The organism is Pararhizobium sp. DWP1-1-3 (assembly GCF_049896125.1).
In the GTDB taxonomy this organism is placed as follows: domain Bacteria; phylum Pseudomonadota; class Alphaproteobacteria; order Rhizobiales; family Rhizobiaceae; genus Pararhizobium.
In genome coordinates, this window is sequence record NZ_JAFCTR010000005.1 from 57,459 (window position 1) to 171,044 (window position 113,586).

Sequence of the window (113,586 nt, forward strand, 5' to 3'; positions counted from 1 at the left end):
CATCATCTGCCTTATCCTGCAGGTGACCCTGATCGGCTGGATTCCCGCCGCGATCTGGTCGGTCTACGCTCTTAGCCGGTATAAGACCGACGAGAAAATCAGGGATGCGCTGGGCAATCAATACCGGCGTTGAGCCGCAGACCTTAAACGAGCGATAAGCTCGACAGACTCAATCAAAATCGATTGCGTGCAGCATGGTGCCATTGCGCTTGAGCCAGCGCTTGGCATCGTCCATTGCCGGGCAGAGCTCTTCGCACAGGTCCCAGAAATCCGGCCCGTGATTCATCTCGCGCAGATGTGAAACCTCGTGGGCAGCGAGATAGTCGATCACTTTTGGCGGCGCCATGACGATCCGCCAGGAAAAGCTCAAGGCACCATCGGCAGCGCAGGAGCCCCAACGGCTGCGCGTATCCTTGAAACTCAGCGACTTCACCTTGCGGCCGACCATCCGGGCGTAGATGGAAACCAGCTGTTCCAGGTCCTTGCGGGCCTCCTTCTTGAGGAAATCCGCAATCCGCCGGCGCAGATGTTCCTCGGCACCGCTGACAAGCAGCACCGGCTCGTCATCGATGATTACCGCCTCCGTCAGGCCGCGCAGCTTGCCGGTGCGTTCGATCCGGTGCGCCACGCCGCGCAAAAGAATGGTGCCCCCCTCTTCCAGCACGCTTTCGCCGGAAAACCGGGCGAGCTTGGTCATCAGCCATCCCTGATGGCGATCGAGGAAGGCAGTGATCTCGCGCTCGGGCAATCCGGCTGGAATGGTCATCTTCAGCGCGCGGCCGCCCGGTTCGATGCGCAGCGTCATCCGTGTTGCGCGGGCATTCTGGCGAATCGTCAGCGGCATGACCTTGCCGGCAACGTCGATCGTCCGCGTCACCGGTGGTGGCAGAGATTTGGGCTGACGCGTCTTTCGAAGCAGGGAGAACATGAGTGTCTTGATAACCGATTCGTTTGAAGGACGCATGATCCCGAACGCGCGGAACCCTGTTGAAAAGAAAAACCGGCATCTGGTGGGATGCCGGTTTTATCGTTTGGGTGACCTTATCGATCAGCGCTAGATCAGTTGGCCGGAAAGCCCGGGACCGAACCGGCACCACCGGGATTGCGATCGCGCATGAAACGGTCAAAATCTTCCTGGTCCTTGGCGCGACGCAGTTCGCGGGCATAGTCGTCGAACTGTTCGCGCATTTCATCAAGCTTGCGGCGTTCCTCGTCGAGGCGGGACAATTCGGCATCGCGCCAGTCGTCGAACGCAACATTGCCGGTGCCGAAGCTTGGACGGCCATACCGCTGGCTCTTGCGCTTGAACGACGAGCAGAAGCCGTCAACGGTGTTGTTGGCATCCTTCTTGAAGCTTTTCAGCCGTTCGCCGAAAATAATATAGGCAAGCATGGCAAGCCCAAGCGGCCAGAAAATCACGAAACCGAGCACCATCATGGCAATGGTCGCTGGCGTCCAGTCCGGACGGATCAATGCAGATTGGTTCATGTTCAGAAGTCCTCGCTAAAAGTGGGCCTCTCCTTCGGGCCCGCTTATTACGAGATGGGAAGAGGCCTACCGGTCTGCAAGACAATTGTCCGCAAATTCCTGCAAGCCTCTGATATCGATCGATGAAATCGATATGTTTTCGAGATCAGGCGGTCTTGCCGCCTTTGATCACCCGGCGCACCGGCTTGGCGCTGCGGGCATGCTCGCGTTGGAACGCGGCAATGCGCGGAGCGATTTCGCGGCGGAAACGCGAGCCGTTGAAAACACCGTAATGGCCGACATCCGGCTGCATGTAGTGCAGGCGCATGTTGTCGGGGATGTTGGTACAGATCGTTTGGGCCGCCTGTGTCTGGCCAACGCCGGAAATATCGTCGTTTTCACCTTCCACCGTCAAAAGCGCCACCTTGCGGATCGCAGTCGTGTCCACCTTCTGGCCGCGATGCATCATTTCGCCCTTCGGAAGCGCATGCTTCATGAAGACCACATCGACGGTTTGCAGGTAGAATTCCGCCGTCAGATCCATCACCGCCATATATTCATCATAGAAATCGCGGTGCTTTTCGGCCGCATCGCCGTCGTTCTTGACGAGATGCTCGAAAAAATCCTTGGTGGCTGTGACATGGCGGTCGAGATTCATCGACATGAAGCCGGACAGTTGAAGAAAGCCCGGATAGACCGGCCGCAGGAATCCGGACTGCGGAAATGGAACCGGCATGACGACGTTGTCACGGAACCAGCTGAGCGGTTTTTCCTTGGCAAGCTTGTTCACCGCTGTCGGATTAATGCGCGTATCGATCGGTCCACCCATCAGTGTCATCGACGATGGCGACAGCGGATCGTCATTGGCTTCCATGACGGCAACGGCGGCCAGCACAGGCACGGCGGGCTGACAGACGGCGATCACATGCGTGTCGGGGCCAAGGAAATGCAGGATATTGATGATGTAATCGACATAATCCTCGAGGTCGAAGGTACCCTCCGTCAGGGGCACCGTGCGCGCATCGATCCAATCGGTGATGTAGATATCCGACTGCGGCAACAGCGCCTCGACGGTGCCGCGCAACAACGTGGCATAATGGCCGGACATCGGCGCGACGATCAGTACCTTCGGATCGGATGCCCTGCCCTTGGGCAAATCACGCTGGAAATGGATGAGATTGCAGAACGGTTCGCGCCAGACGATACGCTCCCGGACTGCAACCGGAACACCATCGATAACGGTTTCAGGCAGGCCGAACTCCGGCTTGCCGTAACGGCGCGTGGTGCGTTCAAAGACTTCGAGGCCGGCAGCGGCGGCCCTGCCCATATAGGTATGCGCAATCGGATTGAGCGGATTGGCATAGGCGAGCCGCATCGCATCGGCGGCCGCCCGCCAGGGGGCCATCATCGCATGATTGAGCTCGTAAAGCTGGTAGAACATCGGAAGCGTTCTCCTTGTTACCGTAAACGACAACGCCGCTCCCAACCGGACGCAACCTTGCAATTGTTGTTCTTTGCGTCCGCAAGTGAGGCCAACACTAGCACTTTTCTTGTGCGACGCAATAAATATGCCTCAACGCCTCTGTGACAAGACCTTCACAAGCGTGCCACAGAGGGCTTGATAGTAGGTAAAGGCGCTTGCGCGAAGCTGCTTGCGGACAGCGATGCCGGAGACTGCACCGCCGAGCTATCCGGCTACCGGGAGACCTTGACCACGGCCTTGATCAACCCGGTCTTTTCATGCGCCCAGCGTGGCAGATCGACGACGACGGCGTTCAAAGTCGTGCGATGCGTGATCAGCGACGACACCGGGACATGTCCGGCGCGGATCGATGCCGCCACATGCTCGAAATCCTGCCGCGTCGCATTGCGGCTGCCGACCAGCATCATTTCGCGTTTGTGGAATTCAGGATCGGAGAAGCGGATATCGTCCTTCACGACGCTGACGAAGACCAGGCAGCCCCCATGGGCAACAAAGGAAAAGGATTTTTCCATCGAACCACCAAAGCCGGTGGCATCGAAGACCACATCGAAACCATCGCCGCCCGTCGCCGATAAGACGGCCTCCAAGGCGCCGTCCCCGGCCAATATTCCTGCATCAAAACCGAGCCGTTCGGCCGCCATCTGCAGGCGTTCGGCACTTGTATCGAGCAGCGTCACCTCATGGCCGGCGATGCGCGAAAAGAGCGCGGTCCCGAGGCCGATCGGTCCGGCGCCGATGACCAGAGCCCTCGACCCAGCAGGCGCCAGCGAGCGGCGCACCGCATGGGCGCCGATGGCCAGGAATTCGACTGTTGCCGCCGCCTCCAGCGAAAGATCGCCGGCCGGATAAAGATTTTCCTCGGGCACGAGGATTTCCTCGCACAGCGCGCCGTCGGTATGAACTCCCAGAACCTTGATCGCCGTGCAGCAGTTTGGCTTGTCCTTGCGGCACGCGACGCAGATTCCGCAGGACAGATACGGATTGACGATGACCGGCGTGCCCGGAGCCAAGGACACCCCTTCGCCGGGCTCGATTACCGTTGCCGAGATCTCGTGGCCCATGATTCTTGGATATTCGAGATAAGGGTGTTTGCCCTCGAAAATATGATAGTCGGTGCCGCAGATGCCGACATGGCTGACCGCCAACCGCGCCCATCCCTTTGGTGGCGAACCCGGGGCTGGTCTGTCGATGATATCCAGGCGCCCGGGCTCGGAGCAGATGGCCGCTTTCATGGCAGGCGTTCCTTGCAGTCTCAATTCGCAGACGGGTTGATGGCAACGGCATCCGGCCGGCTTAGAACCGGCAGGACACCCGCGATGATCAGCGCGAACCGCGGCGGCGCAGCTGGTCGAAATAGACGATGACGATGATCAGTACGCCGGTGATAATCCGCTGCACGAACGCATTGACGTTGAGCAGATTGGCGCCGTTGTTGATGGTCGCCAGGATGAAGGCGCCGAGCAGCGGCCCATGCACCGACCCGACCGCGCCAAACAGACTGGTGCCGCCGATGACCGAAGAGGCGATCGCTTGCAATTCCCAACTTTCGGCCTGGGTGGCGTTGCCGATGCCGATGCGCGAGGCGAGCAGCAGGCCAACAAAGGCGGCGCAGGTGGAAGACAGGATATAGGCAAGGTAGATCGTCCGGTTAACGTTGACGCCGGAGAGACGTGCGGCTTCGCTGTTGGAACCGACCGCAAAGAGGTAACGGCCCCAACGGCTCAGATGCAGAAAGATATAGGCAGGTATCGCCACGACGATGACCATCCAGAACAGGCTGGGAATACCAAGGAAATCGGCGCGCGAAAAATTGGTGAAGGATTCATCGCTGATCGAGATGGTCGAGCCATTGGTCACCAAGAGGCCGATGCCGCGCAGCGAGGTCAACGTTGCCAGCGTGATGATGAAGGCAGGAAGCCCCATGCGGACGATGCCGAAGGCATGAAAAGCGCCGATCGCCACGCCGACCAATAGGGTGATGCCCATGGCCGGCCAGAGCGGCACGCCATGCTGCAGAAGCCAGGCGACGGTGACGCTGGAGAAACCAACCACGGCACCGACGGATAGATCGATACCGGCAGTGATAATGACGAATGTCTGACCCACGGCAAGGATCGCCGTCATCGACCCCTGGCGCAACAGATTGCTGATGTTGTTGGAGGTCCAGAAACTCGTCGTCGAGATGCCGAGGAGCAGCCAGAGGAACAGCAACAGCCCAAGCAAGGTCAGGCCGAACAGGATGTTCATGCCTTTCTTCGGCACCGGTGCGGTTTCCGTTGTGGTCTCTACGCTCATGATTTTCCTCCGCGCATTTTCTTACTCAGTCTTTTCATGATGCTAGACGCCGATCGCCTGGGTCAGCACTTCTTCATGAGACGCACTACGATAGGTGTGGCTGGCGACAAGTTTTCCCTGCCGGAACACATGCAGCCGGTCCGAAAGCTCGTAGACCTCCGGCAGGTAGGAGGAGATCAGGATAATGCCCGCCCCCTGCTCCAGAAGCCTTGCAAACAGCCGGTAGATTTCCGCCTTGGTACCGACATCGACACCAACGGTCGGCTCGTCGAAAATGAACAGCTTGGCACCGTGGCTCAGCCATTTGCCGATGACGATCTTCTGCTGGTTGCCGCCGGACATGGCCGACGCCAGAACACGCCGCGTCGGCGTCTTGATCTTCAGATCCTTGATCTGCCGGTCGGCATTCTCGATCTCTTTGCCGCGATTGATGGTGAGACCACGCGACAACCGGTCGAAGACAGGCAGGTTGATATTCAGCCCGATCGGCAGGTTGAGGCAGAGCCCCTGGTCGCGGCGGCTTTCGGGCGCAAGCGCAATGCCGAGGTCCATCGCATCGCGCTCATTGCGAATCCTGACCTTGCTTCCCTGCCAAAAAACTTCGCCGGCGCTCAACGGCTGGCGGCCATAAAGCCCGAGCGCGAACTCGCTGCGCCCGGCACCGATCAAGCCGTAGAGCCCGACGATTTCGCCAGCGCGCACCGACAGAGAGACATCCGAGAAGCCCGGTCCGGAGAGGCCGCGCGTCTCGACAATCGTCGCGCCGATCGGCAATGTTTCCTTGTGATAGATCTGCTCGATGGTGCGGTTGATCATCATCGAGATCAGCTCGGCATCATTGGTTTCAGTGATCTTTCGCGTGCCGATATGGGTACCGTCGCGCAGCACCGAAACCCGGTCGGCCAGCTCGAAAACCTCTTCCATGCGATGGCTGATATAAACGATCGTCACGCCTTCGGCCTGTAGCCGGCGAATGAGCCGGAAGAGCTGCGCCGATTCCTGGCGTGTCAGGTACGCGGTCGGCTCATCGAAAATCAGGAACTGGGTGCCGCGCATCGCCGCGCGCGCCGTCGCCACCAGCTGCTGCTGGCCGATCGTCAGGTCGCTGAGAAGGGCCGCCGCGGGCAGGTTGAAGCCGAGATCATTGAGTACGGCCTGGGCGGCATCGGTCATGGCGCGCTTGCGCATTAGGCCGTTCTTGTTGATCTCGTCGCCGAGAAACATATTCGCAGCGACAGATAGGTGGCGGCAGAGCACGACTTCCTGATGCACTGCATTAATACCGCGCGAAATCGCCTCGTTCGGTGTGGCAAGCTGCACCGCATCACCACACCAGAAGACCTCGCCGGATGTCCGGCGGATGACGCCGGTCAAAAGCTTGATCAGCGTCGATTTACCAGCGCCGTTTTCGCCGACGATCGCGTGGACCTCTCCCGACAGAAAGGCGATGTTTGCAGGCTTCAGCGCCTCGACGGCACCGTATTTCTTCTGCAGGCCGCGCAGTTCCAGGATCGGCTCGCCCTTGGGAACAGGGTGCTTGGCAATCGTCGCCGCGCCCTCGTGCCGGTGGCTGACATCGTGAAGTCCGGTCATGGCGGCTTTCCTCCTCACTCCGAAACCTGTGTCAGAACGGCGAGCCTCTCTGACACAAATCTGGATCGCGTTATGCGACAGACGGCAGACCGTTATCGGAACGGCCTGCCGTGTTGTTTCGATCAGTTGACCTTCGGGTTCAGAAGGGCGTCGATCTTCGGATCCGCCATGTTGGCCTTGGTCACCAGATTTGCACCGGTATCGACATTGGCCTCGACCTTCTCCTTTTTCGAAGCAGCCAGTGCCGTTTTGATGCCGTCATAGCCCATGCGATATGGGTCCTGCACCACGAGACCGGCGAGAACGCCTTCCTTGAGGAAGCCGACCGTCTTTTCGTCGCTGTCGAAGCCAATGACCTTGATCTTGTCGCCGAGCTTGTTTTCAGCGATCGCCTGGCCAACGCCCTGCGCCATGATCAGGTTAGACGCGAAGACGCCAACGAGGTTCGGGTTTGCAGTGATCAGGTCGGTCATCATGTTGAGGCCGGTGGTTGCCTGGCCGTCAGCATACTTGTCAGCCACGACCTTCAGGCCCGGATATTTAGCCGTGATCTGCTCGACGAAGCCGTTGTGGCGCTGATCCAGCGAACCGACACCCGGCAGGCTGGTGATGATGGCGATGTCACCCTCTTCCTTGCCGGTTGCTTCCTTGATGGCAGCAGCAAGACCATCAGCAGCGATGCGGCCGCCCTGAGTGTTGTCGGTGGTCAGGAAGGAGGTGAAGGCTTTGGAATCGGCACCTGAGTCGATGCCGATGATCGGCACGGTCTTGGCAGCTTCATCGATCGGCTTGCCGAGCGCCTTGAATTCCGTCGGCGAGATGACGACAGCAACCGGAGCACCGGCAACAGCATTTTCCAGAATGGTGATCTGGCCGTTGATGTCGGATTCCGACTGGGCGCCGAGTTCCGGCACGTTAACGCCGAGATCCTTGCCGGCAGCACGAGCACCAGCCAGAACGATTTGCCAGTAGAACGATGTGGTATCTTTGACGATGATCGGGATTGTGACGTCCTGCGCAAACGACGCCATCGGCATCATCGTTGCGAAAACAGCGGCACCGGCCAGGCTGGTAAAGGCGCGGCGGGACAGGATATTCTTCATAAGGGTCATGGTGTTGTTCTCCTCCAACAACGTCTTGTTCAGTTCTCCTCAGACCGGACTGCAAGACGCAAACAGTTCGATCTTTTATCCATAAAAAACATTTTGCTTTGGCAAGCTATCTCAGCATTTTCGAAATTGCAAGCGTTCGAAATTTCCCTTGAACATTGTCTTCCTCCCAACGCCAAGTCTTTGTTTTTCATCACGAAGATGAACCGGCCCACCTCCATGGGCCGGGTTTCGCTGCCGGTGTCAGACGCGGTAGAGTTCCTGCGGATGCACGACACCCTTTTTCAGGATGATATTTCCGTACAGCCGGAATTCCGTCGTCGCGACGATATAGGCAGCCTTGCGCGAGCGCTCGTAGAAGGCAAAGCGCTCGATCGGCACCACCTTGAAGTCGCCGGCAAGTTTTTTGACCAGGCTCTGGAACTTGACGCAGACATCCGGCACCGCCTGCGGATCGCCGACGACTTCCATGCGCCAGGCGGATTCATCCACGAACGTGTCGAGCGGCATATGGGCGAGGATAGCCTCGAGAATGCTCAGCGCATCGACCCCGTCCGCCCGCACCACCTTCGGCCCCATCGTGCTGGCCGGAAAGTTGGCATCGGCAATCACGATCTCGTCCCCATGCCCCATGGTACGGATCGCATGCAGTAATTCCGGACCGAGCAATGGATGTATTCCCTTCAGCATTCCGTTTTTCCTTTGTCTCTTGGAAGCCGGCTAAACCCGAACAGCGTCTGCGCCGAGTTCCGGGGCTACTAACGTATGCGCTTCGTAAGCCTTGAAATCGTCCGGCTGCAGACGCCGCTCGGTCAATTCCATATTGCGGGTCAGGCTCGACGGTTTGGCTGTTCCGAGAAGAACCGAGGCAACCGCCGGGCTTTGCAACGGAAACTGGATCGCCGGTGCTGCCAGCGGCAGTCCTTGAGATCGCGCAATCGTCTCCATTGCTCTCACCTTGTCGAGAACGTCCGGGGTCGCCGGCATATAGTCGAAATGCGCCCCCTCCACCGGACCGGTGGCCAGAATACCCGAATTGAAAACGCCGCCAACCACCAGCGAGGTTTTCTTTTTCTCGCAGAGCGGCAGCAGTTCGGCGGTAGCGGTGCGGTCAAGAAGCGTATAGCGCCCGGCCAGAAGGATGCAGTCGATATCCGCCTCACCCATCACATCGAGGCAAACCGGCACTTCATTGACGCCCAGGCCGTAAGCCGCGATGGCGCCGCTCGATTTCAGCTGGTCCAACGCCTTCAAACCACCATCCAGCAACTGGCGAAGATAGACAGCATTGCGCTCGGCACCGTGCGTATAGACACCGATATCGTGGACCAAGAGAATATCGATGCGGTTGAGCCCGAGGCGGGCATAGCTGAATTCGACCGAGCGCATGATACCGTCATAGGAATAGTCGTAATCCGTATCGAATGGCAGCGGATCGACGAAACCGTAGCTTGGCACCTCATCGTCGGCGACCGGCCGCTGCAGCCGGCCAACCTTCGTCGACAGAACATAACTGCCCTTGGGCTTGTCACGCAGGAAATCGCCGACGCGACGCTCGGCCAGACCAAACCCGTACCAGGGCGCCGTATCGAAGAACCGCAAGCCGGCAGTCCAGGCCGCTTCCAGCGTTTCCATTGCCGCTTCGCGCGGGCAGGCCCGGTACATGCCGCCGAGCGGCGCCGTGCCAAAGCTATATTCGGTGACGGAAAGGTCCGTCTGGCCGATTTTGCGTGTCTGCATCAATTCTCTCCTCCGCTCCAACGCCCGCCCGTCAGAGTGTCGCGCCCAGGTGCCAGGGCACGAATTCATTGTCGCCGTAACCGAACAGCTCGCTCTTGGTTTTCTTGCCGGACGCCGTATCGATGATCAGATCGAAGATCTCGCGGCCCATGCCGGCTATCGTCGCGTCACCCGTAGCAATGGTGCCGCAATCGATATCCATGTCTTCCTCCATGGCGCGATACAGTGCCGTGTTGCTGGTCAGCTTGATCGACGGACATGGACGCGAGCCGAAACAGCTGCCGCGGCCGGTCGTAAACGTGATGACATTGGCGCCACCCGCCACCTGCCCTGTTGCCGAGACCGGGTCGTAGCCGGGCGTATCCATGAAGACGAGGCCGTGTTCCGTCACCCGCTCGGCATAATGATAGACCGCCGTCAGCGGCGAGCGGCCGCCCTTGGCGACGGCACCGAGCGATTTTTCCAGGATCGTCGTCAGGCCGCCGCGCTTGTTGCCCGGCGAAGGATTGTTGTCGAGCGAAGCGCCATGCATGGCGACATAGTCTTCCCACCAGGAAATCAGTCCGTCGAGTTTTTCCGCGACGCCATCATTGACGGCCCGGCTGCGCAGCAGATGCTCGGCACCGTAGATTTCCGAGGTTTCCGACAGGATGGCCGTACCGCCGGCACCGGCCAGAATATCAACAGCAGCCCCCAAAGCCGGATTGGCCGTAATGCCCGAAAGTCCATCCGAGCCACCGCATTGCAGCCCGACGATGATCTCGCTGACCGGGATCGGAATTCGCTTGGCCGTTCCGATCTCCGCCGCGATCTCCTCAAGCACGCCCAGCGCGCGGGCAACCGCGCGGCGGGAGCCGCCGGCATCCTGAATGTTGAAATGCCGTTTGCCGGCACCAGCGCCTGACTGACCGTAAAGCGTCAGCTGGTTGACCTCGCAGCCAAGCCCGACCATCAGCACGCCGCCGAAATTCACATGGCGCGTATAGCCGGCAAGGGTTCGGTGCAGGTTCTTCATGCCGTCGCCGGTCGAACTCATGCCGCAGCCCTGATCGTGGACGATCGGCACGAAACCGTCGATGCCGTCATAACGCGGCAGAATGACCTTGTTGGCTTCCTCCGCGATGGCACGGCAGACGGTGGTGGAACAGTTGACGCTGGCGATGATGCCGATGAAATTGCGGGTCGCGGCGCGCCCGTCGGCGCGGCGGTAGCCCAGGAAAGTCCGCGCCTTGTCGGCGACACTGGCCGCTTCCGGCGGGACCGGAGCGCCGATCGACAGGCGGTCCTGATCGAAGGCCAGATTGTGCGAATGAACGTGGTCGCCCGCAGCGATCTCGACGGTCGCCCGGCCGATCGCCTGGCCGTATTTCACCACCGGTTCGCCGATATGGACGTTATGGATCGCCACCTTATGGCCGGGATCGATCTTGCCGTTTGCGCGCACGCCGCCCGGCAGTTCACCACCCGCCTCGATGGCCAGCGATGCGACGGCGACATTGTCGTCCGGCGACAAAACGATGAAGGAAGGTGCGGTCACCCTTGGTATCTCCCTGGCAATTCTTATTCGAATGAGCCTCTCATTCGTTTTGTCTTTTATCCACAATAGACAGTTTATCGTCAATGGGTATTATGGGGTGCGGCTGGAGGGCACGACGCAAGCACCGCATCAAAAACAGAATCAGGGACGAAACACGATGAACCCGCAGAGCAAAATCGAAGACAGGATCAAACCGGTCGGATAGAGCACGTTAAAAAAACCCCGCCCACGCTTTGGGCTTACAGAACTCATATCCGGTCGACACAGTCATGGCGAAACAGAATACCGTCTTCAAGGACGCCTTCAACCGTTGCCTCAAGCTCCTGGCGGAAACCTCCAGCCTGCCGTCCGAGCCGGAACTGGGCACGACGCTCGGCGTCAGCCGCACGACCATCCGCGCCATTCTGACGCGTATGGAAGAGCTACAGCTGCTGGCCTGGGACAAGCGGGCAAAGGTTGTCCTGCGCCAGCCGAAGCCGGAGGACTATTACCCCGCAGAAGAAACCGATTCGCTGTCCGACATCATTGAGCGCAGTTTCATGCGCCGGATTCTGGCTGGCGGTGCCGAGCCTGGCATGCAGATCAACGAGCTGGAACTGGCGCGCGATATCGGCACCGGCACCACCAGCGTGCGCGAATTCCTGATTCGCTTCAGCCGCTTCGGCCTGATCGAGAAGCGGCCGAACAGCCACTGGATCCTCAAGGGTTTTACCCGCGAGTTTGCGCTGGAACTGACGGAAGTGCGCGAAATGTTCGAACTGCGTTCTGCTGCAAGCTTCACCGCCCTTGCGCCGGAGCACACGGCCTGGGCCGATCTCGACCGGATCGAGGCCTTACACCGTGAAATTCTCGCCGATATCGACAATCGCTACAAGGAATTCTCCGAACTCGACGAGCGCTTCCATCTCTTGGTACACACGTCATCGAGCAACCGGTTCATCGTCGATTTCTACGACATCATCACCATCGTCTTTCACTACCACTACCAGTGGAACAAGACGAATGCGCGCGAGCGCAACGCTCGGGCCTTGGAAGAACATCTCGACTATATCGCCGCCCTTCGCTCCCGCGACCCAGCACGTGTCGAGGCCGCCTGCCGGCGGCATCTCAAATCGGCGCGCGAAACCCTGCTCCAGTCCATTCAATAGCCGGATTCAAGATATCATGATCACGCCCATCGTTCAGTTTGGAACCAGCCGATTCCTGCAGGCTCATGCCGATCTTTTCGTCAGTGAGGCACTGGAAAGGGGCGAAGCCATCGGCAAGATCACCATCGTGCAGACCACCGGATCAGTGGAGCGTGCCGCACGCTTAACGGCTTTGGCGGCGCCGGACGGTTTTCCAGTCATCATCAGGGGGCTTGTGGATGGCGCCGAAGTCGATCGCACCCAGCAGGTCAAAAGCGTCGCCCGGGCACTGTCCACTTCGGCGGACTGGGACGAGATCAAGCGGATCGTGGCCACGGAAGCCGAAGTGCTGATCTCCAATACCGGCGATACCGGCTATGCGATCGGGCCAGATGATCTTGCGATGGACGTTCCTGCATCGTTTCCCGGCAAACTGCTGATCCTTTTGCACGAGCGCTATCGCGCAGGCGGCAAGGCGCTGACGGTTCTGCCCTGTGAACTCGTCGCCCGCAACGGTGACACGCTGAAAACGGTAATGCTCGATCTTCAATCCGGCCGGATCGCTGATGCGGGTTTCAGGGACTGGCTGGCAAACCAGGTTATCTGGGGCAATACGCTGGTGGACCGGATCGTCTCCGAACCATTGGAGCCTGCCGGAGCGGTGGCAGAGCCCTATGCACTGTGGGCGATAGAGGCGCAGCCCGGGTTAAAACTCCCCTGCAGGCATCCGTCCATTCTGCTGGTCGAAAACCTCTCCCCATACGAGAAGCTGAAGCTGCACATCCTCAACCTCGGCCATACGGTGCTGGCCGATATCTGGCTGAAAACCGGGCGGCCGTCGGATGAGACCGTTAAAGCCATCCTTAAGGACCCAGATATTCTTGCCGCGCTGATGAACATCTACGAAACCGAGGTCATTCCCGGCTTTGCCGCGAAGAACCTCGGCAGCGAGGCCACCAGGTACGTGGCGCAGACGCTCGACCGGTTCCGGAATCCATTCCTGGAACACCGAATCCGCGATATCGCCAACCATCACGCTGAGAAAATCACCCGGCGGATTGCCGATTTCAAGGCCTGGAGCCCGGATGTGGCGATGCCCAGACTGACAGCGATCATCGAAAGCCGCTGATCAGTAGCCGGCAACCGGCTTGGTATCGCCCTTTTCGCCAGACAGGAAGTCGTCCCGCAACTTCGTCGTGGCGCTGACCAGAAGCGTCACATCGGTGCCGATTGCCATGAAGTCTGCGCCCATTGCGCGGTACATATGGGCCTGGTCGAGGCTCAGCGTCATGATGCCTCGTGCCTTGCCCGCCTTGCCGATCCGATCGAATGCGTCCTTGATCGCCGCTGTCACCTGCGGATGCCCGGGCTGGCCGAGATATCCCATGTCTGCGGCGAGGTCGGACGGGCCGATGAACAGGCCGTCAACGCCGTCGAGCGCTGCGATATCGTCCAGCGCCACGAGACCGGCACGGCTTTCGATCTGCACGATCAGGCAAATCTCGTCATTGGCCGTTTCAAGATAATCGCCGATCCGGCTGAACTGCGATGCCCGGCCAAGGGCGGCACCGACGCCGCGTACGCCATGCGGCGGATAGCGCACGGCACGCACCAAAGCCTGAGCCTGTTCGACACTTTCCACCATCGGGATCAGCAATGTCTGAGCGCCGGTGTCGAGGATCTGCTTGATCAGCCAGGTTTCACCGACCGGAAGCCGGACCATCGGATGGCTGCCGGAGCGGGCCACGGCCTGGATTTGCGCCGACAGAAGCGGAATATCGTTCGGCCCATGTTCGCCATCGATCAGCAGCCAGTCATAACCGCTGCCCGAGACGATTTCCGCTGCATAGGGACTGGCCAGCGCTACCCAGAGACCCAGCTGAAAACGATCCTCGCGGAGCGCGGCTTTGAAGGTGTTTTTCGGGGCGGGCATGGCTGTCTCCTGCTGTCTTTATGCTTTCTACCGCCAAACGAAAAAACCGGCCAGAACTATCCAGCCGGTTCTCTTCAAAACCTGATTGGCAGATCAGGAAATGCCGCCGAGGCAGACATATTTGATCTCGGTGAATTCCTCGATGCCGTATTTCGAGCCTTCGCGCCCAAGGCCGGACAGCTTGACGCCGCCAAACGGTGCCTCGGCCGTCGAAATCAGGCCGGTATTGACCCCGACCATGCCGTATTCCAGCGCTTCGGCAACGCGGAAGACGCGTGACAGATCCTTGGCATAGAAATAAGATGCCAAGCCGAATTCGGTGTCGTTTGCCTGCTCGATGACATCCGCCTCAGACTTGAAGCGGAACAGCGGCGCAAGAGGACCGAAGGTTTCTTCGCGGGCAACAGCCATGTCCTTGGTGACATCGGCCAGGATGGTTGCCTCGAAGAACGTGCCGCCGAGCGCATGCGGCTTGCCGCCAGCCAAGATGCGCGCGCCCTTTTTCAAGGCGTCGGCAATGTGCTCCTCAACCTTTTTCAGGGCTGCCTTGTCGATCAGCGGCCCAAGGATCACGCCTTCATCGAAGCCATTGCCGGTCTTCAGCTTGCCGACAGCCGTTGCCAGCTTTTCAGCAAAGGCATCGTAGACGCCGTCCTGAACATAGATACGGTTGGCACAGACGCAGGTCTGGCCGTTGTTGCGATATTTGGCGATCAGCGCACCTTCGACGGCAGCGTCGAGATCGGCATCATCAAAAACGATGAAAGGCGCATTGCCGCCGAGCTCGAGGCCGAGTTTCTTGATGGTCGGCGCGCTCTGCTTGTAGAGTTCGGTGCCGATTTCGGTCGAACCGGTAAAGGTCAGCTTGCGCACCGTCGGATTGGACGTCATTTCGGCGCCGATCGCTGCGGCCGAACCGGTGATGACGCTGAACAGACCCTTCGGCAGGCCGGCGCGTTCGGCCAGAACCGCAATGGCAATCGCCGAAAATGGCGTCTGCGAGGCCGGCTTCAAAACCAGAGCGCAGCCGGCAGCAAAGGCAGGACCAGCCTTGCGGGTGATCATCGCATTCGGGAAGTTCCACGGCGTGATTGCCGCGACGACACCAATCGGCTGCTTCATCACCATGATACGCTTATCCGGCTGATGACCGGGAATCATGTCACCGTAGATGCGGCGGCCTTCTTCGGCAAACCATTCGATGAAGCTGGCGCCGTAGACGATTTCGCCGGTGGCTTCCGCCAGCGGCTTGCCCTGTTCGAGCGTCAGGATGCGGCCGAGATCGTCCTTGTTCTCGATCATAAGGTCGTACCATTTGCGCAGCACGGCGCAGCGCTCCTTGGCTGTTCTTGCGGCCCAGCCCTTCTGCGCAATGCGTGCTACCTCGATGGCTGCCTTGGTTTCAGCTGCGCCGAGCTTCGGAACGCGGCCGATGATCTCGCCGGTGGCCGGATTGTTCACCTCGATGGCATTTGTCGGATCTGCTTCGATCCAGTGTTCGCCGACAAGTGCGGCCTGGCGGAACAGCGAAGGGTCTTTCAAGGTCACGGTCATCGGCGGCAGGTCCTTTGCTTCGAAAAAATCTACAGAACTTATACAACTTTTTTCTGACGTTCGACAATAACCCTGACGAACGTTTCTGCGGTCAATGCCGTCGCGCAACCGGCCGTCACCGGCTCACCTGGCGGTTGTCGTCAAATTGGAAACAGTCCATCTCTAAACCGGAGTCTATTCTCGCCGATACAATCGCCATATGCGGACTGCGTCCGCTGAAAAAAATTCCGACCTCCCAAGACAGGAACAAACCATGACAACCGCCAGCAACTACCGCCAAGCAGATTATCCGATCGAGCCGAGCTTCCTCAACCGTTGGTCGCCGCGCGCCTTTACCGGCGACACCATTTCCGAAACCGAACTGCTGACCATTCTGGAAGCTGGGCGCTGGGCGCCTTCCGCCTATAACTCGCAGCCGTGGCGCTTCGTCTATGCCTTGCGCGGGACCGAACAGTGGGACAAGATCTTCCCGATCCTCAACGAATTCAACCAGGGTTGGGCAAATTCGGCATCGGCACTGGTCATCCTGGTTTCGAAGACCCACTTCGCTGCGCCGGGCGCAACCGAAGAAACGTCATCCTACAGCCATAGCTTCGACACGGGCGCCGCTTGGAGCTCGATCGCCCATCAGGCACAGCTGCTCGGCTTCCAGGCACATGGCATGACCGGCCTGCATTTCGACAAGGCGATTGAAATCCTCGGCATTCCCGAAGGTTACCGCGTCGAAGCCGCCACCGCTATCGGCCGCCTGGGCGACAAGACGCAACTGCCGGAATACCTGCAGGCGCGCGAAACACCGAGCCCACGGCGTCCGCTTTCGGAAGTTGCCTTCAACGGCACTTTCATCGCTGACTAAACCAAAAAGAAAACCACGCCTTCCAGACGGAAGGCGTGGTTTTGATGGATACGAAATGTGCTGACTCTAACGCGGCAGCGGCCGATCAGATGTCGAGATTGGCGACGTTCAGGGCGTTTTCCTGAATGAAATCGCGGCGTGGTTCAACTTCATCGCCCATCAGGCGCGAGAACAGGCCATCGGCATCGGTGGCATCCGGCACGCGGACCTGGAGCAGCGAGCGGACGTTCGGATCGAGCGTCGTTTCCCAAAGCTGCTCGGCATTCATTTCGCCAAGACCCTTGTAGCGCTGCATCGACAGGCCCTTGCGGCCGCTGGCGAAGATCGCGTCGAGAAGCGCGCGCGGCCCGCTGATTTCGATTGCACCGTCCTTGCGCTTCAACAGCGGCGGAACGGCATAGATTTCCTTGAGGCGCGGGGTCATCAGATCGATATGGCGTGCGTCCTGCGAGCCGATCAGCGCCATGTCCAGCGAGGCGACTTCCTTGACGCCGCGCACCATGCGCTCGAACTTCAGGCCGCCATCGCTGGCGACCGCCACGACCCAGCCGCGCTCGGTTTCTTCAGCGATCAGGTCCAGCCGCTTGGCCACTTCGGCAGCGGTCGCTTCCGACTGCGCCTGGTTGTTGTTCAGTTCCGGATTGAGAGCGCCGGCAATCGCCGCCTGCTCGACGACGGAGCGGCTGTAGCGCGAATGCAGGGATTCGACCAATGTCCGCAACCGCAGCGCATCAACGATGACTTCGCGCAAATCCTGCCCGACCCGGACTTCGCCGGAGCCAAGCTCAAGGGCCGCGTCTTCCAGACCCGTGGAGATCAGATATTCCTCCAGCGCCTTTTCATCCTTCAGATACTGCGCCGACTTGCCGCGTGCCACCTTGTAGAGCGGCGGCTGGGCGATATAGAGGTGCCCGCGCTCGATCAGTTCCGGCATCTGCCGGAAGAAGAACGTCAAGAGCAGCGTGCGAATATGGGCGCCGTCGACGTCAGCGTCGGTCATGATGATGATCTTGTGGTAGCGCAGCTTGTCCGGGTTGAACTCGTCCTTGCCGATCGATGTGCCCAGCGCCGTGATCAGCGTACCGATTTCCTGGCTCGACAGCATCTTGTCGAAGCGGGCCCGCTCGACATTGAGGATCTTGCCACGCAGCGGCAGGATCGCCTGGTTTTCACGTGAACGGCCCTGCTTGGCCGAACCGCCGGCGGAATCCCCTTCCACCAGGAAGAGTTCGGACTTGGCCGGATCGCGCTCGGAGCAGTCGGCAAGCTTGCCGGGCAGCGAGGAGATATCCAGTGCACCCTTGCGGCGGGTCAGTTCGCGGGCCTTCTTGGCGGCTTCGCGAGCAGCGGCGGCTTCGATCACCTTGCCGACCAGGATCTTCGCGTCGCCGGGATGCTCTTCAAGCCAAGTGCTGAGCGCTTCGTTGACGAGGCTTTCGACGACCGGGCGAACCTCGGAGGAGACAAGCTTGTCCTTGGTCTGCGAGGAGAATTTCGGATCGGGTACCTTGACGGAGAGAACGGCGGTCAGGCCTTCGCGGCAATCTTCGCCGGTCAGCGTCACCTTTTCCTTCTTCATGATGCCGGAGCTGTCACCATAGGAAATGATCTGGCGCGTCAGGCCGCCACGGAAGCCGGCCATATGCGTACCGCCATCACGCTGCGGTATGTTGTTGGTGAAGCAGAGAACATTCTCGTGATAGCTGTCGTTCCACCACATCGCCACTTCGACGGTGATGCCGTCCTTTTCGCCGCGGATGGCGACTGGCCTGGAGACCAGCGGCTTCTTTGCCCGGTCGAGATAGGCGACGAAGGCCTCGAGACCGCCGTCATACATCATCTCGGTCTCGCGGATATCGGAATGCCGCTTGTCGGTCAGGAGAATGCGAACACCCGAATTCAGGAAGGCGAGCTCGCGCAGGCGGTGCTCCAGCGTTCCGTAATCGAACTCGATCATCGTGAAGGTATCGGTGCTCGGCAGGAAGGTGACTTCCGTGCCGGTCTCGCCATTGCTGTCGCCGATTACCTTCAGGGGTGCGTCGGCAACGCCGTGGGTGAAGTTGATTTCGTGGATCTTGCCCTGGCGCTTGATCTTCAGCTGCAGCTTGACCGAAAGCGCGTTGACGACCGATACGCCGACGCCGTGCAGACCGCCGGAAACCTTGTAGGAATTCTGGTCGAACTTACCGCCGGCATGCAGCTGCGTCATGATCACTTCGGCCGCCGAAATGCCTTCACCCGTGTGGATATCGGTCGGGATGCCACGGCCGTTGTCGGTCACCGTCACCGAGCCGTCCGCATTCAGCGTCACCGTGACGATATCGGCATGACCAGCCAGCGCCTCGTCGATCGCATTGTCCACCACTTCGTAGACCATGTGATGCAAGCCTGAGCCGTCGTCGGTATCGCCGATATACATGCCCGGCCGCTTGCGGACGGCATCGAGACCCTTCAGAACCTTGATGGAATCGGCACCATATTCGGCGCTTGCGCCGGCTTCGGTTTCAGGCAAATCGGTCATTCGGCTATAAGTCTTTCCAGGTTTCGATGCCATGTCTTCGGAGATGAGATTCCGTGCGAATCACCCCTCGATGGCGCTCCCCGAATATAGGGATTTTGTCCATAGTTCCAAATCCCGTGCAGCCTGAAAGCGGCAGAAATCAGGGGATCATCAGAGTTCCTTATCAGGAAAGCGGCCTTTTTCCAAAACATCTTCAAGGATGCGGATGGTTTCGGCGGATAAGCTGCGAATACGGCCTGCAAGCCGGTTGGCAAACGCCGTATGTGCCGCCGGCAGGCCGGATGTATCGAGAACCACTTTCGGGTCGGAGATCGCCGCAATCCCGAACAGTTCGTCGGCATCGTCCCAGATCACATTGAAATAACCAGCGACCCTTTGCAGGAATTCAAAGCTCGGCGCACCGCGCTTGCCATGCTCAAGCGCCGAGAGATAGGCGGGCGACACCCCGATCGCCGCCGCCATCTGCTTTTGCGAGACACCCTTCTGGCGCCGCAGCCGGTGCACCGCTTCCCCGAACGGGGTCATGGGGTACCCCTTGGCCGCGACAGGCGGACATAAAGCGCGCCGTCACCACCATGGTTACGCGCGGCAGGCTCAAAGGACGAGATCAGCATGCGGAATTCCGGCAGCGAAAACCACATCGGCACCGCCCGCTTGAGGGCCCCGTCGCTGCCGAGCGACGTTCCCTTGCCGGTAATGACGAGCACATGCCGCAGGCCACGATCATAGGCCCGCATCAGGAAATGCAGCAGCAGACCATGCGCCTCGCTCTGGATCATTCCATGCAGATCGATCCGCGCTTCGATTGCCAGATGGCCTTTGGCGAGCTTGCGCTTCACCGGTTTTTCAAGCGGATGATGCACACTTGCTATCTTCTTTGGCGCTTCCGGTGCAGCAAAACCAAACGCTTCGGCAAGCGACTTGCCTTCCTTGATCACCGGCATCGGCAGTTTTTCCGGCAAGGGTTCGGGTTTGGGCTCGGGTCTGGGCTCTTCGAACTCCGCAAGCTCATCCATGCGTCCCGGTAATGGGCGGGTGGTGCGGGCGACCTTGCCCCAGAGGATGCGGTCTTCGCTGGTCAGCTTCTTTGTCTTAGCCATGACCGTATCTTGCCGCCGCGGCCTTCGGGATGAAAATGAAGAAATCGGCCTCGTTGCGCACCGCGCCGGCCAGCTGTCCGGCTTCATCACCGGAGCCGGTGAAGATATCGCCGCGCGCGGGACCGACGATGGCCGACCCCGTATCGAGCGCCAGCATCAACCGACGGAAGGGACGGCCACCCTCGATCGACGTCAGGCTGTTACTCGAGATGAAAAAGGGAACGCCGAACGTGTGGATGAGCCGGTCGATGGCCAGCGAGCGGCCGGGCTCCAGCGCCACTTTGGCGGCGGCTACCGGTCCAAGCCCGGTATCATCAACCTCGGCCTCCCGGAAAAAGATGAAGGAGCGATTGTGCCAGAGCACCTCATCCGCTTCGTCCGGATGATCATCAAGCCATTGCTTGATTGTCTGCATCGAGACATCAGCCGCTTCGATCTTGCCGCGTTCGATCAGGAGCTTACCGGTGGCGGAAAAGTAATGGCCGGTCTTGGCCGCATACGTCACCCGCTTCATAGACCCGTCGGGATAGACCAGGCGGGCCGCACCTTGAACATGAGCGAAGAATACATCGGTCTTCGATTTCGCATAGGCGATTTCCAGCCCGCGACCGGCAAGATATCCCTGCTCGATCGCCCTGCGGTCCGGATATTCGGAAATCGTGCCATTCGTCTGCTGCCCAAAGGCAAAATACGGGTTCATGCCGTCAGGACGGTTGTGGTCGCCGATATCAACGAGATCGTCCGGGCGGCGATAGAAGGGGAAGCGAAAGGTCTCGTTCCGTGTCGCACTGACCAAAACTTCGGGCTCGAAGAAAGCCGTCACAAAGCCAGGCTTGCCATCGTGCCGGACGATCTTGAACGGAATGAAATGGTCTTCGAAAAAGACGCGGGCCTCGCCCGCATCCTGCGGCCGGGTGTCTTTCGCCGCTTCATAGGCCGGCATCAGGTCGGCGGTGGAAATGCCCAATGATGCGGTCTTGTGCGGCTTAACCGCAGTGACCTGGCGACGACAGCGCTCAAAGGCTGGCAAAAGCGCGGATGGATCGTCGGTCTGCCAACCGGGAAGGTCGGAAAAATCGACCCGTTGCAAATCGAAATCCATCGCCGCTCGTCCCGTGCCTCATGCCCCGATCAGTTTTCCGACTCCGTCGCGATCAGCTTCCAGTTCGGATCGCGGGAACGGGTATCGCGCGAGAAGGTCCAGAGGTCGTTGACCTCGGAAACTGCTTCGGCATCGCCATCGACGATCGCCCCGGCCTTGTCATAGGTCGCCGAAATCAGCTGGCTGATGATGCGTAGCGTGATGTTGGCTTCGCTGTCCTTGATCTCGGCATGCACCATGTCGGCCTTTTCGATGCCGACGAAGGTGGACTTGACGACTTCGCCCTTGCTTTCGCGTTCGGAAATCGCTGCGTCGAAACCATCATAGACGTCGCGGGACAAAAGGCCTTTGAGCGTCTTGCGGTCACCATCGGCGAAAGCCATCACGATCATCTCATATGCCATCTTGGCGCCATTGACGAATTCCTTCGGATCGAAGGCCGGATCGGCATCGAACATGCGGCGCAGTGCATCGTTCAGCGGTGTACCTGCCTTGGTAAAGGCATCGACCGCCGCATAACGGGAAATCTCTTCGCCCGCACCGTCGCGGCGTGGCAACTGCACCACTTTGCCGGAGGCCTCGGGCCCGTCGGCTGCTTCGCGCGGCGAATAGGGATCGACCGGCGGACGTTCGTTGCCGGTCCGTTTGCCCAGGACGCTGCGCAGTTGAAGGAATATGATCACCGCGGCGACCAAGAAAAACAATGTGATGAAGTCGAAAGAGCCCATTTCCACCCAGAACCGCTGTTAATATGCCGTGCGATCATCCCATATAGTCTGCATGGCACGATCATTCAAATGGCTATATCACTTCTTTGCAATTGCCGGTGCGGTTCGGCTCCATCACTTTCACCTGAGTAGATCATAATGCGCTCCCTGATCATCCCGATCCTTTTTCTGCTGATGCCGATCGCAGAGATCGCGGCCTTCATCGTCGTCGGCCGCGAAGTCGGTGTCGGCATGACACTTCTTCTCGTTGTGGCCAGCGCCGTCGCCGGTGCGGTTTTGTTGCGTGTTCAGGGATTTGGCGTTCTCAGAAAGATTCAGCAGGCTTCGCAAACCGGCACCGATCCGGGCCGGCAACTGGTGCATGGCGTGATGATCGTGATCACCGGCCTCCTGCTGATCATTCCAGGTTTCATCAGCGACATCATCGGGCTGCTACTCTTTATACCGGCTGTCCGGGACCTCGGCTGGTCCTTCGTCAAGAATCGCCTGACGATTGTCACGACCGGCATGGGGGCTGGCGGACGTGGCTTTTCGCGCGGTCAGGAACCGGACCGTGACGCCGGTCGCCGCGCAGACCCCCGCGTGATCGACCTCGACGACGACGAATTTTCGCGCAGCGATGGCCGGGGCCGCACCGACCCGAACGAACGTGATCGCCTCAAGTGAACGGCCGCACCGGGTTGTAAGCCCGGGTACGAAATGCTAGATGCCTCACCGAATTTCATGTCCGAAGGAAATGGCCTTATGACCGATACCGCATCCCCGACAAACGGCGCTACCGAGAGCCCGTCCCTGAACATACTGGCCCAGTACATCAAGGACCTCTCGTTTGAAAACCCGGGCGCTCCACGTTCGCTCCAGGCGCGCGACAAGGCTCCGGCGATCAACATCAATGTCAACGTCAACGCCAATCCTTTGTCGGATGCGGAATTCGACGTCATCCTGACGCTGAATGCAGAAGCCAAGGACGGCGACAAGATGCTGTTCAATGTCGAGCTGTCCTATGGCGGCGTCTTCCGGGTAACCGGTTTCCCGCAGGAACACATGCTGCCGCTGCTCTTCATCGAGTGCCCGCGCCTGCTGTTCCCGTTCGCCCGGCAGATCGTTTCCGACGCGACGCGCAACGGCGGCTTCCCGCCGCTGATGATCGACCCGATTGATTTTGCCCAGATGTTCACCCAGCGCATGGCTGAGGAAAAGGTTCGTTCGCAGGTTTCGACGACCGCGAACTGATCCGGCTTTTCCTGAACGTGAATATTTCAATGCCCGGTTCTCGACCGGGCATTTTTATTTGGCGGCTTCGTATTTGGCCCAGATGGCTTTTGTGCCCATCTGGGCAACAAGCGCTGCATGGGCTTCCGCTTCGCCGCCAGTCAGGCGAGACCCAAGCGGATGCGGCCTTTGGCCGGCGATCACGATGACATCATCCATATCTGACGCCTGGCCGCGATTATCGCTGGAGTGCAGGCCGAACGTCGTCTGCCGGCCGCCGATCAGCTCGATATAGACTTCCGCCAGAAGTTCGGAATCGAGCAGAGCCCCGTGCTTCGTGCGGTGCGAGTTGTCCACCCCATAGCGGCGGCACAGCGCATCGAGCGAGTTCGGCCCCATCGGATGTTTGCGGCGCGCCAGCGCCAACGTGTCGGTGACAACATCATTGGTGATTGCCGGCAAACCGAGCCGGGCAAATTCGGCGTTCATGAAACCCATGTCAAAGGTGGCGTTATGCGCCACCCAGCGCGCGTCGGCGAAAAATTCTAGCAGCTCATCAACGATGCCGGCAAAGTTAGGCTTGTCCTTCAGCGATTCGTCCGAGATTCCATGGATAGCCAGCGCCTCCGGATGCACCTTGCGGTCGCCCGGATTGATATAGACATGGAAGGTGCGGCCGGTAGGGAAATGATTGTCGAGCTCGATGCCGCCGATTTCGATGACCCGGTCGAGTTTGTTGTCGAGGCCTGTCGTTTCCGTATCGAAAATGATTTCGCGCATCATGGCCTCTTCTGGCTTGTCAGCCGCTGGACGATCGCCGCCACCTGGTCGCGGGCCGAATCAAGTCCTTGGCCCGTATCGATGATGTAATCCGCTTTCGCACGTTTTTCCTGGTCGGGGACCTGACGCGACAGGATGAGAGCGAATTTTTCCTCCGTCATCCCCGGTCTTTTCAGCACCCGCTGCCTTTGGATCTCCGGATCGCAGGTAACGACCGCAATCGCATCGACGCGGTTTTCTCCCTTTGTCTCGAACAGAAGCGGGATATCGAGCACGACGAGGGGGGCGCCAGCGGCGCGATGATGATCGAGAAACGTCCGCTCCTTTTCGCGCACCAGCGGATGGACGATCGCTTCCAGCACCTTGAACAGGGACGGATCTTTGGCGAGCTGGCGGGTAAGCTCCGTGCGGTCAACGCTACCCCTCGTCGCCGTTCCGGGAAATGCCGCTTCGATCGGCGCCACGGCTTCGTCCTGATAAAGCGCATGCACAACAGCATCGGCATCGTTTACCGGCACGCCGATATCCGAAAACATCGCTGCCGTGGTCGACTTGCCCATGCCGATCGATCCGGTGAGCCCGAGGATGATCATGCGTGGCTCGCCATGTTGTCGATGATGATCTGTCTTAGCGCTGCATCGACCGTCGGCCGCTTGCCGAACCATTTTTTGAACCCGGGTGCCGCTTGGTGCAACAGCATGCCGAGCCCATCGACCGTGACAAAACCCTGCGCTTCTGCCTGTGCGAGGATCGGCGTTTTCAAGGGAACATAAACAATGTCGGTCACGATGCTTTGCACAGCCATGACGGTGAAGTCGATCTGCGGCACTTCCGCCCCATCCATGCCAAGCGACGTGGTGTTGATGAACAGGCCGGCCCCAGCCATCACCTCGGAGAGTGCCTCCAGCGGCTGTGCATGAACCGCCGGGCCGAACCGGTCGGCCAGTTCTTGCGCGCGTGTGGTCGTGCGGTTAACGACATGGATCGTCTTGACGCCGCGGTCGCGAACGGCCTGGATTACCGCGCGGCTGGCGCCGCCGGCGCCGAGAATGACGGCGGTTCGACAGTCATCCCAGCCCGGTGCGCGTTCATCGAGATTGGCGGTGAAGCCATGACCATCGGTGTTGGTCGCATGGATCAGACCATCCTCGACCCATAACGTGTTGGAAGCGCCAAGCTCGGTGCTTAATTGATCCGGCCGGTCGGAAAGGGCGAAAGCCCACTCTTTGTGAGGAATTGTAACATTCCCACCAACGAAGCCAGATTGGCCCTCCCTCAAGGAGGTCATGAAATCAGGAAACTCTTCCGGCGGCACAGCGTAAGCCATGTAGGTTCCCGGCAATCCAAGCTGTTTCAGCCAATATCCATGGATCAGCGGCGAGCGCGAATGCTTGACCGGATAGCCCGTGACGAAGGCGTGGTTAACAAATGTTTCACGTGAATCACGCATCGATCACCCGTAGATCCCTGAGTTTTGCGAGGAGCGGCAGCATGGGCAGCCCGAGAATGGTGAAATAGTCGCCATCGATTTTATCGAAAAGCTGGATGCCCTCGCCTTCCAACTGATAGGCGCCGACGCTGGACAAAGCCTTCGTTCCGACGCGTGCGAGATGCGCGTCGATAAAGTCGGGACGCAAAACCCGCACCGACATCCGGGCCGAAAACACATGTCTCCAAAGAATGTCATTGCCGCGCGTCAACACGATGCCGCTGTTCAACTGGTGAACCTGACCGGACAGCGACAACAGATGATCCCGCGCCTCGTTCATGTCGCGCGGCTTGTGATAGACCCGCGCACCCAGCGACATCGTCTGGTCCGAGCCGATGATAATGCTGCCGGGGAAAGCCTGCCCGACATTGCGGGCCTTGGCTTCGGCCAGGATCAACGCGACCTCTTCCGGTGACGATCCCTGCCGCTCGACCTCAGCTTCGATCGCCCGCTCGTCAATATCAGCTGCTTTTGCCTGAAAAGCGATACCGGCATTTTCCAGAAGCATGCGCCGGAACGGGCTCGCCGACGCGAGGACCAGTAAACCTGCCATTGTCGTCCATCCTAGTTGGTTGGATTCGCTCTAACGCAGCCGGGGGCGGAGGGCAACGATTGCTGCGGCGGTTTCCTCGATCGAGCGGCGCGTCACGTCGATCATCGGCCAGTTGTTGCGTGCGCAGATCGACCGCGCATATTTCAGCTCTTCGGTAATGGAGGCGCGATCGACATAGTCCTCTGCGTGATAACTATGGGTCGCCGTGCCCAGAATGCGATTCTGGCGAACCTGCGAAATCCGGTCCGCCGTGGCGATCAAACCGACCACCAACGGCTTGGTCGCTTCCATCAACCGGTCCGGCAGGGCGACGCCCGGAACGATCGGGATGTTGGCTGTTTTGATGCCGCGATTGGCAAGATAGATGCTGGTCGGCGTTTTCGATGTACGGCTGATACCGATCAGCACGACATCCGCATCGTTGAAATCCGCCGGCAATTGGCCGTCGTCATGGTCCATCGTAAAATTCAGCGCGTCGATACGGGCGAAATAATCGGCATCCATCACATGTTGCGCGCCCGAGCGCCGCCGCGATGTGGCGCCGAGATAGGACTGGAAGAGATCAATGATCGGCTCCAGCACCGAGACGCAAGGCAGCCCCATTTCCTTGCAGGTTACATTGATGATGTCGGCAAGCTCACGATCAACGATCGTATAGAGAACGATCCCCGGCGCACCATCGACCGCTTCCATCACCTGCATCAGCTGCTTGCGATTGCGGATCAGCGGATAGACGTGCTCGAGCGCATGCGCCGACTGGAATTGCGATGCCGCCGCCCTGCCCGCCGCGATCAGCGTTTCGCCGGTCGAATCGGAGATCAGATGCAGGTGGAAATAGTTTTTCTGGTTCTCCACGCTATTCTCCGAGGGCTGTTGATAAACCGGGACAGCGACAGCTAAGGACCGGCGGGGTTCGAAGGCAAGGGGAAAACCTGCCGGTTATGCACAATCTGGATTCCGGGGAGCGGAATTGCCGGCGCATGTGGAGAAGACTCATCACCCTTGGAAGCCTTGACGTTATCCACAAGCTGTCCACATCCGTCCCAGGACCTTTGATGAAGGACGAAGCTTCTGACTCTTCATGGTTTTTTGAAATCTTCCCCGCTCCTATCTGTCGCATGGCAAAATCGGCCAAGTGATTCTATTGAACGGGCCAGCATGTGGAAAAGAGTCGGATGGCGTTTAATCCTCGATAGTCACAGACTCTAAGAAATAGAATCCTTAGATATAGATATCTTTTATAGTGGGAGAACGTGTCCGGTGACTGCGCAAAGCCGAAAGGTGCTACAGGTGTTGAAGGGTGAAACGCTGTCACCTCCCCCAATCTGGCTGATGCGGCAGGCAGGCCGGTATCTTCCCGAATATAGGCAGACCCGAGCCAAGGCCGGCAGCTTTCTCGATCTCTGTTATTCGCCCGATATGGCTGTGGAAGTGACCCTGCAGCCGATCCGGCGATATGGGTTCGATGCAGCCATCCTGTTTTCCGATATCCTGGTGATTCCCGATGCCCTGAAGCGCAATGTCCGCTTTGAAGAAGGGCGTGGACCAAGGATGGATCCGATCGACGTTTCGGAAATCGACAAGCTCGACGTTCGGCCTGTCTCTGCCCATTTGCAGCCGGTCATGGAAACGGTTCGACGGTTGCGACGGGAACTGCCGGAAGAGACGACACTGCTCGGCTTCTGCGGCGCCCCCTGGACGGTCGCCACCTACATGATTGCCGGGCACGGAACGCCTGACCAAGCCCCGGCGCGGCTTTTCGCCTACCAGCACCCCGAAGCGTTCGATCGGCTGCTGGCGGTGCTTGCTGAGGTCTCTGCAGACTATCTGGTCGAGCAGATCGATGCTGGCGCCGATGCGGTGCAGATCTTCGATTCCTGGGCGGGTGTTTTGGGCGAAGAGGAATTCCGCCGCTACGCCGTCAATCCGGTGCGCCGGATCATCGACAGTGTTCGTGCCCGCCGGCCGGACGCGAAAATCATCGCCTTTGCCAAGGGCGCCGGAATTCTCTTGAAGGATTACCGGCAGGCAACCAGTGCAGATGCGATCGGCCTTGACTGGTCGGTGCCCTTGTCTTTTGCTGCAGATCTCCAGAAGGATGGCCCGGTTCAAGGTAATCTCGATCCGATGCGCGTCGTGGCGGGCGGAAAGTCGCTGGATGATGGCATTGACGCAATCCTGCAGAAGCTCGGAAATGGCCCGCTGATCTTCAATCTGGGTCACGGTATTACGCCACAGGCCAATCCAGACCACGTCACACAACTGGTCGCCCGTGTTCGCGGGACGGGCCAATGAACGAGCGCCAGACGGATATCCGGCCCGGAAAAAAAGCGCGCGCCCGCGCGTTCATCGCGATCGGCCTGTTCGTCGCGCTGCTTGCCGGGCTGTTCGTCTGGCAGCCGGATAATCTCTATCTTTGGATCAAGGCGCTGCACATCATTGCGGTGATGTCCTGGATGGCCGCCCTGCTCTACATGCCGCGATTGTTCATTTACCACACCGATGCAGCGCCGGGTTCCGAACAGTCCGAAACCTTCAAGATGATGGAGCAGCGGCTTTTGAAGGTGATCATGAACCCGGCGATGATGATCACCTGGGTGCTCGGGCTCTATCTCGCCTGGAGCGTTTACGGTTTTCAGGGCGGGTGGCTGCACGCCAAGCTTCTGCTTGTCGTTCTGTTGACCGGCGTCCACATGATGTTCAGCCGTGCGGTCAGAGCTTTTGCGCGGGATGAAAACACCCGTAGCGCCCGGTACTGGCGGCTGATGAACGAAGCTCCGACGCTTTTGATGATCCTCATCGTCATCATGGCGGTAGTGAAACCTTTTTGAGCTTTGAGCGTTGAAGAAGGAAACTTCCGGTAATTTCCGTTGCCCCCTTGCGGCGCAACGAGTGAGTCGCTATTTTCCCGCCATCTCCTCTTTCGTGGCATGTGTAAACGTTACGAGCCTGCCCCTTCCGCTGCAGCTCCCCTTACATCAAGCACGCCGACTTTCCTTTCCGATTTCCAAGTGTGGTCCCCTTCATGGCTGAAATGAAGCTACAAGAACTCAAAAACAAATCCGCTACCGACCTGCTGGCATTTGCCGAATCGGTCGAGGTCGAAAACGCCAGTGTCATGCGCAAGCAGGAACTGATGTTTGCGATCCTGAAAATGCTGGCAAGCCAGGACGTCGAGATCATCGGCGAAGGCGTCGTCGAAGTGCTGCAGGATGGCTTCGGCTTCCTGCGCTCGGCAAATGCCAACTACCTGCCGGGCCCGGACGACATCTATATTTCCCCCTCGCAGATCCGCCGTTTCTCGCTGAAGACCGGCGATACGGTCGAAGGCCCGATCCGTGGTCCGAAGGAAGGCGAACGGTATTTCGCGCTTCTCAAGGTCAACACGATCAATTTCGAAGATCCCGAAAAGATCCGTCACAAGGTCCATTTCGACAATCTGACGCCGCTCTATCCAAACGAGCGCTTCAAGATGGAACTCGAGGTTCCGACCTCCAAGGACCTGTCGGCTCGCGTCATCGACCTTATCGCGCCACTCGGCAAGGGGCAGCGCGGCCTGATCGTTGCCCCGCCGCGTACCGGTAAGACTGTTCTCCTGCAGAACATCGCCCATTCGATTACCGCCAATCATCCGGAATGCTATCTGATCGTGCTGCTGATCGACGAGCGGCCGGAAGAAGTCACCGACATGCAGCGCTCGGTGAAAGGCGAAGTGGTTTCCTCGACCTTCGACGAGCCGGCAACGCGTCACGTTCAGGTCGCCGAAATGGTCATCGAAAAGGCCAAGCGCCTGGTCGAACACGGCCGCGACGTCGTTATCCTGCTCGATTCGATCACTCGCCTTGGCCGCGCCTACAACACCGTTGTTCCGTCATCGGGCAAGGTCTTGACCGGTGGTGTCGATGCCAATGCCCTGCAGCGCCCGAAGCGCTTCTTCGGTGCCGCCCGCAATATCGAAGAGGGCGGTTCGCTGACGATAATCGCGACAGCCCTGATCGATACTGGCAGCCGCATGGACGAAGTCATCTTCGAAGAATTCAAGGGTACCGGTAACTCCGAAATCGTGCTCGACCGCAAGGTCGCCGACAAGCGCATCTTCCCGTCGATGGATATCCTCAAGTCCGGCACCCGTAAGGAAGACCTGTTGGTACCGCGCCAGGATCTGCAGAAAATCTTCGTTCTGCGCCGTATCCTTGCCCCGATGGGAACGACCGATGCGATCGAGTTCCTGATCGACAAGCTGAAGCAGACCAAGACCAATGGCGATTTCTTCGATTCGATGAACACCTGATCGATCGTCACAATGTTGCGCGGAGCCCAGGTCTATCCTGGGCTTTTGCGTTTCTGACGGAAATTATCTAGCCGGATTCCTTCTCCGGATTCTGACTCTATGAATTAAAATAGGCAATCAAGGACTGAACGGTGAACCAACCGCAACAGCCAATGTCCGACACGATCTATGCACTGTCTTCCGGCGCCTTGCCGGCCGGCGTGGCGGTTATTCGCGTCAGCGGGCCTCATACGTCAGAGGTGCTGAGGGAACTATGTGCTTGTGTGCCCTCGCCGCGACAGGCTGTTTTGCGATCGATTCGCAATCGAAACGGTGATGTCTTGGATCAGGGCCTCATTCTCTATTTCAAGGCTCCCGCGTCGTTTACAGGAGAAGACTGCGCCGAACTGCAGGTTCACGGCGGCCGTGCCGTGGTCAACGCCATCCTTGCCGAACTTGGGGACATTCCAGGTTTGAGACATGCCGAAGCCGGCGAGTTTTCAAGGCGTGCCTTTCATAATGGTAAACTGGATCTTGTCGAGATCGAAGGTCTGGCGGATTTGATTTCTGCAGAAACCGAGATGCAGCGGCGGCTGGCGCAGGAACATTCCAGCGGGCATCTATCAAAGATCTACGAAGGATGGGCGCGCCGGCTGACCCACGCACGGGCGATGATCGAGGCGGAACTGGACTTTGCCGACGAAGACGATGTTCCAGGCTCCGTCGCCGAGAAGATCTGGGCGGATATGCGGACGTTGAAGGGCGAAATCTCGGAACATCTTGATGGCGCCGGCATTGCCGAGATCATCCGTGACGGCTTAAAGATCGTCATTGCCGGCGAGCCCAATGCTGGGAAGTCCAGCCTGCTCAACCATCTGGCACGCCGCGATATTGCCATCGTTACCGATATCGCCGGAACGACACGTGACATTCTGTCGGTCGACTTATCCTTAGCCGGATTCCGCGTTCAATTGTTCGATACGGCGGGCTTGCGGGAAACAGATGACAAGGTCGAGCAGGAAGGGATACGCCGCGCCTATCTTACAATCGATCAGGCCGACATCATCCTCTTGCTTTCGGATACGCCGGAAGGTTTCGTTGAACTTGGGACATCCCAGCCGGAAAAGCCGGTTATTCGGGTCGGTACCAAGATTGATCGGTCGCCGCTTTTATGGGATAAGGCCAGCGTTGACGTGTTGGTGTCAACGGAGACCGGCGCTGGTATCGATCGCCTTCTGGACGTGCTCGTGGATCACCTGCCGGATCTGTCCGGTCAAAATGCGTTGTCTCTACCGACACGCAAGCGGCATGTAAGTTGCCTGCAACAAACACGCGCAGCGATCGAGATGAGTTTGGCGCAATCAAATCGTGGACTTGATATTCAGGCCGAATATTTGCGGCAGGCGGGCGATGCCCTTGGACGCATTACCGGCCGGGTTGATGTCGAGGATTTGCTAGGCGTGATCTTTTCGGAATTTTGCATCGGCAAATGAGATGCAAATTCGAATACAACGCTTGCGAGTCCTGCGTCATGTTTCACGTGAAACGATTCGCATCCGTAACACCGTGATGGAGACGGTTTAAAATGTTCGATTACGATGTCATTGTCATTGGCGGTGGCCATGCAGGGTGCGAGGCGGCCAGTGCCTCCGCGCGCATGGGCGCCAAAACGGCCTTGGTAACGCATAAGCGCGATTCAATTGGCGTCATGTCTTGCAATCCAGCCATTGGTGGTTTGGGAAAGGGCCATCTCGTGCGCGAGATCGATGCGATGGATGGCCTGATGGGTCGCGTCGCTGACGCGGCGGGAATTCAGTTTCGCCTATTGAATCGCCGGAAAGGTCCGGCCGTGCGTGGCCCCCGCACCCAGGCAGACCGCAAGCTCTATCGCGCGGCGGTGCAATTGGAAATCCAGGCGATCGACAACCTCGATGTCATTGAGGGGGATGCGTTTGATCTCAAGCTGCAGGGTGGTCGCGTCAGTGGTATCATCCTCGCAGATGGCCGGGCGATCTCCTGCGGCGCTGCGGTGCTGACGACCGGGACCTTTTTGCGCGGGCTTATCCATATCGGTAACCTCAAAATCCCCGCTGGTAGGGTTGGGGAAAATCCGTCGCTCGGATTATCGGGAACGCTCGAACGGTTTGGCTTGTCGCTTGGCAGATTGAAGACCGGTACCCCGGCACGCCTTGATGGCAAGACCATCGATTGGCAATCGGTCGGCCGTCAGGGTGCTGATGAAGACCCGGTTCCCTTCTCTTTCATGACCGACACCATCGCCAATCGGCAGATTGAATGCGGCGTGACGCGCACGACGGAAGCGACGCATAAGATCATCTCCGACAATCTCATGAAATCGGCCATGTATTCCGGGCAGATCGAAGGCGTTGGCCCGCGATACTGCCCTTCGATCGAAGACAAGATTGTCAAGTTCGGCGAACGCGACGGCCATCAGATCTTTCTGGAGCTTGAAGGCTTGGATGACGACACGGTTTATCCCAACGGTATTTCGACCTCGCTGCCGGAGGACGTTCAGCAGGCCTTCATTCAAACAATTCCAGGACTGGAAAACGTCACCATCCTTCAGCCGGGATATGCCATCGAATATGATCATGTCGATCCACGCGAATTGTCCCTGTCCTTGGAAGTCCGCAAGATCCCCGGCCTGTTTCTGGCGGGTCAGATTAATGGCACGACAGGTTATGAGGAAGCCGGCGCGCAGGGGTTGGTGGCCGGCCTGAATGCAGCCCTCCTCTGCGCGGGCAATACACCGCATGTGTTTAGCCGCACCAATTCCTATATCGGGGTGATGATCGATGATCTTACCTCGCGTGGCGTGGCAGAACCCTACAGGATGTTTACATCGCGTGCCGAGTACCGGCTATCACTGCGGGCAGACAATGCCGATGTCCGGTTGACCCCAGAAGCCATGGCACTTGGGTGCGTTTCAGCTGAGAGAACTGCAAAGTTCACCGCATGGGTTGATGATATCGACACTAAGAGGCAACTGTTGAAGGCGCTGACGGTCACGCCGACGGAAGGCCGGAGCCATGGTTTGAAACTGAACCTCGATGGTCAGCGCCGGTCAGCGTTCGAGCTTCTCTCCTATGCCGACCATTCCATACAGTCGCTCAGCCTTGTTTGGCCGGAATTGGAAGGCATTGACAGCAAGCTGGCGGAGGCGCTTGAGATCGATGCCACCTATGCTGTTTATATGGACCGCCAGGCTTCGGACATTGCCAGCGTGCGCAGCGAGGAAAGCAGGGTCATTCCGGAGGATTTCGACTTTCAGGTCTTGTCTGGGCTTTCAAATGAGCTGAAGCATAAACTGCGCGTTGCCAAACCGCGCAATCTGGCGCAAGCCATGAAGGTAGACGGAATCACACCGTCCGCAATATCCCTGATCCTCGCGCATATGCGCAAGGGAAATCACAGCCAGACAGAGCATCTTAAGCAGGCGATTCAATGATTGCGAGTCCTACCCGTGAGCTGAACGGATTGCGTGTTTCACGTGAAACGTCAGAGAGGTTCGAACATTTTGCCGCCCTTTTCCAGAAATGGGCAAAGTCGATCAACCTCGTAGCGCCCTCCACACTCTCGGATTTATGGCAACGCCATATCGCCGACAGTGTTCAAATTTTTCAGCTGTCACCCGGTCCCAAACGATGGGTCGATCTCGGCAGCGGCGGCGGCTTCCCAGGAATCATAACCGCCATCCTTCTAGCGGAACTTGCTGATGGATGGGTACATCTGATCGAAAGCAACAATAAAAAAGCCGCGTTTTTGCGTGTTGCGCTGAGCGAAACCGGCGCGCGTGGCTCCGTCCACCCGATTCGAATCGAGGATGCGGTCAGTGTCATTCCCCAATGTGATGCGATCTCCGCCCGAGCGCTTGCCGATTTGAGCCAACTTCTTGATTATTGTGCGCCTTGGATGACGTCAGGCAACAAAGCACAGGCATTTTTCCATAAAGGCCGGGATTATCAGCAGGAAGTGGACAAAGCCGTTAGTCGGTTTCAGTTTGATCTGTTAAAACATGCAAGCGTCGTTGAGCCGGACTCTGTGGTTCTCGAAATCGCAAATCTTTCGCGGAAAATTCAATAACGGCGGAATGCGGCATGAGAAGCGAAAAGAACAGAATCATCACCATTGCCAATCAAAAGGGCGGCGTCGGAAAAACCACGACGGCTATCAACCTTGCAACCGCTTTGGCTGCCATCGGTGAAAACGTCCTGATCGTCGATCTGGATCCGCAGGGCAATGCGAGCACCGGCCTTGGCATCCAGCGCCGTGATCGCAAACTGTCCTCCTACGAGTTGATGATCGGCTCGCACAATATATCGGAAATCGTCCAGGATACGGTTGTTCCCAATCTCTCCATCATTCCATCGACCATGGATCTGCTCGGCGTCGAGATGGAAATTTCAGCCGCAAGCGACCGGGTATTCCGGCTGCGCAAGGCGTTGGCCTCGCCCGAGGCGCTCGCCTATTCCTACGTGCTTGTCGATTGCCCGCCATCCTTCAATCTCTTGACCATGAACGCAATGGCCGCAGCGCATTCGGTCCTCGTGCCGCTGCAATGCGAGTTCTTTGCCCTGGAAGGGTTGAGCCAGCTGCTGGAGACCGTTGATCAGGTCCGCCGTTCGGTCAATCCGACCTTGGATATTCAGGGCATCGTTCTGACCATGTTCGATTCGCGCAACAATTTGGCGCAACAGGTGGTCAACGACGTACGGACTCATTTGGGTGAGAAGGTCTATCATACCTTGATCCCCCGCAATGTCCGGGTTTCGGAGGCACCTTCCTATGGCAAGCCCGCCATTCTGTATGACCTGAAATGCGCCGGTAGCCAAGCCTACCTTCAGCTGGCATCCGAAGTGATTCAGCGCGAACGGCTGCGGAAGGCGGCCTGAGCGGCAATCGATTCGACATCGTAACGATAACTGTGAGTACCAACGATGAATGACGACAATTCGAGAAGAAGACTGGGACGCGGTTTGGCGGCGTTGATCGGCGAGATGGATCAGCCCCTCCAGGCGAGCAGCCCTGTAGCGCCTGTCAATGCCGACCGGCGCATTCCGATCGAGTTTGTCGCCCGCAACCCGCGCAATCCCCGCCGGACCTTCGACGAAGCCGAATTGCAGGATCTGGCAAGCTCTATCCGCCAGCATGGCATCGTCCAGCCCGTCGTCGTTCGCACGATCGCCGATCAACGCTATGAAATCATCGCCGGCGAGCGCCGCTGGCGTGCCGCCCAGTTGGCGGGCTTTACCGATATCCCCGTCATCGTCCGCGATGTCGACGACCGTACGGCCCTGGAAATCGCGATCGTCGAAAACGTTCAGCGTTCCGACCTCAATCCGCTGGAAGAAGCGCTCGGTTACGATCAGCTGATTGCAGAACACGGCTATACGCAGAACGATCTCGGCGAAATCATCGGCAAGAGCCGCAGCCATGTGGCCAATAGTCTGCGGCTGCTGAAGCTGCCGGAGCCCGTCCGGGACATGCTGTCGTCGGGAACCCTGTCGGCCGGTCATGCACGTGCGTTGATCCCGACCTCAGATCCCGTCACGCTGGCCCGCTCTATTATCGCCAAGGGGCTTTCGGTGCGCGATACCGAGCGGCTGGCCCAGAACGATATTCGCGCCCAGAACGATCCAAACTATGGCAAGCCCTCCCCCAAGGAGGAAAAGGACGCCGATACACTGGCGCTGGAGCGCACCCTCTCCGATAGCCTGGGGCTCGACGTCACCGTCAATCACAAGGCGTCGGGCGGACAGCTGCGGATTTCCTACAAGACGCTCGATCAGCTCGAAGAAATCTGCCGCCTGCTCGAACGGCGCTAATCCGATTCGGATCCGAAACAAATAGAAAAATATAATTATGTCAGATAGATAAATTCTATCTGCGCGCTGATTGCAAGGTAATCGCCAGCAAGGTCTGCATGGCGATGCTGTCTTCAAGGCTCTGCCGCGTGCGGCTTTGCAGAATGGCCGCTTGCAGGCGCCCAAGTTCGCGCCGGATCGCCGTGAGCGTCCATGTCTTCAACGCAGCTTCGATCAAGGGCTTGCGGCGGAAATGCAGATGGCGGCCGAGCGTCGCCACGACCTGGCTGGGTTGCTGCCGTTTCTCGTCCATCTCAGCCCGCATCAGGTCGAGCAGCTGAAACTGCTTCAGGCAGGCCTGAAGCACAAGGAAGATAGCGGTCTTTGACGCGACGATCTTGCGGATGGCGTGCTGAAGACTGTCGGCATCGCCCTTGAGAACAGCATCGATCGCGTCGTCCACCGAAACGGCGCTGGCGTCGCCGACGATTTCCATGACATGCTCTTCTTCGATCGAACTCATACCACGGCAATAGAGCGCCAGTTTGCGGATTTCGTTGCGCGAGGCGATCCGGTCGCCACCAAGCGCTTCATTGAGCCGCTCCCGCGCTGCCGGGGATATACGCAGGCCTTCCAGCCCAAGCTCTTGGTCGATAAGTGCATTCAGCGCCCGGGCGTCGTCGCTGTAGCAGGCAATCGATATCACCGACCGGCTGGTTTCCCCGGTCTTGCGGAGGCCAGTGCCTTTTTTGAGATCCCCTGCCTCGATGATGACATAGCTCGCCTCCGGAGGCTGCTTTGATAGCAGGGTGAGGCTATCGACGAGTGTTTTCTCGGTTCCCGCCGCGCGGATCCAAACCAGTTTTTCGCCGCCGAACAGACCGATCGTATTGACTTCGTCCAGCAGCCGTCCCGGGCTCTGCTGGAGATCCGTGCCATCCAGCCGGATCAACGAAAATGGATCGTCCAGCGCGACGCCGCTTTTGCCGGCGATTTGCGCCGCGCGTTCGGAAACCAGGCCGCGGTCCGGGCCGTAGATCAGATAGATACGATTGTCCCGCAGCGGGCGCTGCAGGAACTGATCGAATTCGTGCGATTTGATCTCGGTCATACCGCCACCTTAAGCCGCTGATCGTTCAGCGGCCGAGCGCCGCTGCAAGATCGGCTCGGATGATCTCGGCAAGTTCCCTGGCAGCCCGTTTTTCGCCATCGCGTCTGGCGCGAACCTTGGAAAACTCCTGGCCGGGAAAATCGACCAGCGAAACAGCACTGCGATTGCCGGAGCGAACGGTTTCACCCGTATCGGCGCGCGTCAAGTTATAGTCGGCCATGACCACAATGCGCGCGGCACTGGCCGTGTCGGTATCGTCGTCAGTGGTATTCTGATCGTACAGAACGCCCTGAATCTCGCTTGTGACGTTCAGAGCCAGCTTGTATTGCGCGTTCTTCGGTTCGCCAGCGCCGCCAGATGTCAAGAAGATCAACGCATTGCGTACTTCCTGCTCGACACGGTCATCAGCCTCGGAAATCTCGATCGAGGCGAGCGCCTTTGCAGGCTTTCCCTGAGGCCCGTCCGAATAAAGTGGCTTGACCTGGCAGCCGGCGAGAACCGCGAGCGTGCCGAAAGCCAGAATCTGCGCGTATCTTTGAGCTTTTTCAGACAACGACATTCACGATCCTCTGCGGCACGACGATGATCTTCTTAGGGCTTTGTCCGTTCAATGCGGTCTTGACGGGCTCAAGCGCCAGAACGGCGCTCTCGATTGCAGTCTGATCCGCATCGCGCGCAATTGTCAAATCAGCGCGCTTCTTGCCGTTGATTTGCACAGGCATTGTCACTTCGTTTTCGGCCACCAGCGCTTCTGAGTAGACTGGCCAAGCGGTCTGAGCGACCAGGCCTGTTCCGCCAATCTCCTGCCAGCACTGCTCGGCCAGATGCGGCATCATCGGGGCAACAAGGCTGATCAGGATCGACACGGCATCCTTGACGGCAGCCGTCGTCGCTTGATCCGCCGTTCCGGCCGCAACCTGCGTCAGAGGATTGGCAAGGGCATTGACGAGCTCATAGAGCCGCGCCACGGCCTTGTTGAAGGCGAGCTTGTCATAATCCGCTTGAACGGCTTTCAGCGTCTTGTGGGCGAGCTGCGAGATCGCCAATGCCGAACCGCTCGGCGCGGGCGTCGCTTCGCTCGCCTTCAGCGCGTCGGACGCTTCGGCGACCAGCCGCCACAGGCGCTGGACGAAACGATGGGCACCTTCGACGCCGGCTTCCGACCAGATCACATCGCGATCGGGCGGCGAGTCCGAAAGAACGAAGAAGCGCGCGGTATCAGCGCCATAGGAGGCGATGATATCGTCGGGGTCGACAACGTTCTTCTTCGACTTCGACATTTTCTCAATCGAGCCGATAGTGATCGGCTCGCCGGTCTCGATCAGGGTCGCCTGCCGTTTGCCGTCGTTCTCGACGATGATGATTTCAGCCGGCGTCACCCATTCGCGCTGAGCACCCTGCCCGCGGCTATAGGTTTCGTGCACGACCATGCCCTGCGTGAACAGGCCCTTGAAGGGCTCGTCGAGGCCGGCATGGCCGGTGGCCTTCATGGCCCGGGTAAAGAAGCGGGAATAGAGCAGATGCAGGATCGCGTGCTCGATGCCGCCAATATACTGATCGACGGGCAGCCAATGATCGACTGCGGCCGGATTGGTCGGCGTCTTCTCCCAGGGTGCGGTGAAACGGGCGAAATACCAGGAGGAATCGACGAACGTATCCATCGTATCGGTTTCGCGGCGCGCGTCTTTGCCGCATTGCGGGCAGGATACGTGACGCCATGTCGGATGCCGGTCGAGCGGATTGCCCGGCTTGTCGAAGGTAACGTCGTCGGGAAGCTTGACCGGCAGGTCGGCTTTTGGCACCGGAATGACGCCGCAATCGTTGCAATGGATGACCGGGATCGGGCAGCCCCAATAGCGCTGGCGGGAAATACCCCAGTCGCGCAGACGGAAATTGACCTTGCGCTCAGCCTGCGGTGCATTGCCGATCGAGGCTTGCTCCAGAGCCGAGGCTACGTTTTCAAAGGCTTCTTCAATTGTCAGGCCGTCGAGATGGCGCGAATTGATCATCACGCCATCGCCGACATAGGCCTCATCGCCAATGGCAAAGCTCGCGGCGTCGCCGTCTTTCGGCATCACCACGGCAACGACCGGCAGGCCGTACTTGCGGGCGAAGTCGAGGTCGCGCTGGTCGCCCGACGGGCAGCCGAAGATCGCGCCGGTGCCATAGTCCATCAGCACGAAATTGGCGACGTAGACGGGAAGTTCCCAGCTTGGATCGAGCGGATGCTTGACGCGAATGCCGGTGTCGATGCCCTTCTTCTCGGCCGTCTCCAGCGCTGCCAACGACGTGCCGGCGCGGCGGGTTTCCTCGCAGAAGGTTTCGATGTCCGGGTTGCCTGCAGCCGCCTGGCGGGCCAGCGGATGATCGGCGGCAATCGCCAGGAACGACGCGCCAAACAGCGTATCCGGGCGCGTCGTGTAGACAGCGACCTCGGCGGCATCAGCCGCACCCGTATCCGGAACGATTTCCCAGCGGATCGTCAGGCCTTCGGAGCGGCCGATCCAGTTTTTCTGCATCAGACGGACCTTTTCCGGCCACTGATCCAGCGTGTCGAGCGAATCGAGCAGGTCCTGGTTGAAATCGGTGATGCGGAAGAACCATTGCGTCAATTCGCGCTGTTCCACCAGGGCACCGGAACGCCAGCCGCGGCCGTCGATCACCTGTTCGTTGGCCAGAACGGTGTTGTCCACCGGGTCCCAGTTGACCTTCGATTGCTTGCGGTAGACCAGGCCCTTCTCCAGGAAATCCAGGAACAGGTGCTGCTGGTGCTGGTAATAGTCGACGTCGCAGGTGGCAAACTCGCGCGACCAGTCGAGCGACAGGCCCATCACCTTCAACTGCGCCTTCATCGAGGCGATATTCTGATAGGTCCAGGCGGCCGGGTGCACGCCGCGCTCCATGGCGGCATTTTCGGCCGGCATGCCGAAAGCGTCCCAACCCATCGGATGCAGGACGTTATAGCCGCGGGCGCGCTTGTAGCGTGCGACGACATCACCCATGGCGTAATTGCGCACATGGCCCATATGGATCCGGCCCGACGGATAGGGAAACATTTCGAGCACGTAATATTTTTCACGCGGGTCGTCATTGTCGGTGGTGAAGACGTTGTTCCGGTCCCATTCCTGTTGCCAGCGGGGTTCAGAATCGCGCGGATTGTAACGTTCGGTAGCCATATGATCGATGTTCCGGAAAATTGGCGAGGGGAAATCAGTCCCCTGGATATTTGGCGTGACCTTCACCATGAAACAAGCGTAGCGTCAAGTTTTGGAAGGCTTTGAGGCAAAACTTTCAGGCGTTTGGCTGGCATCGGGTGATTACCACTTGGCAGTCCCATTCAGTTTGACTATTGCGCCCTTCAGGCCGGAACTTGGAGATGATGGCGATGAGCGTGGAAGAACGGTTGAATGATGTCCTGAGCCGGATTCGCGCTGCGGAGGATGCCGCTGATCGTCCCTCCTGCGCCACAGCGCTTGTTGCGGTCTCCAAAACCTTCGATGCCGCAGCGATCCGTCCAGTGATCGCGACGGGGCAGCGGATTTTCGGCGAAAACCGCGTTCAGGAAGCGCAGGGGAAGTGGCCGGAGCTGAAAGCGGAATCCGCTGATATTGAGCTTCATCTGATTGGCCCGCTGCAGTCCAATAAGGCAGCGGATGCTGTGGCTCTGTTCGATGTTATCGAGACCATTGATCGTGAAAAGATTGCCCGCGCCGTTGCTGCGGAAATCGCCCGGCAGGGCAAGCCCGTTCGCCTCTATGTCCAGGTCAATACCGGGCTTGAGCCGCAAAAGGCAGGGATCGCACCGGATGATACGGTGGCTTTCGTCACATTGTGCCGTGAGACAATCGGCATTCCAGTCGAGGGACTGATGTGCATCCCGCCGGCGGATGAAAATCCCGGTCCGCATTTTGCGCTTCTTGCCAAGCTTGCCGCACGCTGCGGTCTGAAAAAACTCTCCATGGGCATGTCCGGCGATTTCGATATTGCCGTGCAGTTCGGCGCCACCAGCGTTCGCGTCGGCTCGGCGATCTTTGGAACGCGCTGACCTTCCAGCCCTCAAAAGGGTCTAACCCTTTGGTCTGGCTTCTCCGGGCGCCGTCAATCTCCTATGGTCCTTTCCGGAGGCCGGGTTCGCCCGGTATGGAGTGGAGGAGACGGCAATGGCGAGCAGCTATTCCGGCGTTTACGATGCGTGGAAACAGAATCCGGAAGCCTTCTGGGCTGACGCGGCGCGCGAGATCGACTGGTTCCGGCCGTTCGATCAGGTTTTCGATCCCGGCCAGGGCGTTTACGGCCGCTGGTTTCCCGGCGGCCAAACCAATACCTGTTTCAATTGCCTGGATCGCCAGGTTGCGGCGGGGCTCGGCGATCAGAACGCCTTGATTTACGACAGCCCGGTGACCGGCACTATCGAGCATTGGACCTACCGCGCGATGCTGGATGAAGTCGTCGCGCTTGCGTCGGTCTATCGCGATCTGGGCATCGCCAAGGGCGATCGGATCATCATCTATATGCCGATGATTCCGCAGGCTGTGTTCGCCATGCTGGCCGCGGCCCGCATCGGTGCCGTTCACTCCGTCGTCTTCGGTGGTTTCGCGGCGAGCGAACTGGCGACGCGCATCACCGACTGCGAGGCAAAACTGGTCGTCTCGGCCAGTTGCGGCATCGAAGGCGGAAAAACGATCGCTTATAAACCCTTGCTCGACGCGGCCATCGAGATCAGCCCGCATAAGCCGGCTCACTGCCTTGTTTTCCAGCGGGAAGCGCTGACATCCGATCTGCTGGCTGGCCGCGATATCGACTTTGCCGCAGCTATCGCCTCAGCAAAACAGCGGGGCGTTACCATCCCCTGCACCCCGGTTCTGGCAACCGATCCGCTCTATATCCTCTATACGTCGGGAACCACCGGCCAGCCGAAGGGGGTGGTGCGCGACAATGGCGGCCACATGGTCGCGCTCAAATGGTCGATGCAGCATTTCTTCGGCATAAGGCCGGGTGAAGTCTTCTGGGCAGCGTCCGATATAGGCTGGGTAGTTGGTCACTGCTACATCGTCTATGGCCCGCTGCTGAACGGCAGCACCGCAATTCTGTATGAGGGAAAGCCGGTCGGCACGCCCGATGCCGGCGCCTATTGGCGGGTAATAGAACAGCATGGCGTCACCACGCTGTTCACCGCCCCAACCGCCTTTCGTGCCATCCGCAAGGAGGATCCGCAAGGCGATCTCATCCGCCGCCACGACCTGTCGAAATTCAGGGCGCTGTTTCTTGCCGGCGAGCGTGCCGATCCGGACACGGTGGTCTGGGCCGAAGACAAGCTCGGTGTTCCCGTCATCGATAACTGGTGGCAGACGGAAACCGGCTGGCCGGTTGCCGGAAATCCGATCGGACTGGGTCTGCTGCCGGTCAAGTATGGCTCCGCCGCCGTGCCCTTGCCGGGATATGATGTCCAGGTGCTCGATGATGCCGGCCATCCCGTCGATTCCGGAATGCTCGGCAATGTCGTCATCAAGCTGCCGATGCCGCCAGGCTGCCTGCCGACATTCTGGAATGCCGATCAGCGGTTTCGCGACACCTGCCTTGCCGAGTTCCCCGGCTATTATCGCACCGCAGACGCCGGCTATATCGACGAGGACGGCTACATCTTCATCATGTCGCGAACCGACGACATCATCAATGTCGCCGGCCATCGCCTGTCCACCGGAGCGATGGAGGAAATCTGCGCCAGCCATGCCGATGTCGCCGAATGCGCCGTCATCGGCATCGCCGATCCCATCAAGGGCCAGGTGCCCGCCGGCTTTCTGGTGATCAATGCCAATGTTTCCCGTGAAACAGGAGATATCGAGAGGGAGGTTATCGCATTGGTCCGCGACCGCATCGGGCCTGTCGCCGCGTTCAAGACGGCACTCTGCGTCAAGCGCCTGCCCAAGACGCGATCCGGCAAGATTTTGCGCGGCACCATGCAGAAAATCGCTGATCGAGAGGACTGGAAGATGCCGGCAACGATCGACGATCCGGCTGTGCTCGACGAAATCGCGGTGGCTCTGCGGACGCGCGGGATTGGCGTGTAATCTGCCTTGGAAAATCCTTAGCCGGAGTCCTTGCGCAAGCCACATAACAGAAGCTTTTCCGAAGAATTGCTTTGAGGCAAAAAAACCCGGGTCGGCGGAAGCTGATCCGGGTTTTGCCGTGGTAAGCGATAGGCTCCAATCAGAACGTGTCGTCGTCCTCGTCCTTGCGATCGGACTTGAGGGCCTTGAGCTTGGAGAAGACGGCGTCGGCGTCGATTTCCTTCTCTTCCTCGCGCTCGTAGGAAAATGGCAGCTTTTCCGTTTCCTTCGAGGCTTCCAGCGTGGCGCCCAGTTCGGCTGCGGTCGGCAGAGGGCGGCCCTTGGACGCGCGTTCGACTTCAAGGTCGAGATCGATCTGCGTGCAGAGGCCCAGCGTAACCGGGTCCATCGCCGTCAGGTTGGTCGAATTCCAGTGGGTGCGCTCGCGGATCTGCTCGATCGTCGACTTGGTAGTGCCGACGAGACGCGAGATCTGGGCGTCCTTCAGTTCAGGATGGTTGCGAACCAGCCACAGAATGGCGTTCGGGCGATCCTGGCGCTTGGAAACCGGGGTATAGCGCGGGCCCTTGCGCTTGTTGTCGGGAACGCGAACCTTCGGTTCGGAAATCTTCAGCTTGTGGTTCAGATTGCCTTCGGCGCGGGCGATTTCGTCGCGCGACAGCTGACCGGTGGCGATCGGGTCGAGGCCCTTGATGCCCTGCGCGGATTCGCCGTCGGCAATCGCCTTGACTTCCAGCGGATGCAGTTTGCAGAACGTGGCGATCTGTTCGAACGACAGGGCAGTGTTGTCAACCAGCCATACGGCCGTCGCTTTGGGCATAAGCAGTTGTTGAGCCATGGATATAGTCCTTCTGTCCGTCCGCGCCGGTGTCGCGGGCCGTGGGGTGTAACCACTTAATTTCCGGGAAATTAGCGCCTCTATACCCTCGTCCTCTCAGAAATGCAATTCTTCTTGAATAAATGACCTTTTGTCTAATGGACGCCGTGCCTTGACCTGATATGTATGGCGCCCGAAGCGGGTGCGCACGAGGAGATGTGCCGCCTGAAACTGCCTGTGCAGGGAGGAAATCATCATGTCTGCCAAAACCTATCCGATCCTGGAATCCGCCCGGAAACGTGCCCTTATCGACGATGCGACCTATCAGGAATGGTACCAGCAAAGCGTCGCGGATCCTGAAGCATTCTGGGGCGAACATGGCAAGCGCATCGACTGGTTCAAACCCTATACCAAGGTCAAGAACACCTCCTTCGAAGGCGATGTGTCGATCAAGTGGTTCGAGGATGGCGTTACCAACGTCTCCTATAATTGCATCGACCGGCATCTTGAAAAGCGCGGCGACCAGGTGGCGATCATCTGGGAAGGCGACAATCCCTATGACGACAAGAAGATCACCTACCGGGAACTCCATGAGCATGTCTGCCGCCTCGCCAATGTGCTGAAGTCAAACGGCGTCCAAAAGGGCGATCGCGTCACCATCTACATGCCGATGATCCCGGAAGCAGCCTATGCGATGCTCGCCTGTACCCGCATCGGCGCGGTGCACTCGATCGTTTTCGGCGGCTTTTCGCCCGACGCGCTGGCCGGCCGTATCGTTGACTGCGAATCCACCGTTGTCATCACCGCCGATGAAGGCCTGCGCGGCGGCAAGCCGATCCCGCTGAAGGCCAATACCGACCAGGCCATCGAGATCGCCAAGCGTGGCGGCGTCGATGTCAAGTCGGTGATTGTCGTTCGCCGCACGGCCGGCAAGATCGCCTGGTTCTCCGAGCGCGACATCTGGTACCATCAGGCCGTGGCCGCCGTCGAAGCCGATTGTCCGCCGGCGCAGATGAATGCGGAGGCCCCGCTGTTCATCCTCTACACGTCCGGTTCGACCGGCAAGCCGAAGGGCGTGCTGCACACGACGGGCGGCTATCTGGTCTATGCTTCGATGACGCATCAATATGTCTTCGATTATCACGAGGGCGATATCTACTGGTGCACCGCCGATGTCGGCTGGGTCACCGGTCATTCCTACATCGTCTACGGTCCGCTGGCCAATGGTGCGACGACGCTGATGTTCGAAGGCGTGCCGACCTATCCGGATGCCGGCCGCCTCTGGGACGTGGTCGACAAGCACCAGGTCAATATCTTCTACACCGCGCCAACCGCCATCCGGGCGCTGATGGGCCAGGGCGATGCCTTCGTCACCCGCTCGAAGCGCACATCGCTGCGCACGCTCGGTTCCGTCGGCGAGCCGATCAACCCCGAAGCCTGGGAATGGTACTATCACGTCGTTGGCGACGGCCGCTGCCCGGTGGTCGATACCTGGTGGCAGACGGAGACCGGCGGCATCCTGATCACGCCTCTGCCCGGCGGCACGGCGTTGAAGCCAGGCTCGGCCACTCGCCCCTTCTTTGGTGTGCAGCCGCAGCTGGTCGATGGCGAAGGCAAGGTGATCGAGGGTGCTGCCGACGGCAATCTCTGCATCACCGACAGTTGGCCCGGCCAGATGCGCACCGTCTATGGCGATCACGAGCGCTTCATCCAGACCTATTTCGCCACCTACAAGGGCAAATATTTCACCGGCGATGGCTGCCGCCGCGATGATGACGGCTATTACTGGATCACCGGCCGCGTCGATGATGTCCTCAATGTCTCGGGCCATCGCATGGGTACGGCAGAAGTCGAATCGGCGCTGGTCAGCCATGATTCGGTGTCGGAAGCTGCCGTTGTCGGTTATCCCCACGATATCAAGGGACAAGGCATCTATTGCTACGTGACGCTGATGGTCGGCCAGACCGGCTCGGACGATCTGCGCAAGGCCCTGGTGACCCATGTCCGCAAGGAAATCGGCGCGATTGCCTCGCCGGATAAGATTCAGTTCGCTCCCGGCCTGCCAAAAACCCGCTCCGGCAAGATCATGCGCCGCATTCTGCGCAAGATCGCCGAGGACGATTTCGGTTCGCTCGGCGACACCTCGACGCTCGCCGATCCCGCCGTTGTCGACGACCTGATCGCCAACCGGCAGAACAAGAAGTAACAGGTGCCGAGCCATTCGGCGTCCGGATGGCTCGGTCATACCTACCAGGAAGAGCAGGCATTCGACTTGCGTCCGCCGTCATAAGGCGAGACGTAACCCGCCGACAGCATTTCGTGAGCCGGATTCCGCCCATCGGAAAAGCTGATATCGGCCACCACCCTGCCAAAATACTTGTCGCCGGAAATATGCGTTAGCTGGATTTCGCCCTGCTCGCTTGTCAGGCTGGCAAGCGCTGCCCGCGCCTGTTTGCCCGCATCGCGGGTAGACGCGCAGGCCGATTTCAGCTCCGGCGCATCGATGCCACGCAGCCGCACATAGACTTCCATAGTCTGTTGCGGCCAGGGTTTTGCCGCCACCAGGATCGTGTCGCCATCGATGACGCGGATGACCTCTGCCGTCACCGGCCCGGCTATTTCCATTCGCTTGCCGGATTTGGACGAATGCGAAACCGTGGGCGGGGACACGACCGTGAGAGCGGCAACTGCAGGCGTCAGGAAGCGAACCATCATGAATAGGAAAATATACCGTCCAAGACGAAACATCAACAGGAATTATTTCCTTAGAAGTCGATTGCCCGTCCGTTGATCTCCCAGTCGCCGAAACGCGAAGGTTCTGCGCCGCCACGGCCGCCGAGTTCTTCCGGAAGCTCAATGGGCTTCTGCGCCTTGCGGCGTTCATCAGCCTCGGCCAGCGCGCGCTTTGCCGCCGGCGAAAGGGGTTTGCGCGGCTCCAGTGCCGAATTGTCGTTGTCGTTTTCCATGGGAATTTCCGCGAAAAAGTTGAAGAATGCGCCTAATGTCCCCATCATATAGGAAACCTTTGTTCAAGCGAAACCCATGATTCACGTGAAACATCGGCAACTTTGGAGATCTGACGGATGAACCTGATGCGCACCGCGATGCTTTTGGCCTTCATGACCGCATTGTTCATGGCGGTAGGCTTTCTGATCGGCGGCAAGAGCGGCATGATGATCGCCCTCATCGTTGCCGCCGGAATGAACTTCTTTTCCTACTGGAACTCCGACAGGATGGTGCTGCGCTTGTATCGTGCACAGGAGGTGGACGAGCACACGGCGCCCGAATATTACGGTATTGTTCGCGACATGGCTGCCAATGCCGGCTTACCGATGCCAAAGGTTTACGTGATCGATAATCCGCAGCCGAATGCGTTCGCGACGGGCCGTAATCCTGAAAACGCTGCGGTCGCCGCCTCCACAGGTCTGCTCAATGCACTGTCCTATGATGAGGTCGCAGGCGTGATGGCCCATGAACTCGCCCATGTTCAAAACCGCGATACGCTGACGATGACGCTGACCGCAACGCTGGCCGGGGCGATCTCGATGCTTGGCAATTTCGCCTTTTTCTTCGGCGGCAATCGTGAAAACAACAATCCGCTCGGTTTCATCGGCGTGCTGGTGGCGATGATCGTCGCGCCGCTTGCGGCTGCCATCGTGCAAATGGCGATAAGCCGGACGCGCGAATATTCAGCTGACAGGCGCGGTGCGGAAATCTGCGGCAAGCCGCTGGCGCTGGCTTCGGCGCTGGCCAAGATTTCGAATTTCGCGCATCAGGTGCCGAATGCCGAAGCCGAGCGCAATCCGGCCACAGCGCACATGTTCATCATCAATCCGCTGTCTGGCGAGCGGATGGACAACCTGTTCTCCACCCATCCGGCAACGGAAAACCGCATCGCGGCACTGCAACAGATGGCCCAAGAGATGAAGCCGGTCTCGACGCCGCCGGTCAGGGCTGATAATCCCGTGCGCAAATCGCGCTCCGTGCCGCCGACAGGCTGGGGTCGCGGTGGTTCCGAACCACCGAAAAAAGGTCCCTGGTCTTGACGTCTGACGAAAATAAAACCGCTTCGCATCCGAAACGAAACAACCGCCCTGCCCGTTCGCGCGGCCAAGGTGCTGAAAATCCGGCGTTTGAACGCAGTGACAAGCCCGGAATCCGGGCGAGGCAGGCGGCTGCCAAGATGCTCGCGGCTGTCGTTGATCGCAAGACTTCGCTGGACGGTATGCTGGATGCAGGCAATGGCAATCCGGTCTACCGCGAACTGAACGAGGCCGACCGGGCGCTGGTTCGGGCGATCCTGAATTCGGCGCTGCGGCAATTGCCCCGGATCGAGGCGATGATAGGCTCGCTATTGCAGAACCCCTTGCCGGAAGGCGCCCGCGCGCTCGATCATGTTCTGACAGTCGCCGCCGCCCAGATCCTCTATCTCGATATTCCCGATCATTCCGCTGTCGATCTCGCGGTCGAGCAGGCACAGATCGATCCGCGCAACAAGCGCTTTGCCAGCCTCGTCAACGCCGTGCTGCGCCGCATGTCCCGCGAAAAACAGGATCTGCTGGAGAGCGTCGGCGAAAAAGTCCCGGCAATTCCTGTCTGGTTCCACAAAAGGCTGGTCACCTATTACGGTGCCGACGAAGCAGCCCGCATCGCGGCAGCGCTGCTGACCCCGGCCGCTATCGACCTGACGGTGAAATCCGACCCCGAGGGCTGGGCTGAACGGCTGAACGGCCGCCTCCTGCCGACCGGTTCCATCCGTCTTGCCGGGTTTTCCGGCGCCGTGCCATCGCTTGCCGGCTTTGATGATGGCGAATGGTGGGTGCAGGATGCTGCCGCTGCGCTCCCCGCCAAGCTTTTCGGTTCTCTCACTGGCAAACGCGTTATCGATCTTTGCGCCGCACCCGGTGGCAAGACGGCGCAGCTCATTCTTGCAGGTGCTGACGTTACTGCGCTCGATCAATCGGCCAGCCGTCTCAAGCGGCTTCAGGGCAATCTTGCCCGGTTGGAATTGGAAGCGGTGACCCAGGAAATCAACATGGCTGATTTCCGCACCGAAGAGCTGTTCGATGCCGCGCTGCTGGACGCGCCCTGTTCATCGACCGGCACAATCCGCCGCCATCCGGACGTGCTTTGGACCAAGGGGCCGGAAGATATCGAAAAGCTCGCCGTGCTGCAGGAAAAGCTGCTGCGCCACGCATTGACGCTGGTGAAGCCCGGCGGTCTGGTGGTCTTTTCCAACTGCTCGCTCGATATGCGGGAAGGTGAAGCCGTTACGGAACGCGTTTTGGCCGATGGCAATTGCGAACGGGTGGCGATCAAGGCGGCGGACTGGCCCGGTCTGGAAAATGCGGTGACGCCGCATGGCGAGTTTCGCACGACACCGGCGATGATCGATCCGCAGGATGGTTTTGCCGGGGGCCTGGACGGTTTCTATGCCGTCGTCCTGCGTCGCAAGATTTAGCCACATCTCTGTCAACAGGCTCATAGTGAGCGTCAATTGACGCTCCATGCGCGTTTCCCTAAACAATACAGGTACGATCTATAAAAGTTTAACGATTTTTCAGGCACGATCGTGTTCTGATAGTATCCGATACGGACAGCAGTCACTGCGGTTTCAATGCCGCATGCTGCAGTTCGGGAGTAGGGAGACGCGCAGGCGTCGAAAATGCAGATTTCAGACCGGCAAAGGCTTCTCTATCTGTATGCGCGTGAAGGCTGGCGCCGCTTCTCGCGCCGCCTTGCCTTGGGCCGCAACACCGCCTTCCGTTTTACCGGAACGACGCCGGACCGTCTGATCGTGGCGCCGACGGACTTGCGCGCCATCGATCCCTTCGTTGCGCAGGAAATCCTGCAAGGGCGTTTTCCGTTGGCCGGCCGCGTGCTTGAATCGGCGGGCGAATCGCCTTTCGAGATGGATCTGCCTTCACATGAATTCGCCGTAAGGTTGCATTCCTTCGGCTGGGTCCGGCATATGCGCACGGTCAAGGATGATGATGCCTTCGCGCATCTGCGGCATATCGTCAATGATTGGATCGTCACGCATGGGCGTGCTATCGGCGGTATTGCCTGGGAAGCGGATATCATTTCCCAACGCCTGATTGCATGGCTCTCGCATTCGCCGATCATTCTGCGCAATGCCGAGCATCCGTTCTACCGGCGCTTTCTCAAAAGCCTGGCTTTCCAGGTCCGCTATCTGCGCCATATCACCGACACGACCTGTGACGGCGAGGCACGGTTGCGGGCGCGTATCGCGCTTGCCATGGCCTCGGTTGCGATGCCGGCGTCCGAAGCGACGATCCGCAAAGCTGCCCGCAATCTCGATGTGGAGCTCGACCGGCAGATTCTACCCGATGGCGGCCATAGCTCGCGTAACCCGCGCACGGGCCTGGAATTGCTGATCGATCTGCTTCCGCTGCGCCAGACCTATGTCAATCTCGGTCATGAGGTGCCGGCCAAGCTCATCCCGTGCATTGACCGGATGTATCCAGCGCTCCGGTTCTTCCGTCATGAGGGTGGAGAGCTTGCTCTTTTCAACGGCGCCACCTCGACGCTGGCCAATGAGCTGATGGCGGTCCTGCGGTATGATGAGACCGCCGGTGCACCGTTCAAGGCGTTACCGCATCTTCAGTATGAGCGGCTGGCGCACAATAATGTCGTTGTCATCATGGATACCGGCAAGCCCCTGTCGCCGGAATTGTCGCGCACGGCGCATGCCGGTTGCCTGGCGTTCGAAATGTCGTCGGGCCGCCACCGGTTCGTCATCAACTCCGGCTCACCAAAGTTTGCCGGCGAACGGTTCCGCCAGCTGGCGCGTTCGACTGCAGCCCATTCGACCGTGACGATCAACGATCGCTCGTCGTCGCGCCTGTCACAGTCCGGTTTTCTCGGCCCCATCGTCACCGGTGGCGTCTCCAAGGTCACAGTGCGCCGTGAGGAACGTGCCGGTCAGCCGGATGCCGTCATCGCCAGCCATGACGGTTACGCCCAGGCCTTTGGCCTGCTGCACGAGCGCGACGTCAGCATCAACGCTCAGGCCAATGCAGTCCGCGGCCGCGACCGGTTGTTTCAGCCGGACGGTTCGGAACCGGCAGAAACCAATAGCGCCGCCGCCGTTGCGCGGTTTCATATTCACCCATCGATCGGTATCCGGCAGCATAGCGCCCATGAGGTCTATCTCAGCGCTCCAGACGGCGAAGTCTGGCTGTTTACCTGCCGCGATGCCCCAGTGGTGATCGAGGAAGACATTTTCTTTGCCGACCCCTCTGGGGTTCGGAAATCCTCGCAGTTGACAGTCACCTTCACCGTGGGGTCCCAGCCGGAAATCCAATGGATTTTTTCGCGCGAAGCATGACAATCGTACCGTTGGGGGCCTCGCCGCCGTGACTGCGGTTTCTTCGCGTGGAAAGCTGTGATAACGGCAGGCGGACATTTGCCGGAAGTCCCTCCCGATTATCCGGCGCCTACCAAGGAGCTTGATGATGGCTGTCGCCTCCAAGAAGATTCCCGCCCCGGATCAGGTCACTGTCCGCACCGCCCTGCTCTCCGTCTCCGATAAGACCGGTATCGTCGATCTGGCACGCGCCCTGCATGACAAGGGCGTTCACCTGGTCTCGACCGGCGGCACCCACAAGGCGCTTGCCGATGCCGGCCTGCCGGTGACCGACGTCTCCGAACTCACCGGTTTTCCCGAAGTGATGGATGGCCGGGTCAAGACGTTGCATCCCGGCGTGCATGGCGGCCTTCTGGCCATCCGTGACGACGAAGATCATGTCCAGGCGATGGTGACGCACGGCATTACCGGCATCGATCTGGCCGTTATCAATCTCTATCCGTTCGAGGATGTGCGCGCCAAGGGCGGCGATTACCCGACGACGGTGGAGAATATCGATATCGGCGGCCCGGCGATGATCCGCGCTTCGGCCAAGAACCACGCCTATGTCACCGTCATCACCGACGCGACGGACTATTCAGCTCTGCTGAACGAGCTTGGCAGCGGTGCCGCCACATCCTTCGCCTTCCGCCAGAAAATGGCCGCCAAGGCCTATGCCCGCACGGCCGCCTATGACACCGCCATTTCCGGCTGGTTCGCCGAGGTGCTGGATACGCCGATGCCGCTTCACCGCACCATCGGCGGTGTGCTGAAGGAAGAGATGCGTTACGGCGAAAACCCGCATCAGAAAGCCGGATTCTACATCACCGGCGAGAACCGCCCAGGCGTCGCGACTGCGACCCTTTTGCAGGGCAAGCAGCTGTCCTATAACAATATCAACGATACCGACGCCGCCTTCGAGCTGGTCGCCGAGTTCCCGGCTGCTACATCGCCTGCCGTCGCCATTATCAAGCATGCCAATCCCTGCGGCGTGGCCACCGGCGCCACCCTGCTTCAAGCCTATGAGCGTGCGTTGGCCTGCGATTCCACCTCGGCATTCGGCGGCATCATCGCGCTCAATCAGGAGCTTGATGGCGCGACGGCCGAAGAAATCGTCAAGCTCTTCACCGAGGTCATCATCGCTCCGTCGGTCAGCGACATCGCCAAGGTGGTGATCGCCGCCAAGCCCAACCTGCGCCTCTTGATCACCGGCGCCCTGCCCGATCCGCGCATACCTGGCCTGACGGCAAAAACGGTTGCCGGCGGCCTTTTGGTGCAGACGGGTGACAATGGCATGGTCGAGGATCTCGCGTTGAAGGTCGTTACCAAGCGCGCGCCGACGGCGCAGGAGCTGGAAGACATGAAGTTTGCCTTCAAGGTGGCGAAACATGTCAAATCCAACGCCGTCGTCTATGCCAAGGACGGCCAGACCGTCGGCATCGGTGCGGGTCAGATGAGCCGTGTCGATTCGGCCCGCATTGCAGCGCTGAAAGCCGAAGAAGCCGCCAAGGCGCTCGGTCTTGCCGCGCCGCTTACACGCGGTTCGGCTGTGGCATCGGAAGCCTTCCTGCCGTTTGCCGATGGCCTGTTGTCGATGATCGCTGCCGGCGCCACCGCCGTTATCCAGCCGGGCGGCTCGATGCGCGACCCGGAAGTCATCGCCGCCGCCGACGCGGCAGGGGTGGCGATGGTGTTCACCGGCATGCGCCATTTCCGGCATTGAGGCCAACCTTGCCATCAAGCCAGCACCTGCCATCTTGATGGCAGGTGCATTTTGGCCTATATTTTTGGGCAAAGGAGCTTCAATATGGCGGAACCCCAACTCTCTGTGCGCAGCGCAAGAGCACGCGATCTCGCGCACCGGCTTGCGCGGCGCGAGAACCGTTCGATCGCCGAGATTGTTGAGCGGGCGCTGGAATCCTATGAGAGCCGCGAGACGGGCCGTGAGCCTGCTGCTGCCTTTTACGTCCGGCTATCGAAAGATCATGGTACGGATATCGACCTTGACGCAGTGATTAGGGAAAGCCGGACGATCCACGCTGGACCTGCGCTTTGATTTTCCTCGATACGAATGTCGTCTCTGAAACCCTGCGAAAATCGCCGTCAGAAGCCGTGATCGCATGGCTGGTGCGTCATGACGCGGAACTCGCGCTCCCAACTGTGACTATTGCTGAAATTGCCTTTGGCATCCGGAAGATCTCACCTGATCAGCGCGCCGTGTCGCTGGAACAAGGTTTAAGCGACTGGCGGCGGCGTTTTTCAGATCGGATATTCGGTCTAACCGAGGAGGCGGCCATGGCCTATGGCGAGATCATGGGCACTGCATCCCGTCAGGGCCTTGGCATGTCGGCCCCGGATGGGATGATTGCGGCCATCGCCCGCGTCAATGGTGGTCGTTTGGCCACCCGCAATCTTGCCGATTTTCGCACAACTGGGCTGTCACTGATTTCCCCGTGGGATTTCTGACCTTCATCGTCTGTCCCTTGGCTCAGACGGGTTTATTCGCCGGATAAGGCGTGCGGATCAGAATCAGCAAGCCGACGGCCAGGAAGACCACCAGGGCCATCATGCCGATGCGGGCTGAGCCGGTCATCAGGGTAACGGTGGCAACGGCAGCGGGGGCCATGAAGGTCGTGGCGCGCCCGGAGAGGGCATAGATGCCGAAATAGCGGCCCGCCTCTTCGGGGCTGACGCTGCGCGCCATATAGGAGCGGGAGGAGGCCTGGACCGGGCCGAATGCGATCCCGACCAAAAGGCCGAAGACGATATAGGCTTTCTCCGCAGCCGTGCCGAAAAGCCCACCGGCATCGGTGGTCGGCAGCGGCAGCAGGCCGAACAAGGTATAGCCGGGGCCGGTCGAGACGATGCCGAGGGTGGCGATGGTCAGGCAGATCAGGCTGGCGGTTACGATCACCTTTGAGCCGAGTTTTGCATCCAGCCGGCTGGCATAAAGGCATCCGCCGATGGCCACGACATTGAGAATGATGCCGTAGACGCCAAGCTCGACGGTCTGCCAGGCAAACATGCTGGCCGCGAACGTGCCGCCTAGTGCCAGGAGGCCGTTGACCCCATCCTGAAAGATCATCCGGGCGATCAGAAAGCGGAGAATGCCGGAGCGTTGCCGCAGTTCCCCGATCGTGTGGCGCAGCTCGGCAATGCCGCTGCGCACAGCGGCCGCCGCCGGCATCGCTGCCTTGTGGGCATCCGGGGTAAACAGGAACATCGGCAGGATGAAGACCAGATACCAGATGGCCGAGATCGGCCCGGTCACCCGGGCGTCGGCGCCGGTCGCCGGATCAAGTCCGAACAGCGGATCCATTCCCAGAAGTGTTTTGCCATCCGGATTTCCGGCCAGAAGCGTCACGACGGCGATCAGCACGATCATGCCGCCGAGATAGCCGAGCCCCCAGGCCATGTTGGAGATCCGCCCGATCTCCTTTTCGCCGACCAGCCGAGGCATCATCGAATCGTTGAAAACGATCGAGAATTCCGCAGCGATAGACGCCAGGATGATGAAGATGAAGGGATAGATTATCGATGATCCCGGCACGGCAAACCACAGCAGCGCCAGGGAGACGATCTTGATGACGGCGAAGAAGGCGATCCAGGGTTTTCGCGCGCCGGTCTGGTCGGCGATCGAGCCGAGCACCGGCGACAAAATCGCGATGACGATGCCGGAGATGGTCAGGGTATAGCCCCACATGGCCTGACCGTGAGCCGGGTCGTCGGTGAGACGGGATACGAAATAAGGGCCGAAGATGAAGGTGATGATCACCGTGAAGAACGGCTGTGCTGCCCAGTCGAACAGCATCCAGCCGCCGAGGCCGGCGCGCGATACCTTTGGCTCGTCGCCAGCCTCCGCCGAGATGCTGCTCACCTGATTCTCCACCGTCTGTCCGCCCCGTCTGGCGCGGACAGTGTCACCTCATCCTGTTCTGTGCAAGATCGCTCAACAAGCCCGCTGCAACGGTGATCTTGGCAAGCGTCGTCTCGCCCTTCTCCGTCAGCAGGGTTAGTTGGTCGGTGACGCGCGAAATCCGGCTGTGGTCGCTGTCGCGCCAGGCTGCGACCGGATTGCGCTCGTCCTTCTTGTCGGTGAGGGCCGCGATGGTGATGTCCTTGCGCGCGGTCGCGATGTCGTTGATGCTGCGCGAAAGGGCCATCGCCTCGTATTGCTCGGTTGCCGACACACGCTCGGCAGCCGCCAGCAGCCGGGCGATCCGCAGGCTCTGCGTCACGCCGAAATAGCTCTGTGCCGTGCGTGCCAGCGTCACGCCGGTATCGGCGGCGATCTGGATGATTTCCGGCACGAAGGTCAACACGGCAAGCGCGGCGATTTCCTCGGCCAGTGCTGACGGCACGCCACGCTCGATGAAATAATCGGCCCTTTGCCGCACGTCTGCCGTCGCGTCCTCAGGAATCGCGCTTTGCAAAGCGGATTTCAGCTTCCGCAGCGCTTCGCGCAGCTGCTCGATGGCCTCGCCAAGCGGCGCTTGCATCGCCTTGGTCCTGAGTGTCCGTTCGGTGACGATGGCAAAGATGCGCGCCGCCTCCTGGTAGAGGTCGTTCTGCACCGCGCCGCTGATGACATTGTCGAGCGCGTCGATCTCGCCGTAGATGCGGTTCAGGTCGTAGCCGTCGCGTGTCAGTACCGCAGCCTTGACAACGTCAGCCGGCATGAAGCCCGTCTGGTCGATCAATGTGCTGACAAAAGCCGGCCCGCCACGGTTGATGACATCGTTGGCAAGAACCGTCGCAATGATCTCACGGCGCAGCCGGTGTTCGTTGATGTCGCCCGCATGCGCCTTGTGCATCTTGGCCGGGAAGTAATCCCGCAATGTCGTCAGCAGATAGTCGTCATCCGGCAGCTTGCTGGCAACGATCTCGTCGAACAGCACGATCTTGGCATAGGACAGAAGTACCCCGATCTCGGCGCGTGTGAGGGCCTTGCCGCTCTGGTAGCGCTCGCTCAGCGCCAGATCGTTCGGCAGCACCTCTACCTTGCGGTTGAGATGGCCGTCCGCTTCCAGGCGGGTCATGAGCCGGGCAAGCGCCGTCCGGTTGCCGGCACCCAGCATTTCCGTCAATGAGATCGACAGCGACTGTTCGTAGTTGTTGCGCAGCACCAGTTCTGCCACTTCGTCGGTCATCGAGGCCAAAAGCGTGTTGCGCTTGGCGCGCGTCAGCCGCTGGTCGCGCATCGCCGAAGCGAGTGCGATCTTGATGTTGACCTCGAAGTCGGACGAGTTGACGCCAGCCGAGTTGTCGATGGCGTCGGAATTGCAGCGCCCGCCCTTGAGGCCGAAGCCGATGCGGCCGCGCTGGGTAACGCCCAGATTGGCGCCTTCACCGATCACCTTGGCACCGACATCGTCGGCAGTGATGCGGATCGGGTCGTTGGCGCGGTCGCCGACATCAGCGTCGGTTTCGGTCGGGCCGCGCACATAGGTGCCGATACCGCCAAACCAGAGCAGATCGACCGGGCTTTTCAGGATCGCCGTCATGATCTCCGACGGCGTCGCCTGGCTTTTTTCCAAACCGATCGCCGCCATCGCCTGCGGCGTCAGCGTCACCGATTTTTCCGTGCGCGGAATGATCATGGCGCCGGCCGAAAGCGTCGAGCGGTCATAGTCCTGCCAGCTGGAGCGCGGAAGGTTGAACATGCGCTGGCGCTCGGCAAAGGATTTTTCGATATCCGGATCAGGATCGATGATGATGTCGCGATGATCGAAGGCGGCGATCAGCCGGATTTTTTCCGACAGCAGCATGCCGTTGCCAAACACGTCGCCGGACATGTCGCCGACACCGGCGACGCTGAAGGGCGTCGTCTGGATATCGATGTCCATCTCGCGGAAATGCCGCTTGACGGTTTCCCAGGCGCCGCGCGCCGTGATGCCCATCTTCTTGTGGTCGTAGCCAGCCGAACCCCCGGAGGCAAAGGCGTCGTCTAGCCAGAAGCCGGCTTCCTGCGCCAGGCCGTTGGCGGTGTCGGAGAAGGTCGCCGTGCCCTTGTCGGCGGCAACGACGAAATAGGGATCGTCACCATCCAGCCGCAGCGTATCGGCCGGCGGCATGATGTCCTGGCCGACAATGTTGTCGGTGATGGACAGCATGGTGCGGATATAGGTCTTGTAGGCCTCGGTTCCCGCCTTGAAAATGTCGTCGCGGGTGCCGCCGACCGGCAACTGCTTCGGATAGAAGCCGCCCTTGGCCCCAACGGGAACGATGACGGCGTTCTTGACTTGCTGCGCCTTGACCAGGCCGAGCACTTCGGTGCGGTAATCCTGCGACCGGTCCGACCAGCGCAGCCCGCCGCGGGCCACCTTGCCGAAGCGCAGGTGCACGCCTTCGACCTGCGTGCCATAGACGAAGATTTCGCGGAAAGGCCGCGGCTCCGGCAGGCCGTCGAGGATCTTCGGATCGAGCTTGAAAGCCAGCATCACCTTCGGATTGCCATCGGCATCGCGCTGGAAATAGTTGGTGCGCAGCGTCGCCTCGACGGCGTTGACGTAGCGCCGCAGGATTTGGTCCTCGTCAAGGATTGGAACGGCGTCCAGGGCCTGTTCGATCGTCGCTCTCAACGCTGCAGTGCGCTTGGTCTTCGGCTTGTCTTCCAGCACGGGGTCCATACGGGTGACGAAAAGCTTGAAAATATCCGCAGCGATTGCTGGATACTTGTTCAGCGTGTCGGCGAGATAGCCTTGGGAATAGGTGATGCCAGCCTGGCGCAGGTAGCGCGCATAGGCGCGCAGTACCGTCACCTCGCGGGCGCTGAGGCCGGCAAGCAGGATCAGCCTGTTGAAGCTGTCATCCTCGATCACGCCGTTCCAGGCGGAAAGATAGGCTTCCTCCAGCATCGGGCCGGTCTTGTCGAGACTGAGCAGATGTCCGTCGCGATGGATCAGTTCCATATCGTGCAGAACGACGAGCCGATCGCCGCCCTTGGCGCAGGAGACGGTAATATCATGGGTCTGTTCGCTGATAACCCGGAAGCCGAGGTTTTCCAGCAGCGGCACACGGTGCGACAGCGAAACCGGCTCGCCGGCATGGAAAATCTTCAGCTCCAGCGATTCCGGGCCCTTGCCGCGCTTCTGATAGAAAGCGATGCGGATCGGGTCATCAGGCGAGCAGGCCGCGATATCGGCGAGATCGGCATGGGCCTCGGCTGGCGTGAACGCTGCCTGATAGGCTTCATTGACGGAGATCGACACGCCGTCATGGCGCGCCAGCAGGTTGAACCGGTCGATCCAGCGGGTGACGATATCGCGCACCGCGTCTTCCAGCTTGGCTTGCGGCACACGCGGCGTCTTGCCGCCGGAACGGCCGATGATGAAATGCACGCGGGCAAGACCGCCCTCAGGGAAAGCCGGATAATAGGCGGACACGCGGCCGTCATAGACGGTCTTCAGATAAAGCCCGATCTTTTCGCGCACGTCGGAATCATACTGTTCGCGCGGCACATAAACTATAACGGATACGAAACGGTCGAAGTGATCGATGCGCGGCAGAACCCGGATTCGCGGCCGGTCGGCCAGTTCATTGATCTGCTCGCAGAAGCTTGCCAAAAGGCTGACGTCGATCTGGAAAAGGTCGTCTCGCGGATAGGATTCCAGCGTGTTGGTCAGCATCTTGCCCGAATGGCTCTGCGGATCGAAGCCGAAATGATCGACGATCTTCTCGACCTTGAAGCGCAACAGCGGAATGTCCGCTGCCGGCCGTGTATAGGCGCTGGAGGTGAACAGGCCGACGATGCGCAGTTCGCCGGCGACATTGCCGGCCTTGTCGAAGCGCTTGACCCCGATATAATCCATATAGGCGCGGCGGTGCACCACAGATTTGACATTGGCCTTGGTGACGATGAGGAAATCCGGGCCGTTGAGAAAGGCTAGGATTTCCGGCGTCGTCAGCACGGCATCCTTTCCCTGGCGCAGCACGCGCACGTCGGGATTAGAAAGAATACCGAGGCCGCGCCCTTCGCCGCGTTCGACCACGGCATTCTCGCCCTTGCCGGAATAGGTGTATTCGCGCATGCCGAGAAAAGTGAAATTGTTGCCGCGCAGCCAGCGCAGGAAGGCCAGCGCCTCGTCGCGATCGCCCTTCTTGCTGTTGGGGGCGTGGTTTTCCAATTCGTTCATCGCCTGATCGAGCAGGCCCGACATCGAGGTCCAGTCGCCGACTGCCTGATGAACCTGGGAGAGCACGTTGGCAATCCGCTCCTTCAGGTCTTCGGCTTCGGTGTCGGTGACGCGGCTAATATGAATCTGGATATGGCTGATCCGGGTGGCCGGATCGCTCTTTTCTTCCGGGTCGAAGATTTTAGCCGGCTTTCCGGCCTCAAGAACCAGAATGGGATGCACGGCAAGATGAATGTCACGGTGGGTGCTGGTCACCTCGCCCATGATCGAATCGTAGAGGAAGGGCATGTTGCGGTCGGTCACGGACAGGATCGAGACGTCGGTTGCATTCGGCGCAATGCCGTCTACCGATTCGACGGAGATGACCGGACGGTCGCTTTCCTTGCGATTGATGGCGGTCAGCGCATGCGCTGCCGTCAGAGCCAGCATGGTGGGCGTATAGGCGTCGAGATCGTCATGGCTGGCACGGCGAAACAGGATCTCCGGAGCGAGCATTTTCACCCCCAGCAGCTTGCCGGCTTCGCTCACCGCTTCGAAATGACGATCTTTTTTCGGATTGTATTTGGTGCCCATGACGTATCTCCCCGCAATCACCATTTTGGCCGAACCTAACAGAAGAATTGTCCATGGCGATTGTTTTTGTGGCTATTTTTCGGTCAGATTGATCCAATTCGGAATGGTTTTATGAAATTTTCGGGAAGATTTGGCCGATTTTCGAATTCAATCGGTTGTATTTGCATATTTCTTTGTTCTCATGAACGAGCAGGAAATGTGTCCTTTCGATCTTTTGGCAGTCGCAGTTGACAGCGGCATGACTGTCGGGCGATCTGGGCAGCTCGAAACAGCGGAAAATCGCAAAATGTCTGAGCCTGCCCCCGGCGCCGTCATCGTCATTTCCAGCCATGTGATTCGCGGGTCCGTGGGCAATCGCGCTGCCGTCTTTGCACTAGAGACGCTTGGTTATCCGGTCTGGGCCTTGCCGACCGTGATCCTGCCCTGGCATCCCGGCCATGGTCCCTCGACGCGAGTGACGGTCGGCCCTGATGATTTCGACAGGTTGATCGACGATCTGATCCGCGCCCCGTGGACGGGAGAGGTGCGGGCTGTTCTCTCCGGTTATCTCGGTGCCGCCCATCAGGCGGACGGTGTGGCGCGGCTGGTCGAGGCTTTGCGGGCGAAGAATCCGGACCTGTTTTATGCCTGCGACCCGGTAATGGGCGATGTCGGCGGGCTGTACGTGCCGGAGGCCACCGCGATCGCAATGCGCGACCGGTTGCTGCCGCTGGCCTCGCTTGCCACGCCGAACCGGTTCGAGCTGGCCTGGCTGTGCGGCGCAGAGCTTGAGACGAACACCGCCATTCTGGAAGCGGCCCTGTCGCTCGGGCCGTCGCGCATGCTGGTGACATCTGCCATCCCGATGATGAATGGCGGCACCGGTAATCTCTATCTGTCCGGCAATCATGCGCTGCTGGCGGAGCATCGGCTGATCGACAATCCGCCGAACGGCACTGGCGACCTTTTGGCGGCCTTGTTCGTTGCCCGGCTTCTGGAAGGCCTGAACGAGGAGCGCGCCTTGCAACTGGCAACCGCCAGCGTCTTCGAGATCATCGCGCGCACGGGCAAGCGCGGTGCCGATGAGTTGACGCTTGAGCGGGACGCGTCCAGTCTTGCGACGCCGATGGCGATGGTTCAGATGCGCCGGTTGCTGCATCCCGGTCAGAAACGGCGCTCCTGATATCGTTCGGCCGATCTACCCCCTTGCCAGCCCATGCCTTGAGCGAATAAACCGTTTTTCACCCACGCAAACAAAATGGAGAATTTCGGATGTCACCGGCGGCGCGGGCTGCCGTAATTTGCCTGTGTGCGGCGCACAAAGATGGTATGTGCTGCAGAGCCGACATGCGAATGTACATCTCAATTGTCTAAATAATTGGAGTGATCAAGCATCATGCAGCGTTTCCCGGACTATTTGCTAAACGGCTACAACAATTTCATGAGCGGCCGCTTCAGCGAGCAGCAGCAGCGCTACAAGGCCTTGGCCGAAACCGGTCAGCAGCCGAAGACCATGGTCATTGCCTGTTGTGACAGCCGCGCGGCGCCGGAAACCATCTTCGACAGCGGCCCCGGCGAATTGTTTGTGGTGCGCAACGTCGCCAACATGATGCCGCCTTACGAGCCGGACGGCCAGTATCACTCGACATCGGCGGCTCTCGAGTTCGCCGTGCAGGTGTTGAAGGTCAGCGATATCGTCGTCATGGGCCATGGCCGCTGCGGGGGCATCAAGGCAGCACTCGATCTCGATGCCGAACCGCTGTCACCCGGCGATTTCATCGGCCGCTGGATGAACCTCCTGAAGCCCGCTGCCGAGCAGATCCACAACAACGAATTGATGACTGCGGCCGAGCGCCAGCGGGCGCTGGAGCGGGTCTCCATCCGCAACTCGATCGCCAACCTGCGGACCTTCCCGTGCGTCAAAATCCTCGAGCAGCGCGGCAAGCTTCAGCTGCACGGCGCCTGGTTCGATATCTCGACCGGCGAACTGTGGGTCATGGATAGCAAGACCGGTGATTTCGTCCGTCCTGGCATGTGATTTTCTGAAAGCGTGATGTTGTCGGGCACGGCCATCGTCCGCATCTGACGGCAAGGTCAAACCTCACACAAAAAATCCGCAGCCTGGTTTCCCGGGCTGCGGATTTTGTCATTCGAGAAGCTGCGCTGCCGATCAGCCGCCGTCGATTTCGGCGCCGATGATGGCGATTGCCTGCTGGTAGACGCTGGCGGCATTCCAGCCCTGGATCGCGCCGAAATTGGCCTGACCCTGCTGATAGCCGGCGCCGGCGCTCCAGCCATGGCCGCGCAGGAAGTTGGCGGTCGAGGCAAGCGCGTCCGCCTTGGAGCGAACCATGTCGATATGGCCGCTGCCGTCGCCATCGACGCCGAATTTCAGCACATTGGCCGGCAGGAACTGCGTCTGGCCGATTTCGCCATGGGCTGCGCCGCGTGCGTCGGGGCTGAGGTCGCCGCGCTGCACAAGCGTCAGGGCCGCATAGAGCTGGTCGGTGAAAAAGTCGGAACGGCGGCAGTCAAACGACAGTGTCGAGACGGCTGAAAGCGTGTGTTCCTTGCCCATGAAACCGCCGAAGCCGGTTTCCATGCCCCAGATCGCGATGATCGGGCCAGCCGGAACACCGTAGCGCTTTTCGATGGAACTGAAGAGAGCGGCGTTCTGCGCCTTCATCTTCTTGCCGCGCGAAATGATCGTCTGGCCGCCACGCTTCTGCATGAACTGGCTCAGCGACAGCTTGAAACTCTTCTGGCCCCGGTCGGCACGGATCGTTGCCTTGTTGTAGGTGACGTTGGCGAAGGCCTTGTTCAGCACCGCCGGGCTGATGCCGCGGCCTGCGGCTTCGCCTTTGAAGTCCTCGACCCAGGCGTCGAAGCCTGCCGATGTGTTGCTGCATTGTGCAGCCGCTGCCACCGATGGCAGAATTGCTGCCGCAATCATCGCCGTGAAACCTGCCAGTACGCACTTTGCCTTGCGCATGAAATACCCCGTATTGCCCGAATCCAAAATTTATGACCGCAAAATGCCAGTCTTTGCGGTTTCTGTCACGACGTTGCTACAGTATTGAGAGGCCGCGTTTCACGTGAATCCTCCTTTTGACTGTGAAAAAACGTCACAGTTGCCTTTTTACAAAGAAGCCCCGCATCCCGTTAACGGATCATGCGAGGCTTTTCACCCAATCGCGACGATAGAAACCAAAGGCTGGTCGCATCTCGATCGGGTATAATCGGATAAACTTTATATTTTCTGATCAAGCAGCCTGTTTCTTCGCCTTGATCAGGCCGCGATTGACGAGGAGCTCGGCAATCTGGATGGCATTGAGGGCGGCGCCCTTGCGCAGGTTGTCGGAAACCACCCAGATATTCAGGCCGTTCTCGACGGTTGCGTCCTCGCGGATGCGCGAAATATAGGTCGCATCTTCGCCGGCGCTTTCGTAAGGCGTGATGTAGCCGCCGTTTTCATGCTTGTCGATGACGATGCAGCCGGGCGCTTCGCGCAGGATGTCGCGGGCCTGGTCGGCGGTGATCTCGTTTTCGAATTCGATATTGATCGCTTCCGAATGACCGATGAACACCGGAACGCGCACGGCCGTGCAGGTCAGCTTGATCTTCGGATCGAGGATCTTCTTGGTTTCGGCCATCACCTTCCACTCTTCCTTCGTGTAGCCGTCTTCCATGAACACATCGATGTGCGGGATGACGTTGAAGGCGATGCGCTTGGTGAACTTCTTGCTTTCCATCGGATCGGCGACGAAGACGGCGCGGGTCTGGTTGAACAGCTCGTCCATGCCGTCCTTGCCTGCGCCGGAGACCGACTGGTAGGTGGAGACGACGACGCGCTTGATCTTGGCAAAGTCATGCAACGGCTTCAGCGCCACGACGAGCTGGGCAGTCGAGCAATTCGGGTTGGCAATGATGTTGCGCTTGGTGAACTGGGTGATGGCGTCGGGGTTCACTTCCGGAACCACCAGCGGCACGTCCTGGTCGTAGCGCCAGGCCGAGGAGTTGTCGATGACGACGCAGCCCTGCGCGCCGATCTTCGGCGACCACTTCAGCGATACGGCGCCGCCGGCCGACATCAGGCAAATGTCGGTGTCGGAAAAATCGTAATTTTCGAGGTTCTTGACCTTCAGCGTCTTGTCGCCGAAGGACACTTCGGTGCCCTGGCTGCGGGCCGAGGCCAGCGCCACGACTTCATCTGCCGGAAAACCCCGTTCTTCGAGGATGTTCAGCATCTCGCGGCCGACATTTCCGGTCGCGCCGGCAATAGCAATCTTGAAACCCATTGTCTTTGCTCTCTTTCTGTCTCTCCACGGGGCTTTGGGGGAAACCCGCCGGCCAAAGGCGCGGGTTTCAGGTCCCCGGCCGTGCCGGGGAGAGAGCGGTGGCCAGAGACGTCAGACGGTTTTCGTCGTCGTTTTGGCCGTTGTTTTGGAAGATATCGAGAAAGAACGAACCCGCCCGGCAGCAAATGCCGGGGCGATCAGCGCAGCGATGGCGTAACCAAAACGGTGCATGGTGGGTCCTTTTCCGCTGCTGCTCATACGCGGTTTTGGCGCGGAGTCAACAGGCAAGCAAGAAATGAGGGTCGGGAAGGCACGCCGTCAAAACGTTACGGAAGTGTCATGCCGTTGTCATCGCGGGTGCCTATTGCGGGCCGTCAGCTCGAAAGCAAACCAAAAAGGGGTTTTCCATGCGTATGCTTCTGTCGGCGCTTGCCGCCACGACAATCCTCGCTGGTGCCGCACAGGCCACCACCGTTTATCCGCTGGATCGTGCCACGATTCTCGCTGGCTCGCCCTTCGATTTCAAGGTCGAGTTCAAGTCCGCCGTCAAGCCGGAAGACGTCAAGATCACCGTCAATGGCCAGGATTACAAGACGGTTCTGGGCAAGGAAGCCGAATTCGTCGCCGAAGAAAAAGGCAAGGACGACAAGGTCCTCGGCTCCGCCCTGATTGCCCGTGATCTCGTTTTGCCGACCGAAGGCGCCTACACGATCGAAGTGACCGCCGGCTCTGAATCGAAGTCGGTGACCTGGGACGTCTACAATACCGGCGAAACCCAGAAGGCCAAGAACATCATCTTTCTGCTCGGCGACGGCCTGTCCGTGGCCCATCGCACCGGCGCCCGCATCATGTCGAAGGGCATGACCGAAGGTAAGGCCAACGGCCGCCTCAACATGGATGACCTCGACCATATGGCTTTCGTCGGCACGTCATCGACCGAAGCGATCGCCACCGACAGCGCCAACACCATGTCGGCCTACATGACCGGCCATAAGACCGCCGTCAACGCGCTGGGTGTCTATGCCGACCGTACGCCCGACAGCTTCGATGACCCGAAGGTCGAAACCATCGCCGAAGCCATCCGCCGCCAGACGAAGAAGTCGATCGGTATCGTCTCGACTGCGGAAATCGAAGACGCGACGCCGGCTGCCGTCGTCGCCCACACCCGCAAGCGCGGCGACAAGGAGCAGATCGTCGGCATGATGTTCGACGTCAAGCCGGATGTCATCCTCGGCGGTGGTTCGGCCTATTTCCTCGGCAAGGACGTTCCGGGCTCCAAGCGCAAGGACGACAAGGACTATATCAAGCTGTTCCACGACGCCGGCTACACGCTCGCAACCGACAAATCCGAGCTTCAGACCGCAACCGGCACCAACACAGGCAAGATCCTCGGCCTCTTCCACACCGGCAACATGGATACGGCGCTGGACCGTGAGTTCCTGAAAAAAGGCACGGTCGAAAAATTCCCGAACCAGCCCGGCCTGGTCGATATGACCAAGGCGGCGCTCGGGGAATTGTCGAAGAACGAGGAAGGCTTCTTCCTGATGGTCGAAGGCGCCAATATCGACAAGATGTCCCATCCCCTCGACTGGGATCGTGCGCTGGTCGAAACCATCGAATTCGACAAGGCGGTCGGCGTTGCCCGCGAGTTCGCCGCAACCCATCCCGACACGCTGATCGTCGTCACCGGCGACCATGCCCACGGCGTTTCGATCATCGGCACCGTCGATGATGAAAAGCCCGGCACCGAGATGCGCGAAAAGGTCGGCACCTACGCTGAAGCCGGATTCCCGAACTATACCGACGAAAACAAGGACGGCTATCCGGACAAGGTCGATGTCAGCCGCCGCCTGTTCCTCAGCGCCAACAACGGCCCGGATCACTACGAGACCTTCCGTCCGAAGCTCGATGGTCCGTTCGTTCCGGCAATCCAGAACGAGAAGAAGGAATATATCGCCAACGAAGCCTACAAGGATGTTCCCGGTGCCGTCTTCGTGCAGGGTAACATTCCCAAGAGCGGCGACAGCGGCGTGCATTCGGTCGATGATGTCGTCCTGCAGGCAGCCGGTCCGGGTGCCGAGGGCTTCAAGGGGTATATGGAAGAAAGCGACATCTACCGCGTTCTCGCCGATACCCTGGCTCTTGGCGTCAAGCAGACCAACTGATCCATAATCGCGTCCGGCGGGCTGGTGAGACAGCCCGCCGTCAGGTGACTGAGGACCGACTTTGATGCGGTTGTTGGTGGGTGATACTGATACTCAACCGCCGTCATTCCTGTGCTCGTCACAGGAATCCAGTCAGCCCAAGTCTTTGGGCTGAAAGAGTCTTTTGACCCGACAGACGTCGGGTCACTGGATCCCCGCCACAAGGGCGAGGATGACGGGTTTGGAGAGCGCCCAATGCGAAAAATCCCCTGGAGAGGAATTGGGCTCTCATTACGACCGTTACCGAATGATAAGAATGGACTTCGTTAGCCGGGTTTCCGTTTTCCCGGCCTGATATCATAAGTTAAGGTGGACGCCCGATGACCGGTCCCTGTGCAGGAACCACGCGCCGCGATGCGCTACGCCTGTTGGCCAGTCTGCCTTTGCTGGCGGCTGTGCGCCCGGCCGCAGCCGCCGTTCCATCCCTGTCGTTCGATGAGCTCTACAGAAAGTTCGGCGTTCTCGGACTGGAGTTCTCCGAAAAGGTGAAGTCGCTCGCCGGTCAGGAGATAATCATCAAGGGTTTTATGGCACCGCCGCTGAAGGCCGAGGCCGCATTCTTCGTGCTGAGCGAAATTCCCATGTCGCTCTGCCCGTTCTGCTCCTCGGACGCCGACTGGCCGGACAATATCGTCGTCGTCTATCTCGGTGAAAAACAGACATTCGTGCAGCCGTCGCAGACGATCGAGGCGCGCGGGGTGCTCGAATTCGGGTCATGGACCGATCCCGAAACCGGCTTCGTCAGCCTGCTGCGGCTGCGCAATGCCGAATATGCGTCGGTCTAGCGCCATGCTGTCGCTTGATCTCGCCTCTGTTTCGCTTTCCTATAGCGGCCTTCCCACACCGGTTCTCGATATCCCTTCGCTGTCCATCGCCGCAGGCAGCCGTGTCGCGGTCACCGGTGCCTCTGGCTCGGGAAAGAGCACGCTAGTCAATATCCTCACCGGGCTTGAGCGCTGCGCACGCGGCGGCTCTGTCCAATGGGGCGGAACCGATATCGCCCTTATGCCGGAACGCAGCCGCGATCGCTGGCGCGGCGTGCATATCGGCCTCGTCATGCAGGATTTCCATCTGTTCCCGGGTTTGAGCGCGGTCGATAACATCCTTCTGCCCGCCCGCCTGTCGCGCGCGATGAAACCGGGTTATCCGGATCGGGCGCTGATGCTGCTTTATGCCGTCGGTCTCTGCCGCGCCGACCAGAAAGTCGAAACCATGTCGCGCGGCGAAATGCAGCGCGTCGCGATTGCAAGGGCGCTGCTCAGAAAACCGGGCGTGCTGATCGCCGATGAACCGACCGCAAGCCTCGACAGTGACAGCGGCGATGCCGTCGCCCGGCTGCTGATCGACCTGGCGGTCAACAATGAAAGCACGCTGATCGTCGTTTCCCATGATCCACGGCTGACCGGCAGGCTCGATCGCCGTATCACGTTGTCGGCCGGCCGGATTGCGTCGGATCGAGAGCACCGGGAAAAGGCTGCATGACCCGTTTCATCCTTTCTGATCTGCGCCGTCTATGGGCGGGCTCGCTGGTCGTCGTGCTTCTGATCGCCTTTGCCACAGCACTTGGGGTCGCCGTCACCTTGCAGGAAAGAGCGCTCAGACTTGGCAGCGCCCGTGCTGCCGACCATTTCGATCTTGTCGTCGGCGCTCCGGGCAGCGAGACCCAGCTGCTGCTCTCGTCGATCTTCCTGCAGCCTTCTCCCCTGCCCCTGATGCCGGGCGATGTGCTGGGCAAGCTTGCGGCCGATCCGCGTGTGTCCTGGGCGGCCCCCGTCGGTTTCGGCGATTCCTTTTCCGGCTATCCGACCGTCGGCACGTCCACGGCACTTGTCGGCAATTTATCGGCGCTTTCTGAAGGACGCAGCTTTAGCACTGCCGGCGAAGCGGTCATCGGTGCCGCCGTGTCGCTGCCCCTCGGCTATGCGGTAAAACCCATGCACGGCACTGCCGGCGGCGATACGCATACGGAGCTTGCCTATCGCATAACCGGCCGCTTGGCGCCGACGGGCACATCCTGGGATCGGGCCATCCTGGTGCCCATCCAGGCCGTCTGGGGCCTGCATGGAATGGGCGCCCACGATCATGAGGCGGAAGAAGCGCACGCGGACAAACCGGCCGGAGACACGGCACGGGCGCCTGGTACCGAGGCCGCTCATCACGATGACGATCACGGCCATGGCGAACATGATGCCATCGATCCTGATGCGCCGCTTGATGAACATTGGACGGCGGAAACCCCGGGCCTTCCAGCCATCCTCGTCAAGCCGAAGACCATCGCCGACGCCTACAAGCTGCGGCAGGATTATCGCGGCAACGGCACGCTTGCGGTTTTCCCGGGCGAGGTGCTGACCAATCTCTACGCGACGCTTGGCGATGCCAAACGTGTGTTGTCGGCGGTGGCCGTCGGTGCGCAGATCCTGGTGGCTGCTGCCGTCCTCATGGTCACCGTCATGCATATCGGCCAGCGCCGCCGCCAGATCGGCGCGCTGAGAGCCTTTGGCGCGCCGCAATCCGCCGTGCTGGCCATCGTCTGGCTTGAGTTGTTCATCCTCATCGCGCTTGGCATTCTCTCAGGCTTTGCCATCGGCTACGGTGCCGCGCTGCTGCTGTCGGCGATGGTTTCGGGTGAAAGCGGCATCGTCCTGCCGGTCGGTTTCACCCGCGACGATTTGAAGAGCGTAATCGCGATCGTGCTGTTTTCCGCCATCCTTGCGCTTGCTCCGGCGCTTCTCGCCTACCGCCAGTCCCCGGCGGCGGCGCTGAGGGCCTAGAGCTTATTCGACTAAAGTCATAATCCCAAAGCCGCTCTGCCACCCCAGGGGGTTTTCTGCCATTTTGGTCTCATGGCGCATTCCGCTTGCGAATCAGGGAGGATTCGGAGGCAATTGAGGGTGCGCACAAAGCCGTTTTTGAGTGGAGGACAAACGAAATGGCAGATGTCGCAGTAGCGCCCGGTGCAAAGGCTGCACCGATGACGGGCGAGCAGAAGAAGGTGATCTTCGCTTCTTCGCTCGGCACGATCTTCGAGTGGTACGATTTCTATCTCTACGGTTCGCTGGCCGTCTATATCGGCGCAACCTTCTTTTCCCAGTATCCGGAAACCACCCGTAACATCTTCGCCCTGCTTGCCTTTGCGGCAGGCTTTCTCGTGCGTCCGTTCGGCGCGCTGGTGTTTGGCCGTCTCGGGGATCTCGTCGGCCGCAAATATACCTTCCTGGTCACCATCGTCATCATGGGCCTGTCGACGTTCCTCGTCGGCATCCTGCCTGGCGCCGCCTCGATCGGCATCGCCGCTCCGATTCTTCTGATCGTGCTGCGCATGCTGCAGGGCCTGGCGCTCGGCGGCGAATATGGCGGTGCTGCCACCTATGTGGCCGAACACGCGCCACAGGGCCGGCGCGGTTACTTCACCTCCTGGATCCAGACGACGGCGACGCTCGGTCTGTTCCTGTCGCTGGTGGTCATCGTTGCCGTGCAGATGATGCTCGGCAAGGAAGCCTTTGCAGCCTGGGGCTGGCGCGTGCCGTTCCTGCTCTCGTTCATCCTGCTCGGCGTTTCCGTCTGGATCCGTCTGAAGATGAACGAATCGCCCGCCTTCAAGAAGATGAAGGAAGAAGGCAAGGGCTCCAAGGCACCGCTGACGGAAGCGTTCGGCCAGTGGAGAAACGCCAAGATCGCGCTTCTGGCGCTGTTCGGCGCCGTCGTCGGCCAGGCCGTCGTCTGGTATACGGGCCAGTTCTACGCGCTGTTCTTCCTGCAGAACATCCTGAAGGTGGACGGCCAGTCGGCCAACATCATGGTCGCCATCTCGCTGTTGATCGGCACCGGCTTCTTCGTGCTGTTCGGGGCGCTGTCGGACAAGATCGGCCGCAAGCCGATCATCATGGCCGGCCTGGTGCTTGCCATGCTCACCTACTTCCCGCTGTTCAAGGCGTTGACCTGGGCCGGCAATCCGGCGCTCGCCGAAGCGCAGGAAACCATCCGGGCAACCGTTACGGCTGCTCCGGGCGACTGCAAGTTCCAGTTCAACCCGACCGGTACGGCGAAGTTCACGACCTCCTGCGATATCGCAACGTCGTTCCTGACGCGCAACTCTGTTCCCTATGACGTGGTGCCCGGCCCGGCCGGAACGCCGGCAACCGTCAAGATCGGCGAAGCAACGGTCACCGGCTATGACGCGATCGCGGCTGGCGACAAGGCCAAGGCATCGGGTTCGGCCTTCGAAAAGCAGATCAACATCGCCCTTCACGACGCCGGTTATCCGCTCGTTCGTGGTGCGGCAAAGGTTCCGGAAAGCAAGCTTGACGGCTTCGTCGCCGCCAATCCGGAATTGACGCTCGACGCGGCAGCCGTTCGCGCCGGCGACAAGGCAGCCATGACCGGCGAACAGCTGGTTGCGGCCAAGCTGTTGACGGCGGAAGAAGCCACGGGCGTCACCGAGATGCCGGTCTACACCGTCGACAAGGGCGGTTCCTTCACCATGGTCGCCGATCCGGCCCGCGTCAGCTGGCTTGGCGTCATCGCCGTGCTCACCGTGCTCGTCATCTACGTGACGATGGTCTATGGCCCGATTGCAGCGCTTCTGGTCGAGCTCTTCCCGACCCGCATCCGCTACACCGGCATGTCCCTGCCCTACCATATCGGCAACGGCTGGTTCGGTGGTCTGCTTCCGGCAACGGCCTTCGCGATGAGTGCCGCCCAGGGCGATATCTATTACGGCCTCTGGTACCCGATCGTGTTCGCCGGCATCACGCTGGTGATCGGCATGCTGTTCCTGCCCGAAACCAAGGATCGCGATATCCACACCATGGATTGATCCCGGCTGGATATCGATACGGAAAAGCCCGGCGCAGTCCCCTGCGCCGGGCTTTTCATTGCGTCCGGCTCATCCCTTCGAAGGCTGGAAACTGTTTTTCGGCCGTGGCCAGCCCTTCTCGTCCAGCCGGAACAACCAGGTCTGCCGGGCAAAGAAGAAGGCCGTCATCAGCGCCGTCCACAATCCGACGAGCAAACCAGCGGCCACATCGCTCGGATAGTGCGCGCCGACCACGATCCGGCTGATGCCGATGGCCAGGGCTCCCAGCACAAAGACGATGCGCAGCCGTGGCGCTAGCATCGAGAATGCGCCGAAGAACGAGCCGACGGCTGCCGAATGGCCGGAGGGGAAACTCTGGAACACCCAGTCATGGCCGGAGAAGAACGACAGGCTGTGGGCGCCATACTCAGCGAAGAGTTCGGGCCGCGCCCGGCCGATCACCAGCTTGGCCAGATGCACCACGATGCTGGCGCTGCCGATCGTCACCAGGAAATACAGTGCCAGCCGCCAGCCCGTCTTGCTTTTCGACGAAAAGCCTTCGCTGCGCGACACCCGGTGGAGGATATAGGCGATGATGACGATCGAGCCGGAGCCGTAGATCATCCAGGCAAACGTGCCGAAATCGGTGATCTTCTCGTTGAAGGCAACAACCCCGCCCGGCAGCCCCTGCGCCGTCTGCGAGATCAGACCATCGAAGGGCAGCAGCGCCGCAACCAAAAGGGCGGCCGCCAAAAGCAGCCAGAGAGACGAGGAAAGTGGTCGGTTCATGGATTTCGACTTCTGGGATGGAGTTGTGTTCACCGGTAGCCACTCCACACTCCCGTCATCCTCGCCCTTGTGGCGGGGATCCAGTCGCAGCGCGTCTGCGCTGCGAAAAGACTCCTTTCACGCGACGGACGTCGCGTGGCTGGATTCCTGTGACAAGCACAGGAATGACGAAGGGTGAAAGGCCGGCTCATAGCTACAAAGTGTGGGTGGATGACGGTGTTTCAACCCCACCCGAACGAAAACGGCATCCAGGCCATGACCCGGATGCCGCACAATACCGTTAATCCGGCAGAATTTACGCCGAAAGCGCCTTGAATTCGGAAAGGATCGCATCGCCCATGTCGACGGTACCGACCTGGCGGGCGCCGTCGGCCATGATGTCGCCGGTGCGGATACCCTTGTCGAGCACGTTGGCAATGGCCTTTTCCAGGTTGTCGGCTTCCGTCACGAGATTGAAGGAGTAGCGCAGGCACATGGCAAACGAGGCGATCATCGCGATCGGGTTGGCAATGCCCTTGCCGGCAATGTCGGGGGCCGAGCCGTGCACGGGCTCATAGAGTGCCTTGCGCTTGCCGGTCTTGGCGTCCGGCGCACCGAGCGAAGCCGACGGCAGCATGCCGAGCGAACCGGTGAGCATGGCGGCAACGTCCGACAGCATGTCGCCGAACAGGTTGTCGGTGACGATGACGTCGAACTGTTTTGGCGCACGGACCAGCTGCATGCCGCCGGCATCGGCCAGCATGTGGTCGAGCGCGACGTCGGAATATTTCGCCTTGTGCGTCGCGGTCACCACCTGGTTCCACAAGACGCCGGATTTCATGACGTTGCGCTTTTCCATCGAGCAGACGCGGTTGCCGCGGGTGCGGGCCAGTTCGAAGGCGACGCCGGCGATGCGCTCGATCTCGTAAGTGTCATAGACCTGCGTGTCGATGCCGCGCTTCTGGCCGTTGCCGAGATCGATGATCTCCTTCGGTTCGCCGAAATAGACGCCGCCGGTCAGTTCGCGCACGATCAGGATGTCGAGGCCTTCGACCAGTTCGGGCTTCAGCGAAGACGCATTAGAAAGCGCCGGATAGCAGATCGCCGGGCGCAGGTTGGCAAACAGCTGCATGTCCTTGCGCAGGCGCAGGAGGCCGGCTTCTGGGCGCACCTCGTAAGGCACGTCATCCCATTTCGGGCCGCCGACGGCGCCGAACAGCACGGCGTCCGCCGCCATCGCCTTTTCCATGTCTGCGTCGGAAATCGCCGCGCCATGCGCGTCGTAGGCCGAGCCGCCGACCAGGCCTTCGTCGATCGTGAAGCCACCGGCCATGTCGGCATTCATGTAGGCGATGATTTTGCGGACTTCCGCCATGGCTTCCGGGCCGATGCCGTCGCCGGGCAGAAGGAAAAGATTGCGCACTGTCATGGGGCATTCCTTATATCGAAGGGTGGGCTGTCAGGGTGTTGGCGCGTTCTTAACGCAACTTCCGTTCAAGGAAAATGCAGTTTTGGAAAGAATTGTGCGCGCACCGTCAGTTCCCTCCGGAACGGATGAGCACTATCTGGACGTCAGACGCTTCCATCGGGCCAAGTTTATCTTCTGGCCGAGTTGATGAAACGATCAATGCGCATCATGCCGTGACGGCGGACTTGCGAGCTTCGTTGGGCATGCTTCTCTTCAAGGATAATCAAAGCCGGACGACAGCTCCCTGTTCCATCCGGAACAGCGTCAATATCCGGCCTGTGGGATTGTCCGGTCACTGGATGAGCAAGGCTCATCCGCAGGATTGCAAGGAGAGACCCCGCATGCGCACATTCGTTCTGACCGCCGCCGTCGCCATCATTGCCGCCGCTTCTTGCGCAGCCCCGTCGCAGGCCGGCTACTATACCGACGACTGCAAACCCTATTGCTACGTCAAGAAGGTCAGAACCTACGATTATGACGGCAACCTGATCGTCAAGAAGATCCGCGTCTGCGAATAAGCGCTCACCATTTCCGGCTTCCTCCCCGAGAGCCCGGCTGTCCCTGCAGCCGGGTTTTTGGTTTGCTGACAAAATCATTTTCTCACCATTTTGCAGGTTACTCTGCATGCTTGCCAAATCCTCCGTCATTCCTGTGCTCGTCACAGGAATCCAGTCAGCTCAAGTCCTTGAGCTGAAAGAGTCTTTTGACCCGACAGACGTCGGGTCGCTGGATCCCCGCCACAAGGGCGAGGATGACGGGGAGTGGAGTGCCGCTCTCGTCAGATAATCGTATTCATGCTTTCAACAGTCTGAACCAGGCTGTCCCCACGATGATGTGCCTGTCGCCCCTCATCCGCCCTGCCGGGCACCTTCTCCCCGTTTTGACGGGGAGAAGGGACAAGCGGCAAACTCCGTCATCCCCTCTCCCCGCAAGCGGGGAGAGGGCTAGGGTGAGGGGCAACGCAAGCCCCGTTGGTCATCGACTACCCCTTGAAAAAAGCCAGCATATCGGGATTGAGAATCTCCGGATGCGTCGAGAGCATGCCGTGCGGCAGTGCTTCGTAGCTCTTCAGCGTTCCGTTCTTCAGCAGTTTTACCGAAAGCGGGGCCGAGTCGTCATAGGGAACGATCTGGTCGTCGGTTCCGTGCAGGACCAGCACCGGAACCTCGATCGTCTTGAGGTCCTCGGTAAAATCGGTTTCGGAAAACGCCTTGATACACTCGTAATGGGCGTTGGCGGCACCCATCATTCCCTGCCGCAACCAATTGTCGATCAGCCCTTGGGAAATCTTGGCGCCGGGCCGGTTGAAGCCGTAGAACGGGCCGGTCGGCACATCGATGAAGAATTGGGCGCGGTTTGCCACAAGGGCGCTGCGCAGACCGTCGAAGACATCGATCGGTAGCCCACCTGGATTTTGGTCCGATTTCACCATGACCGGCGGCACGGCACCGGCGATGACCGCCTTGCCGACCCGTCCCGGCTTGGCGCGCGCCACGTAATGGACGACCTCGCCGCCGCCGGTGGAATGGCCGACATGAAAGGCGTTCTTGAGGTCCAGCGCGTCGGTGAGTGCTGCAACGTCGGCGGCATAGGTATCCATTTCGTGGCCGGTCGATGTCTGCGTCGAGCGCCCATGGCCGCGGCGGTCATGGGCGATGACGCGAAATCCTTGCGCCAGGAAGTAGAGCATCTGGTTATCCCAGTCATCGGCGCTCAATGGCCAGCCGTGATGGAAGACGATTGGCTGCGCGTCGCGCGCACCCCAATCCTTGTAGAAGATTTCCGTTCCGTCGTTTGTGGTGATGCTGCTCATTCGTGCGGTTCCTTGTCAGGGGCGGGGTGAAAGGCAAGACGGCAGAATGCCTGTCGTCCATGCCGGCCGCAACACGTTTTAAGCCGATTGCGCAGGGATTGCTGATCAGCTCCAGTCCCTGTCGCCCCGGCGCCATCTGTGCAAATCGTACCAGGCGACGAGAAGAAAGGCTCCGGCCAGCCCGAGATGCTCGAAGAAGAAGTTCATCGTCATGAAACGTTCCTGCCCCAGCGGCATTTCCCAGAAACGCAAGGCAATGAATGTTGCAAGCACGGTAAACACGGCCAGAGACAGCGCGCCGATCCACCGCAGGAAACCGCTGATGACCATCGCTGAAGCGCTCAGCTGGAAAAGGATGACCACGGCGGCGATCGGCCTTGCCGGCAAAAGCTGGTATCGCTCCATCTCGGCGACGGCGCTGCCGAAATCCATCAGCTTGGTCACGCTGCTCAGGATATAGATAGAGCAAAGCGCCAGGAGCCCCAGCCAGCGGACCGGATGGCTGGTGAAAACCGGCGTGCAGACGCCGGCGAGTTTGGCTTCCATTCTCAACAGCATCGTTTTCCCCTTCTGGCGTGGACGTTCAAACGGGATGCTACATGTCTCTGCGTTGAAATCGAACAGTTTTTTTGAAATTGTCCTCTCCCAGAATCCCCGCCCAAAAAAACCGTGCCATGATCATGGCGTTCTGTCACGGATGCACCGCAAGACGTTTGCGGCGAGGCAGGGCTGGCGCTCCACGTGAAGCCTCGTGGTCTCCGATGAGGAGGCTGCGAACGTCAGGCGGACCGGAAGGAGAGCCCCCGGAAAATGGATTCCCCCTGTCCTTCTGGGGCGGGTGTGCCTGTGTGGCACGCATGCCGGGTCGAGAACCGTGACGTACCGGAGCCGTGAGCTTAACGCCGGAACCGGAATCCTATGTCGCGGCAATCGTCCCGGGTCAGAGAATCCGCAGTCGGGGTCTGTAGGGAGGAAAGCTCCCGAGAGAACGCCAAACGGGGCGCTGGAAGGCGTCAAACATATTTACTCATTAGAGGCGGTTTCCAGTGCCCCGTCCGATTGAGTGCATGTTTTCAAAACCACGGCGAACACCGCGCGGGGATGCTTTTTGCTGCCCGCCCCTGAAGGAGCGATTATGCCCTATGTCAAACCCGAAATATCACCGGCAACCGAAGTGATGGTCCGTGTCGCTTCGACGTTCTGGCTCAATCATCTCGCTTGCGGCGTGCGCAGCTGCCGCCGCGATTGCCGTTACCTCGCAAGAAAGACCAGGTTTGGACATATTCTCTGTGTTGCCCAGATGGAAGATCGCGAAATCACGGAGATGCTTGATTTTTGCTGCGACACTGTCGAGTTGGCGACACCGCAACAGGTGGCTGCAGGGCTTGCCGGGGCGAAGACGGACGACGAACGCGAGATGATCCTGTTCCGGCGTCAGATCTTTCTCTATTTTCACGCGGAACTGGCAAAAGCGGGCCTAATAGAGCCTTTGGGGCCGCCCTTCGTCGAGGGTTGATCGTGTTGTCAGCCCTTGAAGGCGGTGACTTCGATCTCGATCAGCATTTCCGGGCGGATCAGGTCGCAGACCACCATCGTTGCGGCCGGGCGGATGTCGCCGAAGGCTTCGCCGAGGATCGGGAAGACGAGATCGGCAAAGGCGGCATCGGTGACGTAATAGTGATTGCGCACCGCATCCTTGAGCGAGAAACCGGTGCCGGTCAGCGCCGCCTCGATCGTCTTCAGGCAATTGCGGGTCTGCTCTTCCACCGTTTGCGGCATGGTCATCGTCTGGTAATCGTAGCCGGTGGTACCGGAAACGAAGCACCAGTCGCCCTGCACGACAGCCCGCGAATAACCCGCCGTCTTTTCAAACGGCGAGCCGGAAGAGATCAGTTTTCGCGGGCTGGGCATTACGGGTCAGGCCCAGGGATGCGAGGCGGCATTGGCCTTTTCGAACGTGTCGATCGCCGTTGCCTTTTCCAGCGTCAGGCCGATATCGTCGAGGCCGTTCAGCATGCAGTGGCGGCGGAACGCGTCGAGTTCGAAGGTGATCTTGCCACCGTCCGGGCCGGTGATTTCCTGGTTTTCCAGATCGACCGTCAGGATGGCGTTGGAGCCGCGCGAGGCGTCATCCATCAGCTTTTCCAGGTCTTCCGGCGAAACCACGACCGGCAGGATGCCGTTCTTGAAACAGTTATTGTAGAAAATGTCGGCAAACGAGGTCGAAATGACGCAGCGGATGCCGAAGTCGAGCAGCGCCCACGGGGCATGCTCGCGCGACGAGCCACAGCCGAAATTGTCGCCGGCAACCAGGATATTGGCATTCTGGTAGGCGGGCTTGTTGAGAACGAAATCCTCGTTGACCGTGCCGTCTTCATGGTAGCGCGCTTCGGCGAAAAGCCCGATGCCGAGACCGGTGCGCTTGATCGTCTTCAGGTAATCCTTCGGAATGATCATGTCCGTGTCGATATTGACGACGGGGAGCGGCGCGGCAACGCCGGTGAGCTTGACGAACTTGTCCATGGCAATGGCCTTCGATTTCAACGGGGCGGAAGAATTTCCGCCAAGCGTGTAGAGCAATTTCATGCCGAAATGAAGGAGAATCTTGTTGCGCGCTGCGGGAAAGCCCGCAAACCGGCCTCAGAGATCGATGATCGTGCCGTGGCCGTCGTTCCAGATGCGCGGTTCGCGCTGCTGGCGGTTGCGGTTGACGGTGGCGCGCACCGGCTTGGGCGCAAGCCGCGCGGCAATCGTCATGCCGATCATCACCACCGAGGCGATGCCGATCAGGGCAAGGCCGAGCGAGGCGGTAAACACGAAGGCCATCAGCGTGAAAGCGATGCCTGCGATTGTCAGGAGGAGAGAGCGTATGCTTTGCATTGTCGTCACCTTTCGTTGCCTGAGATGTGGGTTCGCCCGCGCCGCGTTGCAAGACCTACTTCCGTATCACAGGTCTGCCTTGCGAAAATGGCGAAAGCCGGGCACAAAAGCCGCATGAACTCGCCTGCACCCCTGAACTCGCCTGCATCAGAGAGTAGAGCATGATGCCGTCCGAAACCTCCGCACCCTTTTCGGCATCGTCCTCTGGCGACCGCCACCCGGCCCGTCTGCGCCGCTCGGTTCTGTGCGTACCCGCCGACAATGCCCGCGCCCTTGCCAAGATCGCCAGTCTTGCCTGCGATGCGGTGATCTACGATCTCGAAGATGCAGTCTCCGTCGACAACAAGGTTGCCGCCCGCCAGACGCTGGCCGATCATCTGCAGCGGCAGCGCCGCAGCGATATCGAAGTGATCATCCGCATCAACGATCTGAAGACACCGTTCGGCGAGAAAGATCTGGCCTTCGCCCTGACGCTATCGCCCGATGCCATCTTTTTGCCGAAGGTCGAAAGCCCGCAGGATATCCAGGCGGTCGTTGATTTCCTTTCGGAAAACGATGCGCCGGATAGCGTACGTCTCTGGGCGATGATCGAAACCCCGCGCGGCGTGCTCAATGCGGCGGCGATTGCCGAAACCGGAAGAACCTCCGGCGGCAGGCTTGATTGTTTCGTGCCGGGGCTGAACGATCTGCGCAAGGATACCGGCGTGGCCGCCCTGCCCGGCCGCACCTATCTGATTGCCTGGCTGATGCAGATCCTGCTCGCCGCCCGCAGCTGCGGCCTCGATATCATCGATGCCGTCTTCAACGATTTCCGGGATGATGCGGGTTTCGCGGCGGAATGCGCTGAGGGTCGCGACATGGGCTTCGATGGCAAGATGCTGATCCACCCGGCCCAGATCGGCCCGGCCAACGGCGCCTTCGGTGTCGCCGACACCGCCCTTGCTGACGCCCGGTCGATCATCGATGCCTTTGCGCTGCCGGAAAATGCCGATAAAGCCGTCATCAATCTCAATGGCCTGATGGTCGAGCGTCTCCACCTCGATCAAGCCCTGCGGCTCGCCGCCAAGGCCGATGCCATCAACGAAAAAGGAAAAAACCCTTGAAACTTTATCGCCTGCTGACCGCCATCGACGACGCCACCTTCTGCCACAAGGTCACGGCCGCTCTCAACAAGGGCTGGGACCTCTACGGTTCGCCAACCTATGCCTGGAACCAGGAAACCCGGGCAATGATGTGCGGCCAGGCTGTCGTCAAGGATGTCGAAGGCAAGGAATACACCTCCGACACCAAGCTCTCCGAACACTGACCCCGATGGACTGAAAGCTGCTGGGACGGTTCAACCGTCTCAGCCGCCCACATGCTCGACGCTTTCCTCGATCCGCTCCATGTCGTCGTCCGACAGGCCGAAATGATGGCCGATCTCGTGGATCAGCACATGGGTGATGATGTCGCCCAGCGTCTCCTCGTTCTCGGCCCAATAATCGAGAATCGGCCGGCGGTAGAGAATGATCCGGTTCGGCATCTCGCCGGTTTCCATGGTGAAACGCTCGCCGATGCCGCGTCCCTCGAACAGTCCGAGCAGATCAAACGGCGTTTCCAGCGCCATGTCCTCGAAAACGTCCTCATCCGGAAAATCGTCGATCTCGATGGTCAGATCGGTCGCCAGCGCCCGGAATTCGTCCGGCAGGTGGCTGTAAGCCTCCAGTGCCAGGGATTCGAATGTGCTGATTGTCGGCGCGTGGCGTTCCCGCCAATCGTCGCTCTGGTCTATACGGGCCATGGGCACTCCTTGCTTGCCCCCTGATATAGCCATTTCCCCAGCGTTTTTCGAGGGTTGAATTTGGTTGGACCCTGTCAAGGAATAAATTCTTAGAGAATCCCGTTGACTCTTCTTTGAAGCTCTGGAATCTATAGGAACATAACAGGAACAATTTGAATTGGAGTGACGTCATGGTGCAGACGCCCATGACGCGCGAGCGTCTTTCTGCGCTCCGCGAAGAGATCGCAAGGCTGGAAAATGAAAACGTCCCCGGGCTCCTGAAAGCGGCCAGGAAGGGCGCTCCGGAAGGCTTCGAGCAGAAGATCGGCAATGAGGATGCAGACGTTTTTAGGCAGGTTCTTCCCCTCGGTATCGCCGCACTCGACGATATCCTCCAAGGCGGTTTGCCGCTTGGCGGGCTCACCGAAATCCGTACTGCGGAAACCCGGGATGCAGGTGCTGCGATGGGTTTTGTTCTCGCATTGGCGGTGCTTTGCCAAGATCGCGGACAGGCAGTCTCGCCCGTTCTTTGGATCGGTCAGGGAATGACTGCGTCTGAAGCAGGTCCTCCCTATGGCCGTGGGCTGCAGGCCTACGGGCTGGATACTGGCCGTTGCATCTTCAGCAGCCCCCGAACTATCGCCGATGCGCTCTGGATTGCTGAAGCGGCGCTCTCGGTCCCGGTCTTTACCGCTATCATCCTGGAAATCCGGGGAAACCCGGCCCAGTTCGGCCTGAACGAAAGCCGCCGCCTGCATATGCGAGCGCGAACAGGCAAAGTGCCGATTTTTCTTCTGCGACAGGCGGGTGAGGAAGAGGCGAGCAGTGCCATCTTCCGGTTCCGTGTTGCCCCTGCCCCCGCCGCTGGGCGGCCGCTTCCGGATGGTTCGATGCTGGCTGGTAGCATCGGCAATCCGGTCTTCCGGGTCGCCGTTGAGAAAAGCAGGGCCTTTGCACCTCTTGAGCTTTTGATGGAATGGAGTTCCCATGCCCGCCGTTTCCGAGATCTCGTCCCAGAGACAGCCGCTTCTGCTGCAAAACGCCAGCCAGCGCATTCTGTCGCTGAACTTCCCGCATCTGCCGGCGGACCGGGTGGCGCGGATGAAATGGGGCGTGTCATGGCTTTCCAGAAAGCGTCCTGATTTTCCGCCGCTGGTTTTTGTCGACCGTATCCAGAATGCCATGCGCATTGCAGCCCTTGATATCTGCGGTGAAAAGGCCGGGTTGAAACGCGGACAGGGTCTGGCGGAGGCGCGCGCCATGCTTCCAGGCATCGAGATCATTCCAGCCAATCCTGCTGCCGACAAGGGTCTTTTGACATCGCTTGCCGACTGGTGCGACCGGTATACGCCGCTTGTGGCGATGGATGGAGCGAACGGGCTCTATCTGGACATCAGCGGTTGCGTCCATCTGCATGGCAGCGAACAATCGCTTCTGACCGACATCCTCTCCCGGCTTTTTCGCCTGGGCATCGAGGCACGTGGTGCAATTTCCTCTTCAGCGGGCCTTTCCTGGGCGATGGCGCGCTACCGGCCGGGGGAAATCGCCGGGCCTCAGGATGCCGAAGACGTCCTGTCTTGCCTGCCCCTTGCGGCACTCAGGCTTCCCCTGGAAACGATCGAGACGCTGGCGCGCGTCGGTTTGAAAACGGTCGGCGATCTCATTCCTCTGCCGCGGGCGCCTCTAGCCCGCCGGTTCGGCCCGTCGGTGCTTCTACGCCTCGATCAGGCTCTTGGATTCGAAGACGAGCCGCTTTCTCCACGCCTTCCGGTGGCCAGCCTGTCGGCGGAGAGGCGCCTTGCCTTTCCCATTCAGGATGAGGACGATATTCTCGGCCTGACATTGCAGCTTGCCAAGAGCCTGCGGCAGAGCTTGGAAGAACGCGAGGAAGGGGGCCGCCTGTTCGAACTCGTGCTCTTCCGTGTGGATGGAAAGGTCTTCCGCATTCGGGCCGCCACGTCGGCTGCATCGAAAGATCCCGAGCGCATCGCCGCGCTGTACCGCGAGCGTCTTCAGGCCATTCACGACGATCTCGATGCCGGCTACGGTTTCGAAATCCTTCGTCTCTGCGTACTGAAGACGGAACGCTATGTTGCGATCCAGGAGGATTTTTCCGGGAGATCGGATCAGACCCGCTCCCTGTCGGCCTTTGCCGATCGGGTCATGGCGCGCTTCGGGCCGGAGAGCCTGTCCGTGCTGGTGCTGCAGGAAAGCCATGTGCCCGAAAGGGCGGCGGGCTTTTCTCCGATTGCCGATATCGCCGGGCTCTCTGCGCAGCAGAGGCTTGATATGCCCGCCGCCGCGCTGCCCTCCGTTCGCCCCTTGCGGCTTTTCCGTCATCCGGAACGGGTGGACGCGATCGCGACCGAATTGCCGGAAGGCGCGCCGGCAAGCTTCAAGTGGCGCAAGATCACCTATCAGGTAGCCCGGGCCGAAGGTCCGGAGCGGATCGCCGGCGAATGGTGGATCGACGGAGAAGATGCGCTGACGCGGGATTATTTCCGGATTGAGGATTCGGATGGACGGCGCTTCTGGCTGTTTCGCGATGGCCTCTACGGCCAGACCGTCGCGCCCCCGCAATGGTTCCTGCATGGGATTTTCGCATGAGCGCCGCACCGGTCTTTTATGAGCTTGGCGCCAGAACCAACTTTTCCTTTCTGGAAGGGTCTACTCCGGCCGAGATCATGGTGGTCACGGCCCGGAAAATCGGGCTGGCGGGTCTCGGGATCGCGGATCGCAATACGGTGGCCGGCGTGGTTCGCGCCCATGCCAAGGCAAAGATCGAGAACTATGCGTTTCAACCCGGTGCGCGGCTGGTTTTTGCCGATGGCACACCGGATATTCTCGCCTATCCGCGCAATCGGCGGGGCTGGGCGCATCTGTGCCGCATGCTCAGTGCGGGAAACCTTCGCTCGAAGAAAGGAACCTGCACGCTGTTCCTGTCCGATCTGCTCGAATGGCAGGACGAGCTTCAGCTGATCGTTCTGGAAGGCGCCGGCCGTCCCGATGCTCCGATGCTCACCAGCCTTTTGTCCAAGCTCAGCGATTATGCCGGACATCGGCTCCATCTCGGCATGACACCGCATTATGACGGGTTCGATCAGCACGACTTCGCCAGTCTGGCTGCAATTGCCTTAGAGACAGGAACTCGGCTTATTGCCAGCAATGATGCGCTCTATCACGCGGCCGATCATAGGCCGATGGCGGATATCGTCACCGCTATCCGGGAGCATGTCACGATCGCAGGGGCAGGCCTGCGCCTTCAGGCCAATGCTGAGCGTCATTTGAAAAACCCGGTAGAGATGACCAGGATCTTTCGCGATTATCCTGATGCCATCGCAAACACTGCCAAATTCTTTCGCCGGCTATCCTTCAACCTCGACGAATTGAAGCATAATTATCCGACGGAGAGTGGCGAGGATGAAACCCCGGCGCTCGGACTGCAGCGGCTTGTCCGTGAAGGCGCGATGCTTCGCTATCCCGGCGGTGTTCCCAAAAAGGTCGAACGCCAGCTGGCCTACGAACTCGAACTGATTCAAACCAAGGAATACGAGCCCTATTTCCTGACCGTCCACAAGCTGGTGAACTTTGCCCGCAGCAAGGGCATTCTCTGCCAGGGGCGGGGATCGGCAGCCAATTCGTCGGTCTGCTTTTGCCTGGGCGTCACCGAAGTCGATCCACAGAAATTCACCCTGCTGTTCGACCGCTTCCTGTCGCGCGATCGTGATGAACCGCCGGATATCGACATCGATTTCGAGCATGCCCGCCGCGAGGAGGTGATCCAGTATATCTACCGGGAATATGGCAAGGAGCATGCCGGTCTTGCATCGGCCGTCATCAGCTACCGTGCCCGCTCGGCTGGCCGTGAGGTGGCCAAGGTTTTCAGCCTTTCCGAGGATGTGCAGTCGGCGCTTTCCAGCTCGATCTGGGGCTGGTGGACCACGTCTTTTTCGCAGGAGCAGGCAAAAGCCGCCGGTCTCGATATGACGGACCCGACCACGTTGCGGGTGTTGAACTATGCCGGCCTGCTGATGGAATATCCGCGCCATCTGTCGCAGCATGTCGGCGGCTTCGTCATTACCAAGGACCGTCTCGACGAGGTCGTGCCAATCATGAACACGGCCATGCCCGATCGCTACATGGTCGAATGGGACAAGGACGATCTGGACAATCTGAAGATTCTGAAGATCGACGTGCTGGCGCTCGGCATGCTCACCTGTCTCGCCAAGGCCTTCAAGCTGCTGGAAAATCATTACAACGCGCCCAAAAGGCTGTCGCAGGTCTATGAAGACATTCAACCGGCCGTCTACGACATGATCTGCCGGGCCGATACGGTCGGCGTCTTCCAGATCGAGAGCCGGGCGCAGATGAGCATGCTGCCCCGTCTGCGGCCACGGGAGTTCTACGATCTCGTCATCGAAGTCGCCATCGTCCGGCCCGGACCTATCCAAGGCGACATGGTCCACCCCTATCTGAAACGGCGGCAAAACCCGGATGCTGTGGAATATCCAAGTGAGGAGTTGCGGGACGTCCTGAAGCGGACCCTCGGCGTGCCGTTGTTTCAGGAGCAGGCCATGCAGATTGCCATCACGGCCGCAAAATTCACCCCCGCCGAAGCTGACAAGCTTCGCCGGGCCATGGCAACATTCCGTCGAACCGGCCAGGTCGCCCATTTCGAGGAACGCATGGTGAAAGGCATGATCGATAATGGCTACCAGCGTGACTTCGCCGAGCGCTGTTTCAATCAGATCAAAGGTTTTGGCGAATATGGCTTTCCGGAAAGCCATGCAGCTTCATTTGCCCTGCTGGTCTACGCCTCTTCCTGGTTCAAGACCTATTATCCCGACATTTTCTGCGCCGCTCTGCTCAATTCCCAACCGATGGGGTTTTACCCACCCGCCCAGTTGGTGCGGGATGCACGCGAGCATGGCGTGAAGGTTCTGCCGGTCGATATCAACATATCCGATTGGGATGCCGCTCTTGAGGGTGATGCTATGTTCGATCCCAGCGATATAGAGCCGCGCCATAGGGAGATGCGCGATGTCATCAGGACGGGAAAAGCAATCCGGCTGGGCTTTTCGCTCGTCAAAGGCCTGCGTCAGGTGGATATGGTTGAAAAACTCGTTGCCCATCGCGGCGGCGGTTATTCCTCGGTGCGGGATCTTTGGCTGCGGTCAGGCCTGACGCGCTCGGCCATCGAGCGTCTCGCGGATGCAGACGCTTTCCGATCGATCGGGCTCGACCGGCGCGCAGCGCTCTGGGCGGTCAAATCGCTCGACGAGAAGTCCGCAGCGGAAAGACTTCCGCTGTTCGAACAGGCTGGTCAGAGCGATCTTCAGCAGGAGCCGGAGGTCATCCTACCCCAGATGCCGCAGGGCGAGCATGTCATCAACGACTATCGCTATCTGAGCTTGTCGCTGAAAGCACATCCCGTTTCCTTCCTGCGCGAAGATTTTTCAAGGCAGGCTATCGTCACGAACCGCAGCCTGGATTCAGTCCGAAACGGCCGCATGGTGACAATCGCCGGTCTCGTTCTGGTACGCCAGCGGCCGGGAACGGCAAAGGGTGTGATCTTCATGACGCTTGAGGACGAAACTGGCGTTGCTAATGCCATCATCTGGAAAAATGTATTCGAGACGTATCGTTCCGTTGTCATGGGCGCGCGTCTGGTCAAGATCAGGGGGCGCCTGCAAAGTGCCAGCGGCGTCATCCATGTGGTTGCAAGCCATCTGGAGGATATGACACCGGCGCTCGGCATTCTCCAGAAAGAGGCAAGGGGTTTTGGCGCTAATGCCAGATCCGATGAAGTGCTGAGGCCCACGGGCGATCACCGGCAAAAGCATGGGTTTCGAAAAGACAGCCACCCTCATGACGAGGCAGGGAATCGTCGGGACATGATCGAAACTGTGAACGTCATGCCGAAGGGAAGAAACTTTCATTGAACGCGCCAATCCGCGTCGCCGAAGGCAAACCGGATGTTTGTAACAAAAATTGTTTGCATTTTTGCCACTCAAGAAAACTTGAATTTGGCCGAAAAGCCGGTCTCGTCTGCCCTTGCGCTTATTAAGCTAATGAAAACACGATGCTTTCTATCAAGTTTAGAATTGCTCTAATATCTATCGCCGAATTAGTCGCGACGACCTAGCGCCATTTTTTGTTGACACCAAATATCCGCTTTTGCTTTATGACTTGAATTCAGTGCCTTGCTTATCACGGACAGACGAAATGCTGGTTTGTAGCTGCAATTTTATCACCGATAAGGACATTCAGGACACCATCATCGAGATGCTCGATGAGGACTGTTGGCAGCTTATCGTGCCTGCAAAAGTCTACCACGCGATGGAAAAACGTGGCCGTTGCTGCGGCTGTTTTCCAAATGTCGTAGACATCATCATTCGCACCACCGAGCAATATCATGCCGGACGCCCCTCGACTGGCGACCAGATATTTGATTTCATAACCCGCCTCAAACAATTCCATGAAGAAAACAGGAGAGCGGATCTTGAAAGGCGACACAAAAGTCATCGAGCAGCTTAACGAAGCGCTGTATCTCGAGCTCGGGGCTGTCAACCAGTATTGGGTTCACTATCGTCTTCTAGACGACTGGGGCTACACGCTGCTTGCCAAAAAGGAGCGGGCCGAATCCATCGAAGAGATGCAACACGCCGACAAGCTGGTTTCCCGCATCATCTTCCTCGAAGGCCATCCCAACCTTCAGACGGTCGCACCGCTTCGCATCGGTCAATCGGTCAAGGAAGTCTTGGAATCCGATCTCGCCGGCGAGTATGACGCCCGCGCAGCCTATAAGAAATCTCGCGATATCTGTCATGACGCGGGCGATTACGTAACCATGAAGCTGTTCGAAGAGCTGCTGATGGATGAAGAAGGCCATATCGACTTCCTCGAAACCCAGCTTGATCTGTTCAACAAGATCGGTGCCGAGAAATACGGCCAGCTCAACGCAGCGCCGGCCAACGAAGCCGAATAAGGCTCCAACACTGTTAAAAAAATACCCGCCACGATTTTTCGTGGCGGGTATTTTTTTAAGTTAAAACAAATGTTTGACCCGGCGGAGCACTGGAGATCGTCAGCCCCATACGGTGCGGCATGTCTTGATCTACCTTGGCGGAGCGTTGCCAGCCAGGTGCCCGAACGCTGCCACGACATTCTCGTAGACCCCGCGTTTGAATGCCACAATCAGGTCTGGCAGCGCCAGCATCGGCTTCCAAGCCCATTCGTCGAACTCCGGCTCGTGGCCGCCGGGAGGCGGGTTGATGGCAATTTCCGATTCGTCGCCCTCGAAACGGAAGGCAAACCAGCGCTGGGTCTGACCACGATATTTGCCCTTGAGGCCGATACCGATCAGATGCGCAGGCAAATCGTAGTTGATCCAGTCGGGGGCTTCGGCAAGCAGCGAGACGGTTGTCATGCCGGTTTCTTCGTGGAGTTCGCGATAGGCCGCTTTCAGCGGGTCCTCACCCTTGTCGATGCCGCCCTGGGGCATCTGCCAGAGCTGCGCCGAGCCGTCATACTCGGAATTGCCGATTGGAATGCGCCGCCCGGCCCAGACAAGACCCTCCCGGTTCAGCACCATGATGCCGACACAGGGGCGATAAGGCAGATCCTCGGCCTTGACCGGTTTCGATTTGTCCTTGCTCATGATGTAACCCTTGCCTGTCTGCCTTTGCATGCCGGATCAGTGAGATCCGCGCGGTTCGATCGAATACGCTACTGCTGTTGTGGATCCTTGACGAGGGCCGAAACGCCGACAAATTCGATGCCGCGTGTGCTTGCCTCGTCCATCCACTGGGAAATGGCTGCGACGCTTTCATCGAAGGCCGAGGCAACGCCGATAGCGCCGCCATTGCGCCTGGCGATGCGCTCGAGTTCATCGAGTTTCTTCAGGATCGCCGTGCGGTCGATCTCGTCATCGACGACCATGTCGGCAAATCCATGGGGTACGCCGATCGTTTCGGCCAGCGTGCCGGTCAGCGTCTGCGCCGATGTCGCGTCGTCGAGGAACAGCAGCCCGCGCCTGCCGATATCGCGCATCACCGGCTCAAGCGCATCGGCGTCCGAAAGAAAACGGCCGCCGAGAAAATTCATGATGCCGGTATAGTTGGTGATCTGGGCCAGTGAAGTGTGCAGTTCCGACAGGTTCTTCTTTGCATCCAGCCCGACGCGCAGCGTGTGCGGGCCGGGATTGTTTTCGGGGTAGTCGAAGGGTTCGAACGGGACCTGCAAAAGGATTTCATGGCCGGTGCGACGCGCTTCCTGCATCCAGCGCTGCAGGCTGTTGCCGGTTGCGGCAAAGGCCATCGTGACATCGGGGGACAGCTGACGCAGCGCATTCTGCGTGCCCGTCTGGCTGAGGCCGAGGCCGCCGACCACGATGGCAATGCGGACGCCGCGTGCGCCGGACCATGGCCGCGCATACTGATCCATCGGCCGCAGCCCCTCAGGACCGGTGACCGGCAGCCGTCCCTCCGGGCTGTCTTCCAACAGGTCGTCATTCGGGAAAGTCGCCAAGCGCGGGTCCTGTCCCTTGGTCCGGCCGACTTCGATGAAGGCGGGGCCGTCGCCGTCGCGCTGTTTGGGAGAGAATTTGGTGACGATGGAACCGTTGTCGGTCAGCGTTTCCTCGACATGGGCACCGGAAAGCCCACCGCTCGTCTTCTGCTGCTTGAGTTTGGTGCTGTCGGGCTCTGTCGCGGCTTTGTCGCCTGGCTGGGCGGCATCCGCTACGATCTGCGGTTCCGGCGGCAGGATCAGTCCGGTCGGCTCCAGAACGGTCCAGAGCGAAACGCCAATCAGCGCCAGGGCACAAATGCCAAGCGACAGGCGGCCGAATGTCAGGCCGGACTTTTCAGCTTTGGAGGAGCGCGTCTTGCGGTTCTGACCAAGAGGAGCGTTGAGATCTGTTCCCAAGAGGGCCTCTGTCGATCTGAGTTGCGATGGCGGAAGCCTTTGGCTTGGGCGTTCCCTTAAGAGTCGAAACCGCCGCCCAGCTGGAGCCGGGCGGCGAAGAGTATCAGGCGATCCGTGTTGTCAGCGGATGTTACGGCTTCAGTTCAGCTTTTTCCGGATTGGCCGGGAAGGCCGGGTCCGTCTTCTTGCCGCGCAGAAGGTCGAGCGCGTAGTTCAGCTGCAGGTCGTCCTTGGTTTCCGGCGGGACGTAAGCAACCGAGCCGGAGCCCTCGTCGTTTTCGTTCTGGCCCTTGATGTGGCCACGCAGGCTGGATTCGCTCGTGGTTTCGACCTTGCCGAGCAGTTCCGGCGGCAGCGGCTGATCGACCTTGATGTCCGGCGAGATGCCGGTGCCCTGGATCGACTTGCCCGATGGCGTGTAATAGAGCGCGGTAGTCAGACGCAACGCGCCGGCTTCGCCGAGCGGAATGATCGTCTGAACAGAACCCTTGCCGAACGAACGCGTGCCGAGAACGGTGGCGCGCTTCAGGTCCTGCAGGGCGCCGGCAACGATTTCCGATGCGGAAGCCGAACCGCCGTTGACGAGCACTATCACCGGCTTGCCGTCGGTCAGATCGCCTGGCGTCGCGTTGAAACGGCGCGTCTCGTCGGGATTGCGGCCGCGGGTGGAGACCACTTCGCCGCGTTCAAGGAAAGCGTCGGAGACGTTGATCGCCTGGTCGAGCAGACCACCCGGATTAAGGCGAAGGTCGAGCACATAGCCCTTGAGCTTGTCAGCCGGAACCTGAGCCTTGATCTTTTCGATCGCGTTCTTCAAATCGTCATAGGTCTTTTCCGTGAAGGAAATGACGCGGACATAACCGACATCGTCTTCCGTGCGGAACTTGACGGCGCGCACGGCGATGATGTCGCGGACGATCGTTATGTCAATCGGCTTTTCAGCACCCTTGCGCAGGATGGTCAGCTTGATCGGCTTGCCGACCGCGCCGCGCATCTTGTCGACGGCTTCCTCAAGCTTGAGACCGCGCACGTCGGCACCGTCGATCTTGGAAATGAAGTCACCGGCAAGAACGCCAGCCTTGGCGGCCGGTGTATCGTCGATCGGGCTCGTCACCTTGACGAGATCGTCTTCCATCGTGACCTCGATGCCGAGACCGCCGAATTCACCCTTCGTCTGGGTGCGCATGTCCTCGGCATCCGTCGAATTCATGTAGCTCGAATGCGGGTCCAGCGACGAGAGCATGCCGTTGATGGCGTTTTCGATCAGCTTGTCGTCCTGTGGCGGCGTCACGTATTGCGCACGCACGCGCTCGAAAACATCGCCGAAAATCGACAGTTCGCGATAGGTCGACGGGTTAGCCGCGACGGCCGGGACGATGGAGGAATATACAACGCCCGTGGCCGCTGCACCCATGAGTGCCCCGACCAGAACAAGTGACGTTCTACGAATCATTGCGTGCCTTTCCGGTGTCTGCTGCGGTCCACCATGGTCGGGAATCAACCGGTTTTCCGTCTTTTCTGAATTCAATGTAAAGCGTCGGGCGTTCTGTTTCCAGCGCCAATGCAGTGGCACTGGCCACTCTTTTGTTACCCATCGTACCCAGCGGTTCACCGGCGACGACGAATTGTCCCTGTTGCACCGTAACACCCTCCAAACCCGAGAGAACGACGTGATAGCCGTCACCGGGGTTGAGAATAATCATCTGGCCGTAACTGCGAAACGTACCGGCAAAAACGATCCAGCCATCCGACGGCGCGGTCACCAATGCCCCTGCATTGGTCTCAAGCATGATGCCCTGAAGCGAATGCCCCGTGCCGTCGGCGTCGCCGAATTTGCGCAGGATCGATCCGGCAACCGGAAGCGCGAGCTTTTTCTGCAAGTCCGAAAACGCATATGCAGGCGCAATACGGTTTTTGTCGGGCGTCGTGCTGTTTGCCAGCTCGCGGGCCTCGTTTCGCTGGGCCTCCGACATCAGCCGGCGATTTTCCTCTTCGGCCTTGGCGGCCGCCGCTGCATCGCGTGCGGAAGCGATTTCGCTCTCGATCGAGCCGATAAGCCCTTCGAGACTGGTTGCCTGCGTTGCAAGCTGCTCGGCCTTGCGGCGTTCGGAGGCGAGTTCTGTGGCGCTGCGCTGCTTGAGTTTTTGCTTTTCAACGATCAGCATGTTCATGCGCCGCTCTTCCTCAAGCCTTGCCGTCATGTCGTCGCCAAGCGCCTGCTTCTGGGTGACGATTTCCTTGCGAACGCCGGCAAGCGCCTTCAGATCGGCGGCAAGGTTTTCCGTTTCGTGACGAATGCCGGGAACAACGGCGCCGAGCAGGATGGCGCTGCGCACGGAGGCGAGCGCATCTTCCGGCGTCACAAGCAGCGCCGGTGGCGGATTGCGCCCCATCCGCTGCAGCGCCGCCAGCACTTCGGCAAGCACGCCGCGCCGGGCGCGCAGGGAGGCATGAACGGCGTCTTCCTTTGTCCGCAACGTGGTCAGCTTCTCTTCACCATCGATGATCTGCTGTTCCAGCGCCTTGCGTTTGTCAGCCGAGGCAACAAGCGCCGTGCGCAGCGATTCACTGGTTTTCTCCAGTTCCGCTATTCCGGCCTGCAATTGTGCGGCGCGATCGTTGGAAAGGGTGATGGTCTTCGACAGGGCTTCCAATTCGCTACGGGTGCTGTCGCGTTTTACGGCAAGTTCTGCGGCGGGATCCGCCTGCGGCGGAGCCTGTTGGGCGGCGTCTTGCGGGTTTTGATCCGGTATCTCGGGAGTTTGCGCCAGCGTAGCGGTGGCGGTGGCGAAAAGGAAAGTGATGGCCAAAACGCTCGCGCGGAAACAGAGCCATCCGGTGTTTCCCGGCTGCTCTTCCCGTGCCTGCTTTGCCGCACCTGTGGTCATTCCGCCATCGCTGTCAGCCGTCTATTTAAGTGAAAACCCTACGCTGATTTGGCCAGTTCAGCCAACAGCCATTCTTGGCAATTGCGGCATCCGGATGGCGATGCAACGCTGACCGTTCAAACCCGATGATAGGGATGGCCTGAAAGGATGGTGACGGCGCGATAAAGCTGTTCTGCGATCAGGATACGCACCAATTGATGCGGCCAAGTCATCTTGCCAAGACAGATAACGGCATCCGCCTTGGCGTGAAGGGCTGGATCAAGCCCGTCGGCGCCGCCGATGGCAATCATCAGGTCGCGCTTGCCACTGTCGCGGAAGGAGCCAATGAGGGATGCGAAACCTTCGGAATCGAGGGCCTTGCCGCGTTCGTCGAGCAGGATGAGAAGACTGGCATCGGGCAATGATTTTTCGAGTTGGGCCGCCTCTTCGCGCTTGCGCGTATCGGCGCTTGATCCCCGGCTTTCGGCGACTTCGGCAATCCGCGACAGTTCAAGGCCGATTGCGGGGCCGGCCTTGGCGAAACGGTCGAGATAACGGGCCGCCAGATCCTTTTCCGGGCCGGCCTTGAGGCGCCCGACGGCAAACAGGCCAACCCGCATGTCATTTCCCTAATTTTTATCACACCAGTCAGAGCGTCGCCGTTTGGTCCGCAGCGAGAGGCATATTCTCCCCGCCCAGCAGAGCGCTGGTGGCGTACCTCAATCTGCAAATGGCCGCAACCAGCTAACCTGTCCCGCACGGCCATGCAGGAAATGTGTCACTGATGCTCAAGCACCCGAAACGGCGCTCAGGGTCAGTGCAAAGTGCCGTCTTCCATGTCCGGCGCGGCCCACATCTTTTCGATGTTGTAGAACTCGCGGATTTCCGGGCGAAACACGTGAACGATGATGTCGCCGCCGTCGATCAGCACCCAGTCGCCGGTCTCCAGACCTTCAACGCGGGCATTTCCCTGGCCACCGTCCTTGAGATCAGTGATCAGGTGATCGGCGATCGCCATGACATGCCGGCTGGATCGCCCGGAGACCACGACCATGTAGTCTCCCAGCGCCGATTTCCCGGCAATGTTAATGGTGACAATATCTTCTGCCTTGGAGTCCTCGAGACTGCCGAGAACCAGGTGAAGAGCACGGGCAGCGACTTCGTCACTGCGTTCCGGGCTTTGCGGGAAAATGCGGGTGACATTTCCCTTCGCGTGTACTGTTGTCAGGGTTTTTCCTTTCCAGGTGAACAGAACAGGCATGGCGCGATTCGAATGTCGGTCGAGCCGCACTCTAAATGTAGGCACCAATGCCCTACGGTTTCAAGACACGAGAAGTAAATGACGGTTAATCATTGCTTATATGCACTCAAGATTTCGCCCGTAACGCCGTGGAACTCAGCGGTGAACGCGGTCCGTGAATGAACGTCCAGGCCGGAGCCTTGCGCCAGGCGAGGCTTGCGGCATGGGCTTCGTCAACGCGCGCATAATCAAAGGTTTTCGCCATCTTTGAGGACAGATAGGACAGGGTATCGCCGGGGCGGTCGATGACGGCGATCGGGAAGGTGCGGGCAATCTTTTGCCAGTCCTGCCAGAGATGAAAATTCTTCAGATTGTCGGCGCCCATGATCCAGACGAAATGAATGCCGCGATTTCGTTCACGGATTTTTTCCAGCGTGCGCGCCGTATAGCTCTGGCCGAGCGACTGCTCGAAGGCCGTCACCTTGATGCGCGGATCGTGGGCGATTTTCTCGCTGAGCGCAATGCGTTCGGCAAGCGGGGCCAGATGGTTACGGCTCTTCAGCGGATTGCCGGGTGTCACCATCCACCAAAGCTGCTCCAGCCCAAGCCGGCGCAGCGCGATATCGGCAACGAGCACATGGCCGTCATGCGGCGGATTGAACGAGCCGCCGAACAATCCGACGGTCATGCCTTTCTCGGCATGGGGCATTTTCAGATAGAACGGATCGACGTCGCCCGTCAGCACCTTACGGCCGGACCTGACCGGTGCCGCGCACCCTGTATTTGAACGAGGTCAGCTGCTCGACGCCGACCGGCCCGCGCGCATGCATCTTGCCGGTGGCGATGCCGATTTCGCCGCCCATGCCGAACTCGCCGCCATCGGCAAACTGGGTCGAGGCATTGTGCAGCAGGATGGCCGAATCGACTTCTGCAAAGAAGCGCTCGACGACGGCCGGGTCCTCGGCAATGACGGCTTCCGTATGGGCCGAAGACCAGGACGAGATATGATCGACCGCGCCCTCAATGCCATCGACCAGCGTTACCGAAATGATCGCGTCGAGATATTCCGTTGCCCAATCTTCTTCGGTCGCCGCAATCAGCCCTGGAACCATGGTGCGGATATCTTCGCTGGCGCGGACTTCGCAGCCGGCATCACGAAGGGCAGTGATCAGCGGAAGGACGAATTTGTCCTTTGCCTTGCGGTCGATCAGCAGCGTTTCGGCGGAGCCACAAATGCCGGTGCGGCGCATCTTGGCGTTGACGACGATCCTTTTCGCCATCTCCAAATAAGCGGAAGCATCGACATAGACGTGGCAAAGGCCTTCCAGATGGGCAAAGACCGGTACGCGCGCCTCGTTCTGGACACGGGCAACAAGGCTCTTGCCGCCACGCGGAACGATGACGTCGATCGAGCCGCCAAGACCGGTCAGCATGGCGCCGACGGCCGAACGGTCGGAGACCGGAACCATCTGGATCGCATGCACTGGAAGCCCGGCATCCTTTAGGCCCTGAACCATACAGGCATGGATCGCTTGCGATGAATGCAGGCTGTCGGAGCCGCCGCGCAGGATCACGGTATTGCCGGCCTTCAGGCAGAGTGCGCCGGCATCGGCCGTGACGTTCGGACGGCTTTCATAGATGACACCGATGACGCCGAGCGGCGTGCGCACGCGTTCGATATGCAGGCCGTTGGGGCGATCCCACTCGGCAATGACATCACCGACGGGATCGGGCAGTTCGGCGATCGCGCGGATGGCATTGGCCATGTCGAGGACACGGATTTCCGAAAGGGTCAGCCGGTCGAGAAAGGAGGCGGCAACGCCGGTTTCGCGGGCATTTTCGAGATCGAGCGCATTGGCGGCGAGAATGTCGTCCTTATGGGCGACGATATTGCTGGCCATGCTGATCAGGGCTGCATGCTTGCGCTCCGCAGATGCCGTGGCGAGCGGCCGGCTGGCGGCGCGGGCCTGACGGCCGATCACCGCCATCAATTCCTGGATTTCTTTCTTTCGCGCATCGTCAAGCATGAGCGTCGCTCCTCACTGCATCCGTCTCCCGCTTGGCGGATGCCGTCATCACCATATCGTCGCGATGCACCATGGCGGCGCGTCCGGCATAACCGAGAATGACGGCAATTTCCGCCGATTTCTTGCCGGTGATCTGACGGGCTTCGTCGGCATCGTAACCGGCCAGTCCACGGGCAATTTCGCGGCCTTCCGCACCAATGATGGCAATTGTATCGCCGCGGCTGAACGATCCCGTCACCTGGCGAACGCCTGCCGGAAGCAGGCTTTTTCCGGAGCGAAGCGCTGTTTCGGCACCGATATCGATGGAAAGGCTGCCAGCCGGCAGCAATTGCCCGGCAATCCAGGTTTTGCGCGCGGTCACCGGTGAACCGGATGGCGCAAACCAGGAGGAACGCGCACCTTCGCCGATTGCCGACAGCGGATGATCGACCTTGCCGGACGCAATGATCATGGCGCAGCCGGCACCGGTGGCAATCTTACCGGCATCGATCTTGGTGCGCATACCGCCGCGTGACAGCTCGGATGCAGCACCCCCTGCCATCGCCTCGATCTCCGGGGTAATCTCGGCGATGGTTTCGAGGAACTGCGCATCGGGATCGAGATGCGGTGGCGCGGTGTAAAGCCCATCGATATCGGATAGAAGCACGAGCAGATCGGCGCCGGTCATGGTGGCGACACGGGCCGCCAGACGGTCATTGTCGCCATAGCGGATTTCGGTGGTGGCGACGGTATCGTTCTCGTTGATGATCGGCACGGCCCGCATCTTCAAAAGCTGGCTGATCGTCGCGCGGGCGTTGAGGTAACGGCGCCGCTCTTCGGTATCGCCAAGCGTCAAAAGGATCTGGCCGGCAACGATCTCGTCGGCCGACAGGCTTTCGGACCAGGCGCGGGCCAGCGCGATCTGGCCAACGGCCGCCGCTGCCTGGCTTTCCTCCAGCTTCAGCGCGCCGGGCGCGAGATCGAGCACCGAACGGCCAAGCGCAATGGCGCCCGACGAGACGACGAGAACTTCGACACCCTTGGCCCTCAGTACAGCGATATCGGCGCACATCGCATTCAGCCACTGCTTTTTCAGGCCTGTCTTGCGGTCTACAAGCAGGGCCGAGCCGATCTTGATCACAATCCGGCGGTATTTTTCCAGCGGTTTGCGTTGCAGCGTCATGTCAGTCTTCGTCCACCGGGGTCTGTGCAGCGACGATGATATCGCGCAATGCCCGCAACGTTTCGGTCATACCGGTGCCGACCACGGCCGACAGCAGCAGCGGCGTCTGGCCGCTGGCCTTTGCCAGTGCTTTCTGCTTCTTCTTCAGTTCGGTCGGATCAAGCACGTCGATCTGCGACAGCGCAACGATTTCAGGTTTGCCGGTCAGCTCGCCGCCATAGGCTTCGAGCTCGTACTTGACGGTCTTGTAGGCCTTGGCGACATCTTCCTCCTGTGCGGAAACGAGATGCAGCAACACGCGGGTGCGCTCGACATGGCCGAGGAACCGGTCACCGAGACCGACGCCGTCATGGGCGCCTTCAATCAAGCCCGGAATATCGGCCAGGATGAACTCGCGGCCGTCGATCGTCGCAACACCGAGGTTCGGATGCAGCGTCGTGAACGGATAGTTGGCAATCTTCGGGCGCGCGCGGGTCACCGTCGCCAGGAATGTCGACTTGCCGGCATTCGGCAATCCCACCAGACCGGCATCGGCAATCAGCTTCAGCCGCAGCCAAATGGTCTTTTCCTCGCCCTCAAGGCCTGGGTTGGCCCAGTTCGGTGCCTGATTGGTCGAGGATTTGAAATGGGTGTTGCCGAAACCGCCATTGCCGCCGGCAGCGAGGCGGAAGCGCTGGCCCTCGGCGATCATATCGACGATCATCGTCTCAGAGTCTTCCTCGAAGATCTGCGTGCCGACCGGAACTTTCAGCGTTACATCGCCGCCGCCGGCGCCCGTGCGGTTGCGGCCCATGCCGTGGATGCCCGTGCCGGCCTTGAAATGCTGCTGGAAGCGGAAATCGATCAGCGTGTTCAAGCCATTGACGGCCTCCACCCAGACGTCGCCGCCACGGCCGCCGTCGCCGCCATCCGGGCCGCCGAACTCGATAAATTTCTCGCGCCGGAACGACACAGCGCCAGCTCCGCCGTCGCCGGACCGGATATAGACTTTTGTTTCGTCAAGAAATTTCATCGCACTGCCATCTGTTTGGTGTATTTGCCGCCACAATTGTCGCCATCGATATAGGCGCGTGCTCCGGAGGTCAAAGAATATCGTGAAGTTTTTGAGCTATAACATCCAGTACGGCGTCGGTCTCGACGGCCGTTTCGATCCCGAACGCATTGCTGCAAGTCTTGAAGGTGCCGATGTGATCGCGCTGCAGGAAGTGACGCGGAATTTTCATCGCAACGACTATGCGGATCTTCCGGCCATTTTTCGCGACCTGATGCCGCAATACTTTTCCACCTTCTGGCCAGCCTGCGAGATCGATGCCGGATCGGCGATCGAGAACAGCCGGGCCGTCGATCGCCGCTTCCAGTTCGGCAACATGATCCTGTCGCGTTTCCCGATTGCCGCGACCCGCCTCATCCCCTTGCCGCGCACCCGCACGATCTCGCCGATGAACCTGCAGCGTGGCGCGACCGAAGCACTGGTCGTCACCCCTTCCGGCCCGCTGCGGGTCTATTCCGTGCATCTCGACCATGTCTCTCCGACGGAGCGCATCGCCCAGATTGCCTATCTGAAGGAAAAGGCGCTTTCCTATCCGCGCGAGGGCGGGGCGATGACCGGAGGAGGAGATTTCGGCTTTGCCGAACTGCCGCATCCAGACGATTTCGTGCTGATGGGTGATTTCAACATGGAGCCGGAGGGACCGGAATACTGTATGATGACCGGCTCGCGCGATGCCTATTACGGCCGCTCGCTGCGGCTTGAAAACCCGGTGGATGCGCTGGCGCATCTCGGCCGGCTGACGCCTGAAAGCTACAGCTGGATCAATCCCGCCGATCATCAAAAGCGCATGCATCTCGACTATTGTTTCCTCAGTGCCGGTCTTGCGCCACGCTTGCGGCATGCCTGGATCGATACCGAGGCCGCCGGTTCGGACCACCTGCCCGTCGGCTTCGAGCTGGAATAGGGCCAAGAGAAAAGGCCCGCGGCTTCGTTGCCGCGGGCCTTCCTTCATTCATGGAGCGCGCAGGGCACCCGCCGTGATGCTGGTCTCGATATGGCTGACCATGCCGTTGCGGGCCAGCGTATAGATCTGGCTGCAGCCGGTGATCTCGAAGCCGATCTTCTTCTGCAGCTTCAGCGATCCGGCATTGTCGGCAAACACGCCGGAATGCAGGACGGTGCCGGGCATGCGCCGGAAGAACCGCTCGATGGCCGCATGCGCCGCCTCGGTGGCATAACCGCGATTCCAGTAATAGCGGTTCAGCCAGTAGCCGAGATGCCATTGGCCATGCATGAGCTCGATGCCGACGCAGCCGATATGGACGTCGTCGCCGGTGGTGATCGCCAGCGTCCAGCCGGCAATCAGTCCCGAACCCTGCCGGACCAGCCAGTCATGTGCATCCTGCCGGTGATAGGGCACAGGCACCCGCGCCAGCATGCGCGAGACCTGATAGTCGGCCAGCGATTGCGCCACCGCATCTGCATCCGACAGCTTATGCGGCCGCAGGATCAGCCGGGCGGTTTCGATGACCGGGCAAGGGCCGGGATCGGGACGAACCGCAATCTTTGGCCGTTCCCGCAGATGAGCGGTCATCTCAGACCTCCCCAGCTGCGCAACGACATCCAGGTCTTGCGATCGAGCCGGTACCATTCGACGGCCATCATCCCGCCCAGCGCCAGGCTATCGACCATTCCGGAGCCCTGGAACTGGAAGCCGCATTTCTGGATGACCCGCCGCGATGCGACGTTCATGACCCGGCAGCGCGCATCGATCTGGTCGATGTCGCGGGTGCGGAAGGCCATGTCGGTCAGCGCCTGGGCTGCCTCTGTGGCAAAACCCTTGTTCCAGTGCGGTTCGCCCAGCCAGTAGCCAAGCTCCGCCGTCTTGCCGTCGGGATTCGGCTCGATACCGCAGCAACCCAGAAATGCGCCATTATCCGCTTTGGTAATCGCATAGACGCACTTGCCAATCGTGCCCGTTTTCGTACGGCGTACGAAATCCGCAGCATCGGCCACCGTGTACGGGTGCGGCATGCGCGAAACCATGGTGGCGATATTGGCGTTGTTGGCAAGATGGGCAAGGGCGTCGATATCGTCTTCGTGGGGCGCGCGCAAAACGAGCCTGGGCGATAACAATATCGGGCAATCGGTCCTTGACCGTTGGGGCCGCAGCCGTTCCTGAGAAGATTCCAGGGAATCTTCCCGGGGAGACCGTGATTGGCTCTCCCTCAACAGTTCGCTTTGCATGTTCAGTCCTCCAAGACGTGAAAAAGGGGAGATCGGGCATTGCCCCATCTCCCCTTTTGATCTTGGCCTGAACACGGTAAGCGTCAGCCGGGTCGATGAGACGCCGGCTGTTTTAAGAGCGCTACCGGCTTATTCCGCTGCTTCGGCTTTCGGCATTACAGACACGTACACGCGGCCATTGGCCTTCGTACGGTAGTTCACATTGCCGGCCGTAAGTGCAAAAATGGTGTGGTCCTTGCCGAGGCCGACATTGGCGCCCGGATGCCACTGGGTTCCGCGCTGACGCAGAATAATGTTGCCCGGAATGACGACTTCGCCACCGAACTTCTTCACGCCGAGGCGCTTGGACTGTGAATCGCGACCGTTGCGCGAGGAACCGCCAGCTTTTTTATGTGCCATGGATGTTCTCCTTTAAACCTTGGATCCGTGTCTCAGTTTGCGGCTTCAGCGGCAGCGTCGTCGGACTTCTTGGAAGCCTTCTTCGCCTTCGCGCCGGCAACAGCAGCGATGTCCAGAATGCGGACAGTCGTGTTGTGCTGGCGGTGACCGCGGGTGCGCTTCGAGTTCTGGCGGCGGCGCTTCTTAAAGGCGATGACCTTCTTGGCGCGACCATGTTCCACAACTTCGGCGCTGACAACGGCACCTTCGACAAACGGAGCACCGATGGTTGCATCGGCGCCGACGCCGACCATCAGGATCTCGGTGAATTCAATCTTGTCGCCTGCGGCGCCTTCCAATTTTTCAATCGTCAGAACGTCGTTGGCTGCCACGCGGTACTGTTTACCGCCGGTTTTGATGACTGCGAACATTTTTTATCCTTTCATGTTCGTTCCGGCTCTTCGCTCAAGGCGAGGCCGTCTTTTTCTTCAGTCGGACATAACAAGGCCTTTCGGCCTTGCCGGTGAACGGGCACAATAGAAACCCGGCGCGGTGAGGACATGCCACACCACTTCGATTTCGCGAATTACGTGAAGCCGGCAAAACTGTCAAGGTGAAAGACGCGGATGCGTTTGATTTTCCTTGATCCACCCTCTTGTCATTGCCGAAAACTGCCGCTATGAACCGCCTCGCGCTAACGGCGCCGACCAGCATATCCGGAGAGGTGGCAGAGTGGTCGAACGCACCGCACTCGAAATGCGGCATACCTGCAAGGGTATCGTGGGTTCAAATCCCACCCTCTCCGCCATTCTTCCCTAGGTTTAAATAGGCTTTCGCTGTTCGGTGCCGAACAGCCTTGGCGAAGCCCGGCGAGACTTCTCGATGATCCCGCCGTGGTGATACCCGTCCGTTGGACGATCGTTGGAGCAGGATCAGCTACGGATGCCCTGCGCAAAAGAATAGGGCAACTTCCTTCGCCCCAATGCTCCGAGCGATCGGAAAACGTGGGGATGGTGGTGGGGATCAGAAAGCCCGGTCTTTGCAAAGCTCCCGGCCCTTTGGGGATCAGAAGTTGCGCTGCAGGCGAACGAAGCCCTGGACCTGTTCCTGCGCATTGTCAGGATCGATATATTGAACGCTGATCTTGGTCGCAAGATTGGTGATGATCTTGTAGTCGACAGTCAGGCCGGCGCGCCAAGTGTCTCCGCCGGTAAAATCGCCATTGGCGTCGAGATCAATGTTGCTCAGATACTGAACGCCCGGTGTCAACGAAAGCTTGTCATTGACCTTGATGACGTATTGGGCGCCAAGGCTCCATTCCGCCTCTTCGAAATAGTAGTTGGCACCGCTTGCCCAGATGCCGTAGACGCCCAGCTGGGTTGATCCGATATCCAGATAGCCGATTGCGCGAACAGCGCCCTCTTCGGTATCGGTGTCGTAGCTGCCCAACAGGTATCCGCTGATGGCACCGGACGCTCCAAAGATCTGGCCCCCGATACCGACATTGTTGGGGCCTTCGCCGGGCTTGGTGCGGTAGCGTTCCTCGAGTTCGTCCACGGCTACGCCAGCGCTGAAAGTCTTTGTGTCGGCAAACATATAGCGGATCGAATTGTGAACGGTCTGGTTGCTGGAGACCACGTCCGTCTCGCCGCTCATGCTGCGATCATTGTCCCACCAGCTGTATTGCATGCCGGCGCGCAGGTTGGCGATATCGATATAGGCTTCCTGCAGGAAGGTCGACGAGGAATCACTTCTCTCGATATTGCCGCGCAACGTGATGACGCCGGCCAGCGTGCCAAACTCGGTATCATTCTTGGTCGAAAGCGTCATCTGGCCGCGGTTCCAGAAGGACCAGTCCGACGTGCCGGCCCGGTTACGGCCAAACCGTCCCTCGAAGCGGATATAGCCGCCGATGGACAGACAGGTCTCGGTGCCAGGAATGTAGAAATAGCCGTTGCCATAGGCGTCGCAGACGCGGACATATTCCAGGGATTCCGGTTCGGCGGTCATAATCGCGTCGGCGGCTTGCGTATTCGCAAATGCGGTCAGTAGGATTGCCGACGACAAAACAATGGTTTTCTTCACGATAAATCCCCAGCTTTTGTAACAGTGAAGCCGCTGATCGCAATTTTTGCCAATAAACCATCGGCGCCATCAGACGATGACCGTCTTTGCATACAAAGCAGCATTAACACTTTGATGACAGCGTAGACCTGCCTTGGGTTGAAGGCTTCAATCCGTGCTCCGATCGGGGTTAGAATCGAGGGCGAAATATTGCGCGGCGGCACGACCCGATCGCAGTACACCGCATCTCGTCATGCCGCCGTGATATCCTCACGATCCCCCCCAATCCATCGACTGCGCAAATTCCCTTTCTCACGCTCTATTTTTCTCCGATCCTCGCCACATATGGCAGTTTATGCCCCGACGAATGCGGGCGGGCGTGGGAGAAATTGTGAACAGTTTCAAGGGAGAATTATCGTGCGTCTGAAAACAACATTGATCGGGACCGCCTTGGCGGTACTCGTTTCCACGGCTGCGGCCAATGCTCAGGTCGTCGTATCCTCGAAGATCGACACCGAGGGTGGCGTACTGGGCAATATCATCCTCGCCGTTCTCAAGGCCAACAATATCGAGACGACCGATCGGGTCCAACTTGGCGCGACGCCGGTCGTGCGCAAGGCGATCGCCGCGGGCGAGATCGATATCTATCCGGAATACACCGGCAATGCCGCCTTCTTCTTCGAGAAGGCCGACGATCCGCTCTGGAAGGATGCCGCCAAGGGCTACGCCGAAGCCAAGAAGCTCGACTACGATGCCAACAAGATCGTCTGGTTGTCACCGTCGCCGGCCAACAACACCTGGGCCGTCGCGGTGCGCAAGGATCTGGCCGATGCCAGCAGCATCAAGACTTTCAGCGATTTCGGAAAATATGTTGCCGGCGGCGGCACGGTCGTGCTGGCGGCCTCCTCCGAATTCGTCAATTCGGCTGCAGCTTTGCCGGCATTCCAGACGACTTACGGCTTCACGTTGAAATCGGACCAGCTGATCACGCTTTCGGGCGGCGATACCGCAGCGACGATTTCGGCTGCGGCCAACCAGACAAATGGTGCCAATGCCGCCATGGTCTACGGCACGGATGGCGGCATCGCGCCATCGGGCCTCGTCGTCCTGGAAGACGACAAGTCGGTGCAGCCCGTCTACCAGCCGGCGCCGATCATCCGCGAGGCGGTTCTGAAAGATCATCCGGAAATCGAAACCTTGCTGAAGGCGGTGTTCGAGAAGCTCGATCTGGTGACCCTGCAGGATCTGAACGGCCGCGTTCAGGTTGGCGGCGAACCGGCAAAGGCGGTCGCGGAAGACTTTTTGAAGAAGAACGGTTTCCTGAAATAAGCCGTTTGAATAGGCTGCCGTGAAACGGCCGGCTCCTGAAAAGGAGCCGGCCTGAATGGGGTGGGGATGGCAGTTTGAACATTCGCTTCGACAAGCTCGGCGTGGTCATTGCGCTGCTGATCGCATACGGGGCGCTGGCCGCGCCATTTGCAACCTTTCGTGCTAACCGCATCGTACCTGGCGATGCAAAGGGCATCCTCGATGCCTTGCCCGATGGAGCAAGTTTGCTCCTTTTGGGGCTGATGGTCGGCGCGGCGCTGATCGTTCTTTTAAAGACGCCGACACGTCTTCGGCTGTTTGTCGCGGCAGCGGGTCTGGCTGCTATTGCCGTGTTCATCGGGATGGCTGCGACGTTTCTGACGCCGCCATCCAACACCTACGCCCGGGTTTCTCCGGCTTCCGGCTTCTGGATCCTGCTATTTTCCTTCGCCCTGCTTGCTGCCGATTCGATCACACGGCTGCGGCCGCTGCCGCTGGTCAGGGTCCTGCTTCTGGCGATCACGCTGGGTGGGGCCGCCGCGATCCTGATGTCGGGGCTGTGGGACGGGCTGTCGATTCTCAAGGAATATTCGGGCCGGGCCGATGTGTTCTGGCTGGAGGCCGGGAGGCATGTGAAACTGGCGCTTGGATCGCTGTTTGCCTCGGTTCTGGTCGGGCTGCCGCTCGGCATTCTCTGCCACCGGGTGGCGCCTTTGCGGGCTGGCGTGCTCAACACGCTGAATCTGATCCAGACGATACCGTCGATTGCCCTGTTCGGCATTCTCATCGCACCGCTTGGCTGGATCGCCGTCAACGTGCCGGGGGCCGCCGCCATCGGCATTCGCGGCATTGGTGCCGCTCCCGCCTTCGTCGCACTGTTTCTCTATTCACTGCTGCCGGTGGTCGCCAATACCGTGGTTGGCCTTGCGGGCGTGCCGCGCGAGGCAAACGAGGCTGCGCGGGGCATCGGCATGACGGATCGGCAGCGGCTGTTCGGGATCGAGTTTCCGCTGGCAATGCCGGTCATTCTCACCGGCATCCGTATCGTGCTGGTGCAGAATATCGGCCTTGCGACGATTGCAGCGCTGATCGGCGGCGGCGGTTTCGGCGTCTTCGTGTTCCAAGGTATCGGCCAGACGGCGATGGACTTGGTGCTGCTTGGGGCAGTGCCGACGGTCGTGCTGGCCTTCGCAGCGGCGATCGTGCTCGATGCGCTGATTGAAATGAACGCTCCTCAGCGAGAAACAAGCAGGGCCGCATGATCGAAATCAATGGGATCACCAAGCGCTATGACGACAGCACGGTCGTCAACAATGTGTCGATGATGATCGAGCCGCGCACCGTGACGGTCATTGTCGGCACGTCCGGCTCAGGCAAGACGACGCTGCTGCGGATGATCAACCGGCTGGTCGAGCCGACGGCCGGAACGATCCGTCTGGATGGTGAGGATAATCGCTCGATGCCGGGTTTCGAACTGCGCCGCCGGATCGGCTACGCCATCCAGGGACATGGGCTGTTTCCGCATCGCACCGTCGCGCAGAACATTGCCACGGTGCCGGTGCTGCTCGGCTGGGACAAGCCGCGAATCGATGCCAAGGTCACGGAGCTTCTGACGCTGTTTCAGCTTGATCCTGCCGCGTTTTCGGCGCGTTTTCCGCACGAGCTTTCTGGCGGCCAGCAGCAACGTGTCGGCGTGGCGCGGGCTTTGGCAGCCGAACCGAACGTGCTGTTGATGGATGAGCCCTTCGGTGCCCTCGATCCGATCATCCGGGCGAAGGCACAGGCGGACCTGCTGGCTATCCAGCGGTTGTTGGGCACGACGATCGTACTGGTCACGCATGACATGGACGAGGCGTTTCACCTCGCCCACAAGATCGCAGTGATGGATAAGGGCGCGCTTGTTCAATATGGTAAGCCCGCCGAACTGGTGAAAGATCCGGCAACCGAGTTCGTCCAGACGCTGATCGGTACCAGCGAGCGGCCGTTCCGGCTGCTGTCGATCGAAACCGCAGGCGATGCCGTCGAGCCGGGAGCGGCGGATGGAAAGCCGTTGGCGGAAACGGTGAGCCAGCGCGATGCGCTCTCCGAACTGCTGTGGACCGGCCGGGCAGCCTTGCCGGTCGCCGCTGCCGATGGCAGGATTCTTGGCCGGGTCACCTTGGAGGGGCTGACCAGGCGTGCAGCAAAAACGCAATGAAGGCCTGGATCCCGCATCTCCTGCGCGCGGCGCTGCTGGTTGTCCTGATCGCCTTTCTCCTGGCGCCCGGCTGGTTTGATCCGCTGTTGAAACCGTTGGTGCAGGAGAATGCGCCGGCGATCTACAATCAGGGCAGCCTGCTGACGCTGACGCTGCTGCATCTGCGCACCGTCGCCATTGCCACGACCGGTGCCATCATCGTCGCGGTGACGCTGGCCATTCTGGTCACGCGATCTTTCGGGGCGGAATTCCTGCCTTTGTCGCGCAGCCTGGTCAATGTCGGGCAGACATTTCCGCCGGTCGCCGTGCTGGCCTTAGCAGTGCCGGTTCTCGGTTTCGGCGAGAAGCCGACACTGGTGGCGCTGTTTCTCTATGGCTTGCTGCCGATCTTCGAAAACACGCTGACGGGACTGACGACCTTGCCGCCCTCGGTGATGGAGGCGGCCCGTGGCTCCGGCATGACGGATCGCCAGCGCCTCTTCAAGGTGGAATTGCCGCTGGCCATGCCGGTCATCCTGGCCGGCATCCGGCTGTCGGTCGTGATCAGTCTCGCCACCGCAACGATCGGCTCGACGGTGGCCGCCAAGACGCTGGGTGAAGTCATCATTGCCGGGCTGCAATCCAACAATATTGCTTTCGTTCTGCAGGGGGGCCTGATCGTCGGGGCTCTCGCCGTGCTGATCTATGACGGGTTTTCGGCGATCGAGCGTTTGCTGGCGCGGCGCGCAGGCCTCTCTGCACGGGCCTGATCCCGTGCCAACACTCTTTCTACGTCAATTGATCGACAGCGGCGATGACGCCGCGCAGTTCGGCAAGGCCCTTGAGGCGGCCAATGCAGGAATAGCCGGGATTGACCGTCTTTTTGTTGTCGTCGATCAACAGGTGGCCATGGTCGGGACGCATCGGAATGACGGTGTCGCTACGGCCTTCCGTCTCGCGCCGCCGCTCCTCGGCGCGCAAAATCGAGATCAGCGAGACCATGTTGACGTCACCGGCCAGATGCTCGGATTCGATGAAGGAGCCGTCCGGTTCCTTGGTGACATTGCGCAGATGGGCGAAATGGATGCGGCTGGCGAAGTGTTTTGCCATTCCGACGTCTTCGCCGCCGAGGTCTCCACCGTCAACGACAATACCGACAATATCTTCGAGGATCCGGCGGTGACGCGGTTTTCCGGCATCGAGGAGGACGAGGCGTCGCTGCATCTGCTGGTGGCGGATTATGCGGGATGGTTGCGGTAGGCGGCGAGCATCTGCCGGATGTTTTTAGTCGGAGTGGCGCTCCCAGTTTCCCCGTCATCCCGGACGTGTTCCGGGATCCAGCGCGCCGCGTCTGCGGCGCAAGGGATTCTTTATCCGTGTGGCAGGTGAGTTTTTTCACCGCGCGACGCGCGGTGGCTGGATGCCCGCCACGAGGGCGAGCATGACGGAGTGCAGAGAACCACCGGGTCAAACAATGGGCCTCAATGAGGCTTCACAGAATATCAAAGAACACGCAACAGCGGCCGCACCCGGGAAAACCGGTACGGTTGATCTGGTCAGTCGGAGGGCGCACGCAAATGCGGAACCTCGGGGTAGTTTAATAAAATGGCTCCGCATCTGCGTGGCCTTCGGCGTTTTTCGAGGCTTCCGGCCCCTTCAAATGCGGCACTGTCTCGCTGCACAGGAGAGAATCCTCCTGCTTGCATGGCTCAACCAAACCGGACCTGGCAGCCCGGGGGAGACATCTGAGGAGGCTCATTGACGAACCACCCGGCACGCATCACCCTGACCTTGACCGCACGTTACGGCTTTGGCACAGGGCGCCGGCTCCCACCTGCCCGCGACCGTCTCGCGAAACACTCCGGCGGTGGAAACAAGGATCATCATACGCCAGGATTTCAGAGCGGGGATGAACGGGGATAATTTTTTGCGGCTGATGCTGATTGTGGGTGGTGGCGATGTATATCGTAACAGCACAGAAACGCGCTGCAGTTGGGACGTGAAGCAAGTTTTAGATGATAGCCAAGCCATGCTACCTGCGCCGAAGGGTTTTACCGCGTTGAATCTGCCGCCGCAAAATGCGCCATCTGGTCTGCATGTGCCTTTTTAAACGACGGGCGGGCTATGGCGCGGGCAACATAATCGCGACAGGCGGGATATTTCACCAGTCCATCGAACCGATCGACGAGGCGTAGCACATCTGCCATCAGGATGTCGGCCACGGAAAAGCTTCCGGCCAGCCATTCGCATCCCGCCAGCACCGGCTCCAGGTGCATGAGCCGGTGCTGGTGAAGGAAGCCGTCAAATAGCTTCCATACGGGTGTGTCACCGGTGTTGCCGGAAAAGATAAACAGGGACCATGGCAGACTTGCCGCCTCGACGGAATTCAGACCCGCAAACAGCCATTCCTTAGCCTTGCTGCGACCGTGCGGATCGGCAGGCATCAGCGCGTCACTCCGCTCGCCGAGATGAAGGAGGATCGCGCCGCTCTCGAAGATCGAGATGTCTCCATCGGTCAGCCACGGCACCTGACCGAACGGTTGGTGGGCGAAATGTTCGGCAGTCCGATCGTCAAATGGAACGCTTTCGACCCGATAGGCCAACCCGGCCTCTTCCAGGGCCCAGCGCACTCTTATGTCACGCACATAGCCGCGCGGCATTTCGGGAACCCAGTCGAAGGTGGTGAGGATCAACTCGCTCATCTGGCATCTCCAAGAAAAACTGGCAGTTTATCGAGGAGGCCGCTCCAACCTGCCTCATGACTTTTGCGCGCTTCTTCGTCGGGGAGCTGCTCGTGGATGAGGGTTAGCTCGGTGCCGCCGTCAAATGGCTCAAGCAGAAACGTGACCAGCGACTCGCGCTCTGGCATCCCAGGCCATTCCCAGGTGAAAACAAGCTTCTTGTCTGGAATAACATCCTGATAGACCCCGGTGGGGTTATGCTCATCGCCGTTCAGCAGCCGGAATACCACGCTAAAGCGGCCTCCCGGTCGCACGTCCGCCTCAGCGCCAATCGTTGGCCCTGCATCCGGACCCCACCACTGCAACATGAGTTCGGGCTGTGTGATCGCCGCGTAAACCTTGGCAGGCGGGGCCTTAATTCTGCGTACAATTGTTACACTTGGAAGATTTTTGGTCATTGCCCGCCTTCCTCTTCCACAAGCGCAGCAAGCCGATCGATGCTCACCGTCCACAAGCGTTCATATCGATTGAGCCATTCCATTGCCGCTTGCATCGGCTCGACGGAAAGGTTCACCGAGACCGTGCGACCGGTTTTCGCCCGTGTGATCAACCCCGCCTCAGCCAAAACATCCAGATGCTTCATCATGCCTGGAAGCTTTTGCGAAAACGGCTTGGCCAGCTCGCTTATCGAAAGCCCGGGTTCATCGTTCAGCCGCAGCAGAATGGCTCGACGGGTGGGGTCGGCGAGCGCTGAGAATGTGCGGTCCATCTGTGAGGCTTGATAGTTCACCATGTGGTGAACTATTGCTGATTGCACCGTTGGAGTCAACTGGTCTGAGGGTTTCCGCCCAGAGCCATTAGGGTTTTGGTGCCGTCAGATAAAGCCGCATCACCCCTCGCGCGTCGATGCGGCCGTGACCGTCAGGGTCGTAAATCCGCTGATGGCGATGGCGGCGCGGGCGGGGGTCGGGATGGCGCCGCAGAGGCTGCCGGTGGTGATGATACGGCCCTTGGCGACGGGTTCGGTCAGGGCGTTGGCGAACAGCAGGAAGGCGGCGACGGGGTCGCCGTTGGGGTGTTTGCCGGGGCCGGTAAAGACGGTGTCGCCGTTGATGGTGATGGTCAGCGGATAGGCCTGGCCGGGTTCGATCATTGTCGCCGGCAGTTCTTCGCCCAGGACGTAGCCGGCATTGCCGAGACGGTCGGCGAGGAACAGCAGGGCAGGCGACTTGCCGCCGTCGTCCAGGCGGTGGCCGAGGAACTCGACGCCGGAAGAGATGGTGGCGACATGATCGAGCAGGGTTTCGCGGGTGTAGGGGGTACCGCCGGGGACGGCGAGATCCTTGCCGAGCACGAAGCAGATTTCCACCTCCAAGGCATCGACGGCGGGGCGCTCGAAGCCGGCGGTGCCAGATTCGCTGGCATGGGTGATATGCGCCATCGGCGCGGAGACCGAGCTGCCGTCCGGGCGGATCGCCACCTTGTAGCCGCCGGTCAACCAATTGTTCAGGGAGAGCGTTTCGCGCTGCACGGCAAAGGCTTCCGCTGAGGTGCTGGGTTCGGTCAGCGATGCGGAAGACAGCCGGATTCCCTGGCTATCGGCGTCCAACAACTGGCGGGCAAGCGTTTCGATGGTGGAACTGACGGGCATCTCTGTCTCCTGCTGATATCGGCGGTGCGTCATCCTTTCGACCATACCCGGCGCAAAAGGAAAACCCCGGAATTATTGTTCCGGGGCCTCCTTACCGCGCAACGGGGAGGGACGTTACGCGGCCTGGACCTTCTTCGACACGCGGGCCCATTCCGGGATCCAGGTGCCGTGGGCGGCGAGCAGGTCGTCGGTGAGCGACCAGATCTGGTCGAGATCAAGTTCGGCGGCCGTATGCGGATCCATCATGGCAGCATGATAGAGATGCTCACGGTTTTCGGTCATCATGGCTGCAACCGTCAGCTCCTGCACGTTGATATTGGTGCGGATCAGCGCGGTCAGTTGCGGCGGCAGGGCGCCGACATAGGTCGGCTGGATGCCGTTTTCATCGACCAGGCAGGGCACTTCGACGGCGCAATTGTCCGGCAGCGAGGTGATGCAGCCGTTGTTGCGCTGGTTGCCGTAGATCACCGAGGGTTCGCCGGTCCAGACCGAGTTCATGATCGATGAGGCGTATTCCTTGGATTGCTTGACCTCGATCTTGTCGGCGGAGCGATAGGCGGCGGCCTGACCCTTCCATTTTTCCACCTGCTCGATGCAGCGCTTGGGATATTCATCCAGTGGGATACCGAATTTCTCGATCAGGTCGGGACGGCCTTCCTTGATGAAATACGGCGTGTATTCGGCAAAATGCTCCGAGCTTTCGGTGACGAAATAGCCAAGCCGGGTCAGCATCTCGTAGCGCACCTTGTTGGGGCAGCGCGGGTTCCAGGTCGGTTTTGGTGCCCGGCCTTCGCGGTAGCCGCGCAGCAGATCGGGATAGAGATCGCGATAGGAGCCGTCCGGCTGGCGATGCTCGAACTTCAGGAAGAAGGCCATGTGGTTGATGCCGGCCGAACGATAGCGGATTTCCTCATAGGGAATGTCGAGATCAAGCGCCAGTTCCATTGCCGTGCCCTGGACCGAATGGCACAAGCCGACCTGCTTGATCTTCGGATATTTCTCCGCGATCGCCCAGGTGTTGATCGCCATCGGGTTGACGTATTGCAACAGGATCGCCTCGGGGCAGACCTGCATCATATCCTCGCAGATCGACCAGAGATGCGGCACGGTGCGCAGGCCGCGCATGATGCCGCCGACGCCGAGCGTATCGGCGATGGTTTGCCGCAGGCCGTATTTCTTCGGCACTTCGAAATCGGTGACCGTGCAGGGCTCGTAGCCGCCGATCTGGAAGGCGACGACGACGAAATCTGCGCCTTCGAGAGCCTTCCTTTGATTGGAATGCTGCTCGATGGTGGCCTTGGCACTGAGCGTCGAAATCAGCTTGCGGACGACGATTTCGCTTTCCTCCAGCCGCTGCGGATTGATGTCCATCAGGGCGATCCTGGCGCCCGACAGCGCCGGGCGCTGCAGCACGTCGCCGATGATGTTTTTCATGAACACGGTCGAGCCCGCGCCGATAAAGGTGATCTTGGGTTGTCTCGTCATGGATAAGCCTCTTTGCTTTAGGCGGCTACTTCGAAGGCGGCGCGGACGAGCCGTTCGGTGTAGGCGGTCTTGGGATGGGTAAGCACGTCTTCGACCGGGCCCTCTTCGACGATCCTGCCATGCTGCATCACCACCACCCGGTGGCAGAGCGCGCGTACGACTTTCAGATCGTGGGAGATGAAGAGGTAGCTCAGTCCTTTCTCGTCCTGCAGCTTGCGCAGCAGCTCGATGATCTGGGCCTGCACCGAGAGATCGAGCGCCGAAGTGGGCTCGTCGAGCAGGATGAATTCTGGCTCCAGTGCTATCGCACGGGCAATGGCGATACGCTGGCGCTGGCCGCCGGAGAATTCGTGCGGGAAGCGTGACAGGATATTGTTCGGCAGGCCGGCGCTGTTCAGCGCTTCCTTCACCCGCTCCAGACGCTCGTTGCGGGTTGCGCCGAGCCTGTTGACGATCAGGCCTTCCTCGATGATCTGGCCGACCGACATGCGCGGATTGAGCGAGGAGAACGGGTCCTGGAAGACGATCTGCATGCGCGAGCGCAAGGGACGCATTTCGTTGCGGGTCTTCTTTTCGATCGATTGGCCATCGAACAGGATTTCGCCGCCGTCTGCGGTGAGCAATTTTACCAGCGCCTGGCCGAAGGTGGTCTTTCCTGAGCCGGATTCGCCGACAATGCCGAGCGTCTCGTGGCGGTGAAGCTTGATCGACAGGCTGTCGACCGCGACCAGCTCCTTCAGCTGCGGCTTGAAGAAGCCACCGTGCTTGAGCATGAAGGAGACGCGCACATTGCGGCCTTCGAGGATGGCGGCGGAATCGACCGGCATCGGATTGGCCATGCCTTTCGGCTCGGAATTGAGCAGGTGGCGGGTATAGGGATGCTGCGGGTTCTGGAAGAGCGCAGATGTGGTGTTGTGTTCCTTCACCTCGCCGTTCTGCATGACATAGACGTAGTCGGAGAACTGCCGCACGACGGTGAGGTCATGCGTGATCAGGATCACCGCCATGCCGAGCGTCTTCTGCAGGTCGCGGATGAGGTTGAGGATCTGCGCCTGCACGGTGACGTCGAGTGCGGTGGTCGGCTCGTCGGCGATCAGAACGTCGGGGCTGTTGGCGAGCGCCATGGCGATCATGATGCGCTGGCGCTGGCCGCCGGACAGCTGGTGCGGATACTGGTTGAGACGGGCTTCCGGATCCGGGATCTGCACCTGGCGCAACAGTTCCAGCGTGCGTTCCATCGCCTGTTTGCGGCTCATCTTCTGGTGCACGCGGATCGCTTCGATGATCTGGGCGCCGATCGTGTAGACGGGGTTGAGCGAGCTCATCGGCTCCTGGAAGATCATCGAGATGCGGTTGCCGCGCAGCGCCCGGCGCTGGCGGTCGGAGAATTTCAGCACGTTCTTGCCGTCATAGGCGATGCTCGATTTGTCTGAGACCGAGGCGCGCTTGGTGAGCAGGCCCATGACCGTGCGGGCGGTTACCGATTTTCCCGAGCCGGATTCGCCGACAACCGCGATGGTCTCGCCGCGATAGAGCTGGAAGGAGACGTTCTTCACCGCATCGACCGATCCGCCCTCGACCTTGAAGGTGACGGCGACGTGGCGGGCGTCGATGATCGGCGCACCGACGGATGCGGCATGGTCGTGCCGTTGTTCGGGGGCAAGCAGGCTGATGTCCACGAGTGCCATGGTCGTCTCCTCAGTACGGGTCGACGGCGTCGCGCAGGCCGTCGCCCAGCGCATTGAACGCAAAGACGGTGATCAGCACGAAGGCCACGGGGGAAAGGATCCACGGATAGGACCCGATGACGGAATAGGTGGCGGTATCCTGCAGCATCAGCCCCCAGGACATCAGCGGCGGTTTGACCGCAAAGCCGAGGAAGCCGAGGAAGGATTCGAGCAGAACGACGCTTGGGATTGCCAGCGTCACCGAGACGATCACGTGGCTCATCACATTGGGGAAAATGTGCTGGAAGATGATGCGCCTATCGGTGGCGCCGATGGCCATGGCGGCCCGCACATATTCGATCCGGGCGAGCGCCAGCGTCTTGCCGCGCACCTCGCGCGACAT

105 protein-coding genes, 1 tRNA gene and 3 pseudogenes (2 of these 109 running past the window's edge) are annotated in these 113,586 nt (G+C 59.8%); 46 read left to right on the forward strand and 63 right to left on the reverse strand.

Features of this window, described 5'->3' with window-relative positions; genetic code table 11:
- A protein-coding gene (locus tag ACP7BS_RS12990) for a YqaE/Pmp3 family membrane protein (RefSeq protein ID WP_426238434.1) crosses the window boundary here: on the forward strand, positions 1-133 show its 3' portion. The gene continues 68 nt to the left of window position 1, outside the view; only the last 133 of its 201 coding nucleotides appear in the window; its start codon lies off the left edge, out of view; its stop codon occupies positions 131-133.
- 36 nt (positions 134-169) lie between these two features.
- Here the strand turns inward: ACP7BS_RS12990 and ACP7BS_RS12995 are convergent, their stop codons facing one another.
- The 10 genes from ACP7BS_RS12995 to ACP7BS_RS13040 all read right to left on the reverse strand — a co-directional run bounded on the left by ACP7BS_RS12995 (position 170) and on the right by ACP7BS_RS13040 (position 11,224).
- Positions 170-928, reverse strand: coding sequence for a M48 family metallopeptidase (locus ACP7BS_RS12995; protein WP_426238435.1), 759 nt, complete (start codon positions 926-928; stop codon positions 170-172).
- Between the two features lie 131 nt (positions 929-1,059).
- Complete coding sequence (locus tag ACP7BS_RS13000; RefSeq protein ID WP_426238436.1) at positions 1,060-1,488, reverse strand: DUF2852 domain-containing protein; 429 nt, start codon at positions 1,486-1,488, stop codon at positions 1,060-1,062.
- A gap of 145 nt (positions 1,489-1,633) precedes the next feature.
- Complete coding sequence (gene phaZ, locus ACP7BS_RS13005; protein WP_426231447.1) at positions 1,634-2,908, reverse strand: polyhydroxyalkanoate depolymerase; 1,275 nt, start codon at positions 2,906-2,908, stop codon at positions 1,634-1,636.
- A gap of 254 nt (positions 2,909-3,162) precedes the next feature.
- A complete protein-coding gene (locus tag ACP7BS_RS13010; RefSeq protein WP_426238437.1) occupies positions 3,163-4,182 on the reverse strand; it encodes a zinc-binding alcohol dehydrogenase family protein in 1,020 nt (339 codons plus the stop codon).
- 88 nt (positions 4,183-4,270) lie between these two features.
- Positions 4,271-5,245: an ABC transporter permease gene (locus ACP7BS_RS13015; protein ID WP_426238438.1), complete on the reverse strand. Its 975-nt coding sequence runs from the start codon at positions 5,243-5,245 to the stop codon at positions 4,271-4,273.
- A gap of 42 nt (positions 5,246-5,287) precedes the next feature.
- Positions 5,288-6,838, reverse strand: coding sequence for a sugar ABC transporter ATP-binding protein (locus ACP7BS_RS13020; protein WP_426238439.1), 1,551 nt, complete (start codon positions 6,836-6,838; stop codon positions 5,288-5,290).
- 122 nt (positions 6,839-6,960) lie between these two features.
- Entirely contained in the window at positions 6,961-7,950 is a 990-nt protein-coding gene (locus ACP7BS_RS13025) for an ABC transporter substrate-binding protein (RefSeq protein WP_426238440.1), read from the reverse strand.
- Positions 7,951-8,190: 240 nt separating this feature from the next.
- A complete protein-coding gene (locus ACP7BS_RS13030; protein ID WP_426125695.1) occupies positions 8,191-8,637 on the reverse strand; it encodes an RbsD/FucU family protein in 447 nt (148 codons plus the stop codon).
- A gap of 30 nt (positions 8,638-8,667) precedes the next feature.
- Positions 8,668-9,687 carry an aldo/keto reductase gene (locus tag ACP7BS_RS13035; protein WP_426238441.1) on the reverse strand — a complete coding sequence of 340 codons (1,020 nt, stop codon included), beginning with the start codon at positions 9,685-9,687 and terminating at the stop codon, positions 8,668-8,670.
- A gap of 31 nt (positions 9,688-9,718) precedes the next feature.
- Complete coding sequence (locus tag ACP7BS_RS13040) at positions 9,719-11,224, reverse strand: UxaA family hydrolase (protein WP_426238442.1); 1,506 nt, start codon at positions 11,222-11,224, stop codon at positions 9,719-9,721.
- Positions 11,225-11,493: 269 nt separating this feature from the next.
- Here ACP7BS_RS13040 and ACP7BS_RS13045 point away from each other — a divergent pair, with 269 nt between their 5' ends.
- Positions 11,494-12,372 (forward strand): FCD domain-containing protein, encoded by an 879-nt coding sequence (locus ACP7BS_RS13045; protein WP_426238443.1) that lies wholly within the window; start codon positions 11,494-11,496, stop codon positions 12,370-12,372.
- 16 nt (positions 12,373-12,388) lie between these two features.
- Positions 12,389-13,480 carry a mannitol dehydrogenase family protein gene (locus tag ACP7BS_RS13050; RefSeq protein ID WP_426238444.1) on the forward strand — a complete coding sequence of 364 codons (1,092 nt, stop codon included), beginning with the start codon at positions 12,389-12,391 and terminating at the stop codon, positions 13,478-13,480.
- Here ACP7BS_RS13050 and ACP7BS_RS13055 read toward each other — a convergent pair whose 3' ends face one another.
- Positions 13,481-14,284: an aldolase/citrate lyase family protein gene (locus tag ACP7BS_RS13055; RefSeq protein WP_426238445.1), complete on the reverse strand. Its 804-nt coding sequence runs from the start codon at positions 14,282-14,284 to the stop codon at positions 13,481-13,483.
- Between the two features lie 93 nt (positions 14,285-14,377).
- A complete protein-coding gene (gene gabD / locus ACP7BS_RS13060) occupies positions 14,378-15,832 on the reverse strand; it encodes an NADP-dependent succinate-semialdehyde dehydrogenase (RefSeq protein WP_426238604.1) in 1,455 nt (484 codons plus the stop codon).
- Positions 15,833-16,091: 259 nt separating this feature from the next.
- Between gabD and ACP7BS_RS13065 the strand changes: the two genes are divergently transcribed.
- On the forward strand, positions 16,092-16,694 hold the full coding sequence (locus ACP7BS_RS13065) for a nitroreductase family protein (RefSeq protein ID WP_426238446.1): 603 nt from the start codon (positions 16,092-16,094) through the stop codon (positions 16,692-16,694).
- Between the two features lie 85 nt (positions 16,695-16,779).
- Here the strand turns inward: ACP7BS_RS13065 and gyrB are convergent, their stop codons facing one another.
- The 5 genes from gyrB to ACP7BS_RS13090 form a co-directional block, all read right to left on the reverse strand.
- Complete coding sequence (gene gyrB, locus ACP7BS_RS13070) at positions 16,780-19,215, reverse strand: DNA topoisomerase (ATP-hydrolyzing) subunit B (RefSeq protein ID WP_426238447.1); 2,436 nt, start codon at positions 19,213-19,215, stop codon at positions 16,780-16,782.
- A 150-nt stretch (positions 19,216-19,365) separates the two neighbouring features.
- Positions 19,366-19,740: a helix-turn-helix domain-containing protein gene (locus ACP7BS_RS13075; protein WP_426231434.1), complete on the reverse strand. Its 375-nt coding sequence runs from the start codon at positions 19,738-19,740 to the stop codon at positions 19,366-19,368.
- On the reverse strand, positions 19,737-20,315 hold the full coding sequence (locus ACP7BS_RS13080) for a Smr/MutS family protein (protein ID WP_426238448.1): 579 nt from the start codon (positions 20,313-20,315) through the stop codon (positions 19,737-19,739). Before ACP7BS_RS13080 ends, ACP7BS_RS13075 begins: the two co-directional genes overlap by 4 nt.
- Positions 20,308-21,417 (reverse strand): murein transglycosylase A, encoded by a 1,110-nt coding sequence (gene mltA / locus ACP7BS_RS13085; RefSeq protein ID WP_426238449.1) that lies wholly within the window; start codon positions 21,415-21,417, stop codon positions 20,308-20,310. Before mltA ends, ACP7BS_RS13080 begins: the two co-directional genes overlap by 8 nt.
- 29 nt (positions 21,418-21,446) lie before the next feature.
- Positions 21,447-22,145 (reverse strand): Tim44/TimA family putative adaptor protein, encoded by a 699-nt coding sequence (locus ACP7BS_RS13090; RefSeq protein WP_426238450.1) that lies wholly within the window; start codon positions 22,143-22,145, stop codon positions 21,447-21,449.
- Between the two features lie 138 nt (positions 22,146-22,283).
- On the opposite strand from ACP7BS_RS13090, the gene ACP7BS_RS13095 reads away from it, so the two are divergent.
- Positions 22,284-22,811 carry an FxsA family protein gene (locus ACP7BS_RS13095; protein ID WP_426238451.1) on the forward strand — a complete coding sequence of 176 codons (528 nt, stop codon included), beginning with the start codon at positions 22,284-22,286 and terminating at the stop codon, positions 22,809-22,811.
- Between the two features lie 78 nt (positions 22,812-22,889).
- Positions 22,890-23,378 (forward strand): protein-export chaperone SecB, encoded by a 489-nt coding sequence (secB, locus tag ACP7BS_RS13100; RefSeq protein ID WP_426231429.1) that lies wholly within the window; start codon positions 22,890-22,892, stop codon positions 23,376-23,378.
- 54 nt (positions 23,379-23,432) lie between these two features.
- Here secB and dnaQ read toward each other — a convergent pair whose 3' ends face one another.
- The 5 genes from dnaQ to ACP7BS_RS13125 are packed head-to-tail and all read right to left on the reverse strand — an operon-like array spanning position 23,433 to position 27,034.
- Positions 23,433-24,137 (reverse strand): DNA polymerase III subunit epsilon, encoded by a 705-nt coding sequence (gene dnaQ / locus ACP7BS_RS13105; RefSeq protein ID WP_426238452.1) that lies wholly within the window; start codon positions 24,135-24,137, stop codon positions 23,433-23,435.
- On the reverse strand, positions 24,137-24,730 hold the full coding sequence (coaE, locus tag ACP7BS_RS13110; protein WP_426238453.1) for a dephospho-CoA kinase: 594 nt from the start codon (positions 24,728-24,730) through the stop codon (positions 24,137-24,139). The genes dnaQ and coaE overlap by 1 nt, the downstream gene beginning before the upstream one ends.
- Positions 24,727-25,587, reverse strand: coding sequence for a shikimate dehydrogenase (locus ACP7BS_RS13115; RefSeq protein ID WP_426238454.1), 861 nt, complete (start codon positions 25,585-25,587; stop codon positions 24,727-24,729). Before ACP7BS_RS13115 ends, coaE begins: the two co-directional genes overlap by 4 nt.
- Positions 25,580-26,179, reverse strand: coding sequence for a Maf-like protein (locus tag ACP7BS_RS13120; protein WP_426238455.1), 600 nt, complete (start codon positions 26,177-26,179; stop codon positions 25,580-25,582). Before ACP7BS_RS13120 ends, ACP7BS_RS13115 begins: the two co-directional genes overlap by 8 nt.
- A gap of 30 nt (positions 26,180-26,209) precedes the next feature.
- Positions 26,210-27,034 (reverse strand): pyruvate, water dikinase regulatory protein, encoded by an 825-nt coding sequence (locus ACP7BS_RS13125; protein ID WP_426231425.1) that lies wholly within the window; start codon positions 27,032-27,034, stop codon positions 26,210-26,212.
- A 405-nt stretch (positions 27,035-27,439) separates the two neighbouring features.
- On the opposite strand from ACP7BS_RS13125, the gene hemE reads away from it, so the two are divergent.
- The 8 genes from hemE to ACP7BS_RS13165 all read left to right on the forward strand — a co-directional run bounded on the left by hemE (position 27,440) and on the right by ACP7BS_RS13165 (position 36,295).
- Positions 27,440-28,474 (forward strand): uroporphyrinogen decarboxylase, encoded by a 1,035-nt coding sequence (gene hemE, locus ACP7BS_RS13130; RefSeq protein ID WP_426238456.1) that lies wholly within the window; start codon positions 27,440-27,442, stop codon positions 28,472-28,474.
- A complete protein-coding gene (hemJ, locus tag ACP7BS_RS13135; protein WP_426238457.1) occupies positions 28,471-29,010 on the forward strand; it encodes a protoporphyrinogen oxidase HemJ in 540 nt (179 codons plus the stop codon). Before hemE ends, hemJ begins: the two co-directional genes overlap by 4 nt.
- A 194-nt stretch (positions 29,011-29,204) precedes the next feature.
- The gene (gene rho, locus ACP7BS_RS13140) at positions 29,205-30,470 is read left to right on the forward strand and encodes a transcription termination factor Rho (RefSeq protein WP_112408863.1); all 1,266 of its coding nucleotides are present in this window, start codon (positions 29,205-29,207) and stop codon (positions 30,468-30,470) included.
- Positions 30,471-30,622: 152 nt separating this feature from the next.
- Positions 30,623-31,942 (forward strand): tRNA uridine-5-carboxymethylaminomethyl(34) synthesis GTPase MnmE, encoded by a 1,320-nt coding sequence (gene mnmE, locus ACP7BS_RS13145; RefSeq protein ID WP_426238458.1) that lies wholly within the window; start codon positions 30,623-30,625, stop codon positions 31,940-31,942.
- A gap of 92 nt (positions 31,943-32,034) precedes the next feature.
- Complete coding sequence (gene mnmG / locus ACP7BS_RS13150; RefSeq protein ID WP_426238459.1) at positions 32,035-33,918, forward strand: tRNA uridine-5-carboxymethylaminomethyl(34) synthesis enzyme MnmG; 1,884 nt, start codon at positions 32,035-32,037, stop codon at positions 33,916-33,918.
- Entirely contained in the window at positions 33,915-34,553 is a 639-nt protein-coding gene (gene rsmG, locus ACP7BS_RS13155; RefSeq protein ID WP_426238460.1) for a 16S rRNA (guanine(527)-N(7))-methyltransferase RsmG, read from the forward strand. The genes mnmG and rsmG overlap by 4 nt, the downstream gene beginning before the upstream one ends.
- A 14-nt stretch (positions 34,554-34,567) precedes the next feature.
- Positions 34,568-35,362 (forward strand): ParA family protein, encoded by a 795-nt coding sequence (locus tag ACP7BS_RS13160; protein ID WP_426238461.1) that lies wholly within the window; start codon positions 34,568-34,570, stop codon positions 35,360-35,362.
- A 45-nt stretch (positions 35,363-35,407) separates the two neighbouring features.
- Positions 35,408-36,295, forward strand: coding sequence for a ParB/RepB/Spo0J family partition protein (locus ACP7BS_RS13165; RefSeq protein ID WP_426231418.1), 888 nt, complete (start codon positions 35,408-35,410; stop codon positions 36,293-36,295).
- 55 nt (positions 36,296-36,350) lie between these two features.
- On the opposite strand, the gene holA is transcribed toward ACP7BS_RS13165, so the two are convergent.
- From holA to leuS, 3 genes are read right to left on the reverse strand one after another with little or no spacing between them, the layout of a single operon-like run.
- A complete protein-coding gene (gene holA, locus ACP7BS_RS13170) occupies positions 36,351-37,385 on the reverse strand; it encodes a DNA polymerase III subunit delta (RefSeq protein ID WP_426238462.1) in 1,035 nt (344 codons plus the stop codon).
- Positions 37,386-37,410: 25 nt separating this feature from the next.
- Positions 37,411-37,944: an LPS assembly lipoprotein LptE gene (gene lptE, locus ACP7BS_RS13175; RefSeq protein WP_426238463.1), complete on the reverse strand. Its 534-nt coding sequence runs from the start codon at positions 37,942-37,944 to the stop codon at positions 37,411-37,413.
- On the reverse strand, positions 37,931-40,561 hold the full coding sequence (gene leuS, locus ACP7BS_RS13180; RefSeq protein WP_426238464.1) for a leucine--tRNA ligase: 2,631 nt from the start codon (positions 40,559-40,561) through the stop codon (positions 37,931-37,933). The genes lptE and leuS overlap by 14 nt, the downstream gene beginning before the upstream one ends.
- A gap of 209 nt (positions 40,562-40,770) precedes the next feature.
- On the opposite strand from leuS, the gene ACP7BS_RS13185 reads away from it, so the two are divergent.
- Positions 40,771-41,430 (forward strand): YggS family pyridoxal phosphate-dependent enzyme, encoded by a 660-nt coding sequence (locus ACP7BS_RS13185; RefSeq protein ID WP_426238465.1) that lies wholly within the window; start codon positions 40,771-40,773, stop codon positions 41,428-41,430.
- 115 nt (positions 41,431-41,545) lie between these two features.
- Entirely contained in the window at positions 41,546-43,453 is a 1,908-nt protein-coding gene (locus tag ACP7BS_RS13190; RefSeq protein WP_426238466.1) for a propionyl-CoA synthetase, read from the forward strand.
- A 139-nt stretch (positions 43,454-43,592) separates the two neighbouring features.
- Here ACP7BS_RS13190 and ACP7BS_RS13195 read toward each other — a convergent pair whose 3' ends face one another.
- Entirely contained in the window at positions 43,593-44,291 is a 699-nt protein-coding gene (locus tag ACP7BS_RS13195) for a DUF1013 domain-containing protein (protein ID WP_426231412.1), read from the reverse strand.
- Between the two features lie 235 nt (positions 44,292-44,526).
- On the opposite strand from ACP7BS_RS13195, the gene acs reads away from it, so the two are divergent.
- The gene (acs, locus tag ACP7BS_RS13200; RefSeq protein WP_426238467.1) at positions 44,527-46,476 is read left to right on the forward strand and encodes an acetate--CoA ligase; all 1,950 of its coding nucleotides are present in this window, start codon (positions 44,527-44,529) and stop codon (positions 46,474-46,476) included.
- Between the two features lie 41 nt (positions 46,477-46,517).
- Here acs and ACP7BS_RS13205 read toward each other — a convergent pair whose 3' ends face one another.
- Positions 46,518-47,018 carry a thermonuclease family protein gene (locus ACP7BS_RS13205; RefSeq protein WP_426238605.1) on the reverse strand — a complete coding sequence of 167 codons (501 nt, stop codon included), beginning with the start codon at positions 47,016-47,018 and terminating at the stop codon, positions 46,518-46,520.
- A 17-nt stretch (positions 47,019-47,035) separates the two neighbouring features.
- Positions 47,036-47,284 carry a DUF1674 domain-containing protein gene (locus tag ACP7BS_RS13210; protein ID WP_426238468.1) on the reverse strand — a complete coding sequence of 83 codons (249 nt, stop codon included), beginning with the start codon at positions 47,282-47,284 and terminating at the stop codon, positions 47,036-47,038.
- A gap of 69 nt (positions 47,285-47,353) precedes the next feature.
- Here ACP7BS_RS13210 and htpX point away from each other — a divergent pair, with 69 nt between their 5' ends.
- The 6 genes from htpX (at position 47,354) to ACP7BS_RS13240 (ending at position 54,105) form a co-directional block, all read left to right on the forward strand.
- Positions 47,354-48,316, forward strand: coding sequence for a zinc metalloprotease HtpX (htpX, locus tag ACP7BS_RS13215; protein WP_426238469.1), 963 nt, complete (start codon positions 47,354-47,356; stop codon positions 48,314-48,316).
- Positions 48,313-49,731 (forward strand): RsmB/NOP family class I SAM-dependent RNA methyltransferase, encoded by a 1,419-nt coding sequence (locus ACP7BS_RS13220; protein ID WP_426238470.1) that lies wholly within the window; start codon positions 48,313-48,315, stop codon positions 49,729-49,731. The genes htpX and ACP7BS_RS13220 overlap by 4 nt, the downstream gene beginning before the upstream one ends.
- A gap of 204 nt (positions 49,732-49,935) precedes the next feature.
- On the forward strand, positions 49,936-51,621 hold the full coding sequence (locus ACP7BS_RS13225) for a heparinase II/III family protein (RefSeq protein ID WP_426231408.1): 1,686 nt from the start codon (positions 49,936-49,938) through the stop codon (positions 51,619-51,621).
- A 127-nt stretch (positions 51,622-51,748) separates the two neighbouring features.
- Positions 51,749-53,362 carry a bifunctional phosphoribosylaminoimidazolecarboxamide formyltransferase/IMP cyclohydrolase gene (gene purH / locus ACP7BS_RS13230; protein ID WP_426238471.1) on the forward strand — a complete coding sequence of 538 codons (1,614 nt, stop codon included), beginning with the start codon at positions 51,749-51,751 and terminating at the stop codon, positions 53,360-53,362.
- A gap of 84 nt (positions 53,363-53,446) precedes the next feature.
- Positions 53,447-53,695, forward strand: a complete 249-nt coding sequence (locus tag ACP7BS_RS13235; protein WP_426238472.1) for a type II toxin-antitoxin system VapB family antitoxin — start codon at positions 53,447-53,449, stop codon at positions 53,693-53,695.
- Positions 53,692-54,105, forward strand: coding sequence for a type II toxin-antitoxin system VapC family toxin (locus tag ACP7BS_RS13240; protein ID WP_426238473.1), 414 nt, complete (start codon positions 53,692-53,694; stop codon positions 54,103-54,105). Before ACP7BS_RS13235 ends, ACP7BS_RS13240 begins: the two co-directional genes overlap by 4 nt.
- A 22-nt stretch (positions 54,106-54,127) precedes the next feature.
- Here ACP7BS_RS13240 and ACP7BS_RS13245 read toward each other — a convergent pair whose 3' ends face one another.
- On the reverse strand, positions 54,128-55,516 hold the full coding sequence (locus tag ACP7BS_RS13245; protein ID WP_426238474.1) for an MFS transporter: 1,389 nt from the start codon (positions 55,514-55,516) through the stop codon (positions 54,128-54,130).
- A 43-nt stretch (positions 55,517-55,559) separates the two neighbouring features.
- Complete coding sequence (locus tag ACP7BS_RS13250; RefSeq protein WP_426238475.1) at positions 55,560-60,347, reverse strand: NAD-glutamate dehydrogenase; 4,788 nt, start codon at positions 60,345-60,347, stop codon at positions 55,560-55,562.
- Positions 60,348-60,633: 286 nt separating this feature from the next.
- On the opposite strand from ACP7BS_RS13250, the gene pdxY reads away from it, so the two are divergent.
- Positions 60,634-61,509 carry a pyridoxal kinase PdxY gene (gene pdxY / locus ACP7BS_RS13255; RefSeq protein ID WP_426231402.1) on the forward strand — a complete coding sequence of 292 codons (876 nt, stop codon included), beginning with the start codon at positions 60,634-60,636 and terminating at the stop codon, positions 61,507-61,509.
- A 213-nt stretch (positions 61,510-61,722) separates the two neighbouring features.
- Positions 61,723-62,364, forward strand: coding sequence for a carbonic anhydrase (locus tag ACP7BS_RS13260; RefSeq protein ID WP_426238476.1), 642 nt, complete (start codon positions 61,723-61,725; stop codon positions 62,362-62,364).
- A 132-nt stretch (positions 62,365-62,496) separates the two neighbouring features.
- Here the strand turns inward: ACP7BS_RS13260 and ACP7BS_RS13265 are convergent, their stop codons facing one another.
- Together ACP7BS_RS13265 and ACP7BS_RS13270 are read right to left on the reverse strand one after the other, a co-directional pair.
- Complete coding sequence (locus ACP7BS_RS13265; protein ID WP_426231400.1) at positions 62,497-63,318, reverse strand: lytic murein transglycosylase; 822 nt, start codon at positions 63,316-63,318, stop codon at positions 62,497-62,499.
- A gap of 271 nt (positions 63,319-63,589) precedes the next feature.
- A complete protein-coding gene (locus tag ACP7BS_RS13270) occupies positions 63,590-64,624 on the reverse strand; it encodes an aspartate-semialdehyde dehydrogenase (RefSeq protein ID WP_113247375.1) in 1,035 nt (344 codons plus the stop codon).
- Positions 64,625-65,031: 407 nt separating this feature from the next.
- On the opposite strand from ACP7BS_RS13270, the gene ACP7BS_RS13275 reads away from it, so the two are divergent.
- The 5 genes from ACP7BS_RS13275 to ACP7BS_RS13295 all read left to right on the forward strand — a co-directional run bounded on the left by ACP7BS_RS13275 (position 65,032) and on the right by ACP7BS_RS13295 (position 71,644).
- Complete coding sequence (locus tag ACP7BS_RS13275; protein WP_426238477.1) at positions 65,032-66,789, forward strand: alkaline phosphatase; 1,758 nt, start codon at positions 65,032-65,034, stop codon at positions 66,787-66,789.
- Between the two features lie 359 nt (positions 66,790-67,148).
- On the forward strand, positions 67,149-67,613 hold the full coding sequence (locus tag ACP7BS_RS13280; RefSeq protein ID WP_426238478.1) for a hypothetical protein: 465 nt from the start codon (positions 67,149-67,151) through the stop codon (positions 67,611-67,613).
- Between the two features lie 4 nt (positions 67,614-67,617).
- A complete protein-coding gene (locus tag ACP7BS_RS13285; protein WP_426238606.1) occupies positions 67,618-68,310 on the forward strand; it encodes an ABC transporter ATP-binding protein in 693 nt (230 codons plus the stop codon).
- A complete protein-coding gene (locus ACP7BS_RS13290; protein WP_426238479.1) occupies positions 68,307-69,599 on the forward strand; it encodes an ABC transporter permease in 1,293 nt (430 codons plus the stop codon). Before ACP7BS_RS13285 ends, ACP7BS_RS13290 begins: the two co-directional genes overlap by 4 nt.
- A gap of 158 nt (positions 69,600-69,757) precedes the next feature.
- Entirely contained in the window at positions 69,758-71,644 is a 1,887-nt protein-coding gene (locus ACP7BS_RS13295) for an MFS transporter (RefSeq protein ID WP_426238480.1), read from the forward strand.
- 69 nt (positions 71,645-71,713) lie between these two features.
- On the opposite strand, the gene ACP7BS_RS13300 is transcribed toward ACP7BS_RS13295, so the two are convergent.
- Together ACP7BS_RS13300 and leuB are read right to left on the reverse strand one after the other, a co-directional pair.
- Complete coding sequence (locus tag ACP7BS_RS13300; protein ID WP_426238481.1) at positions 71,714-72,412, reverse strand: phosphatase PAP2 family protein; 699 nt, start codon at positions 72,410-72,412, stop codon at positions 71,714-71,716.
- A 295-nt stretch (positions 72,413-72,707) separates the two neighbouring features.
- Complete coding sequence (gene leuB / locus ACP7BS_RS13305; protein WP_426238482.1) at positions 72,708-73,820, reverse strand: 3-isopropylmalate dehydrogenase; 1,113 nt, start codon at positions 73,818-73,820, stop codon at positions 72,708-72,710.
- Positions 73,821-74,200: 380 nt separating this feature from the next.
- On the opposite strand from leuB, the gene ACP7BS_RS13310 reads away from it, so the two are divergent.
- A complete protein-coding gene (locus tag ACP7BS_RS13310) occupies positions 74,201-74,377 on the forward strand; it encodes a hypothetical protein (RefSeq protein WP_426238483.1) in 177 nt (58 codons plus the stop codon).
- Between the two features lie 464 nt (positions 74,378-74,841).
- Here ACP7BS_RS13310 and ACP7BS_RS13315 read toward each other — a convergent pair whose 3' ends face one another.
- Complete coding sequence (locus ACP7BS_RS13315) at positions 74,842-75,672, reverse strand: alpha/beta fold hydrolase (RefSeq protein WP_426238484.1); 831 nt, start codon at positions 75,670-75,672, stop codon at positions 74,842-74,844.
- Between the two features lie 105 nt (positions 75,673-75,777).
- Positions 75,778-76,230 (reverse strand): DoxX family protein, encoded by a 453-nt coding sequence (locus ACP7BS_RS13320; protein ID WP_426238485.1) that lies wholly within the window; start codon positions 76,228-76,230, stop codon positions 75,778-75,780.
- Positions 76,231-76,807: 577 nt separating this feature from the next.
- On the opposite strand from ACP7BS_RS13320, the gene ACP7BS_RS13325 reads away from it, so the two are divergent.
- Positions 76,808-77,188 carry a hypothetical protein gene (locus ACP7BS_RS13325; RefSeq protein ID WP_426238486.1) on the forward strand — a complete coding sequence of 127 codons (381 nt, stop codon included), beginning with the start codon at positions 76,808-76,810 and terminating at the stop codon, positions 77,186-77,188.
- Between the two features lie 8 nt (positions 77,189-77,196).
- Here ACP7BS_RS13325 and ACP7BS_RS13330 read toward each other — a convergent pair whose 3' ends face one another.
- From ACP7BS_RS13330 to ACP7BS_RS13340, 3 genes are all read right to left on the reverse strand, one after another.
- Positions 77,197-77,583 carry a RidA family protein gene (locus tag ACP7BS_RS13330; protein ID WP_426238487.1) on the reverse strand — a complete coding sequence of 129 codons (387 nt, stop codon included), beginning with the start codon at positions 77,581-77,583 and terminating at the stop codon, positions 77,197-77,199.
- A 6-nt stretch (positions 77,584-77,589) separates the two neighbouring features.
- Positions 77,590-78,195 carry a 3-isopropylmalate dehydratase small subunit gene (leuD, locus tag ACP7BS_RS13335; protein WP_426231388.1) on the reverse strand — a complete coding sequence of 202 codons (606 nt, stop codon included), beginning with the start codon at positions 78,193-78,195 and terminating at the stop codon, positions 77,590-77,592.
- Between the two features lie 117 nt (positions 78,196-78,312).
- A complete protein-coding gene (locus ACP7BS_RS13340) occupies positions 78,313-78,552 on the reverse strand; it encodes a hypothetical protein (protein ID WP_426238488.1) in 240 nt (79 codons plus the stop codon).
- Between the two features lie 161 nt (positions 78,553-78,713).
- Here ACP7BS_RS13340 and ACP7BS_RS13345 point away from each other — a divergent pair, with 161 nt between their 5' ends.
- Both ACP7BS_RS13345 and ACP7BS_RS13350 read left to right on the forward strand, forming a co-directional pair.
- The gene (locus ACP7BS_RS13345) at positions 78,714-79,655 is read left to right on the forward strand and encodes an HpcH/HpaI aldolase/citrate lyase family protein (RefSeq protein WP_426238489.1); all 942 of its coding nucleotides are present in this window, start codon (positions 78,714-78,716) and stop codon (positions 79,653-79,655) included.
- A complete protein-coding gene (locus tag ACP7BS_RS13350) occupies positions 79,652-79,858 on the forward strand; it encodes a DUF1737 domain-containing protein (protein ID WP_426231385.1) in 207 nt (68 codons plus the stop codon). Before ACP7BS_RS13345 ends, ACP7BS_RS13350 begins: the two co-directional genes overlap by 4 nt.
- A gap of 39 nt (positions 79,859-79,897) precedes the next feature.
- On the opposite strand, the gene ACP7BS_RS13355 is transcribed toward ACP7BS_RS13350, so the two are convergent.
- Positions 79,898-80,332: a metallopeptidase family protein gene (locus ACP7BS_RS13355; RefSeq protein WP_426231384.1), complete on the reverse strand. Its 435-nt coding sequence runs from the start codon at positions 80,330-80,332 to the stop codon at positions 79,898-79,900.
- A gap of 170 nt (positions 80,333-80,502) precedes the next feature.
- Between ACP7BS_RS13355 and ACP7BS_RS13360 the strand changes: the two genes are divergently transcribed.
- From ACP7BS_RS13360 to bfr, 5 genes are all read left to right on the forward strand, one after another.
- Positions 80,503-81,453: an ImuA family protein gene (locus tag ACP7BS_RS13360; RefSeq protein ID WP_426238490.1), complete on the forward strand. Its 951-nt coding sequence runs from the start codon at positions 80,503-80,505 to the stop codon at positions 81,451-81,453.
- 40 nt (positions 81,454-81,493) lie between these two features.
- The gene (locus ACP7BS_RS13365) at positions 81,494-82,918 is read left to right on the forward strand and encodes a DUF6504 family protein (protein ID WP_426238607.1); all 1,425 of its coding nucleotides are present in this window, start codon (positions 81,494-81,496) and stop codon (positions 82,916-82,918) included.
- Positions 82,915-86,253 (forward strand): error-prone DNA polymerase, encoded by a 3,339-nt coding sequence (locus ACP7BS_RS13370; protein WP_426238491.1) that lies wholly within the window; start codon positions 82,915-82,917, stop codon positions 86,251-86,253. The genes ACP7BS_RS13365 and ACP7BS_RS13370 overlap by 4 nt, the downstream gene beginning before the upstream one ends.
- Positions 86,254-86,536: 283 nt before the next feature.
- Positions 86,537-86,848 carry a (2Fe-2S)-binding protein gene (locus tag ACP7BS_RS13375; RefSeq protein WP_426238492.1) on the forward strand — a complete coding sequence of 104 codons (312 nt, stop codon included), beginning with the start codon at positions 86,537-86,539 and terminating at the stop codon, positions 86,846-86,848.
- Complete coding sequence (gene bfr / locus ACP7BS_RS13380; RefSeq protein ID WP_426231380.1) at positions 86,814-87,299, forward strand: bacterioferritin; 486 nt, start codon at positions 86,814-86,816, stop codon at positions 87,297-87,299. The genes ACP7BS_RS13375 and bfr overlap by 35 nt, the downstream gene beginning before the upstream one ends.
- Before the next feature lie 129 nt (positions 87,300-87,428).
- Here the strand turns inward: bfr and ACP7BS_RS13385 are convergent, their stop codons facing one another.
- The 10 genes from ACP7BS_RS13385 to obgE all read right to left on the reverse strand — a co-directional run bounded on the left by ACP7BS_RS13385 (position 87,429) and on the right by obgE (position 97,547).
- Positions 87,429-87,971 (reverse strand): RNA pyrophosphohydrolase, encoded by a 543-nt coding sequence (locus ACP7BS_RS13385; RefSeq protein WP_426231379.1) that lies wholly within the window; start codon positions 87,969-87,971, stop codon positions 87,429-87,431.
- 68 nt (positions 87,972-88,039) lie between these two features.
- Entirely contained in the window at positions 88,040-89,239 is a 1,200-nt protein-coding gene (locus ACP7BS_RS13390) for a divergent polysaccharide deacetylase family protein (protein ID WP_426238493.1), read from the reverse strand.
- Positions 89,240-89,369: 130 nt separating this feature from the next.
- Positions 89,370-90,692 carry a S41 family peptidase gene (locus tag ACP7BS_RS13395; protein WP_426231377.1) on the reverse strand — a complete coding sequence of 441 codons (1,323 nt, stop codon included), beginning with the start codon at positions 90,690-90,692 and terminating at the stop codon, positions 89,370-89,372.
- Positions 90,682-92,127, reverse strand: a complete 1,446-nt coding sequence (locus ACP7BS_RS13400) for a murein hydrolase activator EnvC family protein (protein WP_426238494.1) — start codon at positions 92,125-92,127, stop codon at positions 90,682-90,684. The genes ACP7BS_RS13395 and ACP7BS_RS13400 overlap by 11 nt, the downstream gene beginning before the upstream one ends.
- Positions 92,128-92,243: 116 nt before the next feature.
- Positions 92,244-92,726 (reverse strand): 23S rRNA (pseudouridine(1915)-N(3))-methyltransferase RlmH, encoded by a 483-nt coding sequence (gene rlmH, locus ACP7BS_RS13405; RefSeq protein WP_426231375.1) that lies wholly within the window; start codon positions 92,724-92,726, stop codon positions 92,244-92,246.
- A 194-nt stretch (positions 92,727-92,920) separates the two neighbouring features.
- The gene (gene rsfS, locus ACP7BS_RS13410; RefSeq protein ID WP_426129875.1) at positions 92,921-93,367 is read right to left on the reverse strand and encodes a ribosome silencing factor; all 447 of its coding nucleotides are present in this window, start codon (positions 93,365-93,367) and stop codon (positions 92,921-92,923) included.
- 106 nt (positions 93,368-93,473) lie between these two features.
- Positions 93,474-94,055 carry a nicotinate-nucleotide adenylyltransferase gene (locus tag ACP7BS_RS13415; protein WP_426238608.1) on the reverse strand — a complete coding sequence of 194 codons (582 nt, stop codon included), beginning with the start codon at positions 94,053-94,055 and terminating at the stop codon, positions 93,474-93,476.
- Positions 94,056-94,092: 37 nt separating this feature from the next.
- Positions 94,093-95,373, reverse strand: a complete 1,281-nt coding sequence (locus ACP7BS_RS13420; protein ID WP_426238495.1) for a glutamate-5-semialdehyde dehydrogenase — start codon at positions 95,371-95,373, stop codon at positions 94,093-94,095.
- On the reverse strand, positions 95,366-96,535 hold the full coding sequence (gene proB, locus ACP7BS_RS13425) for a glutamate 5-kinase (RefSeq protein WP_426238496.1): 1,170 nt from the start codon (positions 96,533-96,535) through the stop codon (positions 95,366-95,368). Before proB ends, ACP7BS_RS13420 begins: the two co-directional genes overlap by 8 nt.
- A gap of 1 nt (position 96,536) precedes the next feature.
- Complete coding sequence (gene obgE, locus ACP7BS_RS13430; RefSeq protein WP_426238497.1) at positions 96,537-97,547, reverse strand: GTPase ObgE; 1,011 nt, start codon at positions 97,545-97,547, stop codon at positions 96,537-96,539.
- A gap of 82 nt (positions 97,548-97,629) precedes the next feature.
- Here obgE and ACP7BS_RS13435 point away from each other — a divergent pair, with 82 nt between their 5' ends.
- Complete coding sequence (locus tag ACP7BS_RS13435; RefSeq protein WP_426238498.1) at positions 97,630-98,490, forward strand: endonuclease/exonuclease/phosphatase family protein; 861 nt, start codon at positions 97,630-97,632, stop codon at positions 98,488-98,490.
- A 48-nt stretch (positions 98,491-98,538) separates the two neighbouring features.
- Here the strand turns inward: ACP7BS_RS13435 and ACP7BS_RS13440 are convergent, their stop codons facing one another.
- From ACP7BS_RS13440 to rplU, 4 genes and pseudogenes are all read right to left on the reverse strand, one after another.
- Entirely contained in the window at positions 98,539-99,120 is a 582-nt protein-coding gene (locus ACP7BS_RS13440; RefSeq protein ID WP_426238499.1) for a GNAT family N-acetyltransferase, read from the reverse strand.
- Entirely contained in the window at positions 99,117-99,773 is a 657-nt protein-coding gene (locus ACP7BS_RS13445; RefSeq protein WP_426238500.1) for a GNAT family N-acetyltransferase, read from the reverse strand. Before ACP7BS_RS13445 ends, ACP7BS_RS13440 begins: the two co-directional genes overlap by 4 nt.
- Positions 99,774-99,902: 129 nt before the next feature.
- Positions 99,903-100,172, reverse strand: coding sequence for a 50S ribosomal protein L27 (gene rpmA, locus ACP7BS_RS13450; protein WP_037096930.1), 270 nt, complete (start codon positions 100,170-100,172; stop codon positions 99,903-99,905).
- Between the two features lie 101 nt (positions 100,173-100,273).
- Positions 100,274-100,582 (reverse strand): annotated as a pseudogene (gene rplU, locus ACP7BS_RS13455) (50S ribosomal protein L21); the annotation flags it as partial.
- A gap of 287 nt (positions 100,583-100,869) precedes the next feature.
- Here rplU and ACP7BS_RS13460 point away from each other — a divergent pair.
- A tRNA-Ser gene (locus tag ACP7BS_RS13460) sits at positions 100,870-100,959 on the forward strand.
- 257 nt (positions 100,960-101,216) lie between these two features.
- Here ACP7BS_RS13460 and ACP7BS_RS13465 read toward each other — a convergent pair.
- Positions 101,217-102,236 (reverse strand): porin, encoded by a 1,020-nt coding sequence (locus tag ACP7BS_RS13465; protein WP_426238501.1) that lies wholly within the window; start codon positions 102,234-102,236, stop codon positions 101,217-101,219.
- Between the two features lie 396 nt (positions 102,237-102,632).
- On the opposite strand from ACP7BS_RS13465, the gene osmF reads away from it, so the two are divergent.
- From osmF to ACP7BS_RS13485, 4 genes are all read left to right on the forward strand, one after another.
- A complete protein-coding gene (gene osmF, locus ACP7BS_RS13470; protein WP_426238502.1) occupies positions 102,633-103,544 on the forward strand; it encodes a glycine betaine ABC transporter substrate-binding protein OsmF in 912 nt (303 codons plus the stop codon).
- A 74-nt stretch (positions 103,545-103,618) separates the two neighbouring features.
- Positions 103,619-104,785 carry an ABC transporter permease gene (locus ACP7BS_RS13475; protein WP_426238503.1) on the forward strand — a complete coding sequence of 389 codons (1,167 nt, stop codon included), beginning with the start codon at positions 103,619-103,621 and terminating at the stop codon, positions 104,783-104,785.
- On the forward strand, positions 104,782-105,720 hold the full coding sequence (locus tag ACP7BS_RS13480) for an ABC transporter ATP-binding protein (RefSeq protein WP_426238504.1): 939 nt from the start codon (positions 104,782-104,784) through the stop codon (positions 105,718-105,720). The genes ACP7BS_RS13475 and ACP7BS_RS13480 overlap by 4 nt, the downstream gene beginning before the upstream one ends.
- Positions 105,717-106,469, forward strand: coding sequence for an ABC transporter permease (locus ACP7BS_RS13485; RefSeq protein ID WP_426238505.1), 753 nt, complete (start codon positions 105,717-105,719; stop codon positions 106,467-106,469). Before ACP7BS_RS13480 ends, ACP7BS_RS13485 begins: the two co-directional genes overlap by 4 nt.
- A 19-nt stretch (positions 106,470-106,488) precedes the next feature.
- Here the strand turns inward: ACP7BS_RS13485 and ACP7BS_RS13490 are convergent.
- A pseudogene (locus ACP7BS_RS13490) lies at positions 106,489-106,815 on the reverse strand (mannonate dehydratase); the annotation flags it as partial.
- On the opposite strand from ACP7BS_RS13490, the pseudogene ACP7BS_RS13495 reads away from it, so the two are divergent.
- Positions 106,813-106,959, forward strand: a pseudogene (locus ACP7BS_RS13495) (D-lyxose/D-mannose family sugar isomerase); the annotation flags it as partial. The pseudogenes ACP7BS_RS13490 and ACP7BS_RS13495 overlap by 3 nt on opposite strands.
- Positions 106,960-107,750: 791 nt before the next feature.
- On the opposite strand, the gene ACP7BS_RS13500 reads toward ACP7BS_RS13495, so the two are convergent.
- The 7 genes from ACP7BS_RS13500 to ACP7BS_RS13530 form a co-directional block, all read right to left on the reverse strand.
- Entirely contained in the window at positions 107,751-108,401 is a 651-nt protein-coding gene (locus ACP7BS_RS13500; RefSeq protein WP_426238506.1) for a glutathione S-transferase family protein, read from the reverse strand.
- Complete coding sequence (locus ACP7BS_RS13505) at positions 108,398-108,838, reverse strand: SRPBCC family protein (protein WP_426238507.1); 441 nt, start codon at positions 108,836-108,838, stop codon at positions 108,398-108,400. Before ACP7BS_RS13505 ends, ACP7BS_RS13500 begins: the two co-directional genes overlap by 4 nt.
- A complete protein-coding gene (locus ACP7BS_RS13510; RefSeq protein WP_426238508.1) occupies positions 108,835-109,173 on the reverse strand; it encodes an ArsR/SmtB family transcription factor in 339 nt (112 codons plus the stop codon). Before ACP7BS_RS13510 ends, ACP7BS_RS13505 begins: the two co-directional genes overlap by 4 nt.
- 96 nt (positions 109,174-109,269) lie before the next feature.
- A complete protein-coding gene (locus ACP7BS_RS13515) occupies positions 109,270-110,031 on the reverse strand; it encodes a hypothetical protein (protein ID WP_426238509.1) in 762 nt (253 codons plus the stop codon).
- Between the two features lie 114 nt (positions 110,032-110,145).
- On the reverse strand, positions 110,146-111,516 hold the full coding sequence (locus ACP7BS_RS13520) for an alpha-glucosidase/alpha-galactosidase (protein WP_426238510.1): 1,371 nt from the start codon (positions 111,514-111,516) through the stop codon (positions 110,146-110,148).
- Positions 111,517-111,533: 17 nt separating this feature from the next.
- The gene (locus tag ACP7BS_RS13525) at positions 111,534-113,204 is read right to left on the reverse strand and encodes an ABC transporter ATP-binding protein (protein ID WP_426238511.1); all 1,671 of its coding nucleotides are present in this window, start codon (positions 113,202-113,204) and stop codon (positions 111,534-111,536) included.
- Between the two features lie 10 nt (positions 113,205-113,214).
- Positions 113,215-113,586: the 3' end of an ABC transporter permease gene (locus tag ACP7BS_RS13530; protein ID WP_426238512.1), read on the reverse strand. The gene runs 750 nt beyond the window's last position; the window shows 372 of its 1,122 coding nt (coding positions 751-1,122); its start codon lies beyond the right edge, outside the window; the stop codon is at positions 113,215-113,217.

What these genes read in the sequence shown, in the direction of transcription:
- ACP7BS_RS12995 (WP_426238435.1), bottom strand. Translation starts at nt 928, where the DNA reads ATGTTCTCCCTGCTTCGAAAGACGCGTCAGCCCAAATCTCTGCCACCA.
- ACP7BS_RS13000 (WP_426238436.1), bottom strand. Translation starts at nt 1,488, where the DNA reads ATGAACCAATCTGCATTGATCCGTCCGGACTGGACGCCAGCGACCATT.
- phaZ (WP_426231447.1), bottom strand. Translation starts at nt 2,908, where the DNA reads ATGTTCTACCAGCTTTACGAGCTCAATCATGCGATGATGGCCCCCTGG.
- ACP7BS_RS13010 (WP_426238437.1), bottom strand. Translation starts at nt 4,182, where the DNA reads ATGAAAGCGGCCATCTGCTCCGAGCCCGGGCGCCTGGATATCATCGAC.
- ACP7BS_RS13015 (WP_426238438.1), bottom strand. Translation starts at nt 5,245, where the DNA reads ATGAGCGTAGAGACCACAACGGAAACCGCACCGGTGCCGAAGAAAGGC.
- ACP7BS_RS13020 (WP_426238439.1), bottom strand. Translation starts at nt 6,838, where the DNA reads ATGACCGGACTTCACGATGTCAGCCACCGGCACGAGGGCGCGGCGACG.
- ACP7BS_RS13025 (WP_426238440.1), bottom strand. Translation starts at nt 7,950, where the DNA reads ATGACCCTTATGAAGAATATCCTGTCCCGCCGCGCCTTTACCAGCCTG.
- ACP7BS_RS13030 (WP_426125695.1), bottom strand. Translation starts at nt 8,637, where the DNA reads ATGCTGAAGGGAATACATCCATTGCTCGGTCCGGAATTACTGCATGCG.
- ACP7BS_RS13035 (WP_426238441.1), bottom strand. Translation starts at nt 9,687, where the DNA reads ATGCAGACACGCAAAATCGGCCAGACGGACCTTTCCGTCACCGAATAT.
- ACP7BS_RS13045 (WP_426238443.1), top strand. Translation starts at nt 11,494, where the DNA reads ATGGCGAAACAGAATACCGTCTTCAAGGACGCCTTCAACCGTTGCCTC.
- ACP7BS_RS13050 (WP_426238444.1), top strand. Translation starts at nt 12,389, where the DNA reads ATGATCACGCCCATCGTTCAGTTTGGAACCAGCCGATTCCTGCAGGCT.
- ACP7BS_RS13055 (WP_426238445.1), bottom strand. Translation starts at nt 14,284, where the DNA reads ATGCCCGCCCCGAAAAACACCTTCAAAGCCGCGCTCCGCGAGGATCGT.
- ACP7BS_RS13065 (WP_426238446.1), top strand. Translation starts at nt 16,092, where the DNA reads ATGACAACCGCCAGCAACTACCGCCAAGCAGATTATCCGATCGAGCCG.
- gyrB (WP_426238447.1), bottom strand. Translation starts at nt 19,215, where the DNA reads ATGACCGATTTGCCTGAAACCGAAGCCGGCGCAAGCGCCGAATATGGT.
- ACP7BS_RS13075 (WP_426231434.1), bottom strand. Translation starts at nt 19,740, where the DNA reads ATGACCCCGTTCGGGGAAGCGGTGCACCGGCTGCGGCGCCAGAAGGGT.
- ACP7BS_RS13080 (WP_426238448.1), bottom strand. Translation starts at nt 20,315, where the DNA reads ATGGCTAAGACAAAGAAGCTGACCAGCGAAGACCGCATCCTCTGGGGC.
- mltA (WP_426238449.1), bottom strand. Translation starts at nt 21,417, where the DNA reads ATGGATTTCGATTTGCAACGGGTCGATTTTTCCGACCTTCCCGGTTGG.
- ACP7BS_RS13090 (WP_426238450.1), bottom strand. Translation starts at nt 22,145, where the DNA reads ATGGGCTCTTTCGACTTCATCACATTGTTTTTCTTGGTCGCCGCGGTG.
- ACP7BS_RS13095 (WP_426238451.1), top strand. Translation starts at nt 22,284, where the DNA reads ATGCGCTCCCTGATCATCCCGATCCTTTTTCTGCTGATGCCGATCGCA.
- secB (WP_426231429.1), top strand. Translation starts at nt 22,890, where the DNA reads ATGACCGATACCGCATCCCCGACAAACGGCGCTACCGAGAGCCCGTCC.
- dnaQ (WP_426238452.1), bottom strand. Translation starts at nt 24,137, where the DNA reads ATGCGCGAAATCATTTTCGATACGGAAACGACAGGCCTCGACAACAAA.
- coaE (WP_426238453.1), bottom strand. Translation starts at nt 24,730, where the DNA reads ATGATCATCCTCGGGCTCACCGGATCGATCGGCATGGGCAAGTCGACC.
- ACP7BS_RS13115 (WP_426238454.1), bottom strand. Translation starts at nt 25,587, where the DNA reads ATGCGTGATTCACGTGAAACATTTGTTAACCACGCCTTCGTCACGGGC.
- ACP7BS_RS13120 (WP_426238455.1), bottom strand. Translation starts at nt 26,179, where the DNA reads ATGGCAGGTTTACTGGTCCTCGCGTCGGCGAGCCCGTTCCGGCGCATG.
- hemJ (WP_426238457.1), top strand. Translation starts at nt 28,471, where the DNA reads ATGAACGAGCGCCAGACGGATATCCGGCCCGGAAAAAAAGCGCGCGCC.
- rho (WP_112408863.1), top strand. Translation starts at nt 29,205, where the DNA reads ATGGCTGAAATGAAGCTACAAGAACTCAAAAACAAATCCGCTACCGAC.
- mnmE (WP_426238458.1), top strand. Translation starts at nt 30,623, where the DNA reads ATGTCCGACACGATCTATGCACTGTCTTCCGGCGCCTTGCCGGCCGGC.
- mnmG (WP_426238459.1), top strand. Translation starts at nt 32,035, where the DNA reads ATGTTCGATTACGATGTCATTGTCATTGGCGGTGGCCATGCAGGGTGC.
- rsmG (WP_426238460.1), top strand. Translation starts at nt 33,915, where the DNA reads ATGATTGCGAGTCCTACCCGTGAGCTGAACGGATTGCGTGTTTCACGT.
- ACP7BS_RS13160 (WP_426238461.1), top strand. Translation starts at nt 34,568, where the DNA reads ATGAGAAGCGAAAAGAACAGAATCATCACCATTGCCAATCAAAAGGGC.
- ACP7BS_RS13165 (WP_426231418.1), top strand. Translation starts at nt 35,408, where the DNA reads ATGAATGACGACAATTCGAGAAGAAGACTGGGACGCGGTTTGGCGGCG.
- holA (WP_426238462.1), bottom strand. Translation starts at nt 37,385, where the DNA reads ATGACCGAGATCAAATCGCACGAATTCGATCAGTTCCTGCAGCGCCCG.
- lptE (WP_426238463.1), bottom strand. Translation starts at nt 37,944, where the DNA reads ATGTCGTTGTCTGAAAAAGCTCAAAGATACGCGCAGATTCTGGCTTTC.
- leuS (WP_426238464.1), bottom strand. Translation starts at nt 40,561, where the DNA reads ATGGCTACCGAACGTTACAATCCGCGCGATTCTGAACCCCGCTGGCAA.
- ACP7BS_RS13185 (WP_426238465.1), top strand. Translation starts at nt 40,771, where the DNA reads ATGAGCGTGGAAGAACGGTTGAATGATGTCCTGAGCCGGATTCGCGCT.
- ACP7BS_RS13190 (WP_426238466.1), top strand. Translation starts at nt 41,546, where the DNA reads ATGGCGAGCAGCTATTCCGGCGTTTACGATGCGTGGAAACAGAATCCG.
- ACP7BS_RS13195 (WP_426231412.1), bottom strand. Translation starts at nt 44,291, where the DNA reads ATGGCTCAACAACTGCTTATGCCCAAAGCGACGGCCGTATGGCTGGTT.
- acs (WP_426238467.1), top strand. Translation starts at nt 44,527, where the DNA reads ATGTCTGCCAAAACCTATCCGATCCTGGAATCCGCCCGGAAACGTGCC.
- ACP7BS_RS13205 (WP_426238605.1), bottom strand. Translation starts at nt 47,018, where the DNA reads ATGTTTCGTCTTGGACGGTATATTTTCCTATTCATGATGGTTCGCTTC.
- ACP7BS_RS13210 (WP_426238468.1), bottom strand. Translation starts at nt 47,284, where the DNA reads ATGATGGGGACATTAGGCGCATTCTTCAACTTTTTCGCGGAAATTCCC.
- htpX (WP_426238469.1), top strand. Translation starts at nt 47,354, where the DNA reads ATGAACCTGATGCGCACCGCGATGCTTTTGGCCTTCATGACCGCATTG.
- ACP7BS_RS13225 (WP_426231408.1), top strand. Translation starts at nt 49,936, where the DNA reads ATGCAGATTTCAGACCGGCAAAGGCTTCTCTATCTGTATGCGCGTGAA.
- purH (WP_426238471.1), top strand. Translation starts at nt 51,749, where the DNA reads ATGGCTGTCGCCTCCAAGAAGATTCCCGCCCCGGATCAGGTCACTGTC.
- ACP7BS_RS13235 (WP_426238472.1), top strand. Translation starts at nt 53,447, where the DNA reads ATGGCGGAACCCCAACTCTCTGTGCGCAGCGCAAGAGCACGCGATCTC.
- ACP7BS_RS13250 (WP_426238475.1), bottom strand. Translation starts at nt 60,347, where the DNA reads ATGGGCACCAAATACAATCCGAAAAAAGATCGTCATTTCGAAGCGGTG.
- pdxY (WP_426231402.1), top strand. Translation starts at nt 60,634, where the DNA reads ATGTCTGAGCCTGCCCCCGGCGCCGTCATCGTCATTTCCAGCCATGTG.
- ACP7BS_RS13260 (WP_426238476.1), top strand. Translation starts at nt 61,723, where the DNA reads ATGCAGCGTTTCCCGGACTATTTGCTAAACGGCTACAACAATTTCATG.
- ACP7BS_RS13265 (WP_426231400.1), bottom strand. Translation starts at nt 63,318, where the DNA reads ATGCGCAAGGCAAAGTGCGTACTGGCAGGTTTCACGGCGATGATTGCG.
- ACP7BS_RS13270 (WP_113247375.1), bottom strand. Translation starts at nt 64,624, where the DNA reads ATGGGTTTCAAGATTGCTATTGCCGGCGCGACCGGAAATGTCGGCCGC.
- ACP7BS_RS13275 (WP_426238477.1), top strand. Translation starts at nt 65,032, where the DNA reads ATGCGTATGCTTCTGTCGGCGCTTGCCGCCACGACAATCCTCGCTGGT.
- ACP7BS_RS13280 (WP_426238478.1), top strand. Translation starts at nt 67,149, where the DNA reads ATGACCGGTCCCTGTGCAGGAACCACGCGCCGCGATGCGCTACGCCTG.
- ACP7BS_RS13285 (WP_426238606.1), top strand. Translation starts at nt 67,618, where the DNA reads ATGCTGTCGCTTGATCTCGCCTCTGTTTCGCTTTCCTATAGCGGCCTT.
- ACP7BS_RS13290 (WP_426238479.1), top strand. Translation starts at nt 68,307, where the DNA reads ATGACCCGTTTCATCCTTTCTGATCTGCGCCGTCTATGGGCGGGCTCG.
- ACP7BS_RS13295 (WP_426238480.1), top strand. Translation starts at nt 69,758, where the DNA reads ATGGCAGATGTCGCAGTAGCGCCCGGTGCAAAGGCTGCACCGATGACG.
- ACP7BS_RS13300 (WP_426238481.1), bottom strand. Translation starts at nt 72,412, where the DNA reads ATGAACCGACCACTTTCCTCGTCTCTCTGGCTGCTTTTGGCGGCCGCC.
- leuB (WP_426238482.1), bottom strand. Translation starts at nt 73,820, where the DNA reads ATGACAGTGCGCAATCTTTTCCTTCTGCCCGGCGACGGCATCGGCCCG.
- ACP7BS_RS13310 (WP_426238483.1), top strand. Translation starts at nt 74,201, where the DNA reads ATGCGCACATTCGTTCTGACCGCCGCCGTCGCCATCATTGCCGCCGCT.
- ACP7BS_RS13315 (WP_426238484.1), bottom strand. Translation starts at nt 75,672, where the DNA reads ATGAGCAGCATCACCACAAACGACGGAACGGAAATCTTCTACAAGGAT.
- ACP7BS_RS13320 (WP_426238485.1), bottom strand. Translation starts at nt 76,230, where the DNA reads ATGCTGTTGAGAATGGAAGCCAAACTCGCCGGCGTCTGCACGCCGGTT.
- ACP7BS_RS13325 (WP_426238486.1), top strand. Translation starts at nt 76,808, where the DNA reads ATGCCCTATGTCAAACCCGAAATATCACCGGCAACCGAAGTGATGGTC.
- ACP7BS_RS13330 (WP_426238487.1), bottom strand. Translation starts at nt 77,583, where the DNA reads ATGCCCAGCCCGCGAAAACTGATCTCTTCCGGCTCGCCGTTTGAAAAG.
- leuD (WP_426231388.1), bottom strand. Translation starts at nt 78,195, where the DNA reads ATGGACAAGTTCGTCAAGCTCACCGGCGTTGCCGCGCCGCTCCCCGTC.
- ACP7BS_RS13340 (WP_426238488.1), bottom strand. Translation starts at nt 78,552, where the DNA reads ATGCAAAGCATACGCTCTCTCCTCCTGACAATCGCAGGCATCGCTTTC.
- ACP7BS_RS13345 (WP_426238489.1), top strand. Translation starts at nt 78,714, where the DNA reads ATGATGCCGTCCGAAACCTCCGCACCCTTTTCGGCATCGTCCTCTGGC.
- ACP7BS_RS13355 (WP_426231384.1), bottom strand. Translation starts at nt 80,332, where the DNA reads ATGGCCCGTATAGACCAGAGCGACGATTGGCGGGAACGCCACGCGCCG.
- ACP7BS_RS13360 (WP_426238490.1), top strand. Translation starts at nt 80,503, where the DNA reads ATGGTGCAGACGCCCATGACGCGCGAGCGTCTTTCTGCGCTCCGCGAA.
- ACP7BS_RS13365 (WP_426238607.1), top strand. Translation starts at nt 81,494, where the DNA reads ATGCGCATTGCAGCCCTTGATATCTGCGGTGAAAAGGCCGGGTTGAAA.
- ACP7BS_RS13370 (WP_426238491.1), top strand. Translation starts at nt 82,915, where the DNA reads ATGAGCGCCGCACCGGTCTTTTATGAGCTTGGCGCCAGAACCAACTTT.
- ACP7BS_RS13375 (WP_426238492.1), top strand. Translation starts at nt 86,537, where the DNA reads ATGCTGGTTTGTAGCTGCAATTTTATCACCGATAAGGACATTCAGGAC.
- ACP7BS_RS13385 (WP_426231379.1), bottom strand. Translation starts at nt 87,971, where the DNA reads ATGAGCAAGGACAAATCGAAACCGGTCAAGGCCGAGGATCTGCCTTAT.
- ACP7BS_RS13395 (WP_426231377.1), bottom strand. Translation starts at nt 90,692, where the DNA reads ATGATTCGTAGAACGTCACTTGTTCTGGTCGGGGCACTCATGGGTGCA.
- ACP7BS_RS13400 (WP_426238494.1), bottom strand. Translation starts at nt 92,127, where the DNA reads ATGACCACAGGTGCGGCAAAGCAGGCACGGGAAGAGCAGCCGGGAAAC.
- rlmH (WP_426231375.1), bottom strand. Translation starts at nt 92,726, where the DNA reads ATGCGGGTTGGCCTGTTTGCCGTCGGGCGCCTCAAGGCCGGCCCGGAA.
- rsfS (WP_426129875.1), bottom strand. Translation starts at nt 93,367, where the DNA reads ATGCCTGTTCTGTTCACCTGGAAAGGAAAAACCCTGACAACAGTACAC.
- ACP7BS_RS13415 (WP_426238608.1), bottom strand. Translation starts at nt 94,055, where the DNA reads ATGCCCCATGCCGAGAAAGGCATGACCGTCGGATTGTTCGGCGGCTCG.
- ACP7BS_RS13420 (WP_426238495.1), bottom strand. Translation starts at nt 95,373, where the DNA reads ATGCTTGACGATGCGCGAAAGAAAGAAATCCAGGAATTGATGGCGGTG.
- proB (WP_426238496.1), bottom strand. Translation starts at nt 96,535, where the DNA reads ATGACGCTGCAACGCAAACCGCTGGAAAAATACCGCCGGATTGTGATC.
- obgE (WP_426238497.1), bottom strand. Translation starts at nt 97,547, where the DNA reads ATGAAATTTCTTGACGAAACAAAAGTCTATATCCGGTCCGGCGACGGC.
- ACP7BS_RS13440 (WP_426238499.1), bottom strand. Translation starts at nt 99,120, where the DNA reads ATGACCGCTCATCTGCGGGAACGGCCAAAGATTGCGGTTCGTCCCGAT.
- ACP7BS_RS13445 (WP_426238500.1), bottom strand. Translation starts at nt 99,773, where the DNA reads ATGCAAAGCGAACTGTTGAGGGAGAGCCAATCACGGTCTCCCCGGGAA.
- rpmA (WP_037096930.1), bottom strand. Translation starts at nt 100,172, where the DNA reads ATGGCACATAAAAAAGCTGGCGGTTCCTCGCGCAACGGTCGCGATTCA.
- ACP7BS_RS13480 (WP_426238504.1), top strand. Translation starts at nt 104,782, where the DNA reads ATGATCGAAATCAATGGGATCACCAAGCGCTATGACGACAGCACGGTC.
- ACP7BS_RS13485 (WP_426238505.1), top strand. Translation starts at nt 105,717, where the DNA reads ATGAAGGCCTGGATCCCGCATCTCCTGCGCGCGGCGCTGCTGGTTGTC.
- ACP7BS_RS13500 (WP_426238506.1), bottom strand. Translation starts at nt 108,401, where the DNA reads ATGAGCGAGTTGATCCTCACCACCTTCGACTGGGTTCCCGAAATGCCG.
- ACP7BS_RS13505 (WP_426238507.1), bottom strand. Translation starts at nt 108,838, where the DNA reads ATGACCAAAAATCTTCCAAGTGTAACAATTGTACGCAGAATTAAGGCC.
- ACP7BS_RS13510 (WP_426238508.1), bottom strand. Translation starts at nt 109,173, where the DNA reads ATGGTGAACTATCAAGCCTCACAGATGGACCGCACATTCTCAGCGCTC.
- ACP7BS_RS13515 (WP_426238509.1), bottom strand. Translation starts at nt 110,031, where the DNA reads ATGCCCGTCAGTTCCACCATCGAAACGCTTGCCCGCCAGTTGTTGGAC.
- ACP7BS_RS13520 (WP_426238510.1), bottom strand. Translation starts at nt 111,516, where the DNA reads ATGACGAGACAACCCAAGATCACCTTTATCGGCGCGGGCTCGACCGTG.
- ACP7BS_RS13525 (WP_426238511.1), bottom strand. Translation starts at nt 113,204, where the DNA reads ATGGCACTCGTGGACATCAGCCTGCTTGCCCCCGAACAACGGCACGAC.